The organism is Mesorhizobium sp. CNPSo 4671 (assembly GCF_057784245.1).
The window spans coordinates 57,672-171,249 of record NZ_JBWLUW010000010.1; the positions used below are offsets into that span (position 1 = coordinate 57,672).

At 63.9% G+C, this 113,578-nt stretch carries 102 protein-coding genes and 1 tRNA gene (2 of these 103 only partly in view); 56 read left to right on the plus strand and 47 right to left on the minus strand.

Annotation, left to right across the window (positions count from 1 at the left end):
* The 3 genes from edd to zwf form a co-directional block, all read right to left on the minus strand.
* Positions 1-794, minus strand: partial view of a phosphogluconate dehydratase gene (edd, locus tag AC04SF_RS25490; protein ID WP_488480022.1) — the 5' portion only. 1,030 nt of this gene lie to the left of the window's left edge; the window shows 794 of its 1,824 coding nt (coding positions 1-794); the start codon lies at positions 792-794; its stop codon lies beyond the left edge, outside the window.
* Positions 795-863: 69 nt separating this feature from the next.
* Complete coding sequence (gene pgl / locus AC04SF_RS25495; RefSeq protein WP_096454165.1) at positions 864-1,580, minus strand: 6-phosphogluconolactonase; 717 nt, start codon at positions 1,578-1,580, stop codon at positions 864-866.
* Positions 1,562-3,031, minus strand: a complete 1,470-nt coding sequence (gene zwf, locus AC04SF_RS25500) for a glucose-6-phosphate dehydrogenase (protein WP_096454167.1) — start codon at positions 3,029-3,031, stop codon at positions 1,562-1,564. The genes pgl and zwf overlap by 19 nt, the downstream gene beginning before the upstream one ends.
* A gap of 309 nt (positions 3,032-3,340) precedes the next feature.
* Between zwf and AC04SF_RS25505 the strand changes: the two genes are divergently transcribed.
* On the plus strand, positions 3,341-4,087 hold the full coding sequence (locus AC04SF_RS25505) for an SDR family oxidoreductase (protein ID WP_096458640.1): 747 nt from the start codon (positions 3,341-3,343) through the stop codon (positions 4,085-4,087).
* 118 nt (positions 4,088-4,205) lie between these two features.
* Here the strand turns inward: AC04SF_RS25505 and AC04SF_RS25510 are convergent, their stop codons facing one another.
* The 3 genes from AC04SF_RS25510 to AC04SF_RS25520 form a co-directional block, all read right to left on the minus strand.
* The gene (locus AC04SF_RS25510; RefSeq protein WP_488480023.1) at positions 4,206-5,087 is read right to left on the minus strand and encodes an SH3 domain-containing protein; all 882 of its coding nucleotides are present in this window, start codon (positions 5,085-5,087) and stop codon (positions 4,206-4,208) included.
* Positions 5,088-5,445: 358 nt separating this feature from the next.
* Positions 5,446-6,732: an NAD(P)/FAD-dependent oxidoreductase gene (locus tag AC04SF_RS25515; RefSeq protein WP_488480024.1), complete on the minus strand. Its 1,287-nt coding sequence runs from the start codon at positions 6,730-6,732 to the stop codon at positions 5,446-5,448.
* Between the two features lie 135 nt (positions 6,733-6,867).
* Positions 6,868-8,304: a glutamine synthetase family protein gene (locus AC04SF_RS25520; RefSeq protein ID WP_179297790.1), complete on the minus strand. Its 1,437-nt coding sequence runs from the start codon at positions 8,302-8,304 to the stop codon at positions 6,868-6,870.
* A 143-nt stretch (positions 8,305-8,447) separates the two neighbouring features.
* Here AC04SF_RS25520 and AC04SF_RS25525 point away from each other — a divergent pair, with 143 nt between their 5' ends.
* Complete coding sequence (locus tag AC04SF_RS25525) at positions 8,448-9,164, plus strand: HAD family hydrolase (RefSeq protein WP_488480025.1); 717 nt, start codon at positions 8,448-8,450, stop codon at positions 9,162-9,164.
* A gap of 37 nt (positions 9,165-9,201) precedes the next feature.
* Here AC04SF_RS25525 and AC04SF_RS25530 read toward each other — a convergent pair whose 3' ends face one another.
* The 3 genes from AC04SF_RS25530 to aceA all read right to left on the minus strand — a co-directional run bounded on the left by AC04SF_RS25530 (position 9,202) and on the right by aceA (position 11,476).
* Positions 9,202-9,645, minus strand: a complete 444-nt coding sequence (locus AC04SF_RS25530) for a response regulator (protein ID WP_488480026.1) — start codon at positions 9,643-9,645, stop codon at positions 9,202-9,204.
* A 241-nt stretch (positions 9,646-9,886) separates the two neighbouring features.
* Entirely contained in the window at positions 9,887-10,129 is a 243-nt protein-coding gene (locus tag AC04SF_RS25535; protein ID WP_006202762.1) for an SMc00767 family acetate metabolism repressor, read from the minus strand.
* 57 nt (positions 10,130-10,186) lie between these two features.
* Positions 10,187-11,476, minus strand: a complete 1,290-nt coding sequence (gene aceA / locus AC04SF_RS25540; protein ID WP_224690919.1) for an isocitrate lyase — start codon at positions 11,474-11,476, stop codon at positions 10,187-10,189.
* 236 nt (positions 11,477-11,712) lie between these two features.
* Between aceA and AC04SF_RS25545 the strand changes: the two genes are divergently transcribed.
* The 6 genes from AC04SF_RS25545 to AC04SF_RS25570 all read left to right on the plus strand — a co-directional run bounded on the left by AC04SF_RS25545 (position 11,713) and on the right by AC04SF_RS25570 (position 18,687).
* Positions 11,713-13,161, plus strand: a complete 1,449-nt coding sequence (locus AC04SF_RS25545) for a helix-turn-helix domain-containing protein (RefSeq protein ID WP_488480027.1) — start codon at positions 11,713-11,715, stop codon at positions 13,159-13,161.
* Positions 13,162-13,299: 138 nt separating this feature from the next.
* Positions 13,300-14,253, plus strand: a complete 954-nt coding sequence (locus AC04SF_RS25550; protein ID WP_488480028.1) for a DMT family transporter — start codon at positions 13,300-13,302, stop codon at positions 14,251-14,253.
* A 326-nt stretch (positions 14,254-14,579) separates the two neighbouring features.
* Positions 14,580-15,677 (plus strand): polyamine ABC transporter substrate-binding protein, encoded by a 1,098-nt coding sequence (locus tag AC04SF_RS25555; RefSeq protein WP_488480029.1) that lies wholly within the window; start codon positions 14,580-14,582, stop codon positions 15,675-15,677.
* A 74-nt stretch (positions 15,678-15,751) separates the two neighbouring features.
* Positions 15,752-16,894 carry an ABC transporter ATP-binding protein gene (locus AC04SF_RS25560; protein ID WP_202351403.1) on the plus strand — a complete coding sequence of 381 codons (1,143 nt, stop codon included), beginning with the start codon at positions 15,752-15,754 and terminating at the stop codon, positions 16,892-16,894.
* 9 nt (positions 16,895-16,903) lie between these two features.
* Positions 16,904-17,872 carry an ABC transporter permease subunit gene (locus AC04SF_RS25565; protein ID WP_096454187.1) on the plus strand — a complete coding sequence of 323 codons (969 nt, stop codon included), beginning with the start codon at positions 16,904-16,906 and terminating at the stop codon, positions 17,870-17,872.
* A complete protein-coding gene (locus AC04SF_RS25570) occupies positions 17,869-18,687 on the plus strand; it encodes an ABC transporter permease (RefSeq protein ID WP_019860323.1) in 819 nt (272 codons plus the stop codon). The genes AC04SF_RS25565 and AC04SF_RS25570 overlap by 4 nt, the downstream gene beginning before the upstream one ends.
* 109 nt (positions 18,688-18,796) lie before the next feature.
* On the opposite strand, the gene AC04SF_RS25575 is transcribed toward AC04SF_RS25570, so the two are convergent.
* Entirely contained in the window at positions 18,797-20,650 is a 1,854-nt protein-coding gene (locus tag AC04SF_RS25575) for an AsmA family protein (RefSeq protein WP_488480030.1), read from the minus strand.
* 198 nt (positions 20,651-20,848) lie between these two features.
* Here AC04SF_RS25575 and AC04SF_RS25580 point away from each other — a divergent pair, with 198 nt between their 5' ends.
* The gene (locus AC04SF_RS25580; protein WP_488480031.1) at positions 20,849-22,825 is read left to right on the plus strand and encodes an acetoacetate--CoA ligase; all 1,977 of its coding nucleotides are present in this window, start codon (positions 20,849-20,851) and stop codon (positions 22,823-22,825) included.
* 227 nt (positions 22,826-23,052) lie between these two features.
* Here AC04SF_RS25580 and AC04SF_RS25585 read toward each other — a convergent pair whose 3' ends face one another.
* Positions 23,053-27,132: a PAS domain S-box protein gene (locus AC04SF_RS25585; RefSeq protein ID WP_488480032.1), complete on the minus strand. Its 4,080-nt coding sequence runs from the start codon at positions 27,130-27,132 to the stop codon at positions 23,053-23,055.
* Positions 27,133-27,382: 250 nt separating this feature from the next.
* On the opposite strand from AC04SF_RS25585, the gene AC04SF_RS25590 reads away from it, so the two are divergent.
* The 3 genes from AC04SF_RS25590 (at position 27,383) to AC04SF_RS25600 (ending at position 29,631) form a co-directional block, all read left to right on the plus strand.
* Complete coding sequence (locus AC04SF_RS25590; RefSeq protein WP_488480033.1) at positions 27,383-27,841, plus strand: phasin; 459 nt, start codon at positions 27,383-27,385, stop codon at positions 27,839-27,841.
* A 349-nt stretch (positions 27,842-28,190) separates the two neighbouring features.
* A tRNA-His gene (locus AC04SF_RS25595) sits at positions 28,191-28,267 on the plus strand.
* A 350-nt stretch (positions 28,268-28,617) separates the two neighbouring features.
* Complete coding sequence (locus tag AC04SF_RS25600; protein ID WP_488480034.1) at positions 28,618-29,631, plus strand: LLM class flavin-dependent oxidoreductase; 1,014 nt, start codon at positions 28,618-28,620, stop codon at positions 29,629-29,631.
* Between the two features lie 26 nt (positions 29,632-29,657).
* Here AC04SF_RS25600 and AC04SF_RS25605 read toward each other — a convergent pair whose 3' ends face one another.
* On the minus strand, positions 29,658-30,500 hold the full coding sequence (locus AC04SF_RS25605) for a LysR substrate-binding domain-containing protein (protein ID WP_488480035.1): 843 nt from the start codon (positions 30,498-30,500) through the stop codon (positions 29,658-29,660).
* A 90-nt stretch (positions 30,501-30,590) separates the two neighbouring features.
* Here AC04SF_RS25605 and AC04SF_RS25610 point away from each other — a divergent pair, with 90 nt between their 5' ends.
* Positions 30,591-31,592: a bile acid:sodium symporter family protein gene (locus tag AC04SF_RS25610; protein ID WP_488480036.1), complete on the plus strand. Its 1,002-nt coding sequence runs from the start codon at positions 30,591-30,593 to the stop codon at positions 31,590-31,592.
* 169 nt (positions 31,593-31,761) lie between these two features.
* Here the strand turns inward: AC04SF_RS25610 and AC04SF_RS25615 are convergent, their stop codons facing one another.
* Positions 31,762-31,893 carry a hypothetical protein gene (locus tag AC04SF_RS25615; protein WP_488480037.1) on the minus strand — a complete coding sequence of 44 codons (132 nt, stop codon included), beginning with the start codon at positions 31,891-31,893 and terminating at the stop codon, positions 31,762-31,764.
* A 68-nt stretch (positions 31,894-31,961) separates the two neighbouring features.
* On the opposite strand from AC04SF_RS25615, the gene AC04SF_RS25620 reads away from it, so the two are divergent.
* Complete coding sequence (locus AC04SF_RS25620) at positions 31,962-32,462, plus strand: hypothetical protein (protein WP_488480038.1); 501 nt, start codon at positions 31,962-31,964, stop codon at positions 32,460-32,462.
* 37 nt (positions 32,463-32,499) lie between these two features.
* Here the strand turns inward: AC04SF_RS25620 and AC04SF_RS25625 are convergent, their stop codons facing one another.
* The 7 genes from AC04SF_RS25625 to AC04SF_RS25655 are packed head-to-tail and all read right to left on the minus strand — an operon-like array spanning position 32,500 to position 38,580.
* Complete coding sequence (locus AC04SF_RS25625) at positions 32,500-33,273, minus strand: SDR family NAD(P)-dependent oxidoreductase (protein WP_488480039.1); 774 nt, start codon at positions 33,271-33,273, stop codon at positions 32,500-32,502.
* A 5-nt stretch (positions 33,274-33,278) separates the two neighbouring features.
* Positions 33,279-34,661, minus strand: coding sequence for a dihydroorotase (locus tag AC04SF_RS25630; RefSeq protein ID WP_488480040.1), 1,383 nt, complete (start codon positions 34,659-34,661; stop codon positions 33,279-33,281).
* Positions 34,636-35,571 carry a polysaccharide deacetylase family protein gene (locus AC04SF_RS25635; RefSeq protein WP_488480041.1) on the minus strand — a complete coding sequence of 312 codons (936 nt, stop codon included), beginning with the start codon at positions 35,569-35,571 and terminating at the stop codon, positions 34,636-34,638. The genes AC04SF_RS25630 and AC04SF_RS25635 overlap by 26 nt, the downstream gene beginning before the upstream one ends.
* 12 nt (positions 35,572-35,583) lie before the next feature.
* Positions 35,584-35,964 carry an NAD-dependent epimerase/dehydratase family protein gene (locus AC04SF_RS25640; RefSeq protein WP_488480042.1) on the minus strand — a complete coding sequence of 127 codons (381 nt, stop codon included), beginning with the start codon at positions 35,962-35,964 and terminating at the stop codon, positions 35,584-35,586.
* Positions 35,868-36,608, minus strand: coding sequence for an NAD-dependent epimerase/dehydratase family protein (locus AC04SF_RS25645; protein ID WP_488480043.1), 741 nt, complete (start codon positions 36,606-36,608; stop codon positions 35,868-35,870). Before AC04SF_RS25645 ends, AC04SF_RS25640 begins: the two co-directional genes overlap by 97 nt.
* Positions 36,609-36,638: 30 nt before the next feature.
* On the minus strand, positions 36,639-37,388 hold the full coding sequence (locus AC04SF_RS25650; RefSeq protein ID WP_488480044.1) for an SDR family NAD(P)-dependent oxidoreductase: 750 nt from the start codon (positions 37,386-37,388) through the stop codon (positions 36,639-36,641).
* A 10-nt stretch (positions 37,389-37,398) separates the two neighbouring features.
* Positions 37,399-38,580 (minus strand): MFS transporter, encoded by a 1,182-nt coding sequence (locus AC04SF_RS25655; RefSeq protein WP_488480045.1) that lies wholly within the window; start codon positions 38,578-38,580, stop codon positions 37,399-37,401.
* Positions 38,581-38,956: 376 nt separating this feature from the next.
* Between AC04SF_RS25655 and AC04SF_RS25660 the strand changes: the two genes are divergently transcribed.
* Genes AC04SF_RS25660 through AC04SF_RS25690 form a run of 7 tightly spaced genes read left to right on the plus strand, consistent with a single transcriptional unit; the run spans position 38,957 to position 46,105 of the window.
* Positions 38,957-39,307, plus strand: coding sequence for a RidA family protein (locus AC04SF_RS25660; protein ID WP_096454293.1), 351 nt, complete (start codon positions 38,957-38,959; stop codon positions 39,305-39,307).
* Positions 39,308-39,331: 24 nt separating this feature from the next.
* Positions 39,332-40,762: a dihydropyrimidinase gene (hydA, locus tag AC04SF_RS25665; RefSeq protein WP_488480046.1), complete on the plus strand. Its 1,431-nt coding sequence runs from the start codon at positions 39,332-39,334 to the stop codon at positions 40,760-40,762.
* On the plus strand, positions 40,747-41,661 hold the full coding sequence (locus AC04SF_RS25670; protein WP_488480047.1) for a nitrilase-related carbon-nitrogen hydrolase: 915 nt from the start codon (positions 40,747-40,749) through the stop codon (positions 41,659-41,661). The genes hydA and AC04SF_RS25670 overlap by 16 nt, the downstream gene beginning before the upstream one ends.
* An 11-nt stretch (positions 41,662-41,672) precedes the next feature.
* A complete protein-coding gene (locus AC04SF_RS25675; protein ID WP_488480048.1) occupies positions 41,673-42,983 on the plus strand; it encodes a Coenzyme F420 hydrogenase/dehydrogenase, beta subunit C-terminal domain in 1,311 nt (436 codons plus the stop codon).
* Positions 42,984-42,996: 13 nt separating this feature from the next.
* Positions 42,997-44,163, plus strand: a complete 1,167-nt coding sequence (locus AC04SF_RS25680; protein ID WP_488480049.1) for an NAD(P)/FAD-dependent oxidoreductase — start codon at positions 42,997-42,999, stop codon at positions 44,161-44,163.
* Complete coding sequence (locus AC04SF_RS25685; protein ID WP_488480050.1) at positions 44,160-45,443, plus strand: Zn-dependent hydrolase; 1,284 nt, start codon at positions 44,160-44,162, stop codon at positions 45,441-45,443. Before AC04SF_RS25680 ends, AC04SF_RS25685 begins: the two co-directional genes overlap by 4 nt.
* Positions 45,440-46,105: a cysteine hydrolase family protein gene (locus AC04SF_RS25690; RefSeq protein WP_488480051.1), complete on the plus strand. Its 666-nt coding sequence runs from the start codon at positions 45,440-45,442 to the stop codon at positions 46,103-46,105. The genes AC04SF_RS25685 and AC04SF_RS25690 overlap by 4 nt, the downstream gene beginning before the upstream one ends.
* On the opposite strand, the gene AC04SF_RS25695 is transcribed toward AC04SF_RS25690, so the two are convergent.
* The 5 genes from AC04SF_RS25695 to AC04SF_RS25715 form a co-directional block, all read right to left on the minus strand.
* The gene (locus AC04SF_RS25695) at positions 46,090-47,577 is read right to left on the minus strand and encodes an N-acyl-D-amino-acid deacylase family protein (RefSeq protein ID WP_488480052.1); all 1,488 of its coding nucleotides are present in this window, start codon (positions 47,575-47,577) and stop codon (positions 46,090-46,092) included. The genes AC04SF_RS25690 and AC04SF_RS25695 overlap by 16 nt on opposite strands.
* A 95-nt stretch (positions 47,578-47,672) precedes the next feature.
* On the minus strand, positions 47,673-49,214 hold the full coding sequence (locus tag AC04SF_RS25700) for a trimethylamine methyltransferase family protein (RefSeq protein ID WP_488480053.1): 1,542 nt from the start codon (positions 49,212-49,214) through the stop codon (positions 47,673-47,675).
* A 19-nt stretch (positions 49,215-49,233) separates the two neighbouring features.
* Positions 49,234-50,202, minus strand: coding sequence for a D-2-hydroxyacid dehydrogenase (locus AC04SF_RS25705; RefSeq protein WP_488480054.1), 969 nt, complete (start codon positions 50,200-50,202; stop codon positions 49,234-49,236).
* 10 nt (positions 50,203-50,212) lie between these two features.
* Entirely contained in the window at positions 50,213-51,121 is a 909-nt protein-coding gene (locus AC04SF_RS25710; RefSeq protein WP_488480055.1) for a dihydrodipicolinate synthase family protein, read from the minus strand.
* 58 nt (positions 51,122-51,179) lie between these two features.
* Positions 51,180-52,598 (minus strand): MmgE/PrpD family protein, encoded by a 1,419-nt coding sequence (locus tag AC04SF_RS25715; RefSeq protein WP_488480056.1) that lies wholly within the window; start codon positions 52,596-52,598, stop codon positions 51,180-51,182.
* Between the two features lie 167 nt (positions 52,599-52,765).
* Between AC04SF_RS25715 and AC04SF_RS25720 the strand changes: the two genes are divergently transcribed.
* The 4 genes from AC04SF_RS25720 (at position 52,766) to AC04SF_RS25735 (ending at position 59,067) form a co-directional block, all read left to right on the plus strand.
* Positions 52,766-53,653, plus strand: a complete 888-nt coding sequence (locus tag AC04SF_RS25720) for a LysR substrate-binding domain-containing protein (protein ID WP_488480057.1) — start codon at positions 52,766-52,768, stop codon at positions 53,651-53,653.
* A 194-nt stretch (positions 53,654-53,847) separates the two neighbouring features.
* The gene (locus AC04SF_RS25725) at positions 53,848-55,503 is read left to right on the plus strand and encodes an ABC transporter substrate-binding protein (RefSeq protein WP_488480058.1); all 1,656 of its coding nucleotides are present in this window, start codon (positions 53,848-53,850) and stop codon (positions 55,501-55,503) included.
* A 125-nt stretch (positions 55,504-55,628) separates the two neighbouring features.
* The gene (locus tag AC04SF_RS25730; protein ID WP_488480059.1) at positions 55,629-58,049 is read left to right on the plus strand and encodes a GcvT family protein; all 2,421 of its coding nucleotides are present in this window, start codon (positions 55,629-55,631) and stop codon (positions 58,047-58,049) included.
* 115 nt (positions 58,050-58,164) lie between these two features.
* The gene (locus tag AC04SF_RS25735) at positions 58,165-59,067 is read left to right on the plus strand and encodes an SMP-30/gluconolactonase/LRE family protein (protein ID WP_488480060.1); all 903 of its coding nucleotides are present in this window, start codon (positions 58,165-58,167) and stop codon (positions 59,065-59,067) included.
* A gap of 90 nt (positions 59,068-59,157) precedes the next feature.
* On the opposite strand, the gene AC04SF_RS25740 is transcribed toward AC04SF_RS25735, so the two are convergent.
* The 4 genes from AC04SF_RS25740 to AC04SF_RS25755 form a co-directional block, all read right to left on the minus strand.
* Positions 59,158-60,063, minus strand: coding sequence for an allantoinase PuuE (locus AC04SF_RS25740; protein WP_488480061.1), 906 nt, complete (start codon positions 60,061-60,063; stop codon positions 59,158-59,160).
* 47 nt (positions 60,064-60,110) lie between these two features.
* Positions 60,111-61,178, minus strand: coding sequence for a pyridoxal phosphate-dependent aminotransferase (locus tag AC04SF_RS25745; protein ID WP_488480062.1), 1,068 nt, complete (start codon positions 61,176-61,178; stop codon positions 60,111-60,113).
* Positions 61,179-61,375: 197 nt separating this feature from the next.
* Positions 61,376-62,956, minus strand: a complete 1,581-nt coding sequence (locus AC04SF_RS25750) for a GMC family oxidoreductase (protein WP_488480063.1) — start codon at positions 62,954-62,956, stop codon at positions 61,376-61,378.
* Positions 62,957-63,087: 131 nt separating this feature from the next.
* Positions 63,088-64,062, minus strand: coding sequence for a GntR family transcriptional regulator (locus AC04SF_RS25755; protein WP_488480064.1), 975 nt, complete (start codon positions 64,060-64,062; stop codon positions 63,088-63,090).
* On the opposite strand from AC04SF_RS25755, the gene AC04SF_RS25760 reads away from it, so the two are divergent.
* From AC04SF_RS25760 to AC04SF_RS25805, 10 genes are all read left to right on the plus strand, one after another.
* Positions 63,947-64,777, plus strand: coding sequence for a 2-(acetamidomethylene)succinate hydrolase (locus AC04SF_RS25760; protein ID WP_488480065.1), 831 nt, complete (start codon positions 63,947-63,949; stop codon positions 64,775-64,777). The two genes, AC04SF_RS25755 and AC04SF_RS25760, sit on opposite strands and share 116 nt — an antisense overlap.
* Positions 64,778-64,821: 44 nt before the next feature.
* Positions 64,822-65,961, plus strand: coding sequence for an FAD-dependent oxidoreductase (locus AC04SF_RS25765; RefSeq protein ID WP_488480066.1), 1,140 nt, complete (start codon positions 64,822-64,824; stop codon positions 65,959-65,961).
* Between the two features lie 66 nt (positions 65,962-66,027).
* Positions 66,028-66,618 (plus strand): amino acid synthesis family protein, encoded by a 591-nt coding sequence (locus tag AC04SF_RS25770; protein ID WP_488480067.1) that lies wholly within the window; start codon positions 66,028-66,030, stop codon positions 66,616-66,618.
* Between the two features lie 29 nt (positions 66,619-66,647).
* The gene (locus AC04SF_RS25775) at positions 66,648-67,106 is read left to right on the plus strand and encodes a YbhB/YbcL family Raf kinase inhibitor-like protein (RefSeq protein WP_488480068.1); all 459 of its coding nucleotides are present in this window, start codon (positions 66,648-66,650) and stop codon (positions 67,104-67,106) included.
* A gap of 70 nt (positions 67,107-67,176) precedes the next feature.
* Positions 67,177-67,899 carry a class II aldolase/adducin family protein gene (locus AC04SF_RS25780; RefSeq protein ID WP_488480069.1) on the plus strand — a complete coding sequence of 241 codons (723 nt, stop codon included), beginning with the start codon at positions 67,177-67,179 and terminating at the stop codon, positions 67,897-67,899.
* 116 nt (positions 67,900-68,015) lie between these two features.
* Positions 68,016-69,647 carry a GMC family oxidoreductase gene (locus tag AC04SF_RS25785; protein WP_488480197.1) on the plus strand — a complete coding sequence of 544 codons (1,632 nt, stop codon included), beginning with the start codon at positions 68,016-68,018 and terminating at the stop codon, positions 69,645-69,647.
* Entirely contained in the window at positions 69,644-70,573 is a 930-nt protein-coding gene (gene fhmpcd1 / locus AC04SF_RS25790) for a 5-formyl-3-hydroxy-2-methylpyridine 4-carboxylate 5-dehydrogenase (RefSeq protein ID WP_096454332.1), read from the plus strand. Before AC04SF_RS25785 ends, fhmpcd1 begins: the two co-directional genes overlap by 4 nt.
* Before the next feature lie 2 nt (positions 70,574-70,575).
* Complete coding sequence (locus AC04SF_RS25795) at positions 70,576-71,409, plus strand: ABC transporter ATP-binding protein (RefSeq protein WP_488480070.1); 834 nt, start codon at positions 70,576-70,578, stop codon at positions 71,407-71,409.
* Positions 71,406-72,221: an ABC transporter permease gene (locus tag AC04SF_RS25800; RefSeq protein ID WP_488480071.1), complete on the plus strand. Its 816-nt coding sequence runs from the start codon at positions 71,406-71,408 to the stop codon at positions 72,219-72,221. The genes AC04SF_RS25795 and AC04SF_RS25800 overlap by 4 nt, the downstream gene beginning before the upstream one ends.
* A 33-nt stretch (positions 72,222-72,254) precedes the next feature.
* On the plus strand, positions 72,255-73,265 hold the full coding sequence (locus tag AC04SF_RS25805) for an ABC transporter substrate-binding protein (RefSeq protein WP_488480072.1): 1,011 nt from the start codon (positions 72,255-72,257) through the stop codon (positions 73,263-73,265).
* A gap of 37 nt (positions 73,266-73,302) precedes the next feature.
* Here the strand turns inward: AC04SF_RS25805 and AC04SF_RS25810 are convergent, their stop codons facing one another.
* Positions 73,303-73,728: a hypothetical protein gene (locus AC04SF_RS25810; RefSeq protein ID WP_488480073.1), complete on the minus strand. Its 426-nt coding sequence runs from the start codon at positions 73,726-73,728 to the stop codon at positions 73,303-73,305.
* Positions 73,729-73,829: 101 nt separating this feature from the next.
* On the opposite strand from AC04SF_RS25810, the gene AC04SF_RS25815 reads away from it, so the two are divergent.
* From AC04SF_RS25815 to pldH, 7 genes are all read left to right on the plus strand, one after another.
* Positions 73,830-74,858 (plus strand): putative B6 ABC transporter substrate-binding protein, encoded by a 1,029-nt coding sequence (locus tag AC04SF_RS25815; RefSeq protein WP_488480074.1) that lies wholly within the window; start codon positions 73,830-73,832, stop codon positions 74,856-74,858.
* 77 nt (positions 74,859-74,935) lie between these two features.
* Complete coding sequence (locus AC04SF_RS25820) at positions 74,936-76,504, plus strand: putative B6 ABC transporter ATP-binding protein (RefSeq protein WP_488480075.1); 1,569 nt, start codon at positions 74,936-74,938, stop codon at positions 76,502-76,504.
* On the plus strand, positions 76,501-77,598 hold the full coding sequence (locus AC04SF_RS25825; RefSeq protein ID WP_488480076.1) for a putative B6 ABC transporter permease subunit 2: 1,098 nt from the start codon (positions 76,501-76,503) through the stop codon (positions 77,596-77,598). The genes AC04SF_RS25820 and AC04SF_RS25825 overlap by 4 nt, the downstream gene beginning before the upstream one ends.
* Before the next feature lie 3 nt (positions 77,599-77,601).
* Positions 77,602-78,537: a putative B6 ABC transporter permease subunit 1 gene (locus AC04SF_RS25830; protein WP_488480077.1), complete on the plus strand. Its 936-nt coding sequence runs from the start codon at positions 77,602-77,604 to the stop codon at positions 78,535-78,537.
* 47 nt (positions 78,538-78,584) lie between these two features.
* Positions 78,585-79,391: a 4-pyridoxolactonase gene (pldA, locus tag AC04SF_RS25835; RefSeq protein WP_488480078.1), complete on the plus strand. Its 807-nt coding sequence runs from the start codon at positions 78,585-78,587 to the stop codon at positions 79,389-79,391.
* 26 nt (positions 79,392-79,417) lie between these two features.
* Positions 79,418-80,596, plus strand: coding sequence for a pyridoxamine--pyruvate transaminase (gene ppaT, locus AC04SF_RS25840; protein WP_488480079.1), 1,179 nt, complete (start codon positions 79,418-79,420; stop codon positions 80,594-80,596).
* A gap of 37 nt (positions 80,597-80,633) precedes the next feature.
* A complete protein-coding gene (pldH, locus tag AC04SF_RS25845) occupies positions 80,634-81,380 on the plus strand; it encodes a pyridoxal 4-dehydrogenase, SDR-type (protein ID WP_475453134.1) in 747 nt (248 codons plus the stop codon).
* A gap of 72 nt (positions 81,381-81,452) precedes the next feature.
* On the opposite strand, the gene AC04SF_RS25850 is transcribed toward pldH, so the two are convergent.
* Positions 81,453-82,415 (minus strand): dihydrodipicolinate synthase family protein, encoded by a 963-nt coding sequence (locus AC04SF_RS25850; RefSeq protein ID WP_488480080.1) that lies wholly within the window; start codon positions 82,413-82,415, stop codon positions 81,453-81,455.
* Between the two features lie 108 nt (positions 82,416-82,523).
* On the opposite strand from AC04SF_RS25850, the gene AC04SF_RS25855 reads away from it, so the two are divergent.
* Positions 82,524-83,564 carry a proline racemase family protein gene (locus AC04SF_RS25855; RefSeq protein WP_488480081.1) on the plus strand — a complete coding sequence of 347 codons (1,041 nt, stop codon included), beginning with the start codon at positions 82,524-82,526 and terminating at the stop codon, positions 83,562-83,564.
* Positions 83,565-83,583: 19 nt separating this feature from the next.
* Here AC04SF_RS25855 and AC04SF_RS25860 read toward each other — a convergent pair whose 3' ends face one another.
* From AC04SF_RS25860 to AC04SF_RS25900, 9 genes are read right to left on the minus strand one after another with little or no spacing between them, the layout of a single operon-like run.
* Positions 83,584-84,471 carry an intradiol ring-cleavage dioxygenase gene (locus AC04SF_RS25860; protein WP_202351364.1) on the minus strand — a complete coding sequence of 296 codons (888 nt, stop codon included), beginning with the start codon at positions 84,469-84,471 and terminating at the stop codon, positions 83,584-83,586.
* A 5-nt stretch (positions 84,472-84,476) separates the two neighbouring features.
* Positions 84,477-86,231: an FAD-dependent oxidoreductase gene (locus tag AC04SF_RS25865; protein ID WP_488480082.1), complete on the minus strand. Its 1,755-nt coding sequence runs from the start codon at positions 86,229-86,231 to the stop codon at positions 84,477-84,479.
* Positions 86,224-87,312 (minus strand): branched-chain amino acid ABC transporter permease, encoded by a 1,089-nt coding sequence (locus AC04SF_RS25870; RefSeq protein WP_488480083.1) that lies wholly within the window; start codon positions 87,310-87,312, stop codon positions 86,224-86,226. Before AC04SF_RS25870 ends, AC04SF_RS25865 begins: the two co-directional genes overlap by 8 nt.
* Before the next feature lie 5 nt (positions 87,313-87,317).
* Positions 87,318-88,181, minus strand: a complete 864-nt coding sequence (locus AC04SF_RS25875; protein WP_488480084.1) for a branched-chain amino acid ABC transporter permease — start codon at positions 88,179-88,181, stop codon at positions 87,318-87,320.
* A 1-nt stretch (position 88,182) separates the two neighbouring features.
* The gene (locus tag AC04SF_RS25880; protein WP_488480085.1) at positions 88,183-88,887 is read right to left on the minus strand and encodes an ABC transporter ATP-binding protein; all 705 of its coding nucleotides are present in this window, start codon (positions 88,885-88,887) and stop codon (positions 88,183-88,185) included.
* Positions 88,887-89,606 (minus strand): ABC transporter ATP-binding protein, encoded by a 720-nt coding sequence (locus AC04SF_RS25885; protein ID WP_488480086.1) that lies wholly within the window; start codon positions 89,604-89,606, stop codon positions 88,887-88,889. The genes AC04SF_RS25880 and AC04SF_RS25885 overlap by 1 nt, the downstream gene beginning before the upstream one ends.
* Positions 89,607-89,608: 2 nt before the next feature.
* Positions 89,609-90,883: an ABC transporter substrate-binding protein gene (locus tag AC04SF_RS25890; protein ID WP_488480087.1), complete on the minus strand. Its 1,275-nt coding sequence runs from the start codon at positions 90,881-90,883 to the stop codon at positions 89,609-89,611.
* 23 nt (positions 90,884-90,906) lie between these two features.
* A complete protein-coding gene (locus AC04SF_RS25895) occupies positions 90,907-91,968 on the minus strand; it encodes a maleylacetate reductase (protein WP_488480088.1) in 1,062 nt (353 codons plus the stop codon).
* On the minus strand, positions 91,965-92,828 hold the full coding sequence (locus AC04SF_RS25900; RefSeq protein WP_488480089.1) for a dioxygenase family protein: 864 nt from the start codon (positions 92,826-92,828) through the stop codon (positions 91,965-91,967). Before AC04SF_RS25900 ends, AC04SF_RS25895 begins: the two co-directional genes overlap by 4 nt.
* A gap of 91 nt (positions 92,829-92,919) precedes the next feature.
* On the opposite strand from AC04SF_RS25900, the gene AC04SF_RS25905 reads away from it, so the two are divergent.
* Entirely contained in the window at positions 92,920-93,870 is a 951-nt protein-coding gene (locus AC04SF_RS25905) for a LysR family transcriptional regulator (RefSeq protein ID WP_488480090.1), read from the plus strand.
* A 62-nt stretch (positions 93,871-93,932) separates the two neighbouring features.
* Complete coding sequence (locus AC04SF_RS25910; RefSeq protein ID WP_488480091.1) at positions 93,933-95,060, plus strand: serine hydrolase domain-containing protein; 1,128 nt, start codon at positions 93,933-93,935, stop codon at positions 95,058-95,060.
* Positions 95,061-95,077: 17 nt separating this feature from the next.
* Here AC04SF_RS25910 and AC04SF_RS25915 read toward each other — a convergent pair whose 3' ends face one another.
* Positions 95,078-96,463 carry an ROK family protein gene (locus tag AC04SF_RS25915; protein ID WP_488480092.1) on the minus strand — a complete coding sequence of 462 codons (1,386 nt, stop codon included), beginning with the start codon at positions 96,461-96,463 and terminating at the stop codon, positions 95,078-95,080.
* Between AC04SF_RS25915 and AC04SF_RS25920 the strand changes: the two genes are divergently transcribed.
* The 4 genes from AC04SF_RS25920 to AC04SF_RS25935 all read left to right on the plus strand — a co-directional run bounded on the left by AC04SF_RS25920 (position 96,454) and on the right by AC04SF_RS25935 (position 101,170).
* Positions 96,454-98,055, plus strand: coding sequence for an FGGY-family carbohydrate kinase (locus AC04SF_RS25920; protein WP_488480093.1), 1,602 nt, complete (start codon positions 96,454-96,456; stop codon positions 98,053-98,055). The genes AC04SF_RS25915 and AC04SF_RS25920 overlap by 10 nt on opposite strands.
* Before the next feature lie 158 nt (positions 98,056-98,213).
* Positions 98,214-99,230 (plus strand): substrate-binding domain-containing protein, encoded by a 1,017-nt coding sequence (locus tag AC04SF_RS25925; protein ID WP_488480094.1) that lies wholly within the window; start codon positions 98,214-98,216, stop codon positions 99,228-99,230.
* Between the two features lie 132 nt (positions 99,231-99,362).
* Positions 99,363-100,349 carry an ABC transporter permease gene (locus AC04SF_RS25930; RefSeq protein WP_488480095.1) on the plus strand — a complete coding sequence of 329 codons (987 nt, stop codon included), beginning with the start codon at positions 99,363-99,365 and terminating at the stop codon, positions 100,347-100,349.
* On the plus strand, positions 100,349-101,170 hold the full coding sequence (locus AC04SF_RS25935; RefSeq protein WP_488480096.1) for an ATP-binding cassette domain-containing protein: 822 nt from the start codon (positions 100,349-100,351) through the stop codon (positions 101,168-101,170). Before AC04SF_RS25930 ends, AC04SF_RS25935 begins: the two co-directional genes overlap by 1 nt.
* A 74-nt stretch (positions 101,171-101,244) precedes the next feature.
* On the opposite strand, the gene AC04SF_RS25940 is transcribed toward AC04SF_RS25935, so the two are convergent.
* The 6 genes from AC04SF_RS25940 to AC04SF_RS25965 all read right to left on the minus strand — a co-directional run bounded on the left by AC04SF_RS25940 (position 101,245) and on the right by AC04SF_RS25965 (position 107,411).
* Entirely contained in the window at positions 101,245-101,973 is a 729-nt protein-coding gene (locus AC04SF_RS25940; RefSeq protein ID WP_488480097.1) for an SDR family oxidoreductase, read from the minus strand.
* Positions 101,974-102,006: 33 nt separating this feature from the next.
* Positions 102,007-103,113 carry an ABC transporter ATP-binding protein gene (locus AC04SF_RS25945; RefSeq protein WP_488480098.1) on the minus strand — a complete coding sequence of 369 codons (1,107 nt, stop codon included), beginning with the start codon at positions 103,111-103,113 and terminating at the stop codon, positions 102,007-102,009.
* Between the two features lie 4 nt (positions 103,114-103,117).
* Positions 103,118-103,951: a carbohydrate ABC transporter permease gene (locus tag AC04SF_RS25950; RefSeq protein ID WP_488480099.1), complete on the minus strand. Its 834-nt coding sequence runs from the start codon at positions 103,949-103,951 to the stop codon at positions 103,118-103,120.
* On the minus strand, positions 103,951-104,892 hold the full coding sequence (locus tag AC04SF_RS25955) for a carbohydrate ABC transporter permease (RefSeq protein WP_488480100.1): 942 nt from the start codon (positions 104,890-104,892) through the stop codon (positions 103,951-103,953). The genes AC04SF_RS25950 and AC04SF_RS25955 overlap by 1 nt, the downstream gene beginning before the upstream one ends.
* Before the next feature lie 66 nt (positions 104,893-104,958).
* On the minus strand, positions 104,959-106,242 hold the full coding sequence (locus AC04SF_RS25960; RefSeq protein WP_488480101.1) for an ABC transporter substrate-binding protein: 1,284 nt from the start codon (positions 106,240-106,242) through the stop codon (positions 104,959-104,961).
* A 152-nt stretch (positions 106,243-106,394) separates the two neighbouring features.
* Positions 106,395-107,411 (minus strand): hypothetical protein, encoded by a 1,017-nt coding sequence (locus AC04SF_RS25965; protein WP_488480102.1) that lies wholly within the window; start codon positions 107,409-107,411, stop codon positions 106,395-106,397.
* Positions 107,412-107,817: 406 nt separating this feature from the next.
* Between AC04SF_RS25965 and AC04SF_RS25970 the strand changes: the two genes are divergently transcribed.
* From AC04SF_RS25970 to AC04SF_RS26000, 7 genes are all read left to right on the plus strand, one after another.
* Positions 107,818-109,098 carry an ADP-dependent glucokinase/phosphofructokinase gene (locus AC04SF_RS25970; protein ID WP_488480103.1) on the plus strand — a complete coding sequence of 427 codons (1,281 nt, stop codon included), beginning with the start codon at positions 107,818-107,820 and terminating at the stop codon, positions 109,096-109,098.
* Positions 109,098-109,871, plus strand: coding sequence for an SDR family NAD(P)-dependent oxidoreductase (locus AC04SF_RS25975; protein WP_488480104.1), 774 nt, complete (start codon positions 109,098-109,100; stop codon positions 109,869-109,871). The genes AC04SF_RS25970 and AC04SF_RS25975 overlap by 1 nt, the downstream gene beginning before the upstream one ends.
* 46 nt (positions 109,872-109,917) lie before the next feature.
* The gene (locus AC04SF_RS25980; RefSeq protein ID WP_488480105.1) at positions 109,918-110,751 is read left to right on the plus strand and encodes a DeoR/GlpR family DNA-binding transcription regulator; all 834 of its coding nucleotides are present in this window, start codon (positions 109,918-109,920) and stop codon (positions 110,749-110,751) included.
* A gap of 130 nt (positions 110,752-110,881) precedes the next feature.
* On the plus strand, positions 110,882-111,931 hold the full coding sequence (locus AC04SF_RS25985; RefSeq protein ID WP_488480106.1) for a PilN domain-containing protein: 1,050 nt from the start codon (positions 110,882-110,884) through the stop codon (positions 111,929-111,931).
* Positions 111,932-111,933: 2 nt separating this feature from the next.
* Positions 111,934-112,527 (plus strand): type II secretion system protein GspM, encoded by a 594-nt coding sequence (gene gspM / locus AC04SF_RS25990; RefSeq protein WP_488480107.1) that lies wholly within the window; start codon positions 111,934-111,936, stop codon positions 112,525-112,527.
* Entirely contained in the window at positions 112,524-113,081 is a 558-nt protein-coding gene (locus AC04SF_RS25995; RefSeq protein WP_488480108.1) for a hypothetical protein, read from the plus strand. Before gspM ends, AC04SF_RS25995 begins: the two co-directional genes overlap by 4 nt.
* A protein-coding gene (locus AC04SF_RS26000; protein ID WP_488480109.1) for a hypothetical protein crosses the window boundary here: on the plus strand, positions 113,078-113,578 show its 5' portion. The gene runs 426 nt beyond the window's last position; the window shows 501 of its 927 coding nt (coding positions 1-501); it begins with the start codon at positions 113,078-113,080; its stop codon lies beyond the right edge, outside the window. Before AC04SF_RS25995 ends, AC04SF_RS26000 begins: the two co-directional genes overlap by 4 nt.

Consider the following 113,578-nt stretch of genomic DNA (forward strand, 5'->3'; position numbering starts at 1 on the left):
TTCGTCGCCTCGCGGGTCAGCGCATCACGCAACGGCGTGCCGGGATTGACGAAGGAGGCACCGGGCGTGTGCAGGCCCATGATTTCCATCAGCATCTGGTTGGAATTCGCCGTGCCGTAGAAGGTGCAGGTGCCCGGCCCATGGTAGGATTTGGACTCGGCTTCCAGAAGTTCGGCGCGTCCCGCCTTGCCCTCGGCATAGAGCTGGCGAACCTTGGCTTTCTCGTCGTTGGGCAGGCCGGTCGTCATCGGTCCGGCCGGGATGAACACCGCCGGCAGATGGCCGAAGGTGAGTGCGGCGATAACCAGCCCCGGCACGATCTTGTCGCAGACGCCGAGAAAGACGGCGGCGTCGAACATGTTGTGCGACAGGCCGACCGCTGCCGACATGGCGATGACGTCGCGCGAGAACAGCGACAGTTCCATGCCGGGCTGGCCTTGTGTGACGCCATCGCACATGGCCGGCACGCCGCCGGCCACCTGGGCGATGCCGCCGGCCTCGCGCGCGGCTTCCTTGATCAGGGCCGGGTAGGTCTCGAAGGGCTGATGCGCCGACAGCATGTCGTTGTACGAGGTGATGATGCCGAGATTAGGCACCTTGTCGGCGCCGAGCGCCAGTTTTTCCGAGGGGCTGCACACCGCAAAGCCGTGGGCAAGGTTGCCGCAGGACAGGACCGACCGGTTGGCGGTCTGGTTCGACGCCTCGGCGATGCGGCCGAGATAGCGTTCGCGGCCCGCCTTCGAGCGTTGGCGGATGCGCTCCGTGATGGCTTCGATGTCACGTCTTGCGGTCATGGCGGTCGGTCCTTTCAGGCGAGGTCCCGGAAACATCCTCCCGCCGTTGCCGGGACCACTAAACGTAAATCAGGGCGCCCAGAAAACCTCTACGGGCCTGGGAGCGGCGTCGAGCACGGCACGGATGGGCTTTCGCGGCCCGGGCGCGACCGCGCCGTCGAAGGCGGTGCGCTTGTCCTCGCCCTCTATGTGCAGCGCGATGAAGCCGGCATCGATGATGCGCGCCAGCGTCAGGGTCAGTCGCGGCTCGCCCGCACTGGCCGCATGAACCGGCAGGATGATCCTGTCCGAGGCCGGGTCGAGCAGTTTTGCCAGATCGTCGGCATCGGGAAAGAACGAGGCGGTGTGGCCGTCCGGCCCCATGCCGAGCACCACGACATCGAGCGGCCAGGGCAGGGAGCGCAGTGCGGCATCGTCCGATGCCGCCGCATCCTCGATGCCTGACGCCTCATGGTAGAGCGGCACGAAGCGCGCCGCCTTGGCGGCGTTCTGCAAGAGATTGGCGGCCACCAGCCCGGCATTGGAGCGCGGCGAGGAGGCCGGCACGAAACGCTCGTCGACCAGCGTCACGATCACCTTGTCCCAGGCGATTGGCGCCGCCGAGAGGGCAGCGAAGAACTTTGCCGGCGTGGTGCCGCCGGAGACGGCCAGCACGGCCGTGCCGCGCTCTGCGATCGCCTTCACCAGGCGATCGGCCACGCGGGCGGCCAGCGTCGCGGCCAGCTGCGGACGGTCGGGGAAAGCGTTCCAGTTGTAGCTGGCGCCGTTCAATTGCTCTCGTGCCATGTCCGCCCGTCACGTTCGATCAGCGCTATCGAGGCCGATGGCCCCCAGGTGCCTGCCGTATAGCCTTGTGCTTCCTGCTTGGCGCCTTCCCAGGCATTCTGGATCGGGTCAATCCACTTCCACGCCGCCTCGACCTCGTCACGGCGCATGAACAGCGTCTGGTTGCCGCGGATGACGTCCATGATCAGCCGTTCATAGGCGTCCGGCGCGCGGCCGTCGAAGGACTGCGCGAAGCTCATGTCGAGCGAGATCTGGCGCAGCCGCATGCCACCCGGACCCGGATCCTTGATCATGATGAACTGCTTGACACCTTCGTCCGGCTGCAGCCGGATGACCAGCTGGTTGGCGAAGATCGGCCCGGCGCTGTCGCCGAAGATCGAATGCGGGATCGGCTTGAACTCGATGACGATTTCCGAAACCCGGGTCGCCAGCCGCTTGCCGGTCCTAAGGTAGAACGGAACGCCCGCCCAGCGCCAGGTGCCGATCTCGGCCTTGATGGCGACGAAGGTCTCGGTGTTGCTGTCCTTGCCGAGTTCCTCGACATAGCCCTTCACCGGTCCGCCCGCCGAAGCGCCGGCGCGGTACTGGCCGCGCACGGTGTGCTTCGGCGCTTCGTTACCGTTGATGCGCTTCAGCGCCCGCAGCACCTTCAGCTTCTCGTCGCGCACGGCGTCGGCGTCCATGGACGACGGCGCCTCCATGGCGACGAGGCATAGCAGCTGCAGCATGTGGTTCTGCACCATGTCGCGCAGCGCGCCGGCCTTGTCGTAATAGGTGACGCGGTCTTCCAGGCCGACGGTCTCGGCGACGGTGATCTGCACGTGGTCGATATGGGCGGAGTTCCACAGCGGCTCATAGAGCGCGTTGGCAAAACGCAGCGCCATCAGGTTCTGCACCGTCTCCTTGCCGAGATAGTGGTCGATGCGGAAGATCTGGCTTTCGTGGAAGTCGTCGCCGACCAGATCGTTGAGCGCCCGCGCCGAGGCAAGGTCGCGGCCGATCGGCTTCTCCAGCACGATGCGCGAGTTCGGCGTGATCAGCTTGTGCTCTTTGAGCTTGTGCGAGATATCGCCGAACAGCGCCGGCGCCACGGCCAGGTAGAAGGCGCGGATGCTCTCGCTCTCGCCGATCGCCTTCTTGAGCTTGTCGAAGCCGGCGCCGGTCGTCGCATCGGCCGAGACGTAGGAAAGCCGCGCCAGGAAGGTCTTCAGCTCCTTGGCGTCGATATCGGCCGGCTTGACGTGGTCGGAGATCGCCTGGCTGGCGAAGGCCCGGAATTCCTCGTCGCTCATCTTCGAGCGCGACGTGCCGATGATGCGCGTCGGCTCGGAGAATTGATGGTCGCGCTGGCGATAATAGAGCGACGGCAGGAGCTTGCGTTCCGACAGGTCGCCGGTGCCGCCGAAAATGATGAAGTCGAAAGGATCGACGGGAATGATCTGGCTGGTCATGGTCTGTCCGCTTTGACGCCGGTCGCGAGTACGCGGCTGATATATTCTAATCGATTTAAATTTTCCAGTGCCATGGTGTCACATCGAGGACCAATCGCTGGATATTGATTGGGTCCACATGTGCGCTTGACACTGGCGCTTGCCGGAGGCTTGTCGGTGAATGAAGACTCCGGAAGCTTTCGCAGTTGCAGCATAGAACGTGAATGTGACGAAAGCTAAGGGAGAAATGGCGCCTTGTCTGTCGCGGCATGGGCCGCGCCGGTCAGCCGCCTTACTGGCTTCGGGAAAACATCGATGAGCGGGCAAGGCATGCGTCTGGAAAACAAGGTCGCCATCATCACCGGCGCAGCATCGGGTTTCGGCGAAGGCATGGCCAAGCGCTTCGCGCAGGAAGGCGCCAGGGTCGTTGTCGCCGATCTCAACGCCAAAGGGGCGGAGCGCGTCGCCGGCGAGATCGGCGAGGCGGCGATCTGGACACAGACCGATGTTTCGCTGCGCTCCGAATTCGACGAGATGGTCTATGCCGCAAAAAGCGCCTTCGGCCGCATCGACATCATGGTCAACAATGCCGGCTTCACCCATCGCAATGGCGACATGCTGAAGGTCGACGAGGAGACCTTCGACCTGATCACCGCTGTCAACATGAAGGCGATCTATCATGCGGCCCTTGCCGTGGTGCCGATCATGGACCAGCAAGGTGGTGGCGTCATCCTGACCACGGCCTCCACCGCTGGGCTCAGGCCACGGCCCGGCCTCACCTGGTACAATGCTTCGAAAGGCTGGGCGATCACCGCCACCAAGTCGATGGCGGTGGAACTCGCGCCGAAGAACATCCGCGTCAATTGCCTCTGCCCGGTCGCCGGCGAAACCGGCATGCTGGAGAAATTCATGGGCGCCGACACGCCCGAGATCCGCGAGACATTCCGTGCTTCGATCCCGCTCGGCCGGCTTTCGACGCCGCTCGACATTGCCAATGCCGCACTCTGGCTGGCGTCTGACGAAGCCGCCTTCATCACCGGCGTCGCGCTGGAGGTCGATGGCGGCCGCTGCATCTGAGGGGTATCGTCATTGCAACGCCGGTCGGTTTGCCCGCGCCCGCGACTTCGCTTTGATTTGTTCCGGCAGCATGCGCATCGCTCGGCGAGGCCGGCCTCAGCCGCAAATGCGCGGGCGCTCAGCCGCCAGTCTTGATGTAGCTCTTGTAGATCCAGCCGGTCTTGCCGTTGTAGACGATCTGGCACCATTGCTTGCAGTTCGTCACCTGCACCGATGTCCTTGCCGGCACGGTGGCGATGGCGGCTGCGTTCTTCTTCGGGCCGCTGCGCATGGTCACCGCCCTCAGGATGCGCCCATTACCGGCCGCCGCCACTTTGCGCGGCTTGGCCTTGGCCCTGCTGCCATCATCACTCGCCGCCGGCTGCTGCTCGGGCGTTTGCGGCTGCACTTGCGGGATCGCGGCGGTCTGTGCGCCATCCGGATTGCTGCCTGCCGCTGGCGCCGGCGTGGCAACCTTGGCAAGTTCGGCGGCGGCATCGGTACCGGTCGCCGATTGCGCGAATGCCGCAGTGGTAGCCGGTTTGTCCGGCGCGGACTCGGCCTGATTGGCCACCTGGCCGGGGGCCGTCGCTTGATTGGGATCAGGTGCCGCGGAAGCGGTCTTCGGCTGTGCGCTGGTCCAGCGGGGATCATTGGCCGCGAGCACCTGTATATTGCCTTGCGCTGCCGCCACGGTCGGTGAGACCTGATTGGACTTGGGCGCTGCCTTTGCCACGGTCGCCGCGGCCACCGTCGTTCCGGCAGGCACGATCTTCGTCGTCTTTACCGGAATGGCCGGAATGCTTTGTTCCTGGCTGGCGGCTGCTTGCCGCTCGCTCGTCGGCAATGCCAGCCACAGCGCCACCGCGGCCACGCCGAGCAGCGCGGCGGTGCCGACCGCTGCAATCACCAGATGCGAGTTCGAACGGACTTCCTGCCAGAAGGACGGCCGCATGTCGTATCCAAACTGCATGGCAAAGCGCCGACGTTCCGGAGCACCGAAACTGAAGGGCTCTCTCACTCTCGCCACCTCCATAAGCGGGCCGATGTTCTTTCGATCGTTGCCGGAAGTCCGGCGTCTGATCGGCATCGGTCCCAAAAATCAACACGGGCAAGCCCGCAGCAATCCCCGAATAGTCGCCCAGAAGCGCGAACCTTTCGCCCCCGATTGTGGCATCAGTACGCCATTATAGTGGATTCTGCGCCTTTGCCGGCATTTCCGCAATGTGCCGCCAGGGCAATGAATATTACAATATTACATCAGATCGTGATGGCGATTGGATCCAGCACAAGGCGCGTCGCGTCGAAACAGGTCCATGCGACTCACTTCAGGCCTATATGGTTTCCCCTAACCGGTGGGCACTTTTGGCCAATATGCCCTAGATCCGGTCGCGCAGCGCGAACCAGTTGAGCGCCAGGAACAGCAGCGGCGTGCGGAACCGACGGCCGCCGGGAAATGGCGGAATTTTCAAATCCTCGATCAGTTTCAGTCGGTCGCGATTGCCGGCAACGGTCTCGGCATAGAGCTTGCCGAAGAAGTTCGCCAGCATGACGCCGTGGCCGGAATAGCCGCCGGCCGAGATCACATTGGGCATCACTTCGCGCACGAACGGTTTCCTCGGCACGGTGATGCCGACATAGCCGCCCCAGCCATGGGTGATCTCGATATCTTTCAGCGCCGGATAGAGCTCCGCGATCTGGCGGCGGATATGGATGTGGATGTCCTTGGGGTCGTTGACGCCATAGACCTCGCGTCCGCCGAACAGCAGCCGGCCGTCCCTCGATTTGCGGAAATAGCGCACCACGAAGCGGGAATCATCGACGGACTCGCCGCCGGGCAGCACCTTCGAATCCGCCCCCAAAGGCACGGTCGCACCGATGAAGGAGCCGATCGGCATGATGTGCGCGGCACTCACCGGTTCGAGCGTGCCGCCATAGGCGTTGACCGCGATCAGGCATTTCTGCGCCGTAACGGTACCTCTTGGCGTGGAAACCCTGACTTTGCCGCCTGCGGAGACGATGCCGGTCGATGGCGTTTTTTCAAACAGTTGCGCACCGGCCAGCGCCGCCACCCGCGCCGTGCCGATCACCAGCTTCATCGGATGGATATGGCCGGTGCCGGTGTCGCGCGTGCCGCCGAAATAGGCAGTCGAGCCAAGCCGCTCCGCGGTCTCCTTCGCATCCATGAACGAGATGTGCGGATAGGAGAAGCGGCTGGCCATGGTCTCGGCATGCGCCTTGTAGTCGTCGACATAGCGCGGCTTATGCGCCACCGAGAGTTGCCCCGGCATATAGTCGATATCGATCTGGTTGATGGCGGCGAATTCCAGAAGATGCGCCTTCGCCTCCTCGGCGAGATCGAACAGCGCCCTGGCGCGGGACAGACCGTACTCCGCCTCCAGATCTTCGGCCCACGCGCGCTGCCCGGTGCCGAGCTGGCCGCCATTGCGCCCCGAAGCGCCATCACCGAAGCGATAGGCTTCGATCAAAACGACATTGGTTCCCGCCTTGGCCAGATGTGTCGCGGCCGACAAACCGGTAAAGCCGCCGCCAATGATGACGACGTCACAGGTCCGGTCGACGTCGAGCGCCGGGTATTCGGGTCTAGGTCCCGCCGTGTCTTCATACCACGAGCGGCCGGGAGAAATCGGAGATTGATAGGGCATGGGAACGCCAGCGAATCCAATGAATGGTGAATAGTGTGGATGGTGAACGGCCGCGAGAAAGCGCGTCTGCGTTCATCCATCCAGTATGAAACTACTCACCATTCACTGTTCACCATTCACGTGCCGAGTCGGCACTCAAACATTGAGCAGAAGATACTCCCGCTCCCATGGGCTGATCACTTCCATGAACGTCTCGAATTCCGCCCGCTTGATCGCCGCGTAGGTGGCGGCGAAGGACTTGCCCAGCAGCGCGCAAAGCTCCTCGTCGCCCTCGAACAGGTCGACGGCTTCAAGCAGGCTGCGCGGCAGGTCGATCTCGTGTGCATTGGCGGTCGTCAGCACGGGAGGTTCGGCCTTGATCTTCCTGGTGATGCCGATCAGCCCGCAGGCAAGCGAAGCCGCCAGCGCCAGGTAGGGATTGGCATCGGAGGACGGGATACGGTTTTCGACACGCCGCGCTGCCGGGTCGGAACGCGGCACGCGAAACGCCGTGGTGCGGTTGTCATAGCCCCATTTGTTGTTGACCGGAGCCGAGGCCGCCTGCGTCAGCCGGCGGTAGGAATTGACATAGGGCGCGAACATCACCAGCGCGTTCGGCACGTGCTTTTGCATGCCGCCGATGAAATGGAAGAACTCTTCGGTTTCCGAGCCGTCCTCGGCCGAAAAGATGTTCTTGCCGGTCTTCTTGTCGATGATCGATTGGTGGATATGCATGGCCGAGCCCGGCTGGCCCTGGATCGGCTTGGCCATGAAAGTCGCGTAGATCTCATGCTTGAGCGCGGCTTCGCGAATGGTGCGCTTGAACATGAACACCTGGTCGGCAAGTTCGATCGGATCGCCGTGGCGCAGATTGATCTCGAGCTGGCCGGCGCCCTCCTCATGGATGAGCGTGTCGATCTCCAGGCCCTGGCTTTCGGAGAAATGGTAGATGTCGTCGATCAGCTCGTCGAACTCGTTGACGCCGGCGATCGAATAGCCGGCGCCGCCGCCGATCGCGCGCCCCGAGCGGCCGACGGGCGGGGTCAGCGGATAGTCCGGGTCCGGATTCTTGCGCACCAGGTAGAACTCGATCTCGGGCGCCACCACCGGCTTCAGCCCGAGCTTGTCATAGGCGGCAAGCACGCGCTTCAACACGTTGCGCGGCGTGAACTCGACCGAGCGGCCGTCCTGGTGGACGAGGTCGCAGATGACGGCGGCCGTCGGGTCTTCTTCCCAGGGCACCACCGTCAGCGTCGACAGGTCCGGCATCAGCTTCAGGTCGCCGTCGTCTTCCGGATAGTGGAAACCGTTGCCGTCCTCGGGATAGCCGCCGGAAATCGTCGTCATGAAGACGGCCGAAGGCAGTGCCAGCGAGGTGTTCGAGGTGAATTTCTTCGACGGCATCATCTTGCCGCGCGCGACCCCAGCCTGATCAGGCGTGATGCATTCGATGTCCTCGATGCCGCGCCATTCCAGCCATTCGCTGACTTCCTTCCAGTTCTTCACACCACGCAGGTTTTTCACGAAGGCAGGCGTGCGCGCCCGTCCTCCGCGGCTCGACGGACGGACTTCCTTTTTTGCAGGCGGCATCATTCACCAGATTGGGTTGCGGATTTCGGAGTATAGCCGTGCCCCCCTGTGGAAGGGAAGGGGAGCCGCTGCCGGCATTCCTCGTTCCGGTTGAAAATCGTGTCGGTCGGCTTAGGTTCAAGCGGCTCCCAATCCGGAAGGCATCGATGCGAAACAACAACGAACTGACGACCATCGGCTTCGACGCCGACGACACGCTTTGGCAGAACGAACAGTTCTTCCGCATGACGGAGAGGCGCTTCGCCGCCATGCTTGCCGACCATGGCGAGGAGAAACAGATTTCGGCGCGGCTGCTCGAAGCCGAACGGCGCAACCTTGCCGTCTATGGCTTCGGCATCAAGGGGTTTACGCTGTCGATGATCGAAACGGCGATCGAGGTGACCGACGGGCGCGTGCCGGCTTCGGTCATAGCGCAGATTCTCGACGCCGGCCGCGAGATGCTGAGCCACCCGATCGAGGTCTTGCCGCATGTGCGTGAAACGGTGGAGACGCTCGCCGGCGCATACCGCCTCGTGCTGATCACCAAGGGCGACCTCTTCGATCAGGAGCGCAAGCTGGCTGGCTCCGGCCTCGGCGACCTGTTCGATGCGGTCGAGATCGTCAGCGACAAGAATGCCGCGACCTATTCCCGGCTCTTCAGCCGCCATGGCGACGGTCCGGCAAAGAGCATGATGGTCGGCAATTCGCTGAAGTCGGACGTGGTGCCGGCCATCGAGGCCGGCGGCTGGGGTGTCCATGTGCCGCACGAACTGACCTGGGTGCTCGAGCACGTCGAGGCGCCGCTCGCCGAGCCCCGGTTCCGCCAGATATCCGACCTCGGGCAATTGCCCACATTGGTCGAAAGTATAAAGAACCCAGCTTGATCGCAGTGTTCAGTTTTCTATTCCGATGGAAAACCCGTTAGCGGCTGATCAGGCGATCGATCACCGGTTGCAGCCGTTCGGGCGTGATCGGCTTGGCGACGACGGCGTCGATGACGCTCGACAGGCCCAGGCTCTCCGGCGTGCCGGTCTTGGTTGAAAGCAGGATGACGGGCGGAAGCGATTTGCCCGAAGCCCGCCGCAGCGTTTCGATGCCGGACATCAGATTGTCGCAGTCCTTGTTGTCGGCGCCGCCGTCCAGCACAATTACGCCCGGCACCAGGCTTCGCAAGGTCTTCGCCGCCATATCGGGCGATTCCGAGATTGGCCTGAGCCCGGATCGCTCTACGATTTTCGACACCACCACGCGATTGATCGGCGATTTCCCGACAACAAGCGCTTGCGAGGGATTGCGGATCGTCTCGGCGCTTGAATCCTGGCTCACCAGATTCGGATGTTTTGCGGTCTCGCCCTCGCTACTCACTGGGCACTCAAGTCGGCCAAGAAGCTCGCCCCTATTTCAATGCAGAGTTGAATCTGGCCGACAATTGGCGTGAGATGGCACCCCATGTCAAGTTGAAATAAAACGCTTCCGAAAACACCTCCTCCGACAGTGGAGTCAAGCAACAGTACTGTACTGCCCTGTCCATGGATCGACCGCATAAAAATAAAATTCACCTGCGCATACGCTGCGCAGGTGAAGGGTCGGTTGCAACGATTTCCGGTCAGCCATGGCTCTGCTGGGTGACAATCACCGGGATCAGCAGGTCGCCCCAATTGCCGTCGCCGCCATGGTGTCTCGCTGAGCGCACCAGCTCCACCGAGACGCCGGCCTCGACCGCCTTCATCACCGACTGGTTCAGTCTGTGCAGGTCGTTGGCGAGCATGCGGATCGTCGCCTGCTGGTCGACGCTCATCGTGGTCGATTGTTCTTCCGCACGTTCCTTGACGCGGCTTATCGATGCCATTGGTCTTCTCCTGTGTCTGAAGCCCTTTTGGGCGTTTCCTCGGTGTTTTCCGATCCGCTATTCGGCGGCCGGCTTGAACTGTGCGTGTTCGGTCGATTCATGCATGGCGGTGGTCGACGACTTGCCGCCGGTGATTGCCATCGACACGGCGTCGAAATAGCCGGTGCCGACCTCGCGCTGGTGCTTGGTCGCGGTGTAGCCATTGGCTTCCGCGGCGAACTCGGCTTCCTGCAACTCAGAATAGGCTGCCATCTGCCGTGCCTTGTAGCCACGCGCCAGTTCGAACATGCCGTAATTGAGCTGGTGGAAGCCGGCGAGCGTGATGAACTGGAACTTGTAACCCATGGCGCCGAGTTCCCTCTGGAACTTGGCGATCGTCGCGTCGTCGAGATTCTTCTTCCAGTTGAACGAGGGCGAGCAATTGTAGGCGAGCAGCTTGCCCGGATGATGCCTGCGCACACCCTCGGCGAACTTCTTGGCCTGCGCCAGGTCGGGCTTCGAGGTCTCGCACCAGATCAGGTCGGCGTGGGGTGCATAGGCGATGGCCCTCGCGATGCAAGGCTCGATGCCGTTTCTGACCTGGTAGAAGCCTTCCACCGTGCGCCCGGCATCGTAGTCGACGAAGGGCTGGTCGCGCTCGTCGATGTCGGATGTCAGAAGCTTCGCGGCTTCGGCGTCGGTGCGTGCCACGACGAGCGTCGGCGTGCCCATCACGTCTGCGGCCAGCCGCGCGGCGTTGAGGTTGCGGATATGCGCCGCGGTCGGGATCAGCACCTTGCCGCCGAGATGGCCGCACTTCTTTTCCGACGCCAGCTGGTCCTCGTAATGGACGCCGGCGGCACCCGCCTCGATGAACGCCTTCATGATCTCGAAGGCGTTGAGCGGCCCGCCGAAGCCGGCTTCGGCGTCGGCGACAATCGGCGCGAACCAGGTCTCGACCGAAAGCCCGTTGCCCTCGGAGGTCTCGATCTGGTCGGCACGCTGCAGCGTCCGATTGATGCGCTTGACCAGCTCAGGCGCGGCATTGGCCGGATAGAGCGACTGGTCGGGATACATTGCGGACGCGGTGTTGGCGTCGGCCGCGACCTGCCAGCCCGACAGGTAAATCGCCTTCAGTCCGGCGCGCACCTGCTGCATCGCCTGGTTGCCGGACATGGCGCCGAGCGCGTTGACGAAATCCTCCTCGTGGATGAGCTTCCACAGCCGGTTGGCGCCCATTTCGGCGAGGCTCTGGCGGATCTGCACCGAGCCGCGCAGCCGCTTCACATCCTCCGGCGAATAGGGACGTTCAATGCCGTCGAAGCGACCTTCCGGCGCCGAGGGAACGAGATTGTAAAAATCAGTCATGAGTCACTCCGAAGGATTGCTGCTCTTGTCCGCACGCCTGTCTTTCGGCGCATTGGGATGTGACTGAATTTACATTGCGGCGCAAAATCAGCCAGAAAAATCAGAAGATATGGCAGGAGATAAGGGAAAACCTGTGTTGCGTTTGACAGGTAGCTGCTGTAAATTTGTCATGATTGTAAAAATCAGCGGCAATGGATTGACGCGAATGCCATGTAAATTCCTGTCAAGGGCAGTCGATGGCTGAGCAGAAGATCTTCGCCGGGCCGCGCATCCGCCGCATCCGCAACGCCAAGGGCCTGACCCAGACGGCGATGGCCGAGGGGCTCGGCATCTCGCCGTCCTATCTCAACCTGATCGAGCGCAACCAGCGCCCGCTGACGGTGCAGCTGATCCTCAAGCTGGCCTCCGTCTACAAGGTCGACCCGCATGAGCTGCAGGGCGAGGCGAGGGGGTCGGTCGCGGCGTTGAAAGAGGTCTTCACCGATCCGTTGCTGGTCGGCGAATTGCCGGGAGACCAGGAACTGATCGAACTTGCCGAGGCGGCGCCCAATGCGTCGGCCGCGGTGATAAAACTGTTCCGCGCCTATCGCGAGCAGGCCGAGCGGCTGTCAGACCTCAACGAGCTCCTGGCGCGCGAGGGGCGCGCCACCGCGCTGTCCGGCGCCCGCCTGCCGATCGACGAGGTGCACGAGACCTTCGAGGGGCGGCCGAACCATTTTACGACACTTGAGGAAGAGGCTGAGGCGTTCACCGCGGTGCTCGATTCCGGCGATGATTTGTTCGGTGCCTTGAAAGCCTGGCTGAAGCGCGAATACGGCATCGTCGTCAAGGTCCTGCCGGTCGCCACCATGCCGAACTGGCGCCGCCGCTACGATCGCCATTCGCAGCGCCTGTTCCTGTCAGAGCGGCTCTCGCCATTCGACCAGCTGCGCGAAGTAGCGATGGAGGCCTGCCTGATCCGCATGACGGTTGCGGTCGCCGGCCAGATCCAGGCGCTCAAGCTGAGCACGGACGAAGCCCGCCGCCTTGCCCGCTTCGAACTCGGCCGCTATGCCGCGCATGCGTTGATGATGCCCTACCAGGCCTTTCACGCGGCCGCCGTCCGCGCACGCTACGATATCGATGTCCTGCGTTCGCGCTTCGGCGTTTCCTTCGAGCAGGCGGCGAACCGGCTGACCATGCTGCAACGGCAGGGCGCAGCGGGCGTGCCCTTCTTCATGCTGGAGGTCGATAATGCCGGAAACCGCTTCCGCAGGGCCGGCAGCCAGGGCTTTCCGCACAGCCGCTTCGGTGGCGGCTGTCCCAAGCTGCCTGTGCATGCCGCCTTCTCCCAGCCCGGCCAAGTTTTCGTCGAGGCGGTGGAAATGCCCGACGGCGCCGAGTTCCTGTGCATCGCCCGCACGCTGGAGGGGCCGCAGGGCGCCTTCTCGGAGCGTCCGCGCCGTACCGCGCTGCTGCTCGGTTGCGACATCGGCTTCCGCGACGACATCGTCTATGGCGCGGCTCTGCCCGGCGCTGCAGTCGGCGGTAAGGCTGGACCGGGCGCTCTGACGGCGACGCCGGTCGGACCCGCTTGCCGGCTTTGCGAACGCGTCGGCTGCTTGGCGCGCGCCGAACCGCCGGTAACGCGCCCGCTCGGCCTCGACGAGATGGTGACCGGCCTGAGCGCCTTCGATTTCCAGTAACGCGGCAGCAAAGGTGCCACAATCATCGCTGGTGTCTGGATCACCCGCTCTCCAAGTCTTTGCGTTACGCGAACAAAGCAGTTTTTTTTGTCGTCCCTTGCGCATCGTCCCGTCCACAAAAGCTCGACAGTCGCGCCCATGACAGACGCAGCATCATCACCGGGTCTTGTGGCATCGACTTCCTCGCCGCGCGAGGAACGTGTCGGCATGCTTTTGGTCTTCCTGTCGGCGCTGATGTGGAGTTTCGGCGGCACCATCGCCCGCTTCATCACCGTCGGTGACAGCTGGACGGTCATTTTCTGGCGCTCCGTCTGGGCCGCCGCCTTCCTGCTCTCCTTCATGGCCTGGCGTGACGGCTGGCGCGGCATGCTGAGATCGTTTCGCGACATGGGCCTGCCTGGCCTTGCCGTCGGGCTTTGCTTCACCATCGCATCGACCGCCTTCGTCGTGGCGCTCGCCTACACCACCGTCGCCAACATCCTTTTGATGCAGGCCGGCGTGCCGCTTCTGGCGGCGCTGCTTGCCTGGACGCTGTTTCGCGAGCGGGTTGGTGCCGTGACCTGGGTGGCGATCGCCGCCGTCATTGCCGGCGTCGCCATCATGGTGTCGGAATCGCTCGATGGCGCCGTCTCACCCATAGGCGACGGGCTGGCGCTGCTGATCGCCTTGATGTTCTCGATCGCCACCGTCATCACAAGGCGGTTCGCCAGCGTGCGGATGACGCCGGCGACCTGTCTCGGCACGATCCTGGCTGCGGGCTTTGCCGCCTCGCAGGCGTCGACTTTCACCGTCTCGGCCGGCGACATGGGCTTTCTCTTTGCCTTCGGCGTGGTCAATCTCGGCATTGGCCTTGCCTTGTTCGCCACCGGCGCGCGGCTGATCCCGGCGGCCCTCGCGGCTCTGCTCGGCACATTCGAGCCGATCCTTGGGCCGATATGGGTCTGGCTCATCCATTCCGAGGTGCCGTCCGGGCGCACCATCATCGGCGGCGCGGTGGTGGTCACGGCGCTGCTCGTCCATATCGGGCTCGAGTTCAAGCGCCAGGCGCGGCCGCGGCGGCCAGGGGTCACCGGGGTGCCGTCGCCGAATTGATGCAAGCCGCTGAAGCTTTGCCATTGACAACGTTGCTGCCGCCCGGGCAGGCTGGGAGCACGGCAACAACAAGACAGGCGTATCTTGCCAAGTCTCCCCGGCGGCCCGATCGAGACCGCTTCATATTTCTGTATTTCTGTCCGCACGGCGGCGAGAGCTTCTGACGGCGCCGTGATTCCCTCCAGCCCGGGACAATTGCGCGGCCGCGACCGTCGCTCCAATCGGCGCTTGTTGTCCCCTGGAAAGCTCAATAGTCTGAAACAAATGCCCGGCCGCGCGCCTGTCGCGACGAGCCGGCGATGGAACACTCACCAAAGGAGAATAGCATGATCCGCAAAGCGCTCTGGCTTTCGGCGACCTCGGTATTTCTGACATTGTTCACACCTGCCGGGCATGCCGAGGACCGCGTCGTCAACGTCTTCAACTGGTCCGATTACATCGACCCGACGATCATCGACGACTTCACCAAGAAGACCGGCATCAAGGTCGTCTACGACACGTTCGATTCGAACGAGATCCTTGAAACCAAGCTGCTCGCCGGCGGCAGCGGCTATGACGTCGTCGTGCCGAGCGGCAATTTCCTTGCCCGCCAGATCCAGGCCGGCGTGTTCCAGAAGCTCGACAAGTCGAAACTGCCGAACCTCTCCAACATGTGGGACACGGTTTCGCAAAGGACCGCCAAATACGACCCGGGCAATGAGTATTCGATCAACTACATGTGGGGCACGGTCGGCATCGGCTACAACATCAAGAAGGTGCAGGCCGCGCTCGGCACCGACAAGATCGACAGCTGGGACGTGTTCTTCAATCCCGAAAGCCTCGCCAAGCTGAAGGATTGCGGTGTCTACGTGCTGGATTCGCCAGCCGACATCATTCCGGCGGCGTTGAAATATGTCGGCCTCGACCCGAACAGCACCTCGCCCGACGACATCGCCAAGGCCGAGGAAGCGCTGATGAAGGTCCGTCCCTTCATCCGGAAGTTCCACTCGTCCGAGTACATCAACGCCTTGGCCAATGGCGATATCTGCCTGGCGGTCGGCTGGTCGGGTGACGTCTTCCAGGCGCGCAACCGTGCCAACGACGCCAAGCAAGGCGTGGAGATCGGCTATTCCGTGCCGAAGGAAGGCGCCCAGATGTGGTTCGACCAGATGGCGATCCCTGCCGATGCGCCGCATGTCGCCGAAGCGCATGAATTCCTCAACTACATGATGACGCCGGAAGTGATCGCCAAATCGTCGAATGCCGTGCTCTACGCCAACGGCAACAAGGCTTCGCAGCAGTTCGTCGACAAGGCACTGCTGAGCGACCCGGCCGTCTATCCGGACGACGCGACCCTGCAGAAGCTCTACACGGTCTCTCCTTACGATCCCAAGACCCAGCGCATCATCACGCGCACCTGGACCAAGATCGTTACCGGCCAATAAGCATTTGAAGCGACCCCGACAGACAACTGCCGGGGTCGCGTTTTTTGGGGAATCAATAAGCACGGAGTGGGGATATGAAATCGCTTGGCAGCATCCGCAGGGATTTCGCGCCATGGAACGACCCGAACGCCAAGCCATACATCCAGTTCGACAAAGTCACCAAGAAGTTCGGCGACTTCACCGCCGTCAACAATCTGTCGCTGACCATCTTCGAGCGCGAATTCTTCGCCCTGCTTGGCGCCTCGGGTTGTGGCAAGTCGACGCTGCTGCGGATGCTTGCCGGCTTCGAGGAACCGACGGCCGGCCGCATCCTGCTTGATGGCCAGGATTTGCGCGGCATTCCGCCCTATCGCCGGCCGGTCAACATGATGTTCCAGTCCTATGCGCTGTTCCCGCATATGACGGTGGAGAACAACATCGCCTTCGGCCTCAAGCAGGAAGGCATGCCCAAGCCCGATATCGAAAAGCGCGTCGCCGAGATGCTGAAGTTGGTCAAGCTCGAGCAGTTCGCCAAGCGCAAGCCGCACCAGCTTTCCGGTGGCCAGCGCCAGCGCGTCGCGCTTGCCCGCTCGGTCGCCAAGCGGCCGAAGGTGCTGCTGCTCGATGAGCCGCTGGGCGCCCTCGACAAGAAGCTGCGCGAAGAAACCCAATTCGAACTGATGGATTTGCAGCAGGAGCTCGGTCTCACCTTTGTGGTCGTCACCCATGACCAGGAAGAAGCGATGACCATGGCCGATCGCATCGCCATCATGGACAAGGGCGAGGTCATGCAGGTTGCGACGCCGGCGGAAGTCTATGAAGCCCCGGCCTCGCGCTTCGTCGCCCATTTCGTCGGCAATGTGAACATGTTCGAGGGCAAGGTCGCCGAGCGGTCGGCCAACACCACCCGCATCACTGGCGCGACAGGTGCCCAGATCGTCGTCGAGAATGGCGGCGCGGCCGCCGCGGCCAATGCCGATATCGTCTTCGCCATCAGACCGGAGAAGATCAAGGTCTCGTCGAAGAAGCCCGCCGATGCCGTCAACGCGCTGGAAGGCGAGGTCTATGACGTTGCCTATCTCGGCGACATGACCGTCTACCACATCAGGCTCGACGACGGGCAGATCATCAGGGCAAGCGCCCTGAACGCGGCGCGCGTGACCGAGGATCCGCTGACCTGGAACGACCGCGCCTGGGTGTCCTTCCGACCCGACGCCGGCGTCGTGCTGGCACGGTAGGGGGCTGATATGTCCAACATCGCCGTCACCGATGCCGCCGCGCCATCGACTGCCGCCAAGCCGTTACTGACCCGCCTGGGTGCCGGCTTCGTCAACCGGCTCGTCATCATCGTCCCCTATCTCTGGCTGCTGTTCTTCTTCCTCATTCCCTTCGTCATCGTCTTCAAGATTTCACTGTCGCAGACGGCGATCGCCATGCCGCCCTACACGCCGGTGCTCGATTTCAGCGACGGCGTCTCCGGCTTCTTCGCCGGCTTCCGCGACCTCAACTTCGACAATTATGTCTGGCTGACGCAGGACGCGCTTTATTTCAAGGCCTATGTGACGAGCGTCATCATTGCCGCGATCTCGACCGTCCTGACGCTGATCGTCGGCTACCCCATCGCCTATGGCATGTCACGTGCGCCGGCCACCATCCGCCCGACCTTGCTGATGCTGGTCATCCTGCCGTTCTGGACCTCGTTCCTGATCCGCGTCTATGCCTGGATCGGCATCCTCAAGCCCGAGGGCCTGCTCAACCAGTTGCTCTTGTCGCTGCACATCATCAACCAGCCTCTGGTCATCCTCAACACCTATACGGCGATCTTCATCGGCATCGTCTATTCCTATCTGCCGTTCATGGTGCTGCCGCTCTATTCGTCGCTGGAAAAGATGGATTATTCGCTGATCGAAGCGGCCAAGGATCTCGGCTGCCCGCCGACATCAGCCTTCTGGAAGATCACTTTCCCGCTGTCGCTGCCGGGCGTCATTGCCGGCTGCCTTCTGGTGTTCATCCCGGCCGTCGGCGAGTTCGTCATCCCCGATCTGCTCGGCGGCTCGTCCACGCTGATGATCGGCAAGACGCTGTGGAACGAGTTCTTCGCCAACCGCGACTGGCCAGTGTCGTCGGCCGTCGCCGTCATCCTGCTGCTGTTGCTCACCGTGCCGATCATGCTTTTCCAGCAGGCACAGGCGCGTGCCCAGGAGCAGGGCAAATGAACGCCACCTGGAGCCGCTTCAACGTCACCTCGATCGTGCTTGGCTTTGCCTTCCTGTACCTGCCGATCGTGCTGCTCATCGTCTTCTCGTTCAACGAATCCAAGCTTGTCACCGTCTGGGGCGGCTTCTCGACCAAATGGTATGTGTCGCTGTTCCACAATCAGGGCCTGATGGATGCGACCTGGGTCACGGCGCGTGTTGGCGTCATTTCGGCGACGGTGGCGACCGTGCTCGGCACGCTGGCGGCACTCACCCTGACGCGCTACACGCGGTTCCGGGGCAGGGTGCTGTTTTCCGGCATGGTCTTCGCACCGCTGGTCATGCCGGAAGTCATCACCGGCCTGTCGCTGCTGTTGCTCTTCGTTGCCGTGGGTCTCGACCGCGGCTTCTTCACGGTGACGCTCGCCCACATCACGCTGACAATGTGCTTCGTCGCCGTCGTCGTGCAATCGCGCCTGGTTTCCTTCGACCGGTCGCTGGAGGAGGCGGCGATGGATCTCGGCGCAACGCCGGCCAAGACTTTCTTTCAGATCACGCTGCCGGTCATCCTGCCGGCGATCGTCTCCGGCTGGATGCTGGCCTTTACGCTATCGCTCGACGATCTGGTCATCGCCAGTTTCACCTCGGGCCCGGGCGCCACGACGCTGCCGATGAAAATCTACAGCCAGGTCCGTCTCGGCGTGACGCCGGAGATCAACGCCGCCTGTACCATCCTGATCGCCGTCGTCGCGGTAGGCGTCATCATCGCTTCGATCGCCAACAAGCGACGTGAGGTGCAGCGCCAGCTCGACGAACAAGCGGCGCAGCGCGGGTGAGCATGATCCCGAAAAGTGGAAGCGGGTTTTCGGGCAAGATCATGCTCAACTAAACGGAGGCATGATCCCGAAAGCCATGCCCTCGGGCCTGATCCGTCCAAGCTCGCTTCTATTCGCCCGAAACGCCGCGGCTTATCGGGGAAATGAACGGCGTGTTCCAGGTTCCGCCGACGAAGAAGGACGACTGGTTGGGCCCTTGCTGGCCGGTCTTTTGCGTCGTCGCCTGGTCTGGCTGGATGACGCCGCCGGACAGTGCCAGCCCGCGCCCCGCATAGGAGGCGATGCCGGAGAGCCAGATCTTGTATTTCGCCGAATTGGCCTCGGCCTTGTCGAGCCTCGCCACGCCGCGCGAAATGGTCGCCTTCACTTCGGCGCCGTCGATAGGCAGCGTGCCGTCCGAAACATCGTCGAGCGCGAAGAAGCCGCCCTGTTCGGTATGCTTGAGAAAGGCCGGCAGGTTGAACTTGCTGAGCGCGCCGGGGCCGAAGGTTGCCGAGACCGAGCCGTCGGCGTTTTCAAAGATCGAATCCCAGGTCCTGCCCGGCCCCTTGAGGATGACCGAAACGGTGCCTGTGCCGACCGGCACCAGCCGGGTCATACCGGCCGCCGTAGCGAACGCGCCGCCGTCGACGTCGGACGCAAGAAGCCGGATCTCGACCTGCGTGCCCTCGGGCTTGCGATCGAAACGAAGGCTGGTCTGGATGTTGCCGCCAAAGGCCGAGGCGTCGGAAATATCGAAGACGGAAAGACCGTCCTTGACCTGGGCGGTGGCGGCGACATCGGCGAGCTGTATGGTGCCAGCCGTGGCATGCGCCGCCGACAACCTGAGATCGAGATTGACCCGGTCGGCGAAATTGGTCTCGACGTCACCTGGTCCAGCCCCGCTCGCCGGCCCCAGTGGTGTGAAGGCGGACAGGAATGATCTGAGGTCGAGCGTGTCGAAGGCGAGCGTACCCGAGATCACCGGCTGGGCGTCGCCAAGCGACAGGTCCAGCGCGCCCATGCCCGGATTGTTGTCCAGCGCCAGCGCGGTGTTCTCGAATTTGATGCGTCCGGCCGACGCCGTGACCTTGCTCGAAATGCTGACGGAGCCGATCGCAGCACTTGGCGCGATGCCGGCCTGCGACCATTCCAGCACGCGGCGCAGCGAAGGCGCCGCGAACTTCACCTGGCCGTCGAAATAGGCGTTCTCGGACATGCTGGCCGCGCCGTCGAAGGAGAAGGTGGCTGGCGCGGCCTTGAAGGACAGGGTGAGCGGCGCCACGCCGCCGGCAAACAGCACCAGCGGCTTCGGCGAGGCAGCGTCAAGCGCGACGCTTTCGCCACGCCAGATCCCGGTTGCCGACAGTGTGGCATTGCTGTTCATCGCCGCCCAATTCGCCTGGCCGCTGAGGCTGCTCAGGATTTCCACGTCCTTGCCGTCGACGGAAGCCACCATGCGGCCGTCCCTGAATTCAACCGTGCCGAAGGCGTCGGTCGGCAGCTTGTCGAGATCGGGCTTGGCGGGGTCGGCATTGACCACGCCGCGCGCCGTGTCGATGGAGCGCGCGATGCGGCCTCCGGTCGGTGCCGTGGGCAGGAACAGGCCATCCGCCGTGCGCTGGACCCGGATCGTCGGCCGCACCAGCCGCGCTGTGGAGAACGCCACGTCGCCCTGCAAGGCCGCCATGGCCGAGAGGTCGATTTCCACCCGTTCGGCCTCGACGACCGGCGGCGCATCGGTGTCCGTCCACTTGGACAGCGTCACGTCGGTCAGGATTGCCCGGAATTTCGGCCAGACCTCGATGCGCGGCGAGCCTTCGATGGCGACCCGGAAGCCGCTCCAGGCGCTCATTTCCCAGGCGATGCGGTCGCGCACGATGCGCGTCGAGGCGATCAGCGGCAGGGTGGCGACCACCAGAGCGATGACGATCACGGCAGCGCCGATCGCCCATACTCCGCGGCGGATCAAGGATGATGGCATCTCGCCCTATATGCTTCCGTTCCGATAAATCGCCCGACAGATATAACCCCAGTCGTCACTACGACTTAGGACTGAGGCATTTCAAGTCTTTATGGCCCGGCGATGGCATTTGCGCACACCTGAGGGTATCGGCCCAACAAAATCTTGCTCTGCTGCGCTGCGATATGCATAAGCGATGACGACCGAGGAGGATCGATTATGGCTGCCGAAGTACCGCTCTGGACCCCAACGCAAGACCGGATCGACGCTTCGCCATTGACAGCTTTCATGAAGGCGGCGGAGGCGAAAGCCGGCACTTCCTTGGCTTCCTACGCCGAGTTGCATCGCTGGTCGGTCGAGGATCGCGAAGCGTTCTGGAGCCTGGTCTGGGACTTTTCCGGCATTGCCGGCGAAAAGGGCAAGCATATGCTCGCCGATGGCGACAAAATGCCGGGTGCCTCCTTCTTCCCCGACGCGACGCTGAATTTCGCCGAGAACCTGTTGAAGAAGACCGGCGCCGGCGAGGCGATCGTGTTTCGCGGCGAGGACAAGGTCGAACGGCGGCTGTCCTGGAACCAGCTGCAGGGGCTGGTCTCGCGCCTGCAGCAGCTTTTCCTGTCGCTCAAGGTCAAGAAAGGCGACCGCATTGCCGCGATGATGCCCAACATGCCCGAAACCGTCGCCGCCATGCTGGCGGCTGCCTCGATCGGCGCGGTGTGGTCGTCCTGCTCCCCGGATTTCGGCGAGCAGGGCGTGCTCGACCGGTTCGGCCAGATCGAACCTGTCATCTTCATCGCGCCCGACGGCTATTGGTACAATGGCAAGGCGATCGAGGTCGCCGACAAGGTCGCGGCGGTCGCGGCCAAGCTCGGCAGCGTCCGTAAGGTCCTGCTCGTCGATTATCTCGGCACGTCGGTCGACGTGGCCGCAACCATCGACAAGGCGGTGGCGATGGACGAGGCGCTGTCGCCCTTCGCCGTCAAATCCGTCACCTTCGAGCGGCTGCCATTTTCGCATCCGCTCTACATCCTGTTTTCGTCAGGAACCACCGGCATTCCCAAATGCATCGTCCATTCGGCCGGCGGCACGCTGATCCAGCATGTCAAGGAACACCGGCTGCATGCCGGCCTGGTCGACGGCGACCGCTTCTTCTATTTCACCACCTGCGGCTGGATGATGTGGAACTGGCTGGTGTCGGGCCTCGCTTCGGGGGCGACGCTGCTGCTTTATGACGGTTCGCCCTTCTACCCCGACGGCAATGTCCTGTTCGACTTCGCCGATGCCGAGAAGATGACCTTCTTCGGCACCTCGGCCAAGTTCATCGATTCCGTGCGCAAGGCCGGCCTCAAGCCGATCCGCAGCCATGATCTTTCGAGTGTGCGGGCGATTTCGTCCACCGGTTCGCCGCTGTCGCCCGAGGATTTCCGCTTCGTCTATGACGGCATCAAGAAGGACGTGCATCTCGCCTCGGTTTCCGGCGGCACCGACATCGTCTCCTGCTTCGTGCTCGGCGTGCCGACGCAAGCTGTCTGGACCGGCGAGATCCAGGGACCCGGCCTCGGCCTGGCTGTCGATGTCTGGGATGACGACGGCAGGCCGATCCGGCAGGAGAAGGGCGAACTGGTCTGCACCAAGGCGTTCCCGTCCATGCCAATCGGTTTCTGGAACGACCCGGACGGCAAGAAGTACCAGGCGGCCTATTTCGAGCGTTTCGACAATGTCTGGTGCCATGGCGATTTCGCCGAATGGACCGTGCATGGCGGCATGATCATCCATGGCCGTTCCGATGCCACGCTCAATCCGGGCGGCGTGCGCATCGGCACGGCGGAGATCTACAACCAGGTCGAGCAGATGCCGGAAATCCTGGAAGCGCTATGCATCGGCCAGGATTTCGACAATGACGTGCGCGTCGTGCTGTTCGTGCGGCTGGCCGCGGGCGTCAAGCTGGATGAGGATCTGGAAAAGCGCATCCGTGCCAAGATCCGCAGCGGCGCCAGCCCCCGTCACGTGCCGGCCAAGATCGTCGCCGTATCGGATATTCCGCGCACCAAGTCGGGCAAGATCACCGAACTCGCCGTGCGCGACGTCGTGCATGGCCGCGCCATCAAGAACAAGGAAGCGCTCGCCAACCCGGAAGCGCTGGAGCTGTTCAGGAACCTGCCGCAGCTGGCGAGTGACCCCGACCGGCATGGTTAACGAACTATGTCGCGGGAATTTACCTAGATTTCACGAGTGGTACACATTCGTAAATTTTTCGACGAGCCGGTAAGGACTTGTTAAGGCCCGACCCCGATAGTCGCATGTAACTTGAGGGAGAAATCCCGTTCCTCAGCCCCCGGAGGATCTGAATTCGCTCAAGCCCCCGTTGTGACAGCAATCCCATCTCTTAAGGCGTCCTTTGGGCGCCTTTTCTTTTGGGCGTGCTATTCCGCAAGCACCCGGGTCGAGGGAAAAGCGACCTCCACCAGCGTGCCTTCGCCGGGCGTCGAATTGATGGTGAAGCGGGCGCGGTTTGCCTCCACCATCGCCTTGGTCAGCGGCAGGCCGAGACCGGTGCCGTCGCCACGCCCGCGCTTCAGCGCGTTGATCTGCTTGAACGGCTTCAGCGCCTGTTCGATCTCGGCCTGGCTCATGCCGATGCCGGTGTCGCGCACGCGCATGACGACGTCGCCCGAGGTTTCATAGGCGGTCGAGACGATCACCTGGCCGCCGGCCTGGGTGTAGCGGATGGCGTTGGACAGGATGTTGAGCGCGATCTGGCGCACACTGCGCAGGTCGGCCACCACCTCCGGCAGTCGCGAGGCGAAGCTGGAGCGGATGATGACGCGTTCGCGGTTGGCTTGCGGCTGCATCATTGCCACGGTCTCGGCCAGCGTGTCGTTGAGCGACACCGCCTCATAGGCCATCTCCTGCTGGCCGGCCTCGATCTTCGAGATGTCGAGCAAGTCGTTGACCAGGTCGAGCACATGGTTGCCAGAGCGGTTGATGTCGCGCAGATAGTCGCGGTAACGGTCATTGGCGACCGGTCCGAACTTCTCGTCGACCATCAGTTCGGAGAAACCGATGATGGCATTGAGCGGCGTGCGGATCTCGTGGCTGATGCGGGCCAGGAAATCGGTCTTCTGCGAGGAAGCCCGTTCGGCCACCGCACGCGCCTGGGTGAGATCTTCCTCGGCTCGCTTCCACTGCGTGATGTCGCGCACGACGGCACAGAAACCGCTGTCATTGGGCAGCCGGCCGATGGTCATGAACAGCGGGATGAAGCGCCCCTGCGCTTCGCGCCCGATCACCTCGCGGCCGTCATTCATTACACTCGCCACGCCGGGCTCGGACAGTCCAGCGAGATAGTCGCGCGCCGCGCGCTGGCTCTCGATGGCGAACAGCGAGGCGAACGGCTTGCCGGCCACCTCGTCGCTGTCAAAACCGAACAGCGCCTCGGCTGGGCGGCTGATCGAGCGGATGGTGCCGTCGCTGCCGATCAGCACGACGCCGTCGGTGGCGGTGTCGATGATGGTGCGCATCTCGGCGATGCGGGCCTTGAGCTCGGAAATGTCGGGCTGCGTCGGCTCCTCGCCGACCGCGTGCAGGACCACAGGCGCGTCATCCTCGCCGGAGCGGCGCACGACCAGCATCAGTGCCTTGCCCTCGCGCCAGGGAACGGAACGCAGGATGGCGTCGATCGGGAATTCCTGTCCGCCGTGCGTCCTCAGCCGCAGCGCCCGGTCGCTGCCGTCGGAGGCGCCATCATCGGCGTAGGGGTCTGCAAACAGCGCGCCCAGGCCGCCGGCATCCTCGAGGTCGTCGAGGGCGGCGTAGCCGGTCAGGTTCAGGAACTCTTCATTGGCATAGTGCAGCTGGTCGCCCGAATGGATGAGCAACGGCACCGGCAGCTTGCCAAGCAGCAAGGTGTCCGGAGCCTTGCTCTCGTCGCCGACGGAAAACGCTGATGGCACGAACCCTTCGGTCTTGAGCGGCGGCACCTGCAGGCGTGGACGCTGAATCTCGGCTGCATCGCCTGCGCCGACAATCTCAGCGGCTGGCGGAATGGCTTGCCCGTCGGAGACAGTCGATGGCGCAACATGCTCTGGGGTCTGATCATCAGCCCTGGCATCTTCTGCGCCGTCACTCCAATCCTCATTGTCTTCGGCATCGCGAAAATCGGCCGACGTCATGCTGTCATCGTCGTCGGCCGCAACATGTCCGGCGTCCGAAACTGCCGGTTCATCATCAATCGCAGTGGGCTCGGCACGTTCCGATTCTGCCGCTACGGGTTCTGAAACCGGGAGCCCGTCATTGTCCGCGACGGGGCTGGGCTCATCGGCGCGATCGGCGTAGCTGAGCAGCGAGCCTGTTACACCGGCCGGCGTGTCGGCATGCGCCTCGTGAACCATGTCGTCCGGATGGGCGCCGTCGAGCCGTGCGAGATCCGCCTCGTCCTCGGCATCGGTCTCGGACGGCTCGGCCAGTACCGCGTCGCTCCCTGGTTCCGTAGGCGGGATTTCGCCGGCTTCTGCCGGCTCCTGATCCGGGACAGCGTCAGGCGTCGACGCAACCTCGCGGATGGGCTCGATCGGAGCCTCTGTCTTCGCAACCGGAACTTCCGCAGCTGTTTCCGCGGTGGGCGCAGCCGGCGCCTTGGTCGCTGGTTCCGACGGGATTTCGGCGCTGGGCCTCTCGGCCTCCGGCGGCTCGGCCGGCGCACTGTCTTTCTTCAGCCGCTCGCCGATCTCACGGAAGGCGCTGCGCTCCAGCGTCGACAGCCCCTTGTCGTTGGCCGGCTGCCGGTGTTCGGCCAGCCGGATGACCTTGTCGGCAAAGCGCCGCTCCTGTTTCGGCACGATGGTCAGCGCCGGCACCTCGCCCTTGAACGGGTCCGCCGCGTTTGGTTCCTCGGCCTTCGGCTCTTCCGTCTTCGGCTCTTTAGCGGGAGGCTCGACGGCTTCCGGTTCCGGCGTCGCCGGCGCCTTGCCGTTGGGCACCAGGGCCATGCCGATCGCCTCTGGATCGACGACCGCATCGCCGGTTCGCGCTACGCCGAAGCCGCGAAAACCTTCGAAGGCACGGCTGCGGCCATAGACGGGCAAAGCCGCCAGGTCGACGGGGATCTTCAGGTCCGTGCCGACGACTGGCCACAGCACGGAGCGGCCGGACCAGGTGTCGCGCCGTTCCAAGAGGCCGGCGATCTCGCCGGACGCGTCAAGGCCGAAGGCCGCGGCGACATCCCTGAAGCGCCGGCCGATCACATCGGCGGCCGGCTTGCCGACAATGTCGGCGAACTCCGGCGATAGCGCGCTGAATTTGCCCTCGGCGTCGGTGCGCCAGACGAAGCGCAGCGGCGCTGCCGAACGGTCTATCGTCCGGGCAGCCGGGCTTGCGACCGGCGCAGCAGGCGGGGCGGCTTCGTCCTGCTTCGCGCTGGAAGCCTCGCCGCCGATCGCTTCGACCTCGTTGCTCGGCGCCGACGCGGGTCGCGCGTCATCCTCGCCGGCATGGAAATACCAATGATCGTGCTGTGCGGGCGCGCCCCCCGGCACCGGCTGATCGTTGTCGGCGGCAACCGGTGTCGGCCCGGTCGGCTCCGCAATCGCTTGTGTTGCCGGTTCCGGCATATCTGCGGCCACGGGATCGGAAGGAGCAGACTGCTCAATCTCTGCAGTGGCGGGGGGTGGCTCGATCGCTTCTGCCTGCGAAACATCCGCTGTCGGCTGATTGTCCTGGTGAGGCTCGGATTCTGCGGCGGCCTTTTCTACCGCTGTTGTTTCACCGCCGATCTCGTTGGCGGGGCTTTCCGCTGCTGCGGGGAGGGTGTTTGCCGAGGCTTCCGCAGCAGAAGCGTTGTCCTCAAGCTGATTCTCGTCAATCACCACCAGGAGATGCCGCTCCGGCGTCAGCCGTGCGAGGCCAGCCGGGTAGGAGGTGTTGCCGCCCGGAACGAGGCGCTTGACGATGCGCTCGTCCTCGGCAGCGACATCGGCCACCAAAGCGGCCAGCGTTGCCGGCTGGATGCCGAGCTTCGAAAATCCGTCCGACGCCGCCTCGACATTGCCCCCGGCATCGATGAAGGCGATGAAATGGCCGTCTTCGGTGAAGCCGCTGATCGCCCGGCTGGCGATCTCGGCGGCGCTGCGCGAGCCTGTCTGGGCTGCAGGCACCGCCAGCATGATCGCCTTCTCGTCGTCGGGCAGGGTCACGGCACTTGCCTGGAAGCCGATGGTGCGGCTGGTCATGCCGGTCGCCAATCTGACGGTGATGCCGCGATCGCTGCCGATCTCGGGAAAGCCGCTGGTCGCCATGATCTGGCGGCGAGCGATCAGCGGCAACTGTGCCGAGGCGCCTATGATCGCTTCGATGTCGGGATAGCCGAACAGGGCGGCGCCCGGCCCATTGGCCCAGATCACGTGCTCCAGATCCACCGACAGGATCGCGATCGCGTCGCCGGCGGCAAAGCGCTGGCGCACTGCGTCAAGCACGGCGACGTCGAGAAAGGAATATTCGGACGGCATGCGCTTGGCGAACCCTCACGGAGCGGCGAAATTTGCAGTTAACGCTTTGTTAATAAAAGCCGGCGGCGCGAAGGTCCACAAGCCAGAACGTGCAAAGGCTGGTTTCTGGGCTTTTGGTTAACGGCCCGAAAGAAATTTATGGTGCAGTGCAACAAAGATATTGCAATGCACAAAAATTGCCTTTATATTGCCATCATAACTGAACGAGACGGCTTTCTGTCAAAGCCGCTGCCGCTGAAAAGGATGGAAAATGTCCAGGACCAAGACCGCTGAGACGATCGAAAACGTTGAATTCCCGAGCTTCGACGCTTCCAAGGCCACCGACCAGATGCGCGCTTTCGCCGAAAAGGGCGTTGAGCAGTCGAAAGAGGCCTATGCCAAGCTGAAGACCGGCGCCGAGGAGACCCAGAAGGCTCTGGAGTCGACCTACGAGACCGCCAAGACTGTTTCCAGCGACCTGTCGCTCAAGACCATCGCTGCCCTGCGCGCCAACGCCGAAGCCGGCTTCTCGCATCTCGAAGCCCTGATCGGCGCCAAGTCGCTGTCGGAAGTCGTCGAGCTGCAGACCTCCTTCCTGCGCAAGCGTATCGAGCTGACCGTCGAGCAGGCCAAGGACTTCCAGGCTGTTGCCTCGAAGGCGGCCGAAGACGTCTCCAAGCCGATCAAGACCGCCTTCGAGAAGGCCGTGAAGGACATCAAGGCTGCCTAACATTTGCGCACGATCTGAAGATGCAACAAAAGGTCGCATTTTCTTAAAGATGATCAGGCGTATGGTGGTAGCCATCAAGGAATACCCGGCGGGCGGAACCTCCTCCCTCTGCTCCCCGGGGTGACCAGCCAGCACCTCCTCCCGCTGGCTCGTAACAGGAAAAGGCCGGCACCTCCTCCCGCCGGCCTTTTTCTTTGCCTTGTGAAACCTGCCCGATACGGCGAGATGTGGGGAAGTGGCCTTTGCTTCGCAAAAGCCTTGAATTAAAATCCATAAGCCCGTATGGACGCATCGCCGAACGACAGAGCGCTCGAGTGGTTTTCCACTTCGACCCCGCTCAGGCGAGTGTGCCGTTGTAGCTCAGCTGGTTAGAGCGCCGGATTGTGGATCCGGAGGTCGCTGGTTCGATCCCAGCCAACGGTACCATTAGGTTGTCCAACTCGGCCACAGCCTCAAATTCTCAAGGCGCTCGCCAGTTCAGACGATCTCTGCCGCGTATTGGCACCGGTTGCAGTTGGCGATAGCTCTTAGGAGCCCGCTGCGCTCAGCAGCGCCGCGCTTGATGCGGCTGCTCGCCGCGCGCTTGTTTCAGCTTTGCCATGGTCACCCTCTTCCGGCTTCCCAAGCCGCGTCTCGGGGAAACCACGATGCGCGCCCGGCGCGGAATAACAATTCTCTATATAATCCATAGACATTATATTCTGTCTTCGTTGACGGCCGGCTTACCGTTAGTTTCCTCCCGCTGTCGCCTGACAGGGCTATCAAAGGAGTGACGGATGGGTCGGCATATTCGCTTCAACGCTTTCGACATGAATTGCGTTGGCCATCAATCCCCTGGCCTGTGGAAGCATCCGCGCGATAAGTCCTGGAAATACAAGGATCTGGACTACTGGCAGGATCTGGCTCGGACGCTCGAGCGCGGTATTTTCGACGGCATATTCGTCGCCGACGTCATCGGCTACTACGACGTCTACAAGGGCTCGAACTACCACGCGATCGAGCAGGCGGCGCAGATTCCGGTCAATGATCCCTTGCAATTGGCCGCGCCGATCGCGCTTGCCACCGAACATCTCGGCATCGGCATTACCGCCTCGACCTCGTTCGAACATCCCTACACATTCGCCCGCCGCCTTTCGACCGCCGACCACCACACCAAGGGTCGGGTGGGCTGGAACATCGTCACCTCGTATCTGGAAAGTGGCGCCAAGAATGTCGGCCAGACCGGCTTGAAGAGCCATGACAACCGCTACGAGGTCGCGTCCGAATATGTCGAGGTGCTCTACGAGACGGCCGCCGCCGTCGCCGCCCGCCAACGCTCATACTCCAATGGCGCCGGCCCACGCTCGAGCCAGGATCCGCAAGTGCTTCAGGTCGTCGGCCGCATTCGCAGCAACGCCTATGCGGCTGGCGCGATCGTCTTGCAGGTCGCGCAAGCCATCGAACGTGCTTATCAGGCGCACTTTGCCGGCGATGCCGATGCCGAGGAAAGGGCCAACGCCGTCGCCGAACTCGAGACATCGCAGGCGGTGACGGTCGTCACGAATCTCGTCCTTGAAGCATCGACGATCATCTTCGATGCGCTGGGTGCGTCCTCGACCAGGAAGCCGATCGGCCTCGATCGCCATTGGCGCAACGCCCGCACCCTGTCTTCCCACAACCCGCGCATCTACATGGATCGCATCGTAGGCGACTTCGCAGTCAACGGCACGCCGCCACCCTATCAGTGGCGGATCGGACGCAGCCCGTCGCCGGCTCCGGTCGCTCCGGTGATCGAGGCTGCCGCGGAATAGGTGAAATCGGCCTGCGACGGAATGGGTCAGCGCAGGCCTTTCACCTTCTTCAGAATATCGTCCGAAAGCGCCGAGACGAGGGCCCTGTCAGCGCCCTTGCTCGGGATCAGGACGAATTCCACATCTTCCAGCTGCGGCAGGCGGTCGATTTCCTTCAGGCCCGAAGGCGACATGCTCTGCGGTTGTACCAGAACCCCCATGCCGGCGCGGGCGGCGGCCGTCAGCCCGCTCAGGCTTCCGCATGTGCAGACAATGCGCCACGGCATGCGGTGCCGTTCGAGCACTTCCAGCGCGATGCTGCGCGTGACGCTCGGCGCGGGGAAGGCAATCAACGGCAAGGCTGCGAGCGACAGGACGTGTTCCGGATCGCGGGCAAGCCAGACAAGCGGCTCGCGATAGACAAGCCGGCCACGGCTGTCGCCCAGCCGGCGCTTGGCCAGGACGAGATCGAGCTCGCCATTGTCCTGCATCTGGTAGAGCACGCCACTGAGCGCGACGGTCAGTTCAAGGTCGACGGATGGATGAGACCGGACGAAATCCTCCAGCACCAGCGGCAGACGGCTGGCAACCAGGTCCTCGGATACGCCGAGCCTCAAGGTGCCGCGCAGTCTCTGCGCAGTGAACAGCGCTTGGACCTGTCCCTCTATCGACAACATGGTCCGGGCATGCCCGAGCAGGGCTTCGCCGTCAGGCGTCAGCACCACCTTGTGCGTATCGCGGGCCAGCAACTGCCGGCCAAGCGCGGTTTCCAGCTTGCCGATGTGCTGGCTGACGGTGGATTGCCCGAGGCCCAGCCTCTCGGCCGCGAAGGTAAAGCTTCCCATTTGCTGGACGGTGACGAAGCTGCGCAGTTGGACCAGGTCGAGCATTGACATCCCAAATCACGATAACTGTTATTCCTTGTATCCTGTTTCGCAATGCGCGAGAAGACGGCGCCACCACTCTGGAGCGAGCATGTAATGCGCCGCTTTCTGCCGGACACCTTTCTGATCCTGCTGTTGTGCACCGTCGCGCTGGCGTCGGTCGCGCCTGCAACTGGGGCGTTCGCGGGATGGTTCGCGGTGGCGACCAATCTTGCCGTGGCGCTTCTGTTCTTCCTGCACGGTGCGCGGCTCTCGCGCGATGTCGTTGTTGCCGGCCTGATGCATTGGCGCCTGCACCTGGTCATCCTTCTGACGACCTTTGGCCTGTTCCCGCTGCTGGGCCTGGCGCTTGGCTATCTGCCTGCCGCGATCCTGCCCAGGCCGCTTTACCTCGGTATTCTTTTTCTGTGTGTCTTGCCGTCGACAGTGCAGTCCTCGATCGCATTCACCTCGATGGCCGGTGGCAATGTCCCCGCGGCCATCTGCTCGGCGTCCGCCTCCAACATCTTTGGCATGTTCCTGACACCCTTGCTCGTCGGGCTGCTCTTCTCCATCGGTGGTCACGGCGCATTTTCGTGGGATGCGGTGAGCCAGATCCTGATGCAACTGCTCCTGCCCTTCGCGCTCGGCCAGCTGCTGGAACCGCGGATCGGCAAGTGGATACGCGCTCGCAAGACCTTGCTGATGCCTGTCGATCGCGGCTCGATCCTGATGGTCGTCTACTTGGCCTTCAGCACCGCGGTCGCCGAGGGCCTGTGGCACATGTTCTCGCTGCGCGACATCGCTGTGGTCGTCGTTGCCGACATGGCCTTGCTCGGCCTTGTGCTTCTGGTCACGACCTATGGCAGCCGGCTTCTCGGCTTCGACAGGGCCGACCAGATCACGATCACCTTTTGCGGCTCGAAGAAGAGCCTGGCGAGCGGCGTGCCGATGGCCAACGTCATCTTTGCCGGCCAGGGCGTCGGCGCGATCGTTCTGCCGTTGATGCTCTTCCATCAGATCCAGCTCATGGTCTGCGCCATGATCGCCCAGAAATATGCCCGTGCGGCGCACCGGTCTTCCGTGCTGGGAGCCGAAACGACGGCTTCGGTCGCCTAGCTGGGTTTGCGTATATCGCATGAAGGCCTTGCGCCCGCAGGCCGGCCTGGACGGTCAATCAGATCTTCGTCTTGATCGGCAGTCGACCTTTATTCCGGCCGCGGGGCATCGCCGGTGAAAGGAGGACACTGGACGGCTGGACGATCGATGAGGTCGAGACACCAGCGCCTTACATTGACAAATCGTTGAGGTCGGTCTTGTGTCGCGGGAAACGCGGGATCCATGGCCAGATCGCGATGTCGGCGATCGAATCGTCGCCGGCAATCGTGACGGAAACGCCGGGATTATCGACGACAAGCATCGAACTGAAACATCGTGCGGCGCATGTCCGCGGTCCGCCGATAGTCCGTGAACGACATGGAGAATTAGATGCGGAACACGATGCTGGGCTTGGCGGCACTTGCCCTGGCTGCGTGCCAATCGGCTCCCGTGGAGCCGCAACCCGCCGCTGTCGAACCCACGTCGGGTCCGGTCGCCCCTCAACCGGCCTTGGCTGCCGCCGCTCCTGCTGGCTCTACGATCATGGATACATCCGTGACGATCACGCCCCCGGCGAAGGGCGTTCCGGCAAAGTACGCGGCTTTTTCAGGCATGTGGGCTGGACGATTGGAGGGCGCGTATGAAGCCAAGGTCGCCGTTCAGACGATTTCTGCGAACGGCAAGGTGACGGTCACCTTTGCCTGGGGCAATCTGGGCGACAACAATCCGGGAGAGGCCGCCGGTGAAGGAAGAATTGTCGGGAGCACATTGAAGCTCGGCCGCCTGCCGAATGGCGCGGACATCAGCCTGACCATGATGCCTGACGGGACCCTGTCCGTAACCTATGCGCTCGTCGGCCAGACCTACAGAGGCACGTTTATCAGGCAATGACCAAAACCCGACTGGTCGCATTGCGGCCAGCCAGCCCTCAGCCCGCCATCCAGCCACCGTCCACCATCAAATTGATACCGGTGACGTAGCTCGCCATGTCGCTGGCAAGGAACAGTGCGGCTCCTGCCACATCGTTCGGGGTCCCGAGTCGCGGCCAAGGCGTGCGCCGATGTGAATAGTCGAGTGCGTCGGGGTCGTTGGCTACGCCCGGCTTGCCGGTGATGATCTTGCCGGGTGCGATGGCGTTGCAGATGATCAGGTCGTCGGCGTGGTCGACAGCGATCTGCCGCGTCATCTGCACGATGCCCCCCTTGCTCACCGAATAGGGAAAGTCGCCGGGGCAGGCGACCATGCCATGCTGCGAGGAGATGTTGATCACACGACCGCGCACGTCGTTGACTGGCGCCTGGGCGAGCATCTGCATCACCGCCCGTTTCGAGCAATAGAAGAAGCCGGTCAGATTGACGCCGATGACGCGCTGCCATTGTTCTGGCGACGTCTCGATCAGATTGGTGCTGGTGTAGATCGCGGCGTTATTGACCATCACGTCGAGCCGTCCGAACTGCTCGACCGTCGCACCGACCAGCGCATCGACGGCGTTCCAGTCGGATATGTCGGTCCGGATGTAAACGGCGGCTCCGCCGGCCGAGCGGATCAGGTCCACGGTGCTCTCACCGCCTTCGATCGGCTGCTCGACCGTGTCGGCGATGACGACGTTCGCGCCCTCGGTCGCGAATTTCAGCGCGATCGCGCGGCCGATGCCGGAACTGCCTCCGGTGATGATGGCGGTCTTGTCTGTGAGCAGGGGCATGGTCCTCAGCTTTCCCGGGTGACAATGTTTCCGACTTTCGGGCCGGTCAGCTTTCCCTCGCGCACGATCTCGCGACCGCGCAGGAAGACACTTGTCAGCCGCGCCTGGACGGTCCAGCCGTCGAATGGCGTATAGCCCGCTCGCGACACCTGATCGACATTGGCGATCGCGCTGGATTGGCGCGGATCGAGAATGAGGATATCGGCATCGTGGCCGGTGGCGATCTTCCCCTTGCGCCGGCCAAGGCCAAAACGCTCGGCCGGGTTGCGGGCGCACAGGCGCACCAGATCGGGCAGGGCGATCAGGCCTTCGTCGACCAGCTTCAACATCGCCTGCAGCAGCGTCTGCAACCCCGGCATGCCGCCCGGAATGTCGGCGAAAGCCGCGTAGGGCGCCGCCTTCTCGGCCGGCGTGTGCGGCGCGTGGTCGGTGGCGACGATATCGATCAGCCCCGCGCTCAGCGCGGCGCGCAGCGCATCGACATCATGCGGCGAGCGCAATGGTGGTGAGGCCTTCAGATTGGCGCCTTGTGTTTCGTAATCCTGCGCCGTGAAGAACAGGTTCTGTGGCGTGGTTTCGACGCTGGCGTCGGCCATGCCGCGCAGCCGGCTCCAGGTTTCGACGCCGAGTTCGGAATTGATCTGGCGGACATGAATCCTGGCCTCGGCCGAGGCGGCGGCGACAAACGCCCGGGCAATGCCGTTGGCTTCCGCCAGCGGCGGCCTGCCGGCCTGAAAGGCGGCGATGGTGCCGGAGCGGTCGCGCAGTGTGCTACCGGTCAGGATCGACTGATCGCCCGGCGAGATGCCGATCAAAGTGTCGCTGCCGGCGAAAGCCTTCAATGCCTCGGCCACGGTGTCGAGCGTCGCGAAGAGGAAGTTGTCGGGCACATCGGCGGTGAACAGTTCGAACGAGACCGGCGCGAGATCGAGCAGGCCTGAGACGTGCGACAGGTCGCTGCTGACCACGGCCTGGAAGCCGAGATCGACATGGATGCGGCCATCGGTCATCGCCATCTTGTCGGCAAGCTGTTCGGCCGTGGCCGTCCACGGCTCGTCTGTCGGCATGTCGAGCACCGTCGTCACGCCGCCAAGCGCCGCGGCATGCGTGCCGGAGGAGAAGTCCTCCTTTTGCGTCAGTCCGGGCTCGCGCAGATGTGCATGCGCGTCGACCAGCCCGGGCAGCAGATAGGCACCGGCCGCATCGAAAACGGTCCCGGCCGAAGCCGTCTCGCCGGGCGCGATCATTGCCGCGATGCGGCCGTCGTTGATGCCCACATCGCGCCGCTCGAACCCTTCGGCGTTGACGATGGTGGCTCCCCGGATCAGCGTTTCGAACATGTCGCCATTCTCGTTGCTCTTGTCAGCCGCGCCGCTCGAAGCCGGCATGATTGTCCAGCCAGAACCGGGCAATGTCTTCGCGCCGCATAAAGGCAGCGGCCGGGTTCTGCTTCACATGCTCGATCACCTCGCGCAGCCCGGACGCCCGGTTGGGCTGGCCCATCCAGCGCGCGTGGATGCCGATCGTCAGCATGCGGCCGCCGGTTTCGTCCGCCTCGTCGAGCATGTAATCGATCGCCGAGCGGCAATCCTCGGCAAAGTCGCGCGGATTGCTGTAGCCGGGCGCCACCAGATAGCGGCTGTCATTGAGCGTCTTGGAATAGGGCACGACCAGGATCTCGGTCCCCCGATGGTCGAGGAAATAGGGTAGGTCGTCGTTGCAGGGATCGGAGTGGTAGAGGAAGCCGCCTTCCTCGACGAGCAAATCGCGCGTGTTGACGCTGGGCAGCGAGCGGCAGTTCCAGCCGAGGGGGCGCCTGCCCAGCAGCTTCTCGTAAAGCGCGATCGCTTCATCCAGGTGGCGCTTTTCCTCGCCGCGCTCCATGGTCGTGTAGTCGATCCAGCGCAGGCCGTGGCCGAGCAGATCGTGCCGCCGCGTCTTCATCCATTCGACGAAGGGCGGGTTCCGCTCCAGCGCTACCGCGCAAGCGGAGATGGTGATCGGGATGTCGTGGCGATCGAAGAGCCGCGCCAGACGCCACACGCCGGCACGGCTGCCATATTCGAAATGCGTCTCGGTGCCGAGGTCGCGCACCGGCGGGCTGGAGGTGAGATTGTATTCGCCCCAATTGTCGTTTCGGCCGTCCTCCAGCCAGGAGTACTCCGAGCCTTCCTCGTAGTTGAGCACGAGGTTGATGGCGAGCTTGACGCCGCCGGGCCAGGTCATGAAGGGTGGCCGGGAACCATAGCCGACGAAGTCGCGCGGCTGGGGCGGTTGCGGGGCAGCGCTCGGCGTCATGGCAAATTCCTCTCAACTGGTTTCGTTGGCTTCTATCCAGTCCATGTAAGCGTGGAAGGCTTCCTTGCCGGGACGCGGCCGCCATGTGGTGTCGCGCAGGATGCGGGCGATGTCATACGCGCCCCACATGCCGCCTTTCAGTCTCACATCTTGGACGATGTTGGCGTCTTTTCCCGATGTCACCTCGACTTTCAGTCCGGGCACACGCTCCCTTGCCCAGCCGATCATCTCACCGATGGTCTGGCTGGAGCCGGAGCCGATGTTGTAGTGGCGGTAATTGAGGCACGGCGCATCGATCAGTGCGAGGATCGCGGCGGCAACGTCGGTCGAGGTGGCGTAGTCGCCGACCGGCTCCAGGCTGTTCGGCCTGATCGTCTCGCCGGCCAGGGCCATATGCGCGACGCGGTTGGGAACATGGCGAAAGTTGCGGCTCTCGTGGCGCGGTCCATCGGGCCGTAGACGGAAGCAAGCCGCACCGAGACCGCCGACAGGCCGAACAGGTCGGCATAGCGGTTGGTCACCATCTCTGAGGCGAATTTCGAGATGCCGTAGAGCGTCAGCGGCGCGACATAGCCGTCTTCCGGCAGCGGCTCGCCGCCCCAGTCAGGTCCGTTGTGGCGGTAGACGGAGCCCGAGCTGACATAGACGAAGCGTCTCACCTCCGGCCTCGCGCGCGCCCAGTCGAGCATCCGCACGGTGCCCATGAGATTGACGTCGACGATGCGGGCCGGGTCCTCGGCCTCCGGCTGGCGTTTTGCCTCCGAGGCGCTGCCGCGCGAGATCGGCGTGATTGTCGCGCCATGCACGATTGCCGTGATGCCTTGCTTGTCGATCGTTGCGGACCAGGTCTTCGGGTCGAGCACATCGGCGGCGATCACTGTGAGCCGGTCGCGCACCGGGGCGAAATGCTTTTCGGCCGCCGCGTCGAGGCCGGACCGGTCGAGGATCACGGCACGGGCTTGCGGATCGCGGTCGAGCCAGGCGCGTGCGACCACGCTCATGACAAAGCCGGTGCCTCCGGTGACGAGCAGCGTCATGCGAACTCCTTTGAAGTTGAACGAAGAGGGTCAGCGAGTCGCATAGCCGCCGTCCACGAGCATGTCGGATCCGGTGACGAAGGATGCGTCCGATGACAAAAGGAAAGCCGCCGCCGCGGCGATCTCATCCGGCTCAGCGATGCGGCCGAGCAGATGCGCGGGTCCAAGACCTGCATTGGCGGCCTCGAAATCTGGAAATCTGCGCAGCAGCCGCGTTGTCGCCACCGCGCCCGGCGACAGGCTGTTGACGCGGACCTTGTCCGGCGCATGGTCGACCGCCATCGCCTTGGCGAGATGGATCAGCCCGGCCTTGGCGGCGCAATAGGCGACGGCCCTGGTGGTGGCGACGCGTCCGAACTGCGAGCCGATGAACACCACCGAACCGCCGCCACCCGCCGCGATCAACGGCACCGCGTATTTGCTCATCAGGAACGCACCGGTCAGGCTGACGTCGAGCTCGCGACGCCAGGACTGTTCGTCGAGCTCGACGACGGTGGCGTTGGTCGATGGCGCGGCGGCGTTATGCACCAGTCCGTCCAGCCGGCCGAATTTTTGTTTCGCGAATTCGACGGCGCCCCGGGCGGAACCGATGTCGGTCACGTCACATTGGCAGGCGGCAACCGAAGGACCAAGTGTGTCGGCAAGCTGTGTTGCTGCCGTGAGATCATGGTCGGCGCAGACTACGCTGGCGCCTTCCGCAACGCAGCGCCGGGCAATGGCGGCGCCAATGCCGCTTGCGGCGCCCGCGATCAGGACAACGCTTCCCTGCAATCGGTTCATCGCGGCGACCTCAAACACGTTCCTCGACGCTTTGCATGACCGGCGCGGTGACCGGCCGGCGCAGAAGATTGTAGCAGGCCGCGAGCGTGACCAGGGCAGCGCCGCCGCCGAGCAGCAGGAACATGGCGGGAGGCCCAAGATGCGCCATCAACCCCGCCGCGACACCCGGCGTCGCCACATTACCGATCGAGTAGAGCAGGAGCAGCGTGCCGGAGGCAGCGACCATGTGCCGGCTATGAAGCTGCGATGCACCGAAGGCCATCGCCACCGGATAGATCGTCAGCGCGGTGGCACCGTAGAGGAAGAACAGCACGAACAGCAGCGGCACCGAGAAAGTGCCGACCCATGCGATCGCGGCGCAGGCCGTCACCGACACCAGCCCTTGCACGAGCAGCATCAGGCGGCGGTCGAACCGGTCCGACAGCCAGCCGACCGGGGTCTGCGCGAGCATGCCGGCGATGCTGATCGTGGTCACCAACCAGACCGTGGCCGCCGCCGACAGCCCGATCTGCGTGCCGTAAAGAGGCGTCAGCACGAAGATGTTCATATTGGTGATGCCGGCCTGGAAAATGGCGACGACCGTCACCGGCGCCAGCCTGAAAAGCGAGAGCGGTCCGAGCCGCCTGTCTGCCTTCGCTCCGGGCGCCGGCGCCGGGTCTGCCGGCACCGAAGGCAGCGTCGGCCAGCGCAGCCCCGCAAATTTGGGCGCGAACGCCACAAACACCGTCGCCGCCGCGACCAAGAACAGATGCGGCGACTGCGGACCGACAAGCGCGACCAGGATCTGGCCGAGTAGCACGGCGATCGCCGTCGTCAGCATGTAGATCGAGAACATCGCCCCGCGATTGTGCTGTTCGGCATAGAGATTGATCCAGCTCTCGCAGACGACGAACATCGAGGCCATCGACATGCCGCCGAGCAGCCGAAAGCAGAACCAGAACGGCATGAAGTCGGTGAAGACGAAGCCCAGGGCCGACAGCAGCGCTGTTGTCAGGATCAGCAGGAAGGTCCGCTCATGGCCGTAGCGGGCGACCAATGGACGTGTCATCAGGCAGCCGATCAGGAAGCCGACCGGATAGGCGGTCAGCACGATCTGCACGATTTTGGGGTCGACGCCGGGTTTGCCCAGATGGAACGACACCGCGGTCGTCAGCATGGCGCTGCCGATACAGGCGAGACAGACGCTTGCCATGATCGGCAACATGGCGCGAGAACGCTCGGCATTCCGCCACAAGCGCATCGCGGATTGAGCAATCGATCCCATGAATGCCGCTGTCGGTCGTCTAGAGCAGACGCCAGCGATCGCAAGCAGGGTCGATGACCGACGCTGAACTCCCATGCATGGCGACGGCTCCCCTTGGCAGCCACGCTGACCGGCGGCTGCTCTCCCAGACAGAAGCTACACCTCGTCATGCTTGCCACAAGCGAAGATTGACACGGCTATGGCGTCATTTTTTTTGGCCATCCCGGTGGCTGAAAACGGCGTCGCGCCATGCGACAGGCTTTACAGTCGTTTCGCACGCTCCCTACGATAGGCCGCCTGCAGAACATCGAGAGGAGACCAGGAGATGACGATCGAACGTCTTGAGAACGGCCAACGCTTCTGTCGGGTGCTGCGCTACAACGGCACCGTCTATGTCTCCGGCCTCACGGCGGACGACCTTTCCGGCGACACCACCGCGCAGACCAAGCAGATCTTCGCCAAGATCGACGCGCTTCTGGCTAAGGCTGGCAGCGACAAGTCGAAGCTTCTCAGTGCTCAGATCTGGCTGCGCGACATCGCCGATTTCGAGATGATGAATGCGGCCTGGGATGCCTGGATCGATCGCAGCGCCATGCCGGTGCGCGCGACGGTGGAGGCACGACTTGCCGGCGACCAATATCGCGTCGAGATCATGGTCACGGCGGCGGTCGGCTGACGCCGATTGGGGTGGGCAAACCGAATGCATGAGCTGGTGATCAAAGGCGGACGGGTTGCGCTCGACGACGGTTGGGCCGAATGCGACATCGCCATCGACGATGGCCGCATCGCCGCCATTGGGACCGACCTGGATGGTCAATCCGTGATCGGCGCCGACGGTCGTTGGGTCATGCCCGGCGGCATCGACGCCCATTGCCATCTTGACCAGCCGGTCTGGGGCGGGGCGGGCAATGCAGACGATTTCGAGTCCGGCACCATCTCGGCCGCCTTCGGGGGCACGACATGCATCGTCCCGTTCGGCATGCCGGGTCCGGACATGACGACAATTGGCGCCATCGACCGCGCTCTCAATCGCGCCACGGGGCGCGCGGTCATCGACTACGGGCTGCACGCCGTGGTGACCATGGGCACCGGCGCGGATGTAGAGGAACAGCTTTCGCAGCTCGCCGGCCGTGGCATCGCCTCGGTCAAGTTGTTCATGACCTATCAGGGTTTCGCCGTCGACGACGATCTCTTCTTCAGGGTGCTCGATACCGCCCACACGCTTGGCTGGATCGTCATGGTCCATGCCGAGAACGACGCCGCCATCCGCCGCACGCGCCAGCGCCTGATCGATCTCGGCCGTACCGATATCCGCTACCATGTCGTTGCCCACAGCGAGACGATGGAGCGCGAGGCAACGCACCGTGCGCTGTCCTTCGCCGAAATGACCGGTGCGCGCATGACCATCGTCCACGTCTCGTCCTGGCAGTCGGCCGAGGAGGTGGCGAGAGCGAGGACGCGCGGCGTCGACGCGATCGCCGAGACCTGCCCGCAATATCTGTTCATCGGCGCAGCCGACCTCGACCGTCCGGCCATCGATGCGGCGCGTTTTGTCTTTTCGCCGCCGCCGCGTTCGCCACGCAGCCATGAGCATCTGTGGCAGGCGCTGATCGATGGCGGCATCGACCTCTGGTCCTCGGACCATTCGCCCTATTTCTTCGCCGACAAGATCGCGCGGTCGCAGACACCTGGCTTCACCACCACGCTGAGCGGCATTCCCGGCATCGAGACCCGGTTACCGCTTTTGTTCTCGGAAGGGCTGCTCACCGGACGGCTGACGCTGGAGCGCTATCTCGATCTCACCTCGCGCAATGCCGCCGCGATCTATGGTCTGGCCCACGCCAAGGGCCGGATAGCGGTCGGCCTCGATGCCGACCTCGCGCTGTGGGATCCGACAGTGACCTGGACGCTCGGCCACGCCGCCTTGCATTCGCGCGTCGATTTCACCCCTTACGAGGGCCGGACCGTGACCGGCAAGCCGACCACCGTGCTGCTGCGCGGCGTGCCGGTGGTTGCCGACGGCGAGCTGCAGGTGCAGCCGGGGTTCGGACAATTCATAGAGCGCACCGCGGCCGATCCGGCGCGATCGGGAAAACCAGTCGAGGAGACGACGCCATGGCTCGATGCCTGACCATAGCGGTCGCCCAGACCGGACCCATCCAGCGCAGCGCTTCGCGTACCGAAACGGTCGATCGCCTCGTCCACTTGCTGGAGCAGTCCGCCGCCGCAGGGGCGGAAATCGTGGCGTTCCCGGAGATGGCGCTGACCACCTTCTTTCCGCGTTGGCGCATCGACGATCAGGCGGAGATCGACGCCTTCTTCGAACACTCGATGCCAGGCCCCGAAACGCAGCGCCTCTATGACGCCGCCGCGCGTCTCAAAGTCGGCTTCGCGCTCGGCTATTGCGAGATCGCCAGGGAAGACGGCCGCACGCGCCATTTCAACACCATGGACCTTGTCGGCCGGGACGGCGCCTTCATCGGCCGCTACCGCAAGATGCATGTGCCGGGCTCAGCCGAGCCGGAGGAAGGCACCACCACGCATCTCGAACGCCGCTATTTCGAACCGGGCAATCTCGGCTTCCCCGTCTTCGACTTTCGCGGCGTCCGTGTCGGCATGGCGATCTGCAACGACCGACGCTGGCCGGAGACCTACCGCATGCTCTGCCTCAATGGCGCAGAGGTGGTTCTGCTCGGCTACAACACGCCGCTGCTGCTCGACGAGGCGCCGGCGCTGGCGCATCTCAGAATGTTCCACAACCATCTGCCAATGCAGGCCGGCGCCTACCAGAACACGCTGTGGGTGGCGGCCGCGGCCAAGGCCGGGCTGGAAGACGGCCAGGCGCTGATCGGCGGCTCCTGCATCATCGCGCCGACCGGCGAGATCGCCGCGCAGGCGCTATCGCTCGACGACGAGGTCATCGTTCATCGCGCCGATCTCGACCTGATCGAGACCTGCCGGAAGGTGAATTTCAACTTCGCGCTCTATCGCCGCCCCGACCAGTACCGGCGCATTTCGGAACCAGTCTGAGATCGAACGACATGGGCCTCGTCGAAACCAATCAGGACACGATGCCGCGCGCGGCTGATCCGCTGTCACTCGGCGAGATCGTTGAGAATGGGCTCTGTATCGGTTGCGGCCTCTGCCGTTCGATCGCCACGCCCGATGCCATCGAAATGGTGATGACGCCGGAGGGCCGCGAGCGGCCGGTGGCGAGGCAGGCATTGGACAGGCCGACGCTGATGCGGATCAACGCCGTCTGTCCGGGAACGCGCATCGCCGGTCCGCCACCGGCGCAATCAAGCGAAGCCGCTTTGACGGATACCGTCTGGGGGCCTGTCGAACGGCTTGTGCTTGGCCGCGCGAAAGACCCGACCGTGCGATTTATCGGTTCCGGCGGCGGGGTGCTGACTGCGCTCGGCCAGTTCCTGCTGAGCTCCGGCCGCGTCAAATTCGTGCTGCATGTCGCGGCATCGCATTCCCAGCCGATGCGCAGCGCAAGGCGGCTGAGCTTCGATGCCGCGTCGATGCTTGAGGGTGCGGGCTCTCGCTATGGTCCGGCGGCGACCCTGGTGGATTTCGGCGACATCCTCGATCGCGGCGAGCCCTTCGCGCTGATCGCCAAGCCTTGCGACATCACTGCCGTGCGCAACCTGGCGCGGCTCGATCCCCGCGTCGACCAGTATATGCGCTATGCTTTGGCCTTCGTCTGCGGCGGCGCATCCGACCTGTCGAAATCGGAACAGGTGCTGCAGCGTTTCGGCCTCGCCGAGGACGAGCTCACGCTGTTTCGCTACCGCGGCCACGGCAATCCCGGCCTCAATCGGATCGAAACCAGGGACGGCCGCGCCTTTGAGCTCACCTATCGGCAACTGTGGGAGGATGAGGACAAATGGATGATCCAGCCGCGCTGCAAGATCTGCCCGGACGCGATCGGACAGGTGGCGGATATCGCGGTTCATGACGCCTGGTTGAACGGCGGACCGGCGGCCGAGGACGAGGCGCTCAACGGCATCATCGTGCGCACTAGGCGCGGCCTTGAGCTGTTCGACGCGGCGGTCGAAGCCGGCGCGCTGGAGATCAAACGCGAGACCGGCATTGCCGAAATCAGTGAGTTGCAGTCGCACCAGGTGCGCAAGCGGCGCGCTGTCTGGGCGCGGCTCAAAGGCATGGCGATCGCCGGCAAGCCGGTGCCGCTTGTCAGCGACCTCGCACTTGAAGATTGCGCCCTGCAGAATTCTCTGGCCGAGAATCTGGCCGAGGGGCGGGGCGCCCGCGACCGTGCCCGGCGCGGACGCCTGGGTGAGCCGCCTGCCGCGCCGCGCAAAAGCGAGGTTGTGCAGTCGTGTTGAGGGATGGGCTGATATGAGTGCCGCCGAGCAAACCGAAATCATCATCATTGGTGGCGGCATTGCCGGCGCCGGCGCCGCCTTCGAGATGTCCCGCACTTTCAAGGTGGTCGTGCTCGAGCGGGAAAGCCATTGCGGTTACCACACCACCGGCCGCTCGGCGGCGAGTTTTACCGAAAACTACGGCAACGGCATCATTCGCCGCATCGTGCTGGCGAGCCGGTCTTTCCTGACCGAGCCGCCTAGCGGCTTCTGCGACTACCCGCTGCTCAGCAAACGCGGCATGATTACAGTGGCGCGCGCCGATCAGCTCGACCTCCTGCAGGAGGATCTCGAGGCAGCGCAGGCCTTGGTGCCCTCCATCGTCGCCATGACGCCCGCCGAGGCGATTGCGCGCGTGCCGGTGCTGCGCGCGGATTATCTCGCCGGCGCCTATATCGAACCGCATTCGATGGACATCGACGTCAACGGCCTGCATCAGGGTTATCTGCGCGGCGCGCGCTCGCGCGGCGCGCGCATCGTCACCAATGCCGGCGTCAAGGCGATAGACCGGCAAGGAGGCCAGTGGCGGGTCGAAACCCCGGCGGGAACATTCCTTGCGCCAACGCTCGTCAATGCCGCCGGTGCCTGGGGCGACGAGATCGCTTTGATGGCGGGTGTGCGTCCGGTCGGATTGCAACCGAAGCGCCGCACCGCCTTCAACATCCCGGCGCCCACCGGCGTCGACATATCAGAGTGGCCGCTGGTCAACGATGTCGGCGCCGAATTCTACTTCAAGCCGGATGCCGGGCAGTTGTTCGTCTCGCCGGCCGATGCGACGCTTTCTCCGCCGATGGATGCCTATGCGGAGGACATCGATGTCGCGATCGGCGCCGAGCGTCTTGAACGGGCGACCACCATCGAAGTGCAGCGCGTGTCGCGCTCATGGGCGGGCTTGCGGACCTTCGTCGCAGATGGGTCGCCGGTGGTCGGACCGGATGACGAGGTCCTGGATTTCGTCTGGCTGGTCGGGCAAGGCGGTTACGGCATCAAGACCTCGCCGGCGCTGTCGCGCGTCTGCGCCAGCCTGATTGCTGGCAAAGGTTTTCCAGACGATGTCGCAAGGCAGGGCGTGTCGATGGACGATCTGACGCCACACCGGCTGCGCGGCGACGAGTCTCAAACCAGGCAGGTTGCTTTATGAGCAATGCCGCCCTCACGGCCGGCGGCACGTTGGCCGGGCATCTGCTGGAGAGGCTGGCGCAGGCCACCACTGACGCGCCAGGGATCACGCGCGTCGCCTACGGACCAGGTGAGCGCTTCGCCCATGATCTCGTGCGCGACGAAGCGGAAAAGCTCGGCGCCACGGCGCATGTCGATGCCGCCGGCAATCTCTATTTGACTCTGAAGGGACATAGTCCGGATTTGCCGGCGATCGTCATAGGTTCGCATCTCGACAGCGTGCCGCATGGCGGCAATTTCGACGGCGCCGCGGGTGTCGTGGCCGGGCTGGCGGTGATGGCCGAACTGGTCGGGCAAGGCATTCAATTGCCGCGCGATCTGATCGTGCTGGCGACCCGCGCCGAAGAGGCTGTCTGGTTTCCGCTGTCCTATCCGGGCAGCCAGGCCGCACTTGGGTTGCTGGAGCCGGTGGCGCTGGATGCGAAGCGGTCGGACAGCGGACGCACGCTTGCGGATCACATGCGTGAGGAAGGCTTCGATCCCGATACCGTGCGGCGCGGTGTGCCGGGCATCGACGCCGGCCGGATCGCGGCCTTTGTCGAAGTGCATATCGAGCAGGGACCGCGCCTTGTCGCATCCGGCGCGCCGGTCGGCATCGTCACCGGCATTGCCGGCGGCTTTCGCTATGTCGATGCGAAATGCTTCGGCGCCTACGCGCATTCCGGCGCCGAGCCGCGCTTTGCCCGCCGTGACAGCGTGCTTGGCTTTGCCGATCTGGTCGCCGGCATTGAAGCGGAATGGGACGCGCTCGAGCGCGAAGGCCATGAAGCCACCATCACCTTCGGTCGGGTGGAATCCGATCCTACGCAGCACGGCGGCAGCCGCGTTCTAGGCGAACTTCGCTTCACGCTCGATGTGCGCAGCGCCGAGGCCACCGTTTTAGAACGGATCGAGGCAAGGCTGCACGCGCTCTTCGCCGCAGTCGGCGCCAAACGCGGTGTGAGCTTCGAGGCCGGGTCACGCTTCACCTGGGAGCCGGCGACCATGTCGCCGGCGCTGATCGCGGGAATGGATCGCGCTGCCACCGCGCTGCAGATGCGGGCGCCTCATGTGCCGAGCGGGGCGGGGCATGACGCGGCCACCTTTGCCGGCGCCGACATTGCGACCGCCATGATCTTCGTGCGCAACGAGAACAGCAGCCACAATCCGCATGAAGCGATGGAGATCGCCGATCTCGATCAGGCGATCCGCCTGCTTCTTCGTTTCGTCACCGATTTCGACAATCCCCTGGGACAGCCATGAACCTTGCCGCGACCGCCTTGCTCGTCATCGACCTGCAGAATGAATACCGCCCCGGTGCCGCCTGGCCGGTCATCGGATACGACGCGGTGCTCGCCAACACCGCCGCGCTGATCGAAGCCGCCCGCGCTGCAGGCGTGCCCGTCATCCATGCGCAGGCCTGGGTGAAGCCGGAGGAACGCGACGGCTATGCGCGGCAGGAGGAGATCCTGACCGAGGAATTCCGCTCCGCCGTGGCCAGTAGCGAAGGTGCTGCGATCTGCGCCGAGGTGGCGGCGCTGCCCGGCGACATCGTCATCCACAAGCACTGGCCGAGCGCCTTTCGCCGGACCGATCTTTCAAAGCGGCTCGCCGAACTCAAGGTCGAGAACCTGATCGTGACCGGCGTGCTGACCGACAGCTGCGTGACCGAGAGCGTGTTCGACGCGGTCTATCAGGGATTCAGGGTCTGGCTGGTCAAGGAGGCCTGCGGCAGCATGAGCGAGGCCATGCACCGCACCGGCATCCTCGACATGGCCAACCGGCTCTATGGCGGCGGCATCCTGCGCCTGCCTGAGGCGCTGAAGGCGCTCGCCGGCCAGCCCTTCGACGGCTGGCGCTGCACGCGGCCGGTGGAATTTGTCTACACGCTGGAAACCGTCGACCGGATTTACGAGGCTCTGTGATCGGCGCCGCAGCCGCATGCGCCTCTGACGACCTTTGAGGCCGCCGGCTTGAGCACCGCGCCCGGCAGCGCTCCGGTTGCCCTGCCGCCACGCCAGACGGATACGCCGTTTACGAAGACATGCTCGATGCCGGCGGCGGGCCGGCGCGGCTCCTCGAACGTGGCGGTATCGATGATCGTGTCGGGATCGAAGATGACGAGATCGGCGAAATTACCTTCCGCGAGAAGCCCGCGTTGCGCGATGCCGAATTCCTTCGCGGGCAGGCCGGTCATGCGGAACACGGCTTCCTCCAGGCTGAACAGGCCGACATCCCTGGCATAGTGCCCGAGCACACGCGGAAACGTGCCCCACAGGCGCGGATGCGGATGGATGTCATGCGGCAGGCCATCCGAGCCGATCATGGTGCGTGGATGCGCGATGATGTTGCGCACGTCCGTCTCGTCGAGCTGGAAATAGACAGCACCTGCTGGCAGCAGGTGCTGGCCGGCCTCGCGCTCACTGCAGTTCCATTCCCGCGCAATGTCGGCGATCTCGCGCCTGGCCATCTCGGGATGCGGATCTGACCAGGTGATGAGGATCTGGAGCCCTGTGTCGCAGCGCTCCAAGCGAAGCACGGTCGAGCTCGCGGCATAGGGGTAGACATCCATGCCGATGTCCATCGTTTGGCGCGCCCGGTCGATCCTTTCCAGGGACGGACGGCTTTTGCCGAAATTGGCGCGGCCGGTGCACTGGTGGTGCGAGATGAACAGCTTGCCGCCGGCATGATCAGCGATGTCGATCGCTTCCTCGATCGCCTCGTCCATCGTCTCGAAATAATTGCGCGTGTGCGTGACATACGGGCCGCCGAGGCTTGCCGCCGTGGCGGCGAGCGCCTTGACCTCTTCGGTCGAGGAGTTGACCGCCGGCGGATAGTCGAGCCCGGTGCTGAGGCCGAAGGCGCCTTCGGCCATCGCCTCGGCGATCGCCTCCTGCATCGCAGCCGTCTCCGCTTCATTGGCTGCACGATCGGTCACCGGCATGCAGCGCTGGCGCAAGGTGGTGTGGCCGACGAGCAGGGCCGCGTTCGTGGCGATGCCGCGCCCCTTGAGCTCGGCGACATAGTCGGCAAAGCGATCGAAGCGGAAATTCTCGCGGCCGCCGACCAGTGTGAAGGGCGGTGGCGGTGTCTTGTCGAGAAGCAGCGGTGCCAGGCTGACGCCGCAATTGCCGGCGATCACCGTGGTGACACCCTGGCTGATCTTCGGGTCCATGCCGCGTGGCGCCAAAAGCGCGCCGTCGTCATGGGTGTGCACGTCGATGAAGCCGGGCGCGACCACCTTGCCCCTGGCATCGATCTCCTCGATGCCAGTCGCGTCGTCCAGCCGGCCGATGGCAGCGATCCTGTCGCCGGTGACGGCCATGTCGGCCTCGAAAGGTTTCGAGCTGTCGCCGGAAATCAACGTCGCATGACGGATGACGAGATCGTATGGCATCGGGCAAAGGTCCAACTCTCTTGTTGGAGCATGATCTCTGGACAAACGGAAACCGTTTGTCCGAGAAAACCGATTCCACTTTTCGGGATCATGCTCTAGCCTTCCGGATTGGCGGCGATCTCCTCGCGGCGGCGCGCGACATAGGCGTCGAGCTCTTCGCGGATCGCGGGGTCCATCACCGGCTCTTCGTAGTCGTGCAGGGCCTGCTGCCAGAGCTCGGTCGCTCGCTCCAGAGCATCTTTGCCGCCGGCTTCCTCCCAGGCGCCATGGTTTTGCCAGTTGGAGAGCATCGGCTGGTAGAAGGCGGTGGTGTAGCGCGACATGGTGTGCTCGGCGCCGAAGAAATGGCCGCCGGCCGGCACCGACTTGATCGCCTCGAAGCCGAGGTCGTCTTCCTGGAACGGCAGCGGCCGCAGGAACTCCATCATGTTCTGCAGGATCTCGACATCGAGCACGAGCTTTTCATAGGACGCGGTGAGCCCGCCCTCGAGCCAGCCGGCCGCATGGTAGATCAGATTGGCGCCACCAAGCACCGCGCCCCAGGTCGCCATTTCCGTCTCATAGGCCGCCTGCAAATCGACCACATTGGAGGCATTCGCGTTGGAGGTGCGGTAGGGCAGATTGTAGCGCCGCGCCAATTGCCCGGCGATGATGTTGGCCTTGGCGTTCTCCGGCGTGCCGAAGGCCGGCGCGCCCGACTTCATGTCGACATTGGAGGTGAAGGCGCCATACATCACCGGCGTGCCGGGGTTGACGAGCTGGGTCAGCACCACGCCGAACAGCGCTTCCGCATTCTGCTGGCAAAGCGCCGCGGCCAGGGTCACCGGCGTCATCGCGCCCATCAGGGTGAAGGGCGTGACGGTCACCGGCTGGCCGTGCTCGGCCATGGCGATCAGACCTTCCGCCATCGCATCGTCGAACAGGCGCGGCGAGTTGATCGAGATGATCGTCGTCACGCCCGGCGAGGCGCGCATCTCCTCGACGGAGATGCCGCGCGCGATCGCCATCATGTTGATCCCGTCCATCGCCCGGGCGCGGCCGATCGCGGTGCAGTGGAAGGAGAGATCGCTCAGCGTCAGATTGGCGTGGTAGGTGTCGAGATGGCGTGCATTGGCCGGCAGCTCCATCGGCGCCACCACCTGGTTGCCGATGATGTGGATGGCATTGAAGTGGTGCGCCAGCTTGATGAAGTTCTGGTAGTCGGCAAGATTGCCCTGACGTCGGCCGTTGATGCGGTCGTGCACATTGGGCGGACCCGCCACCAGGCCGAAGACCAGCGAATTGCCGCCGAGATGCACCTGCTTCTCAGGATTGCGGCTGGTCAGCGTGAAGGAGGACGGCACCGCGCGCAGCGCCTCGTTCACCAGGCTCTCGTCGATGCGGATGGTCTTTTCCTCGCGGTCGACGATGGCGCCGGCGGAGGCGAACAGGTCCATCACCCGCTCGCTCATCACGCGGATGCCGAGTTCGGACAGGATGCGCATCGAGGTGTCGTGCAGTTGCTGCATCCGCTCTTCGTCGAGAAGCTGCATGGGCGGATAGGGATTCTTGACACTCTGCCACGGCAGCTGTGCGATGCCGCCGCCGCCGCGTTCCAGCCTCGACCTGCGGCCGCCGCCGCGCCTGTCCTGCGTCATCGGTCTCTTCCCTCTCGGCTTAGTAGCCGCGCTCCGGATTGACTATGTTCTCGAGCGGCTGACCGCTGCGGTAGCGCGCGAGATTGTGGGCGAACATGCGCACCGACTTGATGTCCCAGCCGTCATAAACCGCCGCGCAATGCGGCGTGATGGCGACGGTGTCGTAGCCCCAAAGCGGGTGCTCGGCGGGCAGCGGCTCGGCCGCAAAGACATCCAGCGCCGCGCCCTTGATCTGTTTGGCATCGAGCGCGGCCAGAAGTGCTGCTTCCTCGACGACGCCGCCGCGCGAAATGTCGATGAGCACGGCGGAAGGCTTCATGGCGGCAAAGGCCGCTTTGCCGAGCAGGCCGCGCGTGGTCGGCAGCAAAGGCACGCAGCAGATGACGAAATCGGCGTGGCCGATGAGTGGTAGCAGCGCGTCAACGCCATGAACCTCGTCCAGGCATGGCGTCGGCTTGGGCCGCGCGCGGATGCCCAGCGTATGCATGCCCATCGCCTGCGCTCGTTTGGCCACGGCCTCGCCGGTCTTGCCCAGGCCGATGATCAACACGGTCTTGCCTTCGATCGGCTCGACACGACCGCCGCCCCACTGCCGCGCCTGCTGGCGGCGTTCGAAGCCGCGCAGGTCGAGCGAGAAGGACAGCATGGCGCCGAGCGCATATTCCGCCAGCATGCCGGCGGCAACGCCTGCGGAATTGGTCACCGTGACGCGCGTCGGATCCCAGCGTCCCAGATGATCCGTGCCGGAGCCGCCGATGGACACCCATTTCACGGTCGGGCTTTCGACGAGGGCCTGGCGTGGATAGCGCGGCGTGCCGTCGAAGCGGATGGAATAGACCACTTCCGCCGCCACGCGCTCGATCAGTTCGGGAAGCCCAGCGTAGCTGTCGCAGGGGTGGACCGGTAGGTCCGGGTGCGTCTCGGCGAGCACGGCCAACGCGCCGGCCGGCTTGTCGGTGTGCAGAATGACGGTTGGGCGGGCCGACATGGCGCGGGCCTCAGCCGTGGCCGATATGATCGGCGGCACTGCCCAGCGCGACAAGCAGCGCTTGCCCGTTCTCCAGCGTTGCATTCTCATGCGGCGCGCGCAGGTTCAGCCAGCGCTGGTCGCCGGAGCGCACGGCCAGCACGGCCTTCATCGCCGGGATCAGGCCGGCATCCTGGATGATCTTGCGGAATGCCTTGATCGCCGCATCCGCCTCAGTAACGTTCTCCCCGGCCAGCGTACGATCGTAGAGCGAGCGGATGGCCGCGGCGTTGAGGTTGACGGTGGCCGAGATGCAGCCCGCCGCGCCGTTGGCCAGCCCCTTGGTCAGTTGCGCTTCGGAGCTGGGGAACACCGCAACATTTGGCGCGGCGGCAATCACCGCCGCCGTGTTGTTCCAGTCGCCGGCGCTGTCCTTGTAGGCGACGACAGTGTCGGGAAACGCCGCGCTCAGCCGGGCGGTCAAGGCCGGGCTCACCGGCACGCCGGAGTTCTGCGGAATATGGTAGAGGATCATCTTCATTGCCGGGTTCGCAACCCGCTCGATCAGTTCGCTGTAGTAGCGTGCCTGGCCGTCATCGCCGGCGGCGGTGTAGAAGAACGACGGCAGCACCATCACGCCGGCGCAGCCGAGCCCGACCGCGTGCGCCGACAGTTCGACGGTTTCCGGAAGCGCGGTGACGCCGGTGCCGGGCATCAGCCGGCCTGGCGAAATGCCGGCTTCGATCAGCCACTCCAGCGCCTGCATGCGCTCACCAAGCGAGAGCGACAGCGCCTCGCCTGTGGTGCCGAAGGGGGACAGGAAATGCGCGCCCTGGTCCAGCAGCCATTTGGCATGGGACACAAAGAGGTCGCGTGCGATGCTGCCGTCATCCGCGAACGGTGTCAGGATCGGTGCGATGGTTCCTTGCGGGCGGGTCATGCGTATCCTCTTTGCGTGATGGTATTCGGGTGTGATCACTGCTGCCGCCGTCCGGCCGCTACCACGCCGGTCGTTGCAGCATCCTGGTGATCACCGGAGGATCGTAGAGCAAGGCCGAGAGGTCGCCGAAGAGGCTGTCGCGGTCGCTGAGCGACAGCACCGCGTCGCGGATCGCCTCGGCGCGGCCTTGTCCGAGCATCGGCGCGGCGAATTCCATGTACTTGGCCTCGATCTCAGCTTGCGTCAGCGGTGCCTCCGGTCCGCCGCGCGCATGGACGTCGCCCGAAGCGAGGATCCGCCCATCTGATGTCGTGAGCGTCACGTCGGCCCAGCGGCCCGCTGGAAAGCGGGCACTGTGGCGCTCCGATTCCACGACCGTGATGCGGCTCAGCATATCCGCCACGGCAACATCCTCCAGCCCGCTGCCGGAAATGTGCTCCAGTCCGATGCGGCCATGGACGATAAAGGTCGCGACGGCGAAGCGCAGGCTGTACTGCGCCTTCGAGGTCGTGTCCGGCATGCCGTCGAACAGCGTTGCGGCGTAATGAAAGCTGTTCACCTCGACGTGGCTGATGTCGGCGGGCGCGAGATGATGCGCATGGCAGAGCCCGCGCGTCGCGTCGATCGCCGCATGCGCCCAGCGGCAGATCGGGTATGGCTTCACATACTGGTGCAGCACCTGCCAGAAGGCGCCGAGATCTTGCCAATGCGGCGCGACCTCGGGCTCTTCGATCGTGATCGCCGGCGCGCCGGTAAAGCCGCGTTCGGCGAGCACGGCCGCCGACAGGCCGATCAGCGCGCCGATGCCCGAGCCGTCATGCAGCATTGTCGGGTTCGCGATCTCGCGCATCATCTGGCTGCGTGGGCCGTGATATTCGGCAATGCCAAGCGCCTGGCGCAGCTGATCGTCGCTGAGCCGTCGCAACCTTGCCGCCACCGCAACCACGCCCAGCGCGTTCCATGCGCCCGACGTATGGTAGTCCGACACGGTTGCGTGCAGCGCAATGCCCGCCCGGCCGGCAATTTCGTAGCCGACGACCAGGGCTGCCAGTGCCTCCGGCCCGCCAAGGTCGGGGCGTGCCTCGGCAAGCGCTGCCAGCGCCGGCACGACGGCGACGCCGATATGGCCCTTGGTCGGGCTGTATCCGTCATGGCCGTCGAGATTGTCGATCTGTGTCGCGGCCGCATAGGCGGCTCCCGCGATGCTGGCACGGCGGCCATCGAAAAGCATGCGTGCCGAATGCCGCGGGTCGGTAGAGGCATAGAGAAGCGTGGCGGTGTCGCGGGCGATCCGGCCCGCTTCCATCGGACCGGCGGCAATGGCAATGCCGATTGTGTCGAGCAGGAGATAGCGTGCCTGCTCGAGGACGGAGGCGGGGAATGCGGCCGCCGGCCGCCGTAACACGAAATCGGCCAGGCGAACGGCAACGCTGGTACTTGCGTCAGGCGCTTCACGCCGATGCGACGGCACAGCCACTTGCATCACTCCCCTTTGCGTCACGCCATCATTAATTTGGGTTCATCGTGCTTTCACGCAATTAGTTCAGCGGCATTGGCCAAAAAAATTCACGTCTTGCGATCAGGCACGATTGAACGCCGGCCGGTCTGTGCGATAGCTATCCCTGCATCTTGCAGGAGAGAGCGATGAAGCCGCCACCCCCGTTGAACTATATCAGGTCTTTTGAGAGTTCGGCCCGGCATCTCTCCTTCACCGCCGCCGCCAACGAACTCGGATACACGCAGGCCGCGGTCAGCACGCATGTGCGCGCGCTCGAACATTACATCGGACGGCAATTGTTCATCCGCTATCCACGCAGCCTCAAGCTGACCGAAATGGGCGAGGCCTTCCTGCCGACCTTGCGCCAGGCCCTCGATCAGATCGACCAGGCGACGGAGGCGATCGTCACCTCTTCGCGCAACCGCACCGTGGTCGTCTCCTGCCCGATGAGCCTGGCGGAGAACTGGCTGGCGGGGTGCATGGCCGCGTTCCGCAAGAAGCATCCCGAGATCGAGATCGTCCTGCACGGCACGATCTGGGAGGATATCAGCGAACAGATCGCCGACATCACGATTTCGACGCGGCGTTTCGACGATCGCCCGCCCGCGGGCATCCCGCTTTGGAACGACGAGTTGTTGTTGCTCTGCGCTCCGGCGCTGCTGGATGGCGAACACGCGCTGAAGACGCCGCGCGATATCCTCAAGGTGGATTGGATCTTCGTGCACGGCCGTCAGGAATACTGGCAGGTCGTCACGACGGCGCTTGGCCTCGACATGGACGAGCACGACAAGGGGCTGTCGACGAACGCCTCCAACATCGCGCTCGAACTCGCTGCCATGGGGGCCGGACTGGTCGCCACCCAGCGGTCGCTTGCCCACGCCTATCTGCGTCGCGGGCTGCTCGTCGAACCCTTTCCGGTTCGGCCGCCAAGCCCCTGGAATTACTACCTCACCGAGAGCCAACTCTCGAAAGGCAACATCGCGCGCATCGTGCGCGAATGGATCATTTCACGGGCGCGCGAAGACGGCGCCTGACAGCCATCCGCTAGCCGGCGGCAGGCCCGCGCTCAAAAAATTGACACGCCAATGGCATCGTTTTTTTAGGTCTTGAGGGCCGGTTTTTGGCGGTTCTTCAGGGGTCGAGCCCTTCCGGGATTTTTGCATCGCCCCTAACATGGATATCGCAAGGGGAATGTAACGGGCGGAAAGCCCTGAACCGGAGAACAACGATGACAATGTTCAAGAGCAACGGTGATCGCGTCCCGGCGGTCATCGAAAGCTACGCAGCCGAAGTCAAAAGCGGCAGGATGGATCGCCGCGAATTCCTGGCCATGGCAAGCGCGATGGGCGCTTCCACGGCGTTCGCCTATTCGATGGCCGGCATCGCCCCGGCCAAGGCCGCGGCGATCGTGCCCGGCAAGAAGGGCGGCATCCTCAAGATGCAGATGATCATCAAGGACATGAAGGATCCGCGCTCCTGGGATTGGTCCGAGATCGCCAACGTCATGCGCCAGTGCAACGACTACATGATCCGCTACACCACCGACTTCACCTTCGAGGGCCATCTCATCGAGAGCTGGGAAGTCAGCGACGACGCCACCGAGTACACGCTGCATCTGCGCAAGGGCGTCAAGTGGTCGAACGGCGACGACTTCAACGCCGACGACATCGTCCATAACATCGAGCGCTGGTGCGACAAGGCGGCCGAGGGCAATTCGATGGCCGGGCGCATGAGTTCCCTGATCGATCCCGCCACCAAGAAGGCCGCTGCCGGCGCCATCACCAAGGTCGACGACCACACGGTGAAGCTGAAATGCCATCAGTCCGACGTCACCATCATTCCGGGCTTTTCCGATTATCCGGCGGTCATCGTCCATCGCGACTTCGACAAGAACGGCGCCGACATGCTCAAGACGCCCGGCACCGGTCCCTATGAGCTGATCTCGTACAAGGTCGGCGAGTCGGCCTCGGTGCGGCGGCGCAAGGACTTCACCTGGTTCGGCGGCGAGCCCTATCTCGACGGCGTCGACTGGACCGACTACGGATCGGACGCCTCCAACCCCGCCATCGGCAGCGCCTTCGAGGCCGGTGAGATCGACTGCAACTACCAGACCGTCGGCGGCACGGTCGATCTCTATGACGGCATGGGCCTGGTCAAGGAGCAGGTCGTCACCGCCGGCACCATCGTGCTGCGCACCAATGTGACCAACAAGCCGTATGACGACAAACGCGTGCGCAATGCCATCCAGCTCGCGGTCGACAATGAGACGGTGCTGAAGCTCGGCTACAGCGGCCTCGGACAGGTGGCGGAAAACCACCATGTCTGCCCGATCCATCCAGAATACTATGCGCTGCCGAAGATGCCGCGCGACATTGCCAAGGCCAAGGCGCTGATGACCGAGGCCGGCCAGATGGATCATGAATTCGAACTGATCTCCTACGATGCGGACTATGTGAAGGACCCGGCCGACGTCGTCGCCGCGCAGATGCGCGAGGCCGGCTTCAAGGTCAAGCGCACCATCATTCCGGGCTCGTCGTTCTGGAACGACTGGACGAAATATCCGTGGTCGACCACCGACTGGGGTATGCGGCCGCTCGGCGTCCAGGTGCTGGCGATCGCCTATCGCAGCGGTGAGGCCTGGAACGAGTCGGGCTACGCCAATCCGGAATTCGACAAGAAGCTCAACGCGGCGCTCGCCGTGGCGGACGTCGACAAGCGCAAGGAATTGATGAAGGACGTCGAGTTCATTCTGCAGGACTCCGGCATCCTCATCCAGGCATTCTGGCGTTCGCTCTACCGGCACCACGCAACCTATGTGAAGAACCTCGGCATGCATCAGACATTCGAACTGCAGCTGGACAAGGTCTGGCTCGACAAGGCCTAGGCCGGCCGGTCACAGCAAATATCTCAGGGGCGCATGTTGCGCCCCTGAAGTCGCCGGGCGACTGCGATTGACCCATCAGCTAAATCAAACGCCAAGATAAAAGTCGCCGAATAAAGGGAAGAAACATGCGTACCCATGCACAAGCCGTCGTCATCGGCGGGGGTCTGATCGGTTGCTCGATCCTCTATCACCTTGCCAAGTTCGGCTGGACGGATGTCGTTCTCCTGGAGCGCAGCGAACTGACCTCCGGCTCGACCTGGCACGCGGCGGCCAACATCCACGGCCTGCATGATTCCACCAACATCAGCCGCCTGCAGCACTACACCATGGCACTCTACAAGGAACTGGAGGCCGAGACCGGCCAGGGCTGCGGCATCTTCCAGCCGGGCTCGCTCTATCTCGCCCAGACCGAGGCGCGCGAGCATCAGCTGAGGCTGCAGGAAGCCAAGGCGCGGCGCTACAAGATGAATTTCTACGAGGTCGCGCGTGACGAGGCGGAGCGGCTGCACCCGCTGGTCGATTTCGACGGCATACGCTGCATCATGTATGAGCCGGAAGGCGGCAATGTCGATCCGTCCGGCGTCACCGCCGCCTACGCCGCCGGCGCGCGCCAGCGCGGCGCCGAGATCCATCGCTTCACGCCGGTCACCGCCACCGAGGCGCAACCCGACGGCAGCTGGATCGTGCGCACGCCGAAGGGCGACATCCACACGCAATGGGTGGTCAACGCCGCCGGCCTGTGGGGCAGGGAGGTCGCCGCGATGGCTGGGCTGCAACTGCCGCTGATCCCGACCGAGCACCAGTATTTCGTCACCGAGACCATTCCGGAAATCGCCGCCATGGGCCGCCGCTTGCCCTCGGTCGCCGATCGCGACGGCGAGTACTATCTGCGCCAGGAAGGCCTCGGGCTGCTCATCGGCGCCTACGAGCGCAAGATGAAATTCTGGGCCGAGGACGGCACGCCGCTGGACTTCGGCCACGAACTGTTTCCCGACGATCTCGACCGTATCGAAGAGAACATGCTGCGCGCGATCGCGCGCGTCCCGGCCGTCGGCACCGCCGGCGTCAAAAAGGTGATCAACGGACCGATGATCTGGTCGCCGGACAGCGCGGTGCTGTTTGGACCGGTGCCCGAACTCAGCAACTATTTCTGCTGCAACGGCATCATTCCCGGTTTCTCGCAGTCGGGCGGCATGGGCAAGCTGGCGGCCGAGTGGATGATCGAGGGCGAGCCTTCGCTCGACATGTTTGCCTGGGACATGGCGCGCTTCGGCCACTGGGCCGGCAAGGCCTTCACCAAGGCCCGCGTCCAGGATCAGTACAGCCATCGCTTCAAGATCCATTTCCCCAATGAGGAGCGCGCCGCCGGGCGGCCGGTGCGGACAAGGCCTGCCTATGAAACGCAGAAGCAGATCGGCGCCGTCTTTGGCCTCAATTTCGGCTGGGAGCACCCGCTGTGGTTCGCCGCCGAGGGCGAGCCGCGCGAGGAGACGATCGGATTCACCCGCCAGAACTGGTGGGGACCGGTGGGCCGCGAGGCGCGTATGCTGCGCGAACGCGCCGGCATCATCGACATCTCCAATTTCGCCAAATACGAGGTCAAGGGTCCCGGCTCCGAGGCCTGGCTCAATGCGCTGTTCGCCAACCGCATGCCGACAAGGATCGGCCGGTCCTGCCTCACGCCGCTGATCGGCAAGCGCGGCGGCATTGCCGGCGACTTCACTGTGACCAGGCTCGCCGACGACGAATTCATGGTCGTCGGCTCCGGCATGGCCGAGCGCTTCCACCAGAGGTTCTTCAAGGCCGTCCCGTTGCCTGAGGGCACGACCTTCCGCTCGCGCACCGAGGACCTCTGCGGCTTCAACGTGGCCGGACCCAGTTCGCGCGAACTGCTGCAGCGTCTGACCAATGAGGATCTGTCGAACGAGGCATTCCCCTTCATGCAGTCGCGCCGGATCACCGTCGCCGGCATCGATGTGGTGGCGCTCAGGGTATCCTTCACCGGCGACCTTGGCTGGGAACTGCATTGCAAGGTCGCCGACCAGGTCGAGCTCTACGACGCGCTGCTCAAGGCCGGCAACGAAGTCGGCGCCGGACCAGTCGGATCGCGCGCGCTGATGTCGCTGCGGGTCGAAAAGGGCTATGGCAGCTGGAGCCGCGAATACTCGCCCGAATATTGGCCGCAGGAGGTCAAGTTCGACGGCCTTGTCAAAATGGACAAGGGCGCGTTCCTCAACCGCGAAGCCTATGCCGCCATCGCTGGCAAGCCGGCACGCGACGAACTCATCATGCTGTCGATCGACGCCAGGGATGCCGACGCGACCGGCGGCGAGCCGATCTTCCTCGCCGACGGCACGCCGATCGGCCAGGTCTCTTCAGGCGCCTACGGCTATTTCGTCGAGAAGTCCCTGGCGCTCGGTTATGTCAAGGCAGGCTCCGCCAGGGCCGGCGACAAGGTCTCGGTCGCCATACTGGGAAGGCCGCATGAGGCGATCCTGCTGCCGCATCCTCCCTTCGACCCCGAGGGCAAGCGGCTGCGCTCATAGAAGCCCGGCCATCCGTTCGCCCAGTGAACCAACTGACGAAACCCGTAGCCGGCCGGAGACGCCGGCGAAGCTGAACGAGGAAGATTTCGACCGTCTGAAAACAAAGGGGAATCGCATGATCAAACGGCATCTGCTGGGCACCCTGTTTGCCCTGATCCTCACATCCTCCGCGCATGCGGGAGACGTCAAGGTTATCAATCAAGACGCGTGGTTCGCCGAAGGTCCGATCTGGTATCAGGACAAGCTGTTCTACGTCGAATACGGCCGCGGCACGGTGGACGTATGGGACGGCAAGAAGAACGCGATCTTCTGGAAGATGGACGGTTGTGGCCCGTCAGCGGTGTTGCCGACGACCACCGGCGAATTCCTCGTCACCTGCTACGACAGCAACTCGATCGGCCACGTCTCCGCCGACGGCAAGACGCTGCCGGCCTATGACAAGGACACGGACGGCAATCCGTTCAGCGGACCGAACGACTTCGCGCCCGACAAGGATGGCGGCATCTATTTCACCGGCTCCGGCAAGGGCGGACCGCTGATCGACGCCTCGGCCTACTACATCGGCAAGGACGGCAGCGTGAAGAAGGTTGCCGGCGACCTGCACAATGCCAATGGCCTCGTCATGTCGAACGACGGAAAAATCCTGTACCTGGTCGAGACCGAGGATAACAGGATCATCGAGTTCGACGTCCAGCCCGACCATAGCCTGAGCAACCGCCGCGTCTTCCTGCGCCTCGACGATCTGTTCCCGAACCAGCCGCATATCTGGCCTGACGGCATCAAGATGGACAAGGCCGGCGAGATGTATATCGGCCAGAGCCCGCGCTCGCTCGACGCGCCGGGCAAGATCATCGTCGTCGACAAGGATGCGAAGCTGCTGCGCACGCTTTCAGTGCCGTCGCCATCCATGCCGAACTTCGCCTTCGGACCCGACGAGAAAGAGCTCTACGTGATGGCGCTCGACCAGATCGATGCGGCACCCTGGCACGGCAAGGTCTACGAGGTTCCGAACAAGTAGGGTGTTGCCGGCGGCCAGGGCAATTCCAGGAAAAGTGCGAAGCGGTTTTCCGTCCGGAATTGCGTCAAAACAATGCCGCCGGGTGCATTGTCAGCCGCCGAACCGATCCAGCCAATGTTGGGCAAGGTCGGAGCGGCGGCAGATCCAGATGTCTGGATTGTTCCTGATCTTGTCGAGGAAGCGGGCGAGCCCGACCATGCGCCCCGGCCGGGCGGCCAGCCGGCAGTGCAGCGACACGGTCATCATACGAGGCGTCCGCCCGCCTTCGGCCAGCAGCCAGTCCACCCCGTCGCTGACATATTCAAAGAACTGGCCGCCGGTCTCCAGGCCGGAGCCGCGCGAGAACCGGCTGTCATTGTTGTCGAAACTGTGCGGGACGACCAGATGCCGCTTGCCATCGACATCGACAAAATAGGGCAGGTCGTCATTGTAGTCGTCGCAATCAAACAGGAAGCCGCCATGCTCCGCCACCAGCCGCCGGGTGTTGAGACTGGGCCGGCCTGTGTACCAGCCGAGCGGGCGAATGCCGGTCAGGCGCTGGACGGTGTCCACGGTCATCGCAATGTGATTGCGTTCTTCGGCCTCGCTCAGCGGCGCGTAGTCGATCCACCGCCAGCCATGGCAGACGATGTCGCTACCGAGTGCGGCGATCGCCTTGCCGGCCGCCGGATTGAGTTCAAGCGCCCTGCCGACGACATAGAAAGTCGGAACGATGCCCTTGTCGGCAAACAGCGAAGCGAGCCGCCAGACGCCGACGCGCGAACCGTATTCGTAGAGCGATTCCATGTTGCGGTTGCGCAGACCCGGCGCCGCCGGGGACACGGCAAGGTCCGACAGGATCGCCTCGGAGACGCCGTCGCCCTCGCCGATGCTGTATTCGGCGCCTTCCTCATAGTTGACGACGATGTTGAGTGCCAGCTTGGCGCCGCCGGGCCACTCAGCGGCCGGAGGCTTGGCGCCATAGCCGATAAGGTCACGGACAGGCAGATACGGCATCTCTCAATCTCCCCAGGATTCAGTCGTAAGCCATGCGGTCGCCAAAACTATCCGCCGCGCATGTCGATCAGTATGTGCAGTGCTCGATCCATTATCTCTTGCGGGCCGACCGTCGCGCGCAAGCAGTCCGTGAGGCCGTAGCCGCCCAGGCTGCGCACGATGATATCGGCGCCGCGTAAAGTTCTCTCGGCCGCTTCTGCGGCGGCTGCACTGGAGAAGCGGATCAGTACGAAATTCGTCCGGCTTTCGGGAACATGGTAGCCGGCAGACCGCAGATCATGCGCAAACCGATCGCGGATCACGGCCGTGCGGGCCACTGTTTCGCGCATATAGGCCTGGTCCTGCACGGCCGCGACGGCCATTGCCAGGCTCGGTGTAGTGACCTGGTTCGAATTCTGCATCTTGCGCATTTCAGCCGCGACCGAAGGCGCGAACAGTCCCCAGCCGACGCGCGCGCCGGCCAGGCCATAGGCTTTGGAGAGGGTGCGCAACACCACCGTATCGCCGCGCGCGGCGAGCGCAAAAATCGGTCCTGGGTCTTGGTCGTCGAATTCGCCATAGGCCTGATCGATTACGAGGAGCACGTCCGGCCGCAACGCCGCGCGCAGCCGCAGCAGTTCGCTGTTGCGGATACGGGTGCCGGTCGGATTACCCGGATTGCAGACGAAGACGATACGCGTTGCTGGCGTGACGGCAGCCAGGATGCTGTCGATCGAAACGGTGAGATCGTGCTCTGCTGCCTTGACGTAGACCGCACCAACACGCGCGGCGGCGGATGCGGCGAAATTATAGGCAAAGGCGGTGCCCAGCACCTCATCGCCTGGCCCGGCAAACGCCGCGACGGTGCAACTGATCAGGTCCATCGAACCGGCGCCGCACAAGACCAGGCTGCGCTCGACCCCGTAGGCTTGTGCGAGCGCTTCGCGCAGCGCCGTCCAGTCCGGATCGGGATAGAGATGGCTGCGGGCAATCGCGTCCCGGCCGGCGGCAATCGCCCTGGGGCTGGGCGGGAAGGCGCTTTCGTTCTGGGCAAGGGTCGGCCGGTCATAGCCGCCGAAATTCGCAAGCGCGAAGGCAGACATGGCCTCGATATGGGTGGCTGCTTTCAGCGGCACGGCGCATCCATGAGGATGTAGATCATCTCGCGGACCACCTTTTGTCGGACCGGCTCATGGGCAAGCTACAATCCGCCAGCGTGTTCACAAGCAAAAACTAACCGCGCAATGGCTCCGAAATTCTGGCCCTTGTTGGGGTCGTCCGCACGAGAACGAAGAAGAGATGGCATTGTCGGGCCGGACGCGAGCCCTTCGGGTCAGGATTGTAGGATTTCCCGGTGCCGTCGAGCGAAGGTCTCGGCGATCGCGAGGACCGCGGCGTGAATCGGTCCCGCGGTAAGGCTGGGCATGATCGAAGCGTCCACGACAAAGACATTGTCGAGCGCCTTGAGCCGTAGATCTGCATCGACGACGGTGTCCGGGTCCTTGCCCATCCTGCAGGTGCCGCAAGGATGATGGTGCGTAATGACCGACCGCGCGATGAAGTCGTCCATCTCGGCCGCACTGTTCAGCGTGCCTGGCAGCAGTTCGCGCTCCCGCCAGCCGGCGAGCTCATCCCTATGCCCGATTGTCCGTGCTGTTTCGAGCGCCCTGCGAAACCGCTCGCGGTCCCGACTGGTTTGCAGGTATGCCGGGTCGATGATAAATCGATCCCCGAGCTCAGGCCCGCTGATGCGCACGCTGCCGCGGCTGGTCGGGTGGGTGATGCCGAACAGCAGCGAATAGGCCGTACCGGCGGCGGGCGCCTGGAAACATTCCGACACGATCGGCGCGATGCCGCAACCAACGACTATTTCGGGCTGCCCGGCAGCGGTGAAGCTGTCGGCCCGCATATAGGCCATTGATTCCGAATGCTGGAGGCGCGATGGCGGCACCGGCTTGCGGGCCGCGTAGAGGTTGCCTGCGCCAAGCAGGTGGTCCTGCAGGTTCCGACCGATGTCAGGCATATCGATCAGGCAGCCGACGCCTGCCGCATCGAGCACTGCGCGCGGACCGATGCCAGAACGCATCAGCAAGGCCGGACTTTCCAGCGCGCCGGCGCAAAGCACGACTTGGTCCGCAAAGATTTCGACTGGACCCTGTCGCCCTGCGACCTCGAGGCTGCGGACCTGATTGCGTTCCAGATTGAGCCGCCGCACTCGGGATCCCGTAAGGATGGTCAGGTTCTCGCGGCCTCGAACTGCCCCGGTGAGCCAGGCGTCCGCCGCTGTGACCCGCCGCCCATCGCGAATGTTCAAGGAGTTCGGGGTGACACCGATCATCGCTCCGCTGTTGTGGCCCTCGAGGCGAGGCAGACCCAATGATGCGCCTGCCTCGATGAAGGCACGAGCAACCGGACTGACTTCGTCAGCCGGCAGATGGATCGGCAATGGTCCGCCCTTGCCGTGAATGCCGTCGCCGCCAAGCGGGTGGTCTTCGATAGCCTGGAAAACCGGCAGCAGTTCGTCCCAACCCCAGCGGCGGTCCCCGGTCGCGTCGACCCAGGCCTGGAAATCCGAGGGATGACCGCGCATGTAGCCCATCGCGTGCAGGCAACTCGAGCCGCCGATCACCCGCCCGCGCGCCCAATGATGCACCCGGCCCGCGGTGCCGGCCTGGGGCACCGTGCGATAGTCCCAATCGTAGCTGCGGCCCTGAAGCGCCGGCCAGGCAGCGGGGTTCCAGATGTCGGGGTCCGTCGCCTCTTCGCCCGCCTCGATCAGCAGAACGCGACTGGCCGGATCTTCACTCAGTCGCGCGGCAAGCAACGTCCCGGCCGAACCGCCGCCGACGATGACGATATCGCAATTCGGTCTACGCTCGACATCGGCCCTGGTCATCATCACTCCATCTGCCATTTGCCGGCTTCGATGGCCGGCATGTCTGACACCGACATGAAGAAGGCCGCGCACTGATCTGCGTTCGGCCGATCCGAAAACGTCATGAAGGGCGTCGAGTCTTCAGATGGAACGACAGTCCATCGAAGAGCTCAAATCCCGTGGTCCATGGATATCTTCGCCGCCGCTTTCGCCCTCAGGACGTGCTGTTTCGAGGCTTTGCGGGCGGCCTTCTCGTCGCCGGCGGCGATGGATTCGAAGATCTCCCTCATCTCCGCCAGACTGCTTTGTGCTCTGCCCTCCAGGGACATCGATCGTCCTCGGAAGAAGCTGATCCTGGCCACAAGACCGCGATGGACTTCCTCCAGGATCGGGTTGCCGCAATTCGCGAGTATGATGGAATAGAAGTCCGCGGCGGTCATCACCTGCGCCAGGCTGTCATTGCTCGATGCCGCTTCTTCGAATGCGGAAAGAGATTTCTCGAGCTCACGCAACTGTTCCGGCGAAATCCTTAGCGCGCATCGTCCCGCCGCCTCGACTTCCAACAGCTCTCGAACCTCGTAGATGGCGGTTGCCACCTCCCATGAAAGCGCCGGTATCGACGGCCCGCGGTTGGGCACGATCTCGATCAGGCGCTCGGCCTCAAGACTGCGCAAAGCCTCCCTCAGCGAGGGACGGCTGATGCCGAGTTGTGTGCACAGTTGACTTTCGATGAGGCGGCTTCCCGGCTGAAACAATCCGGAGAAGATCGCCAGCCGTAACTTGTCGACGGTCTCCCGTTGCACGGTCCGTGGCGAAATTCGCAAATTCAAATCTGGGGGCATCGATAACGTCTCATGGGCTTTTGAGTCGCACGCTGAAGCAGCATACGCCACGCCGTTGAAATTTGACAGCAGGATGGCCTGATTGTCAAATCTGAAGATTGCAAGAATGTCAGACAATCTCCTTGACGCGCTTCGGGCTGTATGATCCTTTTGCAGGAGACGAGCAGCGGAGGCGAGGATCATGGACATGGCGGCAGAGGTAGCTTCCGACCACTTCATCTCGCGACGGGTCGACATTGGCCGCATCACCTTGAACGTGCGCCAGAGGGGTAGCGGCCCGTTGATGCTGTTCTTCCATGGCATCACTTCCAACTCCGCCGTCTTCGAGCCGTTGATGGCTCGGCTCTCGGATCGGTTTATGACGATTGCGGTTGACCAGAGGGGGCATGGCCTCAGCGACAAGCCGGAAACCGGCTACGAGGCGAATGACTATGCCGACGACATTGCCGGCCTGATACGCACGCTCGATCGCGGCCCTGCCATCCTCGTCGGACATTCGCTTGGTGCTCGAAACTCCGTCACGGCCGCGGCGAAATACTCGGATCTGGTGCGGTCGGTCGTCGCAATCGACTTTACGCCGTACATCGAGACCGAAGCGTTGGACGCGCTGGAGGCGCGGGTGAACGCGGGGAGCCAGCTTTTCGAGGATGTCGGGGCTGTCGAAGCATATCTCTCCGGCCGCTATCCGAACATTCCCGCCGACGCCATCAGGATCAGGGCTGAAAGCGGCTATCAGCCGGTCGACGGCGGATTGCGTCCATTGGCCTCGCCCGCCGCCATGGCGCAGACCGCCAAAGGCCTGCGAGCGGACCTGGTGCCGGCCTATCGCGACGTGACCAAGCCCGTCCTCATCGTTCGCGGCGAGACAAGCAAATTGGTCTCGGCTGCGGCGCTGGCGAAGACAAGCCGGCTGCGGCCCGATCTGCCTGTCGTCGTCGTTCCGGGCGCCGACCATTACGTCAACGAGGTCTCTCCCGAGATCACGCTGAAAGCCATCACCAACTTCATAGACGCCTGACGGCCAAGCGCGCCGTCTTCTTGTACGCAGCATCAGGATAGAAAATGGCCAATGTAAACAAAACTCCGGGCAAAACGCGTCGCGCCGAAGTCGCCGGCGGCGGCTTTGCCGGCCTGACCGCCGCCATCGCTCTCAAGCAGAACGGTTGGGACGTCAGGCTGCACGAAAAGAGCTCGGAGCTGCGGGCGTTCGGCGCTGGCATCTATCTCTGGCACAATGGCCTTCGCGTGCTCGAAGGACTGGGCGCCCTGGACGATGTTCTCCAGGGTTCGCACACGCCTCCGACCTACGAGACCTGGATGCACAACAAGTCGGTCTCCAAGGAGACGTTCAACGGTCTGCCCTGGCGCATCATGACGCGCAGCCACCTGCACGATGCCCTGGTCAACCGCGCTCGTGCGCTTGGTGTCGACATAAGCGTCAATTCCGAGGCGGTCGCCGCCGATCCGGAAGGTCGCCTGACGCTTCAGACCGGCGAGGTTCTCGAAGCCGACCTGATCGTCGGCGCCGATGGCGTTGGCTCCAAGGTCAGGGATTCCATCGGCTTCAAACAGGATCGATGGGTTTCGAAAGATGGTCTCATCCGGCTGATTGTCCCGCGCATGAAGAAAGAGCTCGGTCATGGCGAGTGGGACAACACCATCGACATGTGGAACTTCTGGCCACGTGTTCAGCGCATTCTCTACTCGCCCTGCAATGAGAATGAGCTCTATCTCGGTCTGATGGCTCCGGCCGCCGATCCGCGCGGATCGAGTGTTCCGATCGATCTCGAAGCCTGGGTCGAGATGTTTCCTTTCCTGGAGCCGTGCCTGGTCGAGGCGGCCAAGCTGAAAACCGCCCGATACGACAAGTACGAAACGACCAAGCTGGATAGCTGGACAAGAGGCAAGGTCGCCCTTGTGGGTGATGCCGCGCATGCCATGTGCCCGGCTCTTGCCCAGGGTGCCGGTTGCGCGATGGTCAACGCCTTCAGCCTGTCGCAGGACCTGGAGGAGGGCGCTTCAGTCGAGGATGCGCTCGTCGCGTGGGAGAAGCGCATCCGCCCGATCACGGATCGCTGCCAGGCCCTGTCCGGCGACTATGCGGCGAACCGCTCGCTCTCGATGGGAAACATGTTCACACCGGCGGCACTGGAAGCTGCCCGCTACGACCCGCTGCGCCGCGTCTACTCATGGCCGCAGTAGCGCCGGGCAAGCTGGCCAACGAATTAATCGGTGCATGCGCAAGCGCGCGCCCTTCAGGAGATAAAGATGAACTATTCCAGTGAAGTCGAACGGGACTACGATGTCAGGGGGTGGTACGCCTGCGTCCAGGAAAGCCGGCATGATGGCGGCACACCTGGCGAAACCCTCGTCAAGGTCGCGACTGGCGTTGTCATACGCAATCCGTTCGCCGGAAAATTCGTCGCCGAACTGGCCGATCTGACCAGTCCGAGTGCAGCGATCGGTCATGCGCTCGGCGAGCGGGCCGTGGCGCTGCTCGGCAACAGGCCGGTCGAAAGCTATGGCAAGGGCGGTATCGCGGGTACATCAGGCGAACAGGAGCATGTCGTCGCCTGCATCACCACGGTATTCGGCGATCCGCTGCGCCAGCAGGTGGGCGGTGGCAAGGCCTGGATATCGTCGGTCAGCAAGGTCGCTGTCGCCGGCACGACCATCGATATCCCGCTTGCCCACAAGGACGAGCTCTACATCCGTTCCCACTACGACGCCGTCACCTTTTCCGTGCCGGATGCGCCGCGCCCGGACGAACTTCTGATCTGCGTCGCCGTCGCATCAGGTCCGCGCGTGCATCAGCGCGTCGGTGGCAAATCCGTCGCCGACCTCAAGGCCGGCGTCTAGTTCGATCGAAATTGCTGAAGGACGAATTCATGCCCCTGAACATCAAGGACCTCAAGATCACGTCGGCGGATTTCAAGCCGCTCGGGAAACTGCGTGACGAGCATGCCGGCGACAAGGGCAACGTATTGCCCAGGCTTATTGTCAGCGGCGTCCCGGCAGGGACGAAGGAACTCGCGGTCATCTGCCACGATCCGGACGCACCGCTCGCCAACGGTTTCACGCATTGGGTGGTCTACGGCATCGATCCCTCGACCACCGACCTGTCGGATGCGCAGGAGAAATTCCGCGTCGGCCCCAACGGCGCCGGTGGCAAGCAATATTACGGCCCTCAGCCGCCCGCGGGCCATGGTGAGCATCACTACTATTTCTGGGTCTATGCGCTCGACACGAAGGTCGAAGGAACGCCCACCCGGGAGGAGTTCCTGCAGAAATATGCCGGCAACATCATCGAGCAGAACCGGATCGTCGGCATCTACGAAAACAAGTGAAATCCGCGGCCCTGGCGACCAATAACAACAACAAGAATGGTCGCCATCGCCGCAATGGGAGAATTTGGAAATGAAAGACAACAACCCGGCGCACCAGAAGGTCTTCGAGGAACTCGTCACGGCAACGAAGATACTTCTGAACGAAGGCATCCTGGATACGTTCGGGCACATCAGTGCCCGTGACCCCGAGGATCCCGAGAGCTTCTTCCTGGCGCAGAAGCTGGCTCCAAGCCTGATAACGGTTGGGGATATCCAGCGTTTCAACCTCGACGGCGAGACCTCGGACAACCGGCCATCCTATCTGGAGCGCTATATCCACAGCGAGATCTACAAGGCACGGCCCGACGTCCAGTGCGTGCTCCACAGCCATTCGCCGGCTGTCCTGCCCTATTGCTTCACCGACCAGCCGCTGCGGCCCGTGACCCATATGGGGGCTTTCCTCGGCGACGCCGTCCCGGTCTACGAGATACGCGACAAGCAGGGAGACGATACCGATCTCTTTGGCGGCAGCCGGAGCGTCTGTGCGGACATCGCTGAAAGCCTCAGGAACTATCCCGTCGTGCTCATGGCACGCCACGGCGTCGTCAATGTCGGCAGTTCCGTCCGGCAGGTGGTGTTCCGGGCCTTCTATCTTGAGCAGGAGGCGGCAGCGCATACCGCCGGCCTGCGGATCGGCACGATCAAGTATCTGTCGCCGGGCGAAATCAAGGCCGCGGGAAATCTCGTCGGCGCCCAGATCGATCGTGGATGGGATCACTGGTCGCAGCGACTCAGGGAAGCAGGCTTGGCCTAGGGTCCGCCGGCGTTTGAACATACCGGGAAGACCTTGGTCCTGGCCCAGGTTTTCCAGACTCGATCGCAATGGGTTCCCTGACGCCACGGCGTCGGACGAAGGCAATGAAACGCACCATGCCGCATGCTGAAAGCTACGATTACATCATTGTTGGGGCCGGATCGGCCGGTTGTGTGCTCGCCAACCGGCTGAGCGCCGACCCGAAATGTTCGGTGCTGTTGCTGGAAGCCGGCGGCTGGGACCGCGATCCCATGATCCATATCCCGCTTGGCTGGGGCAAGATCCTGACCGAGCGTCGCCATGACTGGATGTATTTCTGCGAGCCGGAAGACAATGTCGGCGGACGCAGGGTCGAATGCGCGCGCGGCAAAGTTGTCGGCGGATCATCGTCGACCAACGCCATGGCCTATGTGCGGGGCAATCGCGGCGACTATGATCGTTGGGCAGCCACGGGGCTTTCCGACTGGTCCTATGACAAGGTGCTGCCGTACTTCCGCAAGCAGGAAAGCTGGGAAGGCGGCGAGAACCAGTTTCGCGGCGGCGCCGGTCCGGTCAGCACCCAGTTCTGCCGCTACAAGGACACGCTCATCGATGCCTTTGCGCAAGCCAGCGTGCAGGCGGGTTACGAGCAGACGAAAGATTACAATGGCGAGCGGCAGGAAGGGTTCGGCCGCCTCCAGATGACGATTTCAAAAGGCCGGCGCAGCTCGACCGCGACAGCCTATCTGCGGCCGGTGCTGAAGCGCCCCAACCTAACCGTCCTGACGGAAGCGAGCGCGACGAAGATCGTGCTGGAGGGTGCGCGCGCCACCGGCGTCACCATAAACCATCGCGGCGGCGAACGCACGGTTCTCGCCCGCAGGGAAGTGCTGCTTTCCGGCGGTGTGATCAACACGCCGCAACTCATGATGCTGTCGGGCATCGGGGCGCAGGACGAGCTTGCCGCGCACGGGATCCAGACGCGGGTCGACCTGCCGGCGGTCGGCAAGAACCTGCAGGATCACGTCTCGGTCATCCTCATGTACCGGCGCCGGGCTCCGGGCGGCCCTTTCCTGCGCAACATGCGTGCCGACCGGATCGGGCTCGATTTCGTCAAGACCTACCTCACGGGACGCGGTTTTTCCGGCGATGTGCCCGGCGGTGTTGTCGCCTTCCTGAAGAGCGGTCCGGCGCGGCCATTGCCGGATGTGCAACTGCTCTTCACGGCGGCGCCGCTCGCGGCATGGCCATATTTCAAGCCGTTCAAGGCGCCGTTTGCGGACGGTTTCGCAACGCGGATCGTGGCGACACAGCCTGAAAGCCGCGGAGCGGTGAAACTGGCGTCGGCCGATCCTTCCGCCGCGCCCCTGATCCACCAGAATTTCCTCGCGTCGCCGAAGGATTGGGAGTCGCTGCGGGCCGGCTTCCGGGTGGCGCGGGATCTCGCCGCGCAGCCCTCCATGCAGCCCTTCATCGAGGCCGAGTTTTTTCCCGGCCCGAAATGCCAGAGCGACGACGAGATCGACGAGCATATCCGCAAGACTTCCATCACCGTGCATCATCCGGCGGGGACCTGCCGGATGGGAGCCGATGAAGCCTCGGTCGTCGACCCGCAATTGCGCGTTCGCGGCGTCCAGGGTCTCAGAGTGGTGGACGCTTCCGTCATGCCCGACCTGGTCTGCGGAAACATCAATGCGGCGGTGATCATGATCGCCGAGAAAGCCGCCGACCTCATCGCCGGCTCAAAACAAAGCGGGACAATGCAATGATCCGACGTATCGCCATCATCGGTATGGGTACGATGGGGCCGGGCATGGCCGCCCGGCTCGCCAGAGGCGGCTTGCAGGTCGTCGCCTACGATGTTGCCCCGGCAGCGATCGAGCGCGCGCGATCCATGTTGGGCGTGGCCGAGACCGTTTTGGACGCCCTGGGCATCGCGCCGCCGTCGACCGGCGCTGGAGCGGTCCGCTTCACCGATGATATCGGCGATGCGGTATCGGGGGCCGACCTCGTCATCGAGAACGTCCCTGAAAACATTTCGGTCAAGGCCGATGTCTATCGCGCGATCGACGGCCTGATCGCCTCGGACACGATCGTCGCCTCCGACACGTCGGGTATCCCGATCACCAAGTTGCAGGCGCATATCTCGCATCCCGAGCGGATGGTGGGCATGCACTGGTCGAACCCGCCGCACATCATCCCGATGATCGAGGTGATCGCCGGCGAGAACACCGCGCCGCAAACCGTGGCTGTCATCCGCGACCTGATCCGCTCGATCGGTTTGCTGCCGGTGGTGGTGAAGAAGGACGTTCCGGGCTTCGTCGAGAACCGCGTGCTCTATGCGTTGCTGCGCGAGGCGGTCGACCTTGTCGAGCGCGGCGTCATCGACCCGGAAGATCTCGACACCTGCGTGTCCTGGGGCATCGGCTACAAGATCGCCGTGATCGGGCCGATGGCGCTGCTCGATATGGCGGGGCTAGATATCTACAAATCCGTCTCCTCCTTCCTCAACGCGGATCTCTCCAATCGCGACGATGTCGCGCCCATGGTGCTGGAAAAGACCAACGCGTCGAAGTTCGGCATCAAGTCGGGCGAGGGCATGTTCTCCTACACGCCCGAGCAGACCAAGGCGCTGCAAGGCGAACGGGCGCGCAAGCTCGTTGCGGTGCGGCGTATCCTGGAGGGCCGGGAGTAGCCATGCGTATGGAACCCATTCGAGCAGCAGGCGGCCGGCCAGCACATATCCGCCACGACGACGATCTGATCTCCGTCAAAGGCGTTTCGGTGGTCATGGCCAAGCAGCTGGTTCTGCAGAATATCGATCTTTCGGTACCGAAAGGGTCGTTCGTCTCCCTTATCGGTCCTTCCGGCTGCGGCAAGAGCACCTTGCTCAAAGTCCTGGCCGGGCTTGTCAATCCGACGAGCGGCAGTGTTTCGATTGCCGGGCTTTCGCCGGTCGAGGCAGCGCGCAAGCGCATGATCGGCCTCGTCTTCCAAGACGCCAATTTGCTTCCCTGGAAGAACGCCGTCGACAACGCGTCGATGCTGCTCGGCATCGCCGACAAATCGCTTTCGCGCGCTGAGTTGCGGGCGCGCGGACAGCAGATGCTGGAACTGGTCGGGCTGGGCGACAGCGCCCACAAGCGTCCCCATGAATTGTCAGGCGGCATGCGCCAGCGCGTCGCCATCGCGCGGGCCCTGGCGCTCGATCCGGCGGTGCTGCTGATGGACGAGCCGTTCGGCGCGCTCGACGCCATCACCCGCGATTCGATGGGCCAGTCGCTGCTGGAGATCTGGCAGCGCACCGGCAAGACCATCGTGCTTGTCACCCATTCCATAGACGAAGCCATCCACCTGTCGCGCCATGTCCACGTGATGGGGATCAAGCCGGGGCGGATCACCGAGAGCCTCGACATTGGTCTGCCCTATCCGCGCGACCTGTCGGTGACGGAAGATCCGGAGTTCGTCAGGCTGGTGGTTCGGCTGCGGGTGATGCTGCGCGCCAGCCATCAACCGGGAGGCGCGTCATGAGCGATCAACCCATCACCAATCTCTCCGAGCCCCGGCCTGCCTCTAACTGGGCCGCGGCGACAGGCAGCTGGCTGCCGGCGGTCATCCTCCTGCTTGCGACGATCGTGGTGTGGGAAGCCGTGGTGCGGATTTTCGCCATCTCCGCCTTCATTATTCCTGCCCCGTCCGAGATTGCGCAATCGCTGGCCGCGCAATGGGCAACGCTGATGCAGGCGACGTTGGTGACGGCGGGCGAGATCCTGTTTGGATTCCTTGTCTCCGTCGTGGTCGGCATTGCCATCGCGCTGGTCATCGTGCGCTTCGACTGGCTGGGGCGAGCGCTCTATCCGCTGGTGGTGCTGTTCCAGAACGTACCCAAGGTGGCACTGGCGCCGATCTTCATCCTCTGGTTCGGCTACGGGCTCGCGCCCAAGATCGGCCTGATCCTGGTCATCGCCTTCTTCCCGGTGACCTTGTCGATGCTGGCGGGCATGCAGTCGGTCGATCGCTCGCTGCTGTCGCTGATGAATTCGGTCGGCGCCAGCCGCACGCAAATCCTGTTCAGGATTCGCGTTCCGCATTCGCTGCCCAACCTGATGGCCGGCACCAAGATCGCCGCGACGCTCAGCGTCATCGGCGCCATCGTCGGCGAATTCGCCGGCGCTTCTGACGGGCTCGGCTACGTCATCCAGTTCGCCTCGACCCAGCTCGACACCGCGCTGGTCTTCGCGGCCCTGCTCCTCGTTTCGGTGCTGGGCATCGCCTTCTACTACGCGGCCGAAATTCTCGAACGCATCGTCGTGCCGTGGGCGCCGAAATTCAGCCAGTCCTAGGTCCGCTCTCAACCAACGAAAAAGGGAACAAAAATGCTCAGACGCTCACTCATCAAGGCAGCCGCGCTTGCGGCGTGTGTCGGGACACTCGGCTTCTCGGGCGCGGCCCTGGCGGCCGACAAGGTCAACGTCCAGCTCGACTGGGTGGTGCGCGGCAACCACGCCATGTTCTTCGTCGGCAAGGAAAAGGGCTTCTTCGCCAAGAACGACATCGACGTGGCCGAAATCCGCAAGGGGTCCGGCTCGCCGGACGCCATGCGGCTGGTGGGCAATGGGAACGCGGATTTCGGCTTCGGCGACCTTCCCACGCTCGCCGTAGCGCGGTCGCAGAATGTCCCGGTGGTGGCGCTTGCCGCCGTCAACCAGCACTCGCCGCTGGCGATCATCTCGCTGGCCAAGACGATGAAGCTCGCCAAGCCGGCGGATCTCAAGGGTCTCACCATCGGCATTCATCCGGCCGGTTCGACCTACATCTTCTTCAAGGGCTTCCTGGCGGCCAATGGCCTGACCGAGAAGGACATGACGCTGAACAGCGTCTCGCCGCCCTATGAAAGCTATCTGCTTCTGGGCCGGGTCCAGACGGTGGTCGGCTATGTCGACGCCGAGGTCCCCGAACTGGAGGCCAAGGCGGGCGGTCCCGGTTCGCTCAGCATCATGATGGGCTCGGACCATGGTTGGAAGGCCTATGGCTCCGGCCTGTTCACCTCGCAGACAATGATCAAGGACAAGCCCGAAATCGTCGCCCGCTTCGTCAAGGCGTATAGGGAAGCCTTCGACTATGTCGTCGCGCACCCTGAGGAGGCTGCCGAGATCACCGCCAAGGCCGCACCCGGCTACGCCGGCAAGAAGGATGTGCTTTTGGCGCAGATCAACGCCGACATCGCGTCGACCTTCACCAGCCCGGACACCAAGGAACACGGCCTTGGCTGGATGACGAAGACGCAGTGGGAAGAAACGCTGAAGACGCTCACCGACCAGGGCGTGCTCAAGACGGCTCTCTCGGCGGACGACGTCTTCACCGACAAATTCCTGGCCAAGGAGTAGGTCGCGCCATGTCGCGGGCCAAGGGATCGATGAGCGCCTATCGGCACGCGAGCCGGTCCCGCTCCACGCCGCAGGACACGGCGCGCGCTCCCTTGGCCGCGTCGCTGCGGTCGAGCGTGATCTGCACCCGCGTGGCATATGCGCGGCCCGACAGGCCGCACCACAGCCGCTCGACCGGCAGGTTCTCGCGCTTGTCGTTGAGGATCGTGAACGTGCCGGTCTTGGCATCGAACCAGAGCTCGACACGGGCGCTCTTCCCCGGCTCGACCGTCGCGATCCCGGCCGAATACCAGTGGGCGAAGTCGGCATTGCAGGACAGCCCTTCATTGCCCGCATTCGAAATCGTCAACGGCACCATGGCGAGCCCGTCGGTGCCCTTGCGGACGATGACCTGGTGCAACTCGACCGCGTTGGCGAAGGGTGTGAACGCCAGCATCACCGGAAGGACATAACGAATCTTCACTTTGCCCGATCTCCATGGGTAGATTTTCATCGGGCAGTCTATCTCGCTTTTGCGCAATAACAATAAGAATATTGATTGGAAAATCAAACAGAGAGGGTAACATGTTAAAGATTCTTAAGAGCAGTGTAAGTGCAGTTATACTGAGCGGCGTCTTGCTGAGCGGTGCGTTTGCCGGCGAAGTCAAGTCGATCGCCATCCTGACGCCCGAAGAAGGCACCGATTACGGCTGGAACCAGCAGGGCATCGATGCCGCCAAGGCGGCGGGCAAGGCCGCCGGCGTCGAAGTGGTCGTGGCCCAGGGCCTCGGCTACGGCGATGTTCGCCCGACCTTGCGCGAGCTTGCGTCGGACGGCGCCAGCCTGCTGATCGCCCACGCCAGCGGCTACAACACCTCGGCGCCTGAAATCGCCAAGGAATTGAAGGTTCCGGTGGCGATCGTCGATACGCCGAACGGCCTGGAGAAGGGTCTCGTCGCCGACTACACGCTGAGCGGTCACCAGGGCGCCTATCTCGCCGGCCGTCTCGCCGCCAAGATGTCGCGTTCCAAGTCCGTCGGCATCGTCGTCTCGGGCGAACCCCCGTCGTGGAATTCGCAGTCGGCGGCGTTCGCGCAAGGCGTGAAGGCGGAGAACCCGGACGTCAAGATCACCTATGCGGTGATCGGACCCGCCGCCTACAGCGACGCGGCCGGCGGCAAGCGCGTCACCGAAAGCGTGATCGCGTCGGGTGCCGACATCATCTTCGGCCAGGGCAACGGTTCGAGCTTCGGCATGCTGCAGGCAGTCGAAACGACCAAGGCAGCGGATGGCGGCAAGGTCTATTTCATCGACGTCATCGGTGACAAGTCGCCGATCGACAAGGGCTTCCTGCTGTCGTCGGTGGTGTGGAACATCGAACCCGTCTACGCGGCGATGATCGCCGACCTGAAGGCCGACACGTTCGGCACCAAGCACTATACGATCGGCCTCAAGGACGACTCGGTGAAGCTGCTGAAAACCGCTGCCATTCCGGACAATGTCTGGACGGAAATCCAGGCACTGCGCGAAGACGTCATTTCCGGCAAGATCAAGGTCGATCCGGTCTATGACGCGGCCGCCGTCAGGGCATTGATGACCAGCGTCGCCCAGTAAGGCGATCACGGTCGGCTGCCGGAGGGGTGAACCGTTCACCTCTCCGGCCGATTACCATTTTTTGGTGTTGGGCTTTCATGAGCAGTTCTTCTTCATCGTCCGTTGCCGGGCGCGACATCGTCGCGCTTGAAGGCGTGACCAAACGGTTTCCCGGGATCGTCGCCAATGACAGTGTCGATCTGTCGATCCGCCCTGGCGAGGTGCATGTTCTGCTGGGCGAGAACGGTGCCGGAAAATCGACATTGATCGGCATGCTGTCGGGGCTGCAGCAGCCGGACGAAGGGCGCATACTGGTCGACGGCAAGCCGACGCCGATCACCTCGCCGCGCCATGCGCTGGCGCTGGGCATCGGCACCGTCTTCCAGCACATGATGCTGGTGCCGACGCTGACGGTGGCGGAAAACCTGTTGCTTGGCGGACCCTGGTGGCAACGCCCCAGGACCGAGGAGCTTGAGGCGCGCGTCGCCGAGATCACCCGCAGCCTCGGCATCACGGTGAAGCTGCATGCCAAGGTATCGGAGCTTTCGCTCGGCGAGCAGCAGCAGGTCGAAATCCTGCGCGCGATGGTGCGCAACAGCCGATTGCTGATCCTCGACGAATCCACCTCCATGCTGACGCCGAAAGGCATCGACGAACTGGGCGCGCTGATGCGCCGCCTTGTCGAGCAGGGCCTGGCGATCGTCTTCATCACCCACAAGCTCAAGGAGGCGGCGGCCTTTGGCGACCGCATCTCGGTGCTGAAGCTCGGCCGCAAGGTCGGCGAGATCCCACCCGAGCGGTTTCGCGCACTGGGCGAACAGGCGATCATTTCGGAGATCGTGGAATTGATGTTCGGCAAGCAGAAGGACGATCCGGAAGCTGTCGAGCGCCCGGTCCGTACAGTCCGCACCGCTGCTGCTCCACTGCTTCAGGTCGCTGATCTGGCGGTCGCGCCGACGGACAATGCGCCCGGCCTGTCGTCGATCTCCTTCGACATCCGCCCGGGCGAGATCCTGGGCATCGCCGGCATCGATGGCAACGGCCAGAAGCAACTGGCGGAAGCGCTGGCCGGCCAGCGCGCCGCGACCAGCGGTTCGGTGCGGCTGGAGGGCACCGCCATCGAGGCACTGAGTGTCGGCGAACGCCGCAAGCGCGGCCTTCGCTACCTGACCGATGACCGGTTGGGCGAAGGCACGGTCGGCACTTTCCCGGTGTCGATCAACTTCTTCCTCAAGCAGGTTGGCGCTGCGCCCTTCTGGCGCGGCGGCGTCGAGCAGCGCGGCGAGATCGACAAGCGTGCCGCTGAACTCGTGCGCGAATACGATGTGCGCACGCCAAGCCTGAAGACCCCGGTCGCCCGGCTGTCAGGCGGCAACATCCAGAAGGTGCTTCTGGCACGCGAACTGGCTGAGGGTGCCAAGGCGGTGATCTTCAACAAGCCGACCTATGGGCTCGATCTCGCCAACACATTGGCGTCGCGCCAGCGCATCCGCGATACGGCGGCCCGCGGCCTTGCCGTGCTCTTGATCTCCACCGACCTCGAGGAGTTGCTCAGCATGTGTGACCGCGTCGCCGTCATCGCCAACGGAGCGCTGGTCGGCACCGTCGAGAACACCGACGACGCCCGCACCAGGATCGGCCGCCTGATGATCGGACTTGCCGCATGAGCATCGACACCGCACCCACGGCCAGTGCCACCGCACTCGACGCAACGAGCGCGGCGGCGGCGCGTCGCGACATCCTGCATCGGTTGCTGATGACGCTCGGCCCGATCCTCATCGCTCTCGTCATAGCCGGCTGCATCCTGCTTGCCGTCGGCGTCGACCCGCTCGCCTATTACGGCTTCGTGCTGGAGAAAGGACTGTTCTCCCCGCTCGGCATCCAGCAGACGCTGACGCGGATGGCGCCGTTGCTGTTTCTCGCCGCCGGCCTGATCGTGGCCTTTCGCGCCGGCATGTGGAATCTCGGCGGCGACGGCCAGTTCCTGCTTGGCGCGGTGACGGCGGCGGCCAGCGCTCCGGTGTTGGTGGAGATCTTGCCGGCTTGGCTGGCGCTCATCTGCTCGTTCCTGATCGCCATGGTCGTGGCCATGATCTGGTCGCTGGTGCCGGCCTTGCTGCGCGCCTATCAGGGCGTCAACGAGATTATCACCACACTGATGATGACGTTCCTCGGCACCTCGCTCGCCAATGTCCTGGTCAAGCTGGCATTTCGCGACCCCACCACGACGGTGCCGCAGACCCGCACGTTGCCGGTCGAGGACCGGCTGCCGCGCCTGTTCGATACGACCATCACCAGCGGCCTGCTGCTTGGGTTGGCGGCGATCATCATCGTGCATCTGGTGATGACGCGCACGGCGTTCGGCCTGAAGTTGCGGATCGTCGGCGCCAATCCGCGCGCGGCGGTCCATTCGGGGCTGGGCGTGCCCGGCCTGACCGTCGCTGTCTTCGCCATTTCAGCGGGGCTCGCCGGCCTGGCCGGCGCCGTCGATATCATCGGTGTGCAAGGCAATGTCCGCGCCGACTGGAATCCCGCCTACGGGCTTGCCGTCATTCCGGCGGTGTTTCTCGCCCGCATGAACGGCTTTGCAGCCATCGGCTTCGTGTTCCTGCTCTCGGTGCTGTCGATCGGCGGCGAGAGCGCGGCGCGGCGGCTCGGCGTGCCCAATCATTTCACCCTGGTGCTGGTTTCCATCGTGCTGATCGTGCTCGCTCTCGCCGAATATTTCGACCACCGATACAACCAGTCGCGGAGGGCTTGAGGCATGACCGGGCTCTTCAGCGAAGTCTTTCTCAGCGCGTTGCTGTTCGGCGCCGTTACCGCGGCGATCCCGCTGCTTTTGGCCGGCCTCGGCGAGCAGATGTCGGAGAAAGCCGGCGTGCTCAACATCGGCATCGAAGGCATGATGCTGGCCGGCGCCTATCTTGGCTTTGTCGGCGCCTTCTATTCCGGGTCGCTATGGTTGGGGTTCCTTACCGGTGCCGCCGGCGGCGTCGCGGTGGCGCTGGTCATGGCGCTGCTGTGCGTGCGCATCGGGCTGAACCAGATCGTCATCGGCATCGCGCTGACGCTCGGTCTTGAAGGCCTGACCGCGCTGCTTCATCATTTTCAGTTCTCGCGCAGCTATCCCCGCCTGCCGGCGGCGGACGCCACCGTCATTCCGCTGCTGTCGGATATCCCTGTCATCGGGCCCGCCTTCTTCAAGCATCATTTGATCGTCTATCTGGCGGTCGCGCTGGTGTTCGGCATGGGCTACCTCTATCGGCGCACGCAGCTCGGCCTCAATTTGCAGGCGGCGGGCGACAAGCCGGCCGCGCTCGACGTCGCCGGTATCGACGTCATCAGGACCCGCACCATCGCGGTACTCACGACCGGCGCGCTGGCCGGGCTCGGCGGAGCCTATCTCGCCAATGTCGGGGCCGGCCTGTTCATTCCGTTCATCACCAACGGCGCCGGCTTCCTCGGCATCGTGCTGGCCATGCTGGCGCGCGGCCGTCCGGTCTGGGTGCTGTTCGGCGCCTTGCTGTTCGGCGTGTGCCTGTCGCTGACCACGGCCATGCAGGTGGCCGGCATCAACATACCGACCGACATCACCCAGATGCTGCCGTTCCTGGCGGTGATGATCATGCTGGTGCTGTTCGGCCGGCGCGCCAGCCTGCCGGCGGCACTTGGCATTCCATACGAGCGCGGCGCGCGCTGACAACAACTCATGCGCGGAAGGGAACCGCGCCAAAACAGGAGGCAAGAATGTCGGATACCAAAGTCTACCTGCTCGACGGCGGCTCGCTCGTTCTCGACGGCTATCATGTGTTCTGGAACCGCGGCCCGGGCGGCGAAGTGCGCTTCCCCGTCTACTCGATCCTGATCGAGCATGCCGAGGGCCGCTTCCTGATCGACACCGGCTACGACTACGATCACGTCATGAAGGTGCTGCCCTTCGAAAAGCCGATCCAGGAGAAGCACCAGACCATCCCAGGCGCGCTTGGCCTGCTCGGCCTTGAGCCCAGGGATATCGACGTCGTCGTCAATTCGCATTTCCATTTCGACCATTGCGGCGGCAACAAGTATTTTCCGCATGCCAAGAAGATCTGCCACCGGACCGAGGTGCCGCAGGCCTGCAATCCGCAGCCTTTCGAACATCTCGGTTATTCCGACCTGAGCTTCTCGGCGGAGGCTGCCGAAGCGCGTGGCGCGACCGCGCAGCTGCTGGAAGGTACGACGCGCGCCAACTCGACCTTCGAAGGCGTCGACGGCGACATCGATCTCGCCAAGGGCGTCAAGCTGATCTCGACGCCGGGCCATTCGATCGGCCACTACAGCCTGCTGGTCGAGTTCCCCAAGCGCAAGCCGATCATGTTCACCATCGACGCCGCTTACACACAGAAGAGCCTTGAAACGCTGTGCCAGGCGGCTTTCCACATCGACCCGGTGGCGGGCGTCAATTCGATGCGCAAGGTGAAGAAGCTGGCCGAGGACCACGATGCCGAGCTGATGTACTCGCACGACATGGACAACTTCAAGACCTACAGGACCGGCACGCAGTTCTACGGCTGACCGGCCGCCAATCCGGAGACAAGACCATGCGCTATTCCGAACATGCCGATCCGGTCATCACTCTGACCGCGGGCCCGGTGAATGCCTATCCCGAAGTGCTGCGCGGCCTCGGTCGTACGGTGCTCTATGACTACGATCCGGCGTTTCAGCTCTTCTACGAGGGTGTGGTCGACAAGGCGCAGAAGGCGATGCGGCTGTCGAACAAGCCGGTCATCCTGCATGGCGAGCCGGTGCTCGGCCTCGAGGCGGCGGCGGCATCGCTGATCGCGCCCGACGACGTCGTGCTCAACCTTGCCTCGGGTGTTTACGGCAAAGGCTTTGGCTATTGGGCAAAACGGTACTCGCCGCATCTGCTCGAGATCGAAGTGCCCTACAATGAAGCGATCGATCCGCAGGCGGTCGCCGATATGCTCGAGGCGCATCCGGAAATCACCGTCGTTTCCGTCTGTCACCACGACACGCCGTCCGGCACCATCAATCCGATCGATGCCATCGGCGCGCTGGTTTCGGCGCATGGCGGTTATCTGATCGTCGACGCGGTCTCGTCCTTTGGCGGCATGAAGACCCATCCGCAGGATTGTAAGGCCGACATCTATGTCACCGGCCCCAACAAATGCCTGGGCGCGCCTCCCGGCCTCACCATGATGGGTGTCAGCGAGCGGGCCTGGGCCAAGATGAAGGCCAATCCCCTGGCGCCCCGCGCATCGATGCTGAGCATCGTCGACTGGGAAAATGCCTGGTCGAGGGACAGACCGTTTCCGTTCACGCCGTCGGTCTCTGAGATCAACGGGCTAGACGTCGCGCTCGACCTCTATCTCAATGAGGGACCGGAGGCGGTGTGGGCGCGTCATGCGCTCACCGCCAGGGCCATGCGCGCGGGCGTCACCGCGATGGGGCTGTCGATCTGGGCCGCCAGCGACAGCATCGCGTCGCCAACCACGACCGCCGTCCGCACCCCCGAAGGTGTCGACGAGAAGGCGCTTCGCCAGGCCGCGCGCGCCCGCTACGGCGTGGTGTTTTCGTCGGGCCGCGGTGAGACATTGGGGAAGCTGACGCGCATCGGCCATATGGGGCCAACCGCCCAGCCGATCTATGCGATCGCCGCACTCACGGCACTTGGCGGCGCCCTGAACGCAACCGGGCAGAAACTTGCAATCGGCAAAGGCATCGAGGCGGCGCTGGCCGTTATCGACGCCGACGCCTGAACCGACATACCAGATCACGGATTGAGGGAGTATTTTCATGACTGAACGGCTTGCGGGAAAAACGGCCCTGGTTACAGGCGCCGCACAGGGTATCGGCAAGGCAATCGCCGCGCGGCTTGCCGCCGACGGGGCGACCGTCATCGTCAGCGACATCAATGCCGAAGGCGCCAAGGCTGCCGCCGCGGCGATCGGCGGAAAGGCGAGGGCGATCGCCGCCGACATTTCCGATCCGGCCTCGGTCAAGGCGCTCTTCGCCGAAATCCAGGCCCTGACCGGTGGTATCGATATCCTGGTGAACAATGCCAGCATCGTGCCGTTCGTCGCCTGGGACGACGTCGATCTCGACCATTGGCGCAAGATCATCGACGTCAATCTGACAGGCACCTTCATCGTCACCCGCGCCGGCACGGACCAGATGCGTGCGGCAGGCAAGGCCGGGCGGGTGATCAGCATCGCCTCCAACACCTTCTTTGCCGGCACACCGAACATGGCGGCCTATGTCGCGGCCAAGGGTGGCGTCATCGGCTTCACCCGGGCGCTGGCCACCGAACTCGGCAAATACAACATCACGGCGAACGCGGTGACGCCCGGCCTGATCGAGAGCGACGGCGTCAAGGCGAGCCCGCACAACGAGGCGTTCGGCTTCGTCGAAATGCTGCAGGCGATGAAGGGCAAAGGCCAGCCGGAGCATATTGCCGATGTGGTTTCGTTCCTGGCCTCCGACGATGCGCGCTGGATCACCGGCCAGACGCTGAATGTAGACGCCGGGATGGTCAGGCACTAAGTCAGATAGTGACTGCTCAGCCCCGCAATGCAACCGGCGGCCGTACTATGGCCGCCCTTCGCACTTGCCGGGTCAGGCTGCGTATCTGGCAATGACGCCGGGCTGCCTCGACCACTGGGCATACCAGCTGTCGAACAGCTTGAGCTGAGCCTCGGCATAGCCGCGCTGGCTGTCGGTCAGGGCATCCGTCTCGTTGAAGTGCAGCTTGTATTCGGGAGCGCCCTTCAGCACCATCATGTGCTTGAAATAGAGCACCAGGTCGGGACCTTCGTCGAAGGAGGACAGCACGGCGAGCGCGGCGTCCAGCTCCAGCGCGCGCTGGCGGGCCTCGGCGTCGCCCTTGGCTGCCGCCTGGCTCAGCCCGACGAGGTGCAGAACCTCCTTCGGCAGCACGTTGCCGATGCCGGTGATGGCGCCGGACGCGCCGCAATTGACGAAACCGTGGAAGACGGCGGTGTCGACGCCGATCATAAGCGCCACTTCATCGTCGCGGCTGGTGATGTTCTCCGCCGCGTAGCGCAGGTCCGACGGGCCACCGAACTCCTTGAAGCCGACGAGGTTCGGATGTTCGGCGCGCAGCGCGAAGAACAGCTCCGCACGCGTCGCAAAGCCGTAATAGGGACTGTTGTAGATGACCGCCGGCAGGTCGGGTGCGGCCGCCAGGATTGCCTTGAAATGGTTGCGCTGCGCCGTCACCGACGGGCCGCGCGACAGGACGCGCGGGATCACCATCAGGCCGCGTGCGCCGACTTTCTGGGCGTGCGCCGCATGCGCCACGGCCTTGGCGGTGTTGACCGCGCCGGTTCCCACAATCACCGGCACGCCGGCCTTCACCAGGCGCTCGACGCCTTCCATGCGCTGCTCGTCGGTCAAGAGCGGCCAGTCACCCATCGAGCCGCAATAGACCACGGCCGACATGCCGGCCGCGATCAGCTCGCGTCCCTTGCGCACCAGCGCGTCGAAGTCAGGCTGGCGATCCTGCGTGCACGGGGTCATCAACGCCGGCATGGTGCCGGAAAAAACGTTAGAGGTCATTTCGGATTCTCCTTGAGGCTGGCACGCGGATTGACCAGTTTGTCCCGAAGCGGCATGGCTTGCCAAGCAAAATAGTCGTGGGCGCCAGGGATCAACGCAGGAACAACAATGCGCAGCAAAACCAGCATTCATGTCGTCGGCTGTCATGCCGAAGGCGAGGTCGGCGACGTCATCATTGGCGGCGTGTTGCCGCCGGCGGGCCGCACGATGATGGACAAGATGATCACGATGGAACGCGATCACGATCATATCAGGCGCATGCTGATCTGCGAGCCGCGCGGCAGCGTGGCGCGCCATGTCAATCTGCTGGTTCCCTCGACGCGCGAGGATTGCGCCGCCGGCGCCATCATCATGGAGCCGACGGAATACCCGCCGATGTCCGGCTCCAATACGATCTGCGTTGCCACCGTGCTGCTCGAGACCGGCATGGTGCCGATGCAGGAGCCCGAGACGCGCTTCAAGCTCGACATGCCGGGCGGCGTCATCGAGGTGCGCGCGCAATGCCGCGACGGCAAATGCGTCTCGATCACGTTCCGCAACGCGCCCGCCTTTGCCGAACGTCTCGACGCTGCCATCGAGGTTGAAGGGTTTGGCACGCTCATCGTCGACATCGCCTATGGCGGCATGTTCTACGCCATCGTCGACGCCAAGGCGCTCGGCTTCTCGGTCGCTCCCGACGAGGCGCGCGAGTTGGCGGTGGCCGGGGAAAAGATAAGGCGGGCCGCGCGCGAACAGCTCGATGTCGTCCATCCGGAGTTCGAGCATGTGCGCGGCGTGTCGATCGTGCAATTCGCCATGCCGTTCCAGGGGCCGGGTAACGTCACGCGCAACACCTGCATCGTCTCGCCGGGACGCTCGGACCGCAGCCCGACTGGAACCGGAACGTCGGCCCGCATGGCCGTGCTGCAAGCCCGGGGCTTGATGGGCGTCGGCGACGTGCTGATCCATGAATCGATCATCGGCTCGCGCTTCACGGGCAGGATCGTGGAACTGACGGAAGTCGCAGGGCGCAAGGCGATCGTTCCGGAGATCACCGGCCGGGCCTGGATCACCGGCGAGCACAGCTACTATCTTGATCCGACCGATCCCTATCCCCAGGGCTACGTGCTGTCGGATACCTGGGGCACCTCCACTTCGGTGAAGCAGTAGGACTCGTCGCGCCTGGGACTCAAGCGGGCCGAGGCCGCGCCAGGATGAAATCGTGCTCGACGTCCCAGAAGGGATTGTCGAACGCATAATCCCTGGCGCGCGACGGATCGTCGATGCGTCTGAACTCTGCCAGCAGGCTCTCCTTCACCCCGAACACGGCATCCGAATTGATGTAGGGATCGTCCGGATCGAAAATGTGGGTGGTCAGCGTCTCGAAACCATCGGCCTTCAGAATGTAATGCAGGTGCGCCGGTCGGTAGGGATGGCGGCCAAGCGCATGCAGCAGCTTGCCGACCGTGCCGTCGTCGGGGATCGGGTAGAATTTCGGCTTCACCGCGCGGAACCAGTAGCGGCCGTCGGCGCCGGTGCGGAAGACACCGCGCAGATTGAAGTCGGGCTGGATGCCCTTCTGCTGCACGTCGTAGAACCCCTCGTCATTGGCCTGCCAGACGTCGAGCACTGCATCTGCGATCGGTCTGCCTTCGGTGTCGAGGATGCGGCCATGGATGAACATGTCCTCGCCCTTCTGGTCGAGGCAGATGTTGGCGCCCATCGGCAGTTCCGGTGCGTCGGCCAGATGGAATGGCCCGAGCACCGTCGATTCCGAAGCGCCCGAGGGCTTGCGGTTGTTGATGGCGTCGACCAGCATCGAAACGCCGAGCACATCCGACAACAGGATAAACTCCTGCCGCCATTCGGTGGAGAGCTGGCCTGTTTTGGTCAGGAACAGGATCGCCTCGAACCATTCCTCCTGCGTCGGCTCGATCTCCTTGACCGCCTCATGCAGTTTCCGCGTGATGACTTCCATAACCGCCTTCAGCCGTTCGCTCCTGGCGTTCTTGTTGCGGCCGGTGACGACCTCGACCGAATTCGCCTCGGTGAAGAAGCCCTTTTCGTGCGCTTCCATATCGCTCACCTGTCCAGAATTGATGTCAGGGCGCGGCGCAGATCCGCCGTCGGATCGCTGCTGATGGCGTCCTTGCGCCAGGCTACATGCTGGTCGGGCCGCACCAAAAGCCCGCCGCTGTCGCGGATCTCGCGGGCGCGCGCCCAGTCGCCGGAAAAGTCCTGCCAAGACTGGCGCGGGCCGATGAGATGCCCCGTAATGTCGATGCCCAATTCCTTGCCGACTGCCTTGGCCGCGTCGAGCCAGCCTTGGCCGCCAATGCCGGTCAGCACGGTGAATTTGCCGTGCCCGGTCAGATCGAGCGTCGAGACCTTGTCGCCTCGATCCGAATGCACCCAGACATGCGGCAGACGCGCGCCCGGCCAGGAGGTCGGCTGGTGGTGCAATTCGGCGTCTCTGTCGAAAGCCGGCTCCTGCTGGCCGTCGGTGACGATGGCATTCGACCTGTAGCGCTGGTTCATCTCGACGCCATGGGCGTCGAATTCATAGACTTTTGAAGCGATGGTTTCGCGTATCTTGGCGCGTTGCGCTTCGGCCGCCGGCGTGTCGTCGCAGCGCGCGTCCATATTGGACTGCATCTTCACCGGGTCGATGGAATCGAGCAGGCCAAGCGCCTTGAAGATCGGGCCGAATTCCTCGATCGACTTGTTGGCGCGGGTGACGATCTGCCTGGCGACCGGCGCGCGCTCCTGTGAATAGCTGTCGAGCAGTTTTGGGCCGGCCTTGCCCTTGACGACATGGGCAAGCTTCCAGGCGAGATTGAAACCGTCCTGGATCGATGTATTGGAGCCTAGCCCATTCGATGGCGGGTGGCGGTGGATGGCATCGCCCATGCAGAACACGCGGCCCTTGGAGGTCTCAGTGGCGTACATGTTGTTGACGGTCCAGGTCGATACGGACTGGATCTCGATTTCGAGCCCGGGATCGCCGACCAGATCACGCGCCACTTTTCTCGCGAAGGCCTCGTCGACCTTCGGTGCCGGTTGGTTGATGTCGTAGCCCCAGACGATCAGCCATTCGTTCCATGGCCGGATCATGCGCACCAGGCCCATGCCGATGCCGCCGACATCGGCACCCGGCTGCACCACCCAGTAGAGCACCGACGGCCGGTGGGCGACGTATTTCGACAGATCGGCCTTGAACAGGATGTTCATCGAGCCGCCAACGCCCATCTTGCCTTCGAAGGGCAGGCCGGCATGTTCGGCGACCAGCGAATTGCCGCCATCGGCGCCGATCAGATATTTCGAGCGGATGGTGATGTCCTTGCCGGTCAACCGGTCGCGACAGGTGGTGGTGACACCGTCGGCATCCTGGACATGGGAAAGGTATTCGGTCGACATCCTCGCTTGCGTGCCGCGCGAACAGGCGGTCTTGAACAGCAGTGGCTCCATGAAAGTCTGCGGCAAATCGTTCATATGCGAGGGCGAGGAAAGCAGATGCTCGGCGCGGGAGAGCGGGTGTTTGCCCCAGCTGCGCATGCGGCCGATCTCTTCGCCGGCGAGCGAGGTGCAGAAGACGTTCTCGCCCATCAGATCCTGTTCGGTGGCGTGCATATAGGCTTCCGCCTCGACCTCTTGGCCGAGGTCGCGCAACACCTCCATGGTGCGCTGGTTGGTGATGTGCGCGCGCGGCGTCGAGGCCAGCCAGCGATAGCGGTTGATGACCATGTTCTCGACGCCATAGGTCGAAAGCAAAGCTGCGGTGGCCGAGCCCGCTGGCCCGGTGCCGATGGTCAGCACGTCGGTGGAAATGTCAGCCATGCGGCCCTCCCTTTTTGGCTAATGGTACAGGTCCGCCGGTCAGCCGGCGGCGAACCGGAAAAAGCTGGATGCCGGTGCGCTCGGCGAACAGGCCCCAAAGGCCGCGCGGCGCAAACAGCATGATGACGATGCCGATCAGTCCGAGGATCAAGAGATACCAGGAGCCGTAATCGGCCAGCAGGGTCTGCAGGATGTAGAAGACGATGACGCCGACGATCGGACCTTCGATGGTGCCGATGCCGCCGATGACGACGATGAAGATGACATAGGCGGTCCAGTCGACGACGGAGAAGGCGGCGTCCGGTGAGATGCGGGCCTTCTGCACATAGATCAGCGCGCCGGCCAGCCCGGTGCCGAAAGCGGCCGCGAGATAGACCAGCGTCTTCATTCGCCGCGCGTCGACTCCGACCGAGCGCGCGGCCTCCTGGTTGTCGCGCACGGCGGCAAGTCCCAATCCTTGCTTCGAGCGCAGCAGGCGATAGACGAGGCCGATCGTGGCGATGGCAAGCAGCAGCGCCAGCCAGTAAGTCAGGATATCGCCGGCTTCGGACGATTTGACGCCGAACAGCCCGCCGACCAGTTTCAGTGCCGGCATGTCGCGTGTCGCTTCGCGCGGCAGCGAGGTGCCGGTGCCACCGCCCAGCGCCTTCCACTGCGCCAGCGCCAGCCGGACCACTTCGGCGATGACCCAGCTGCCGATGGCGAAGTAAGCACCCTGCAAGCGAAACAGGAAGAAGGCGGTCGGGATGGCAAGCAGGGCGCTGGCAATGCCGGCGAGCAGGATCGCGATCAGCGGGTCGAGCCCGGCGAGAATGACAAGGGCGAACATGGCGTAAGCGCCGAAGCCGATAAAGGCCTGCTGGCCGACCGAAACCAGTCCAGCATAGCCGGCGAGCAAGTTCCAGTTCTGCGCCAGCACCAGCATGGTGAGGATGAAGAACAGGTCCTGCAGCACGCTGCGCGAAGCGAAGAGCGGCGCGGCGAAAGCGAGCAGGATGAGGAGCGCGGCGACAATGGCGAATGTCGCCGATGCTTTGGTTCGGGTCTCGACTTTCCAGTGCGGGATTGTGACGTAGGTCATGGCGTTCAATCCACCGCACGCGGAAACAGGCCACGCGGCCTGACCAGCAGTACCAACAGGAAGGCCAGGTGCCCGGCCAGAATCTGCCATTCCGGATTGATCGCGGCGCCAAAGGTTTGGGCGATGCCGATGACGATGCCGCCGGCGAGCGTCCCCCACAGCGAGCCGAGACCGCCGATGATCACCGCCTCGAAAGCGTAGATCAGCCGCGCCGGGCCGATGGTCGGATCGAAATTGGCGCGCGTGCCGAGATAAAGCGCGGCGATCGTCACCACCACCATGGCGATGCCGGTGGCGGTGGCGAAAATCCGCTTTGGCCGGATGCCCATCAGCCCGGCCGTGACCGGATCGTCGGAGGTGGCGCGGAAGGCGCGACCGAGCGACGTGCGGTAGAACAACTGGTTCAGCCCGACAATCACCGCGATGGCCGAAGCCAGGGTCAACAGCGGCATGACGCCGACATTGATCGGGCCTATTGCCAGCGACGCCGATTCCAGTCCGCCAACCGAAATGCGTCGGCTGTCGGCGGTAAAACCTTCGAGCAGGCCATTCTGGATGACGATCGACAGGCCGAAGGTAACGAGCAACGGCGGTAATATGTCGGTGCCGAGCGTGCGGTTGAGCAAGAAGAATTGCAGTGCCCAGCCGATCGCGAACATCAGCGGCATTGCCACCAGGGCGGCGATAAACGGATTGAGGCCAAGGACAGAGGCCAGCACCAGGATCAGGAAGGCGGCGAGCACGATGAGGTCGCCATGCGCCAGATTGACCAGCCGCATGATGCCGAAGACGAGGCTCAAGCCCGCGGCGAATAAGGCGTAGAGACCGCCGAGCAGAATGCCCTGGATGATGGTGTCGAGCCACGCCATGTCAGGCCACCCCGAAATACGCAGCGTGGATCTTTTCGCGCGTCAGATCCGACGGCGCACCGGAGAGCGTGATGCGACCCTCCATCATGCAGTAGACGCGGTCGGCGACCATCAGCGCCTGGCCGATGTCCTGCTCGACCATGACGATCGAGGCGCCGGCGGCGCGGATGCGGGGGAAGGCGGCGTAGATATCCTTGATGACGACCGGCGCCAGGCCAAGGCTGATCTCGTCGCACAGCAGCACGCGCGGGTTGGACATCAGCGCGCGACCGATCGCCACCATCTGCTGCTGGCCGCCGGACAGCGCCGTGCCCGGATTGGCACGTCTCTCCCTCAGGATCGGGAATAGCGCGTAGACGGTGTCGAGACTCCAATGTCCTTCGACCGCGCGGCCATAGCGGCCAATGAGAAGGTTCTCCTCGACGCTGAGCGAGGGAAACAGTTTTCGCCCTTCGGGCACCATGGCAATGCCGCGCGCGACGATGTCGGGAGCGGGCAGGGCGCCGATCTTCTCGCCGACGAACAGCACCGCATCGGGCTGGTTGGCCAATATGCCTGATATCGAGCGCATCAGCGTCGTCTTGCCGGCGCCGTTGGCGCCGATGATGGCTATGGTCTCGCCCTGGTTCAGCGCGATGTCGACGCCGAACAGTGCCTGGAAGTCGCCATAGCGCGCGGTGAGGTTTCTGGTCTCGAGCAGCGCCATCAGACTTCGATCCCGAGATAGATCTCGCGGACCTCGCGCGACGCCATGACGGCATCGGGCGCGCCCATACCGATAACCCTGCCGAAATTGAGCACCAGCAGCCGTTCGACCACCGAGTTCAGCGCGTGCAGCACATGCTCGATCCAGATGATCGACATGCCACCTTTGTGGATGGTGCGGATGGTGTCGACCAGCATGCCGCATTCGCCTTCGGTCAGGCCGCCGGCGATTTCGTCCAGCAACAGCAGCCGCGGCTCGGTCGCAAGCGCGCGGGCAAGTTCCAGCCGCTTGCGCTGCAATAGGCTCAAGGTCCCCGCTGGATGATTGGCGCGGTCGATCAGTCCTGTCTCGACCAGGATCTCGGCGCAACGTTCACCGACCTCGGCTTCAGTCTTGCCTGCCCCGAAGGCACCGGCGACCAGCAGGTTCTCGAACACGGTCAGTTTCTCGAAGGGTTGCGGGATCTGGAAAGAGCGGCCGACGCCGGCAAGGCAACGTTGCATCGGCGGCAGTCGTGTCACCTCGCGGCCGTCGAAGACGATGGTGCCGGCATCGGCCGATATGTTGCCGGTGATCAGGTTGAACAGCGTCGACTTGCCGGCGCCGTTCGGGCCGATGATGCCCAGCGCCTCGCCCTCGCCAAGTTCGAACGAAACCGCGTCGGCGACCGTCAGTGCGCCGAAGCGTCTCGACACATTGGAGAGGGCGAGGATGGCCATGGCTAGCCGATGGCTTCCATCTTGCCGCCGGTCGGAATGTTCGGCGCGGTCTTGTTGTCGGTGATGACGAGGTCATAGCCGCCGCCGTCCTTCAGCCGCCACTGGCCGCCGACCAGCAGCGTCTTGGCGATATTCTTGGCGGCAAAGGGCGGCAGTTTGGCACCGTCCCAGGCGATCGGCCCGACCAGCGTGTCGAGCTTGGTTGCGGCAATCGCCGCCGCCACCTTGTCGCCGTCGCCGGCTTCACCCGCCCGCTTCATCACATCCACCGCGATCTCGAACAGCGCGTGGACAAAGCCGATCGGCTGCGTCCACTGCCGGCCGGTGGCCTTGGTGAAGCCATCAGCCACCTGCGCCGAGCTTTCTCCGGTCAACGACGATTTGAACGGGTGGTTGGGTGTCCACCAGACTTCCGACGACAGGTTGTGGCCGGACTTGCCGAGCGCCTCGACCGATTGCGGGAACAGCAGCGCCTTGCCGATCGAGGCCACCTTCGGCGCAAAACCCTGCTGCTTGGCCTGGTTCCAGAAAGTGGTGAAGTCGGGCGGGATCATCACGCCGGTGATGATTTCGCACGACGCGCCCTTGAAGGCGTTGATCTGCGCGGAAAAATCGTCGGTCAGGTTCTGGTAGCGGCCGGTATCGGTCAGCCCGTAGCCGCCCTTGGCCAGCACCGGCGGAAAGCCGACCGTGCCATCGCCCCAGGCATTGCCGTCACCATCATTGGGGAATAGCCCGCCCACCTTCTTGTTGGTCTCGACCTGCGCCCACATGTTGGTGAAGACGGCTATGACGTCTTCCAGCCCCCAGAAGAAATGATAGGCGTAGTTGAACGGCTTCCACGAAGCGGGATCGCCGGGATTGCCTTGCTGGCCGATGAACCAGGGCTGCCAGGGCGCCACGGTCGACAGGCACGGCACTTCCTCGGCCTCGCAGGTGGTGGCGACCGGATTGGTGGTCTCTGGCGTCGAGGCGACAAGCATCAGATTGACCTTGTCGTTGACGATCAATTCCTTGGCGACTTCCGCCGCGCGGTTGGGATTGGACTGGCTGTCCTTGACCACGACCTCGTAGTTGAGGCCGGCGGCCTTGGTGGCGGCCATAAAACCGTCGATGATGAATTTGTCGGCCTCGGCGAAGGCGGCGAGCGGGCCGGATTGCGGGCTGACATAGCCAAGCTTGATCGGCGCATTCTGCGCGATCGCCGGCATGGGCAGGCCGCCGGCAAGCAGGCCGGTGGCGGCCGTATTCCGGATGAATTCGCGTCTGGTAATCACTGTTGTTCCTCCCTGTGTTGCCGTCAGTCCTGCGGACGTCTTCCCTCCCACGCGTCCTGCAACAGGGCGCGGATTGCGGCGCGGTCGAAAGGCCGCGGGTTCCAGTACGGGTTCTTCGTCGCGATCTCGGCGGCGCGGTCGAGGTCGGCCTGCTTGAGGCCAAGCTCCTTCAGCGTCAGCGGTGCGTCGACGGACCCGGCAAAAGCGTGGAGACCGCCGCCGGCACTGCCGCCAAAGAGATCGGCGACCGGCTTGAGCAGTTCGGGCACGGCGACGGCGTTGAAGCCGATCGTGTGCGGCAGCATCACCGCATGGGTCTCGGCATGCGGCATGTCGAAGGAGCCGCCCAGCGTGTGGCAGATCTTGTGATGCAGCGCCATGCCGACTGTGCCGAGCACCGTGCCGCACAGCCAGGCGCCGTAGATTGCGTCGCCACGGGCATCGAGATTCCTGGGTTCTCTCACCAGAACGGGGAGAGCCGCCTTCAGGGCACGCAGTCCCTCGGTCGCCATCAGCGTCGAGATCGGATTGCGGTCCTGGGCGTAAAGCGCTTCCGCCGCGTGCGCCATGGCATTGAGACCAGAGGTGACGCTCATCGCGACCGGCAGGCCGATGGTCAACTCGGGATCATAGATCACCACTTCCGGCAGGATTTTCGCATCGCGCACCGTGGTCTTTTCGCCATGTTCGGTCTGGCCGAGGATCGGCGTCACTTCCGAGCCGGCATAGGTGGTCGGGATGACGATCTGCGGCAGGTCGGTGCAATACGCGATCGCCTTGCCGAGACCGGTGGTCGAGCCGCCGCCAAGCGCGACAACGCAGTCGGCCCTGACCTCGGCTGCCTTGCGCATGGCGGCTTCGGTCACCTCGACGGGCGTGTGCATGGCCGCGCCCGAAAAGGTCCCAGCGGCCAGCGATCCAAGCCGCTTCGCCAGCGCCTCGCCATCGCCCGCCTGATGCGGCGTCGACAGCACCAGCGCGCGTCTGCAGCCGAGCTTTTCGATCCAACTGCCGACCTGCGAGGCGGCGCCATTGCCGAAGATGATGTTTGCCGGGCTGCCGGAATAGGTGAACGTTCTTGTCATGCCGCCCCCTTGCGCGCCATCGCCATGACGAAGCTGTAGTCGAGCGACCAGCCGTCGCCAGTGCTAGAGCGCATGAAGTCACCGACCAGTTCCGGCTTGACGCCGAACAGCGCGTCCTGGTCGAGGCGCGGGTCGGCACGATCGAACACTTGCGTGGTCAATGTCTCGAAATTGTCAGCGCGTATGAGGAAGTGGATATGTGCAGGCCGGCTGAGCGGATAGTTCAGGCGGCCGAGCATCTGTCCGACAGGTCCATCGTCCGGCACGCCATAGCCGTCGGGCTTGACGGTGCGGTAGTGGAAGCGGCCGTCTCTGTCGGTGATGAAGACGCCACGCAGATTATATTCCGGCTGCAGGTCGGGCTGCTGGTTCTCGTAGAAACCTTGCGCGTTGGCTTGCCAGGTTTCGACCATTGCTCCCGCTATCGGCATGCCGTCGAGATCGGTCACCCGACCCGACACGATGAGCGGCGCGCCGGCGCGATCGAGCGAAATGTCGGCGCCGTGCGGCAGCCTTGGCGCATCGGGGCGATAGAAGGGACCGCGCCCGGTGTTGGGCGTCGCGCCGTTCGGGCGGCGGGAGTTGATGTCCTCGACAAGTGCTGTGACGCCGAGCAGGTCCGACAGCAGCACCCATTCTTGCCTTTTGTCGTCGCAGGCATGGCCGATTTCGGTGAGAAACGCGATTGCCTGCCGCCAGTCCGCCGCGGTCGGTCGGGTTTCCCTGACGATCTGATGGAGGTGGTCGACGACAACAGCGAGAAAACGCGGCAGCGGCCCGGCCTTCGCCTTGAGAAGGCGCTGGGCGACCATCTCGGCCGAGTTGGCCTCGCTGAATGGTGGGATACCGGTCTGTGACATGCTCCTCCCCGGTTTCATCTCACCTGGGAACATTAACGCGGGCCAAAGACAAAGATGATGATTTCTGCCCGATTTAATATACCATATCGTTATGAAGCTCGATGAGAGGCATTTGATTCAGCTGGCAGCGGTGGTGCAGGCGGGCGGCGTCACCGAAGGTGCGGCGCTCATCGGCCTGTCGCAGCCGGCCGTGTCGCGCACGCTGTCGATGCTGGAAAAGCGGCTGGGCGAACCGTTGTTTCTGAAAGGCCGCCGGCCGTTGCAGCCGACGCCACTCGGCAAGGCGCTTGCCGATCATGGCCAGGTGATGCTGACGGCCTCGCGCAAGGCCTCCGACATCGTCGCCAATTTCAGCCAGGGCCGTTCCGGCGTGGTGCGGGTTGGCGGCACGCCGTTTTTCATGGATGCGCTGATCTCCGGCATGATCGCCGACTTCCAGAATGCCTATCCCGATGTGCGCGTCGACCAGAGCTATGGCTATCTCACGGACCTGCGCGCCGCCATCAACGCCGACCGCATCGACCTTGCCGTTTGTCCGATCGACATACTGGAGGAAGGGTCAGGGATGGAGTTCCGCGAGATCCTGCCCGGCCGCAATGTCGTCGCCTGTCGCGCCACGCATCCATTGTTGCTGCGGCGCAAGCTCAAGACCGGCGACCTGCTCGACTATCCTTGGATCGCGCCGCCGCCGGGCAGCCCGCTGCTGGAAGATCTGCGCAGCCTGCTGTTGTCGCTCGGCGCCACCGAGATCAAAATCCGCTATTCCGGGGGATCGCTGACCAGCGCCGTCAACTACATGAAGGAGACTGATGCGCTGACCGTGCTGCCGCACAGTGTGGTCTTTGCCTTTCGCAAGGACAAGTCGATCACGGCGCTTCCCGTTGCCATTCCGCATCCCGAGCGGGCGCTCGGCCTGCTTCGGCGCGCCGACACGCCGCGCGCACCGGCCGTCGATGCCTTCGCCAAACACATCCGCCAGAGCTTCGACAACCTCAAGCATCTGATCAAGCGCCATGAGCAGGCGGTGGTCTGGGGCATGTAAACTGCATTCTTGCTGCGCACGCTGTTTGATTCAGCGAGCCCAGCCTGACATAGAATTCGCGCATGAACATAAATGGTATTTGCGATCCACGCTTTGCCGCCGTTGGCGAGGCATTCGCCGAATGTTTTGCCCAAGGGCTGGAACATGGCGGTGGCGTATCCGCCGTCGTCCACGGCAAGACTGTCGTCGATCTGTGGGGAGGCCACGCGGATGCCGCGCGCACCCGCCCCTGGCGGCAGGACACGCTGATCAATGTCTGGTCCTCCACCAAAGGCGTCGTGGCGCTGGCGATCGCAATGTTGGTGGAGCGCGGCAGGCTGGATTATGCCGCACCCATTGCCCGCTACTGGCCGGAATTCGCGGCCAGCGGCAAGGAGCGCATCACGCTCGATCAGGTGATGTCGCATCAGGCCGGGCTGAATGGTCTTGCCGTGCCGATGGACGAAGCAGGAATGTTCGCGTGGACGTCGTTTGTCGACGCGCTTGCGGCCATGTCGCCGCTATGGGAGCCTGGCAGCCGCTGCATCTATCACGCCCTGACCTATGGCCACCTTGCCGGCGAAGTGCTGCGCCGCGTCGACGGGCGAAGCATCGGCCGCTTCATCGCGGAAGAGATCGCAGGCCCGCTCGGAGCCGACTTTCATGTCGGTCTGCCGGACCGCGAGGATTCCAGGGTCGCCGAGATGATCGAGGGTCCCAGGACTTCGGACTGGGTCGAGTTCGTTCGCGCTTCGCCATTTCCCCACGCAAGCGACAATCCGGCGCCGCGTGCATTGGCCCCCAACGACCGCGTCTGGCGCGCCGCCGAGGTGCCGGGCGGCAATGGCCAGTCGACGGCGCATGCCCTGGCACGTATCTACGGCATGATGGCAGCAGGCGGGGTCTGGGAGGGCAAAGCTCTGATCGGCCGCGCGGCGATCGAGGAAGCAACGCACCTGCGCATTCGCGGCATGGATGACAGCTTCGCGGTTCCAACGGCCTTCGCCGCCGGCTATCAGATGGAGGATCCGCTCTATGCCGGCCGTGCGTCGCCGCAAACGTACGGTCACACAGGCTGGGGCGGCGCCATCGGCTTTGCCGATCCCGGTGCCGGCGTCGGATTCGGCTATGTCACCAACCGCATGCTGGGTTTTGACGATTTGGACCCACGCCGCAAACTGTTGATCGACGCCGTTTACGACTCGCTCTGACCGGATGAGATGGCGGGCTATCGATCGGCGGTACGCCGATCGATCAGTTCCTCCACTTTCTCGAGGCTGAAGATATCCTCGAGCGCCAGATGGGCGGCGCCGAAAAGTGCGCTGTCCTTCTGCGGGTTGGCAAGTACGATCTGCAATTCGCGCGTGGCGAGCGGAAGGCAGCGCTGGTAGACGAGTTCGCGGATACCCGACAACAGGAACTCGCCGCCCCTGGCGAGCGTGCCGCCGACCACGATCAGGCTCGGGTTGAGTATGCTGACGACATCGGAGGCGACTTCGCCGATCACCCGTCCGGCGCCGCGCAGCAGCATCAGCGCCTCCGGCTTCTGCATTTCGACGAGCGAAATGACATCGCGCGCATTCTCCGCCTTGAAGCCCCTGCTCGTAAGATCCCGGGCAATCGCCCAGCCGCCGGCGCGGGCTTCGACGCAGCCGAGCTTGCCGCAGCGGCACAAGGGCGCATTCTCGGAGCTGAACTGGATATGGCCGATATCGCCGGCAGCCCCTTGGGCGCCACGGAAGATCTTGCCGCCGGCGACAATGCCGCTGCCGATACCCGTTCCCGCCTTGATGAAGAACATATCATCCACATGCCGGAAATTCTGACGGTGTTCGTGGATCGCCATCAGGTTCACGTCGTTTTCGACATAGATCGGTGCATCGAAACGTCCGCGCAGCCAGCCGATGATGTCGAACTCGTCCCATCCGTGCAGGACCGAAGGACCGACGACGCGGCCGCGTTTGAAATCGACAGGCGTCGGCATGCTGAGGCTGACGCCAAAAAGCGAGCCGTGGCTGGCTCGGGCCTTGGCTGCGAGGGCGTCGAACCCGTCGGCGATCTGCGCGAGCGAAACCGCCGGTCCGTCCGACGCGTTGAATGGGATCGTGCTTTGTGAAACGATCGCGGGCTCAAGGTCCATGGCGGCAAGGTGGATGTAAGTTTCGCCAATGTTGGCGACCAGAAAGAAGCCCGCCCGCTCGTTGATCCCAAGCACGCGCGTCGGCCTGCCGCCGCTCGGCATGGTGCGGGCGGTCTCGCGGACAAGGCCGGTGTCGATCAACGCATTCAGGCGCTGGGTAACAGTCACGCGCGACAGCCCTGACGCATCGAGCAGCGCAGACCGGGACGTGGCGGCGCCGGTGGCAATCAGCGAGAGGATCTCGCCGCTGTTCACAAGCGCGGGATGTTCCGCCGTACCGTTTGTCCTTGCCATTCCACTGTCCCCTTCGCCTTGAGATTTAGCCATAAACCCTGGGGAGATAAAGGCGCGTCCACAAGAAAGCCGCGCATGTTTTGTACAAAAGTATGCAATAATGCGTTGACTTAAAGATATATCGATGAATAAGAGGAATACGTCGCCGAATTGGAAAGGCAGCAGGCGAGATGATCGCAACCTATGTCATCGGCTTGGACTACGGCACCGGGTCAGCGCGCGGCGTCCTGCTTGATGCGGCGAGCGGTGAGCAGATCGCCAGTCACACCCATGCCTATCGCCACGACGTCATGACGCAAAGCCTGCCTGACGGCAAGCTTCTGCCGCGATCGTGGGCGCTGCAGAACGCCGCCGATTATCTCGAGGCGGCGCAAGAAATCCTCGATGTGCTGGGGCGTGGCCGGGTCATCGAGTCGATCGGGCTCGGCTTCTCGGCCAGTTCCCCGATGCCGGCCACCGCCGACGGCACCGCCCTTTCCGAACTTTATCCCGGCGAGCCGCATGCCTATGTCAAATTGTGGAAACATCGCGCCGCGCAGCCCTATGCCGACGCGATCAACCGCCGGGGCGGGGCCTTCCTGCGCAATTTCGGCGGCAAGCTTTCCGGGGAATGGCTGCTGCCGAAGGCGGCTGAGATTGCGGACGAAGCACCGCACATCTGGAGTGCGGCCGGCCGGTTCATCGAGTCCGGCGATTGGCTTGTCTGGCAGTTGACCGGCCGCGAAGTGCGCAGCCTGGGCTTCGCGGCCTACAAGGCCCAGTATTCCGACGCGGAAGGCTACCCGCAGGGCATCGTGCCCGGCCTGGCCGAAAGGCTGTCGGTGCCGCATCGCATCGGCAGTTCGGGAGGCCGCCTGTCAGATTCATGGCGGACTCGCACCGGCATCAGCGGTCGCGCGATCGTTGCGGTGGCGGTGATCGATTCCCACGTCGTGCTGCCCGCGGTTGGGGCCGTGTCGTCAGGCTGTCTCGTCGGCGCGCTCGGCACGTCGGCCGTCTATCTGTTTTTGAGCGAACAGTTCCGCCCTTTGCCGCCCGGCATCGAAGGCGTGGCCAAGGATGGGTCGGTGCGCGATCTCTGGTGCTACGAGGCCGGGCAGGCCGGCTTCGGCGACACGCTCGCCTGGTTCGTGAAGGCATTTCCGCGCGGCGCCGACGAAGCGGAAAGTTTCCGTATCTACAACCACGAGGCAGCCGGGCTCGAACCCGGCACCAACCATCTCGTGGCGCTCGACTGGTGGAACGGCAACCGCGTGCCGCTTGCGGATTCAAACCTAAGCGGCTTGCTGCTCGGCCTCACCACCGAAACCACCGGCGTCGGCATCTATCGCGCGTTGATCGAGTCCCTATGCTTCGGCGCGCGCACGGTGGTCGACCTCTTCGAGGCCGGCGATTTTGCCATCGACCGCATCATCCTGACCAGCGGTCTCGCCCAGAGCAATCCATTGCTGGTGCAGATCATGGCCGACGTGCTGGGCCGCGTCGTGGAGGTTCCAAGCATTACCCATGCAACGGCTGTCGGCGCGGCGGTTCATGGCGCGGTCGCGGCGGAACTGGTGAGCGGCTTCGCCGAAGGCACGGCCCGGTTCGGCGCACGCACCTTCACGCCCTACCAGCCGCGCCCGGAAAGTGCCGCCGCCTACCACGTTCTCTACAGGACCTATCGGGAGCTCAGCGGCAGCCAGACCGTGCGCAATGCCATGCACGATCTCAACGGGGCCGCGTCGCTGTCGCTCGACCAGCCGAGGGAGGAAACGAAATCGGTCGCCTGAGCGAGGCGATTGCGGGCCTCCTAGGCGTCTGCTGCCTTGCCCAGGTATTATGTATAAAAGCATACATAATTACCTACATAATGTTTGACCGTATGCAAAACTTATGCGTTAATCCGCGAGCCTTTGAGGAGAAAGGTTCAACAACTCGGGAGGAGTTCATGTCCATTTTGCATATCTCGACGGGCGCCAGATCCGGAGCCCTCGTCAAGTCGGCCGCCGCCGGCCTTGTGTTTTTCGGAACCGCCTTCGCCGCGACCGGCCACGCCTCGGCCGAGGAAGTCATCGTCGGTCTCGTCACCAAGACAGAGGTCAATCCGTTCTTCGTGAAAATGCGACAGGCCGCCGAAGAGGAAGCCAAGGCCAAGGGCGTCAAGCTGATCGCCCGCGCCGGCAAGTTCGACGGCGACAATGAAGGCCAGGTCACCGCGATCGAGGATCTGATCAGCGCCGGCGCCAAAGGCATATTGGTGACGCCGAACAACTCGACCGGCATGCTGGGCATCATCAAGAAGGCGCGCGATGCAGGCGTGCTGGTGATCGCGCTGGATACGGCGACCGATCCCGCCGATGCGGTCGACGCCACCTTCGCCACGGATAATTTCGAGGCCGGCGTGCAGCAGGGCACCTATGCCCGCAAGGCGCTCGGCGACAAGAAGCCGGTGCTGGCCATGCTCGATGGAACGCCAGGTGGCACGGTCGATACGTTCCGTCACAATGGCTATCTGAAGGGCTTTGGGCTTGCCGAGGGCGATCCGGCCATCGCCGGCTCGGCCATCACCAATGGCGCGCAGGACAAGGGCCAGGTCGGCATGGAAAACCTGCTGTCCAAAAACGGCGACATCAACGCGGTCTACACCATCAACGAGCCGGCCGCCGCCGGCGCCTACGCGGCCTTGAAATCCTTCGGCAAGGAAGCCGATGTCATGCTGACCTCGATCGATGGCGGCTGCGCCGGCGTCCGCAATGTCAAGGCCGGCCAGCTCGCCGCCACCGTCATGCAGTTCCCCTACAAGATGGCGGCCAATGGCGTCGACGCGGTTGTGGAATATGCCGCCAGCGGCAAGAAGCCAACCGGCTTCGTCAACACCGGTTCGTTCCTGATCACCGACAAGCCGATCGCAGGGATCGACTCCAAGGACACCGAATGGGGCCTCAAGAACTGTTGGGGCGACTGATCTTAAGAACCCTCCCGGCGGGACCATGCCGGACAGGCCGTCGACAAGGCGGTATCTGTAGCGGCATGGTCCCGTTCGTTTCCGGCCCGACCCTTGGGCCGGGAGACGTGACGATCGTTCCAGAGGGGTCCTATGAATTCGGCATCAGCACTCGCTTCCGGCAGGCCATCCACGATTGCCAAGAGGCTCATCGCCACGCCATCGGTCGGGCCGCTGCTCGTGCTGCTCGCCTTCGGCGTGATCTTTTCGCTGACCAATCCGCGTTTCCTCGCCACGCAGAACCTGTCGATCATTCTCCAGCAGACCGTGATCATCGGCACGCTGGCCATTGGCCAGACCTTGATCATCCTGACCGCCGGCATCGACCTCGCGGTCGGCGCGATATGTGTGCTGGGCACCATCCTTGCCGGAAAGCTGGCGAACAGTGGCTATGACCCCGTCTTGGCCATGGCGCTCGCCGTTCTCGCCTGCACGGCGGCCGGTGTCGCGGCTGGAAGCCTGATCGCCGGCCTGCGCCTGCCGCCCTTCATAGTCACCCTCGGCATATTGGGCATCATCACCGCCGCGCTCAGGCTGATTTCGGCCGGCGGCGCATTCCCCGTCACCGACGCATTTCTCGGCTGGACCGGAAGCACCATTCGCCTCAACGGTTTCATCCTTACCTACGGCGTCATCATCATGCTCCTGCTCTATGGCGTGGTCTGGTTCCTGCTCAACCAGACCCAGTGGGGGCGGCATGTCTACGCGGTCGGCAACAATCCGGAGGCCGCCCGGCTTGTCGGCATACCGGTCGGCCGGCTTTTGCTGTCGGTCTATGTGCTTGCGGCGTTCATCTATGGCATTGCGGCCTGGCTGGCGCTGGGCCGCATCCCCAATGCCGACCCCAATGCCTTGCAGACCGCCAATCTCGATTCCATCACCGCAGTCGTCATCGGCGGCACCAGCCTGTTCGGCGGCCGGGGCGGGTTGATCGGCACGCTGATTGGCGCGCTGATCGTTGGTGTCCTGCGCAACGGGCTGACACTCGCCGGCATCGATCCGCTCTGGCAGGATCTGATCACTGGCATTCTGGTGATCGTTGCGGTCGCGCTCGACCAGTTGACCAGGGGGAGGCGGTGATGGCGCCTGTGGAACCGAGAGCGCAGGCGGCGACCGCCTCAGCTGGCGTCATCCTCGAAGCGCGCAATGTGGTCAAACGCTACGGCCACGTCACCGCCCTCGACGGTGTCGATTTCGAATTGCGCGCCGGCGAGATCCTGGCGGTGGTCGGCGACAATGGCGCCGGCAAGAGCTCGCTGATCAAGGCGTTGACCGGCGCGCTCGTCCCCGACAGCGGCGAGATCCTGCTGGACGGCCAACCCGTCCATTTCAAGGGGCCGCTGGAGGCACGCAAACTGGGCATTGAGACAGTCTATCAGGATCTTGCTGTTGCGGCGGCACTCGATATCGCCAGCAATCTGTTCCTCGGCCGGGAACGCCGCCGCCCAGGCTTCCTCGGCAATGTGCTGCGCATGCTCGACAAGAAGGGCATGCGGGCGGAGGCGGAACGCAGCATGGCGGACCTGAAATTCCGCCTGCCGTCGATCAACAGCGCAGTCGAATCCCTGTCCGGCGGCCAGCGTCAGGGCGTGGCGGTCGCGAGAGCCGCATTGTTCGCCAAAAAGCTTGCGATCATGGATGAGCCGACGGCCGCACTTGGCGTGCGCGAAACGGGCCAGGTCCTCGACCTGATCCGGGCCATCCGGCAGCGCGGACTGCCGGTCGTGCTGATCAGCCACAACATGCCGAATGTCTTCGAAATCGCCGACCGCATCCACATTATGCGCCTCGGCCGACGCGCGGCCGTGGTCAGTCCGAAAACCCACACCATGGCCGATGTCGTCGCCATCATGACGGGTGCTGCGAAGGTCGAGCAAGCGACCCGATCTCAAGCCGGTTAGCTGTCGGTCCGGACTTCAATACAGACGGAAAATGGGGGCCGCCGCCGAAGCAGCGGCTATCCCTGGTCTCGGCCTCATCGGCAGGTGTAGCCGCCGTCGATGGGCAGATGGATGCCGGTGATCATCGAGGCGGCGTCGCTGAGCAGGAAGACGATCGGGCCGGCGACTTCATCCTCGGTCGCCCAGCGGCCGAGCGGCATCTGTTTCAGGAACGGCTCGGCAACATGCGGCTGGCTCCAATGGCCTGACGAGATCGGCGTCATCACCACGGTCGGGTTCACGCTGTTGACGCGGATGTTGTATTTGCCGAGTTCCAGCGCCGAGCAGCGCGTGATGTTCTCCAGCGCCGCCTTGGACGAGCCATAGGAAATATGGCCGTCGAGCGCGACCAGCGCCGCCTGGCTGGAGACGTTGACGATGGCGCCACCCTTGCCGATCGCCACCATCTGCCGCGTCGCATATTTGGTGACCAGCAAGGCGCCGCGCGCATTGACGGTGATCACCTTGTCGAAGATGGCGATGTCGGTGTCCATCGGCGTCGCGATCTCGCCCCCGAAGCCGCCGCAATTGACGACGCCCCACAGGTCGAGACCTTCAAGCGCGTCACGGATCTCCTCCTCGGAGGCGAGGTCGAAGGTCACTGTCCGGCAGCCGGTCTCCCTGGCGATTGCCGCAAGCGCCTCTTGCGAACGGCCAGCGGCGATCACATTGGCGTTGGCCTTGACCAGATGCCGCACGGTGGTGCCGCCAATGCCGCCGCTGCCGCCCGTCACCAGAATATTGCGTCCGTGAAAATCCGTCATGATTCCCTCTTCGTGGTATCTTTCAAACTCGTGTCAGGCGGGCTCGGTGGCTGGCGCCGTATCGGAAATCCGTTGACCTGCCTCGTTGAACAGATGGCAGGCATGGGGCGGCAAGGTGATGGCGATGCGATCGCCCGCACGTGCCATGCGGCCGCCGCTGTCACGGATGACCAGGCTGTCTTCGCCGTCGCGCACATGAATGAAGGTGTCGCTGCCCAGGAGCTCGACCACGCTTGCCTGCACGACGAACGCACCGGCCTGACCCTCGCTGGACAGCACGATATGTTCCGGGCGAATGCCGACCGTCACTTCGACGCCCGGCCGCAGTGCCTGCGAAACCGGCATGGTGAGTGAAAGCCCGAGGTCCAGGCTGACCGTCGCCAGATTGCCTTCAACCGTGTCGACACAGCCCTTCAGGAAATTCATCGCCGGTGACCCGATGAAGCCGGCGACGAACAGATTGGCCGGCCGGTGATAGAGGTCGAGCGGCGCGCCGACCTGTTCGATGTGCCCGCCATTCATGACCACGATGCGGTCGGCGAGCGTCATCGCCTCGACCTGGTCGTGCGTGACATAGACCATGGTCGAGGCAAGCTCCGCCTTCAGCCGAGCGATCTCGACGCGCATACCAACACGTAGCGCCGCGTCGAGATTGGAGAGCGGCTCGTCGAGGAGGAACAGCTTCGGCTTGCGCGTCATGGCCCGGCCGATGGCGACGCGCTGGCGCTGGCCGCCGGAAAGCTCGCGCGGCTTGCGTTTGAGATAGGAGCCGAGCCGCAGTTTCTCGGCGGCGCGGCCGACGCGCTCGGCGATCTCGGCGAGTGGCGTGCGTGCGATCTTCAGGCCGAAGCCGATGTTGCGGTCGACATTCATATGCGGATAGAGCGCGTAGGACTGGAACACCATGGCCACGCCGCGTTCCGGCGGCTCGGCACCGCTCATGTCGACGCCGTCGACCAGGATGCGGCCCGAGCTGATCGGCTCCAGCCCGGCGATGATGCGCAGCAAGGTCGACTTGCCGCAGCCCGACGGTCCGACCAGCACACAGAACTCGCCATCCTCGATGGTCAGCGACAGTTCCGGGATGACCGTGGTGTGGCCGAAGGCCTTGGTGACCTTGTCGATGGTGAGCGTCGCCATGGGCCTAACCTTTCACCGCGCCGGCCAGCAGGCCGCGCACGAAGGCGCGCTGCACCAGCACATAGAGGAGGATGAGGGGGAGCGCGATCAGCGTCAGGATGGCGAAGAGCGCGCCGGGATTGGCCATATAGAGGCCGGAATACTGCATCGGCACGATGGTGAGCGTCTTCATCTCGCTCTTGGTCAGCACGATGAGGGCGAGGAAGAACTCGTTCCAGGTGACGATGAACTGCCAGATGGTGACGAACACCAGCGCCGGCCGCACCAGCGGCAGGGCGACATGCCAGTAGGTCTGCCAGGGGTTGCAGCCATCCACGCGCGCGGCCTCGAAAAGTTCACGCGGCGCGTCTTCCATGAAGGCCTTGAGGATGACCATGGCGAACGGCACGCCGAGCGCGGCATAGGGCAGGATGAGACCGATATAGGTGTTCACCCAGCCGAAATTCTTGAGCAGGATGGCGAGCGGCAGCACCATCGAGGCGAGCGGCACCATCAGCGTCGTCAGCAAGGTCGTGTAGAGCAGCATCGAGCCCTTCAGCCGCAGGATGGCGCAAGCGAAAGCAAACAGCGACGAGACCGCGACCACGATCGCCACCGTCGCGACGGTGATGATCAGGCTGTTCAGGAAAATGCCGCCCAGCGGGTTGTCGCGGATGACGGTGACGAAATTGTCGAAGGTCACCGGCCAGGTGAACAGAGCGGCGTCGAAGGCCTGCGCCGGCGTGCGCAACCCGATCGACAGCATGTAGACCTGCGGCACCATCCAGAAGCCGAGCACGATGAAGAGCACGGAGTGGATGACCACGCCACGGATGCGGCTGCGGGCGAGCGGCGCCATCAGGACTCCTCTCGTCCGGCCGGCGATAGGCGGGCGCCGAGCACGGCGATCTGGATCAGCGACAGCGCGAGCGCGACGACCAGCACGATGACGGACAGTGCCGCGCCGGTTCCGGTGTCACCCAGCACGAAGCTCTGCTTGAAAATGAAGGTGCCGAACACCTCGCTCGCGCGGTTCGGGCCGCCACCGGTCATCAGATGCACGATCGGGAAGGTCTGCAGCGTACCGATAACGCCGAGCAGCAGCAGCGATTTTGTCGCCGGCGCCAGCATCGGCACGATGACGTGGACGGCAAGCCGCCAGCCTCGGGCGCCATCGATGCGGGCGGCGTCGAGCACTTCGCTCGACAGATTGGCGATGCCGGCGATGTACATCAGCATGGAAAAGCCGGTCCATTGCCAGATGTTGACGACGATCAGCGCGTAGATCGCGGTCTTCGGGTCGCCGATCGGCGATGTCATCATGACGATGCCGATATGCTTCAGATACTCTTGGGCGATGCCGTAATAGGGGGCGTAGATCTGCACCCAGACCAGGCTGATGACCGAAACCGAGGTCACCACCGGCAGGAAGAACATGGTGCGGAAGAAGCCGCGCAGCGCATGCGTGTGGCGCTCGATGAAATAGGCGAGCAGCCCGCCGATCAGCATCTGCACGGGGATGGTGATGGCGCCCCACAGCGCCATGTTGCGCACCACGATCCAGAAGGTCGGATCGCTGAGAATGGTCGTGTAGTTGGCAAGCCCGGCAAACACCACGCCGCCATCTGTTTTGCCGGCGTAAAGACTTTGCTCGGCAACCCACAGGATTGGATAGGCGACGAAGACGACAAACAGCAGCGTTGCCGGCAGGGCGAAGAGATAGAGCGTCGAAGCTCTCGATGCCGATCGCCGTTTCACCGCCGCGACGGCGGCTCCGGCTCGCATGGCCTCTGCGCTCATAATGCTCGCCATCTTACACTGAAAAAGGGCCGGGCGCGTCTCCGCGCCCGGCAGTTGGGTCATGGGTTATTTCGCCGCCAGAGCCTTCTCGGTCGCTGCCTGGACGGTGGCGAGCGCAGCTTCCGGCTCGATGCTGCCGGCCGCGACACCGGCCAACGCATTGTCGAGCGCCTCGGCGACCGCCGGTGAGGCAAAGCGTTGGTTCTCGGCCTTGGGCAGGTCCGCCATGAAGCGGGCCGACATGTCCTTGACGTGGTCGGTGATGTCGCCCTTTGGCGCATTGCCGTCAAACGCCGGCAGGTCGTTGAGGTCGTTCAGCGCTTCCTGCAGGCCGACGCCGTTGGTGAGTTCGGCAAGGAAGGTCCAGGCTTCCGGCTTCTTGCCGCCATTCTTGGTCAGGCCATAGCCGATGTCGATGCCGCCGACCGGCGGGCTGGCGGAATTGCCGTCCTTCACCGGAGGCAGATAGAAGAAGTCGAAGCCATCCATGTTCTGCACGAATTCCGACAGTGGCGGCGGGAACTTGCTCTCCTGCATCCACCAGGAACCCAGCGCCATCATGCCGACCTTGCCCTGCGCGAAGAGCTGCGCGCCGGTCGGATAGGCATGTGCGCCAAGCGCGCCCTGCTGGAAGATGCCGTCGTCGAACAGGCCCTTCCAGGCCTTCATGGCGGCGACGAGTTCCGGTGCCGTCCACTTGGCCTCGCCGGCTTGCGCCTTGTCGGTGATCCCAGGTGCAAACTGGTTGGCGAGCATCAGGAAGACATTCTCGTTCTGCCAGCCGTCGGCGGCGCCCTGGAACATCGGGATATAGCCGCCATCCGTCAGGGCCTTGGCGGTCGCCTTCAGATCGGCATAGGTCTTCGGCGGCGAAAGGTTGAGTTTCTCGAAGATCTTGCGGTTGTACCAGATGCACAGGACCTGCGATTCCTGCGGGATGATGTAATAATTCTCATCGCCCTTCGGATTGCCCATCAGCATCTGCTTGCGGTTGACGGGAAAAACCTTCTCCGCCCATTTGTCGCCCCACTGCTTGGCGGCGCGTTCGTTCACCGCTTCGAGGTTTTCGCGATACTGCTGGGTCAGCGAACCCGGCTGCAGGCCGATGACGTCGGGCAGGCTGCCCGAGGCAGCCGCAGCCTTCAGCGCGGTTATGTATTCGGGCGAGTAGTTGTAATAGGTGTAGTTGACCTTGATGTCGGGATGCGCCTTCTCGAAAGCGGCGATCGACTTTTGCATCGTGCTCTGGACGAACCAGGACCAGACGGTGACCTCTTTCTGCTCGGCATTGGCAGCGGAAGACAGAGCGGCGGCAAGGATCGTCGTCGCAAGAAACAGCATTTTTCTCATCATATTCCTCCCTTTTTTGCTCCCAGATAAGCGCGTCGCGAGCCTCCACTCGCGGGCGCGGCGACCCATTGCCGGGTCACATTCCCAAGTGTGACGGCTCTTGCCGTCATCACGGCGTGACGGCATTTGCCGTCACACGCGTTGCTTCGGCGTCAGGCGGCTTTCGCGGCCGCCGATGTCAGCACCTCTTCGGTGATCGCCCGGTCGTCGGCGAGCGGCCGGTTCGGCGCCAGCCCGAGCTTCTGCAACTCGCCGTGATAGGCGCGCACCGCTTCCTCCGGAGCGATCGTGCCGTCGGCAACGGCCCGCATCAGCACGATGAGCTGCAGCGGCGCCTCGGCGAGGTTGATCTTGCGGCCGAAAAGGGCAAGGCGGGCGCCGTAACGCTCCGACTGGGCGACAAGCTCGAACGTGTCGCGGGTGGTGCCGGCGCCGCCGCCGAGCACGCCGACGATCAGCTCGGAATCGAAGCTGGCGAGCTCCTCCAGCGCTTTCGGTCCGTTATAGGGCGTCTTCAGGAACAGCGGCCGCTCGGCCTTCGGCACGCTCGCCAGCGACTTGATGATGTTGTCGTTGACGAACTCGCCGATCTGCTCGCGGCTGAAGCCGAGATCGATGCTCGGATTGAACACTTCGTAGAAATATTTGAAGCCGGTGCGGGCAGCCTCCGCGCGGAATTCGGCGAAGGCGTTCAAGGCGCGCAGGTCAAGCTCGACATCGTTGCTGAAGGAGACTGAATAAAGCGCGAGGTCGGTGCCGTGCGTCGGGTAGTTGGCGATGGCGCGCGTGAGATTCGCGTCGCGGAAGGGCAGGGACGCCGTCTGCGTGTAGGTGCCATGACGAACGGCGCCCCAGCACATCGTCTCCAGATTGCCGCGGATGGCGGGCTTCATCTCGCTGCCGAAGAAAGCGGCGCGCTCGTCGAGAAGCTCGAGGTTGGATTGCGACACCAGCATGATGTCGACGATGTCCTGTTTGATGATCGCCTCGATCTGGGCGATGAATTCCTGGCGGCTGCGGCGGCGCGGCGGCTTGACCGAATAGTCGAAGCCGGTCGCGGTCACGCCGGCGCCGACATCGCTGTCCTTGGCATCGGCGATGACGAAATCGGCCCGCGTGTAGCGGCCCGCGCGAATGTTCGCCAGCTTCCTGTCCAGTCTCGTGACCATCGGTATTCCTCAGTGGATCTGTTGTCGGGGCTCGGCGGCGTGCGCTTCGCCTTCGCCACGTCAAGCTCTGCGCCATTTGCGAATATTTCTCATAATCTGTCAATAGCTATCTAAATCTCTCTATTCCTGAACCTCCGCATGCCAGTCAAGGCAAGCGCACCGTGACAAAGGGTTTCCGACCAGGGATTTTGCGAAGATAAGTGATTGTTATATCACAAATTATTCGAGGAATACGATCGCAGGTCAGATTTGAGAATTTTTGTGGAGCGGCTCGTTGCCGACGTCGAGGGCTGGCAGTTTTGACGATGGATTTATGCACACAGAGTGCAAAAAGGCGAAAATCGCATTGACGATTTGAAAGATAATGGTAGCAATTGACAGCGCGCCAGGCGAGGAGAAGCGCGAGATGAATCATGCTTTCACCGGATCGTTCGCGCAGCGTTATGCCGCGCTGATCGATCCACGATCAGGCCCGCTCGGCGCACACGCTCTGTCCTCGGCCGGGCTTTTCCTGTGCGGCATCAGCGCCTGCGTCGATGCGCGGGTCGAGATGACCGACATCCAGCCGCTGCTTGATGCGCCCGTCGACACGCAGGCGGGGCGGCTTGCCGCTATGCTGGTTTCGCGCGCCGCGCGCGGCATCGGCGGCGAAGTGCGTTTCGATTGGCCGGAAGGTCCAGCGTGGCTGCGCGAGCGCCTCGAGCCACGCTATGCGTTGGGCGGAACCGGGCCGCAGGCGGCCTGGGTGCTGGCTCAACTCGGCGTCCGCTCCCTGGTCGCGCTCGAGGATCGCCACGCCCTGATGCTGCGGCAGATACCGCCGGGGGTTCTCCTGGCAGACAAGGGTGAACTCAAACCGGTCGACAAGGTGCAGGCTTGTGGCCCGCACATTCCGGAAATCTTCATCTTCGAATTCACCGCCGGCCGGGCGATCGGCACTGTCGTGCCGACCCGTTCCTCCCGCGTCGTCGTGCGCTTCCGCGACCGCGGCATCCAGCATGACGGGGATTTCGAGGCTCTGTCGCGCCGGCTGGCGTCCTCGGCCGCCGCTGGGTTGCTTTCCGGGCTGAACGACGAAGCAATCGAAAATGTCGGCGCCGCCAGCCGCCATGTGTTTTCGCTTGGCCGTGACTGGAAGGCCGCCGGCCTCAAGACGATCCATTTCGAGCTGGCGGGCTATGTCTCGCAAAAGGCGGTCGAGGAACTGCTTTCCCACGCAGGTGGCGCCATCACCTCGCTCGGCATGAGCCATTCCGAACTGCTTGCCATGAACCCGTCGACCGATCATCCGATGGAAGCCCTGATCGCGCTCGGCGAGCGGCTCGGCCTCGAGCGGGTCTGCGTGCATGCCGACACATGGGCGGCGGCCGTGACGCTCAACGATCCGGCCGAAGAGGAACTGGCGCTGATGGCAGGCTGCGCTATCGCCAGCGCCAGGGCCGCCAATGGCGCGCCGGCCAAAACCATCGCGATCGCGACGGCGGCCGAGTTCCATCCGCTGCCTTTCGAAACGCCCGTTCGCAGGGGACGCTGGACTTTCGTCGCCTGTGCGTCTCCCTATCTGGACAGACCGGCGACGACGCTCGGCCTCGGCGACAGTTTTACCGCCGGCTGCCTGCACATCCTCGGACGAAACCGTCACGCCGACACCGGCGCTAACCTCAGACATGCCAGAAGGACACCTTAATGTTTCTCGAACGCTTCCGCCTTGACGGCAAGACGGCTTTCATCACTGGCGGCGGCCGCGGCATCGGCCTGTCGACGGCCGAGGCGCTGGCCGAGGCCGGCGCTAGGGTCATCATTTCAGACATGGACCCACAGGTGCTGGCGGCCGGACTCGAGGAGCTGAAGCAGAAGGGCTATGAGGTCGAGGCGGTGCAGCTCGACGTGACGAACTCAAAGGCCGTTGCCACGGCCGCGCGGTCCGCCAATGAACGCCATGGCGCGGTCGATATCCTGATCGCCAATGCCGGCATCGCCTGGCCCGACACGCCCGGCGAGGCGATGAGCGACGAGGTGTGGCTGAAGGTGGTCGATGTCGACCTGAACGGCGCCTATTGGTCGTGCCGCGAATTCGCGAGACCAATGCTGGAGCGCGGCCGTGGCGCGATCGTCACGCTGGGTTCCATGTCCGGGCTGATCTCCAACAAGCCGCAGCGCCAGGCGCACTACAATGCGGCGAAGGCGGCCGTCCACCACATGACGCGCTCGCTGGCCGGCGAATGGGCTGGACGCGGGGTGCGGGTGAACTGCGTGGCGCCGACCTATGTCGATACGGTGATGTCGCGCGGCGGCTTCACCGACGAGACGCTGATGCCGATATGGATGGATATGACGCCGATGCGGCGCGTCGCCGGCCCGGACGAGATCGCAGCGCCCATCCTGTTCCTCGCTTCGGATGCTGCCAGTGCCATGACCGGCGCGGTGGTGGTTGTGGATTGCGGTTATACGATTTGGTAGGGATGGCCGATTGGCCCGGATCCGCCAGCGGCCAGGCAGGTAAAGCATGGACACTCCCAGCAAGCGCGTCGATATGGTTCCCGCCAAGCGGCAGGCGCTCATTTTGGAGCATCTGCGCGTCAACGGCGCGGCCTCCATCCAGGAGCTTGCCGACACGATCGGCGGCTCGCAGTCGACGGTGCGGCGCGACCTCGAGCATCTGGTGGAAAAGGGCTATCTCGAACGCACCCATGGCGGCGCTCATTTGTTGCAGCCGATGCGCGCGACCTTCGAGCGCGAGACCAAGGTCAATGCCGAATTGCAGCACGCCGAGAAGGTGGCGATCGGCCGCGAGGCGGCCGGGCGGCTGAGCGCCCGCGACAGCGTCATCTTCGACAGTTCCTCGACCGTGATGGAAGCGGTGCGCGCCGCCGCCGAGCGCGACCTGCCGCTGACCGTGGTGACCAATAGCCTGGAAATCGCCGACTTCGCCGCCGATATCAAATCCTGGCGCATCATCCTGCCGGGCGGCACCGTGCGTCCCGGCTACCGGCATCTTGCCGGCGAGCCCGGCGAAAGCTTCATCAAGACGCTGCACGCCGACCTCTGCATGACCGGCGCGTCGGCGGTGACCGGCACGCTGCTGACGGAGACATCGCTGGAAGTCGCCTCGCTCAAGCGCGCCATGATTTCCTCGGCCCGCAAGACGATCCTGCTCGTCGACTCCTCGAAATTCACCGCACCGGGTTTCTGCACGCTTTCGGATATCTCCGAGATCGACGAGGTGATCACCGACGAGGGCATCTCCCAGGACGCGCTGGCGTCCTTGCGCTCGGCGGAACGAAAAGTGACCGTGGTCCGCGCCAGCGCGTTCCCGGCTTCAGGCCGTTCGAGATTTTAGTGCCCGCCAACAAACCTGTGGCTAATCCCCTACCCACACACCCGCAAATATCCGCATCCCACCACCATCTGTAGTAGTCTCGCCTTGAAAACCTCGGCCGAGAATCAGCCGGGGCGGCGGGTGGTTGATTGTGGCGACACTCAACGCGCAATTTCTGGATTTTTTCGACTGGTGGCTCGATGAGCTGCGAGGGGTCTGGACGCGGGTTGTTCCCAGGAAAGAACAAGCCTCCACCGCCGACTGGATCGTCAGCCTGGCGGATGACGGCATTCGCGTGCGCGAGGCCAATGCGCCGGAATTCCAGTCGATCCCCTTGGCGCTCACCGCTTCTTCGGACGAGATCCTGGCGCTGCTCCAGGGGGGGGCTCGGCGCAGGCGGCCGAGCTTCGATATTGCGATCCAGCCCGGCCTGTTCCTGACCCGGCAACTGGCGGCTCGGCGCCTGCCGGTTCGGCAGGCGCGCGACATGGCCGAACTCGACCTTCTGGCCGCGACGCCGATCGACCCGGCGCAGGTGCATGTCGTCTTCGCCACGACGGCGGAAGAAGACAGCACCTACCATGTCGTCAAGGCCAAGACGCTCGCCGCCGTGCTGGATGCGGTTCGCCGCGCCGGTGGCTCGGTCCGCTGCCTGTCGCTGTCGCGGCCTGCCGGCGCGCTGCACGCCGATCCGCTCAGCCTCGCCGCGATCTGGCCACCGACGGCGCGTGACCGGCGTGCCAGGACTGCATGGATCACGGCCATTTCGGTGCTGGCCGGGGCCGTGCTGGTGACCTTCGCGCATGCGCATTGGCGCGCCTGGCAGGCCGAGGCCGAACTGGACACGCAGATCGCCGATGCGCAGGTGCTGGCCAAGGCGGCGCGCGCCTCGCTGCAGAAGCGCCAGGCCGGCATCGAACGGATCGAAAAGATCCGCCAGGAAAAGAAGACGACGGCATCGCTGGTGCGCGTCTGGGCCGAGCTGACGCACCTGCTGCCCGACACCGCCTGGCTGACAGATCTCTCGGCCAAGGGCGACGACCTGACCATTTCTGGTTTTTCCACTTCGGCCGCCGAACTTATCCAGCCGATCGACGCCTCGCCGCTGTTTTCGGCGCCTGAATTCGCTTCACCCGTGGTCAAGGTTCCCGGCCAGGACGGTGAGCACTTCACCATTTCGGCAAAGATCGGAGCGCTTTGACGATGCTCTCCGCCATCCTCAACACGAGGCCGACGATCCGCCGCCTGATTGCGCTGGCGATTGCCGTGGTCACGGCCTGTATGCTTGCCTGGGTGGTGTTCGCGGCGTTCGACAGCGTTGCCTCCGCACAGGCCGGGATCGAGGAAAAGCGCGAGCTGCTCGGTCAGCTGCAGAGCGTGGCGGCACTGGCAAAGCGCCTCGACACCGCCGCCAGTCCGCAAGCATCGGCCAATCCCGAATTTCTCACCGGCGGGAGCGAAGCGATTATCCGCGGCGGGCTGCAGACCCGGCTGAACGCGATTGCCGCCGCGAATGGGGTGAGCGTGCTGTCCGCCGGCAATGCACCGGTGCTGAGCGAGGCCGGCGTCGATTTCATCGGGCTGCGGGTCAATTTGTCCGGGCCGCTGGAAGGCATCCACAACGCCATCCTCGCCATCGAGACGTCGCTGCCGGTGCTGTTCATTCGCGAGGCCACCTTGCGCACCACCGATGTCAGGCCCGCGGCGGGACGGACCGGCGACCCCGAGCTTTTTGCCGAGATCCTGTTTTACGGGCCGCTGCAAACGCAGATGGCGCCCGCCGGGGTCAAACCATGACCGGGAAATTCGCAGGCCTGGCGATTGCGGCTGTGATCGCGGCCCTCGCTTTGGTCAATGTCGCGCTTTACGACACACCTGTCGACATCACACCGGTCGCCTCCGGCAAGGGCCATGATGGCGGCCCGACCTCGGTGGCGGGATCGCTGCAATTTCCCGAAGCCGGCGATCTCAGCGAGACGTTTCAGCGTCCGCTGTTCACGCCGACACGCCGGAAATTCGTGCCGCCGCCGGTCGCGCCGCCACCGCCGGTGGAGGTTGCCGTTGCCCCGGTCGCGCCGGCACCGGCGCCGCCGCTACCCGAAGCCCCGCCGGCCGTCGCGCCATCGCTTCTGGGCATCAGCATTCAGGGCGGAGCGGCAAAGGCGCTGCTGCGCGTCGCCGGCAGCGGGGCCGCGGTCTGGTATGGCAATGGCGAGACCGTCGACGGCTGGACGGTGTCGGCGATCGACAAGGATCAGGCCGTGCTGGAGCGGGATGGCAAGGTGGCACGCATCCCGCTTTATCCGCCCTGGAAGAGTGGCCCACCAACTCCGAATGCCCCGGAACTATGAGCGACCGCGCCGCCCATGACAGCGCCAATGAAAGCGCAGCGGACGACAGCGGAGGCGCCGGCTTTTCGCTGGTTGCCGTGCTGGTGTTCATGCTGATCGTCTCGGCTATCGTCGTCCCCTTTGCCGTGATGGCCAAAACGCGGCTGATGATCGCCAACAACGAGGTCGAGCAGGAGCGCCTGTCGCTGCTTGCCGAAGGCCTCGGCAATGTGGTTGCGAGCGCATTGACCGGCGGCTCAGGCGCGGAAAAGTTTCCGCTGGATTCCACACCGACAGCATGCCAGTCGGGGGCATTCAGTTTCGCCGTGCGCGTCCAGGATCACGGCGGACTGATCGACCTCAATGCCGCGGATGACCGTCTGCTGGCGCTTGGCTTCGCCGCGCTCGGCTTCGAGCAGCAGACATCGGATGACCTGGCCAAGGCGGCGATCCGGTTTCGCGACAGCGCCAAGTTGTTCGCCGGCCTGCCGCAGCCCAGAGGCGCCGTCGGGCCAGCC

What these genes read in the sequence shown, in the direction of transcription:
- pgl (WP_096454165.1), bottom strand. Translation starts at nt 1,580, where the DNA reads ATGGCACGAGAGCAATTGAACGGCGCCAGCTACAACTGGAACGCTTTC.
- zwf (WP_096454167.1), bottom strand. Translation starts at nt 3,031, where the DNA reads ATGACCAGCCAGATCATTCCCGTCGATCCTTTCGACTTCATCATTTTC.
- AC04SF_RS25505 (WP_096458640.1), top strand. Translation starts at nt 3,341, where the DNA reads ATGCGTCTGGAAAACAAGGTCGCCATCATCACCGGCGCAGCATCGGGT.
- AC04SF_RS25515 (WP_488480024.1), bottom strand. Translation starts at nt 6,732, where the DNA reads ATGCCCTATCAATCTCCGATTTCTCCCGGCCGCTCGTGGTATGAAGAC.
- AC04SF_RS25520 (WP_179297790.1), bottom strand. Translation starts at nt 8,304, where the DNA reads ATGATGCCGCCTGCAAAAAAGGAAGTCCGTCCGTCGAGCCGCGGAGGA.
- AC04SF_RS25525 (WP_488480025.1), top strand. Translation starts at nt 8,448, where the DNA reads ATGCGAAACAACAACGAACTGACGACCATCGGCTTCGACGCCGACGAC.
- AC04SF_RS25535 (WP_006202762.1), bottom strand. Translation starts at nt 10,129, where the DNA reads ATGGCATCGATAAGCCGCGTCAAGGAACGTGCGGAAGAACAATCGACC.
- aceA (WP_224690919.1), bottom strand. Translation starts at nt 11,476, where the DNA reads ATGACTGATTTTTACAATCTCGTTCCCTCGGCGCCGGAAGGTCGCTTC.
- AC04SF_RS25545 (WP_488480027.1), top strand. Translation starts at nt 11,713, where the DNA reads ATGGCTGAGCAGAAGATCTTCGCCGGGCCGCGCATCCGCCGCATCCGC.
- AC04SF_RS25550 (WP_488480028.1), top strand. Translation starts at nt 13,300, where the DNA reads ATGACAGACGCAGCATCATCACCGGGTCTTGTGGCATCGACTTCCTCG.
- AC04SF_RS25555 (WP_488480029.1), top strand. Translation starts at nt 14,580, where the DNA reads ATGATCCGCAAAGCGCTCTGGCTTTCGGCGACCTCGGTATTTCTGACA.
- AC04SF_RS25560 (WP_202351403.1), top strand. Translation starts at nt 15,752, where the DNA reads ATGAAATCGCTTGGCAGCATCCGCAGGGATTTCGCGCCATGGAACGAC.
- AC04SF_RS25565 (WP_096454187.1), top strand. Translation starts at nt 16,904, where the DNA reads ATGTCCAACATCGCCGTCACCGATGCCGCCGCGCCATCGACTGCCGCC.
- AC04SF_RS25570 (WP_019860323.1), top strand. Translation starts at nt 17,869, where the DNA reads ATGAACGCCACCTGGAGCCGCTTCAACGTCACCTCGATCGTGCTTGGC.
- AC04SF_RS25575 (WP_488480030.1), bottom strand. Translation starts at nt 20,650, where the DNA reads ATGCCATCATCCTTGATCCGCCGCGGAGTATGGGCGATCGGCGCTGCC.
- AC04SF_RS25580 (WP_488480031.1), top strand. Translation starts at nt 20,849, where the DNA reads ATGGCTGCCGAAGTACCGCTCTGGACCCCAACGCAAGACCGGATCGAC.
- AC04SF_RS25585 (WP_488480032.1), bottom strand. Translation starts at nt 27,132, where the DNA reads ATGCCGTCCGAATATTCCTTTCTCGACGTCGCCGTGCTTGACGCAGTG.
- AC04SF_RS25590 (WP_488480033.1), top strand. Translation starts at nt 27,383, where the DNA reads ATGTCCAGGACCAAGACCGCTGAGACGATCGAAAACGTTGAATTCCCG.
- AC04SF_RS25600 (WP_488480034.1), top strand. Translation starts at nt 28,618, where the DNA reads ATGGGTCGGCATATTCGCTTCAACGCTTTCGACATGAATTGCGTTGGC.
- AC04SF_RS25605 (WP_488480035.1), bottom strand. Translation starts at nt 30,500, where the DNA reads ATGCTCGACCTGGTCCAACTGCGCAGCTTCGTCACCGTCCAGCAAATG.
- AC04SF_RS25610 (WP_488480036.1), top strand. Translation starts at nt 30,591, where the DNA reads ATGCGCCGCTTTCTGCCGGACACCTTTCTGATCCTGCTGTTGTGCACC.
- AC04SF_RS25615 (WP_488480037.1), bottom strand. Translation starts at nt 31,893, where the DNA reads ATGCTTGTCGTCGATAATCCCGGCGTTTCCGTCACGATTGCCGGCGAC.
- AC04SF_RS25620 (WP_488480038.1), top strand. Translation starts at nt 31,962, where the DNA reads ATGCGGAACACGATGCTGGGCTTGGCGGCACTTGCCCTGGCTGCGTGC.
- AC04SF_RS25625 (WP_488480039.1), bottom strand. Translation starts at nt 33,273, where the DNA reads ATGCCCCTGCTCACAGACAAGACCGCCATCATCACCGGAGGCAGTTCC.
- AC04SF_RS25630 (WP_488480040.1), bottom strand. Translation starts at nt 34,661, where the DNA reads ATGCCGGCTTCGAGCGGCGCGGCTGACAAGAGCAACGAGAATGGCGAC.
- AC04SF_RS25635 (WP_488480041.1), bottom strand. Translation starts at nt 35,571, where the DNA reads ATGACGCCGAGCGCTGCCCCGCAACCGCCCCAGCCGCGCGACTTCGTC.
- AC04SF_RS25640 (WP_488480042.1), bottom strand. Translation starts at nt 35,964, where the DNA reads ATGGCCCTGGCCGGCGAGACGATCAGGCCGAACAGCCTGGAGCCGGTC.
- AC04SF_RS25645 (WP_488480043.1), bottom strand. Translation starts at nt 36,608, where the DNA reads ATGACGCTGCTCGTCACCGGAGGCACCGGCTTTGTCATGAGCGTGGTC.
- AC04SF_RS25650 (WP_488480044.1), bottom strand. Translation starts at nt 37,388, where the DNA reads ATGAACCGATTGCAGGGAAGCGTTGTCCTGATCGCGGGCGCCGCAAGC.
- AC04SF_RS25655 (WP_488480045.1), bottom strand. Translation starts at nt 38,580, where the DNA reads ATGGCAAGCGTCTGTCTCGCCTGTATCGGCAGCGCCATGCTGACGACC.
- AC04SF_RS25660 (WP_096454293.1), top strand. Translation starts at nt 38,957, where the DNA reads ATGACGATCGAACGTCTTGAGAACGGCCAACGCTTCTGTCGGGTGCTG.
- hydA (WP_488480046.1), top strand. Translation starts at nt 39,332, where the DNA reads ATGCATGAGCTGGTGATCAAAGGCGGACGGGTTGCGCTCGACGACGGT.
- AC04SF_RS25670 (WP_488480047.1), top strand. Translation starts at nt 40,747, where the DNA reads ATGGCTCGATGCCTGACCATAGCGGTCGCCCAGACCGGACCCATCCAG.
- AC04SF_RS25675 (WP_488480048.1), top strand. Translation starts at nt 41,673, where the DNA reads ATGGGCCTCGTCGAAACCAATCAGGACACGATGCCGCGCGCGGCTGAT.
- AC04SF_RS25680 (WP_488480049.1), top strand. Translation starts at nt 42,997, where the DNA reads ATGAGTGCCGCCGAGCAAACCGAAATCATCATCATTGGTGGCGGCATT.
- AC04SF_RS25685 (WP_488480050.1), top strand. Translation starts at nt 44,160, where the DNA reads ATGAGCAATGCCGCCCTCACGGCCGGCGGCACGTTGGCCGGGCATCTG.
- AC04SF_RS25690 (WP_488480051.1), top strand. Translation starts at nt 45,440, where the DNA reads ATGAACCTTGCCGCGACCGCCTTGCTCGTCATCGACCTGCAGAATGAA.
- AC04SF_RS25695 (WP_488480052.1), bottom strand. Translation starts at nt 47,577, where the DNA reads ATGCCATACGATCTCGTCATCCGTCATGCGACGTTGATTTCCGGCGAC.
- AC04SF_RS25700 (WP_488480053.1), bottom strand. Translation starts at nt 49,214, where the DNA reads ATGACGCAGGACAGGCGCGGCGGCGGCCGCAGGTCGAGGCTGGAACGC.
- AC04SF_RS25705 (WP_488480054.1), bottom strand. Translation starts at nt 50,202, where the DNA reads ATGTCGGCCCGCCCAACCGTCATTCTGCACACCGACAAGCCGGCCGGC.
- AC04SF_RS25710 (WP_488480055.1), bottom strand. Translation starts at nt 51,121, where the DNA reads ATGACCCGCCCGCAAGGAACCATCGCACCGATCCTGACACCGTTCGCG.
- AC04SF_RS25720 (WP_488480057.1), top strand. Translation starts at nt 52,766, where the DNA reads ATGAAGCCGCCACCCCCGTTGAACTATATCAGGTCTTTTGAGAGTTCG.
- AC04SF_RS25725 (WP_488480058.1), top strand. Translation starts at nt 53,848, where the DNA reads ATGACAATGTTCAAGAGCAACGGTGATCGCGTCCCGGCGGTCATCGAA.
- AC04SF_RS25730 (WP_488480059.1), top strand. Translation starts at nt 55,629, where the DNA reads ATGCGTACCCATGCACAAGCCGTCGTCATCGGCGGGGGTCTGATCGGT.
- AC04SF_RS25735 (WP_488480060.1), top strand. Translation starts at nt 58,165, where the DNA reads ATGATCAAACGGCATCTGCTGGGCACCCTGTTTGCCCTGATCCTCACA.
- AC04SF_RS25740 (WP_488480061.1), bottom strand. Translation starts at nt 60,063, where the DNA reads ATGCCGTATCTGCCTGTCCGTGACCTTATCGGCTATGGCGCCAAGCCT.
- AC04SF_RS25750 (WP_488480063.1), bottom strand. Translation starts at nt 62,956, where the DNA reads ATGGCAGATGGAGTGATGATGACCAGGGCCGATGTCGAGCGTAGACCG.
- AC04SF_RS25760 (WP_488480065.1), top strand. Translation starts at nt 63,947, where the DNA reads ATGGCGGCAGAGGTAGCTTCCGACCACTTCATCTCGCGACGGGTCGAC.
- AC04SF_RS25755 (WP_488480064.1), bottom strand. Translation starts at nt 64,062, where the DNA reads ATGCCATGGAAGAACAGCATCAACGGGCCGCTACCCCTCTGGCGCACG.
- AC04SF_RS25765 (WP_488480066.1), top strand. Translation starts at nt 64,822, where the DNA reads ATGGCCAATGTAAACAAAACTCCGGGCAAAACGCGTCGCGCCGAAGTC.
- AC04SF_RS25770 (WP_488480067.1), top strand. Translation starts at nt 66,028, where the DNA reads ATGAACTATTCCAGTGAAGTCGAACGGGACTACGATGTCAGGGGGTGG.
- AC04SF_RS25775 (WP_488480068.1), top strand. Translation starts at nt 66,648, where the DNA reads ATGCCCCTGAACATCAAGGACCTCAAGATCACGTCGGCGGATTTCAAG.
- AC04SF_RS25780 (WP_488480069.1), top strand. Translation starts at nt 67,177, where the DNA reads ATGAAAGACAACAACCCGGCGCACCAGAAGGTCTTCGAGGAACTCGTC.
- AC04SF_RS25785 (WP_488480197.1), top strand. Translation starts at nt 68,016, where the DNA reads ATGCCGCATGCTGAAAGCTACGATTACATCATTGTTGGGGCCGGATCG.
- fhmpcd1 (WP_096454332.1), top strand. Translation starts at nt 69,644, where the DNA reads ATGATCCGACGTATCGCCATCATCGGTATGGGTACGATGGGGCCGGGC.
- AC04SF_RS25795 (WP_488480070.1), top strand. Translation starts at nt 70,576, where the DNA reads ATGCGTATGGAACCCATTCGAGCAGCAGGCGGCCGGCCAGCACATATC.
- AC04SF_RS25800 (WP_488480071.1), top strand. Translation starts at nt 71,406, where the DNA reads ATGAGCGATCAACCCATCACCAATCTCTCCGAGCCCCGGCCTGCCTCT.
- AC04SF_RS25805 (WP_488480072.1), top strand. Translation starts at nt 72,255, where the DNA reads ATGCTCAGACGCTCACTCATCAAGGCAGCCGCGCTTGCGGCGTGTGTC.
- AC04SF_RS25815 (WP_488480074.1), top strand. Translation starts at nt 73,830, where the DNA reads ATGTTAAAGATTCTTAAGAGCAGTGTAAGTGCAGTTATACTGAGCGGC.
- AC04SF_RS25820 (WP_488480075.1), top strand. Translation starts at nt 74,936, where the DNA reads ATGAGCAGTTCTTCTTCATCGTCCGTTGCCGGGCGCGACATCGTCGCG.
- AC04SF_RS25825 (WP_488480076.1), top strand. Translation starts at nt 76,501, where the DNA reads ATGAGCATCGACACCGCACCCACGGCCAGTGCCACCGCACTCGACGCA.
- AC04SF_RS25830 (WP_488480077.1), top strand. Translation starts at nt 77,602, where the DNA reads ATGACCGGGCTCTTCAGCGAAGTCTTTCTCAGCGCGTTGCTGTTCGGC.
- pldA (WP_488480078.1), top strand. Translation starts at nt 78,585, where the DNA reads ATGTCGGATACCAAAGTCTACCTGCTCGACGGCGGCTCGCTCGTTCTC.
- ppaT (WP_488480079.1), top strand. Translation starts at nt 79,418, where the DNA reads ATGCGCTATTCCGAACATGCCGATCCGGTCATCACTCTGACCGCGGGC.
- pldH (WP_475453134.1), top strand. Translation starts at nt 80,634, where the DNA reads ATGACTGAACGGCTTGCGGGAAAAACGGCCCTGGTTACAGGCGCCGCA.
- AC04SF_RS25850 (WP_488480080.1), bottom strand. Translation starts at nt 82,415, where the DNA reads ATGACCTCTAACGTTTTTTCCGGCACCATGCCGGCGTTGATGACCCCG.
- AC04SF_RS25855 (WP_488480081.1), top strand. Translation starts at nt 82,524, where the DNA reads ATGCGCAGCAAAACCAGCATTCATGTCGTCGGCTGTCATGCCGAAGGC.
- AC04SF_RS25860 (WP_202351364.1), bottom strand. Translation starts at nt 84,471, where the DNA reads ATGGAAGCGCACGAAAAGGGCTTCTTCACCGAGGCGAATTCGGTCGAG.
- AC04SF_RS25865 (WP_488480082.1), bottom strand. Translation starts at nt 86,231, where the DNA reads ATGGCTGACATTTCCACCGACGTGCTGACCATCGGCACCGGGCCAGCG.
- AC04SF_RS25870 (WP_488480083.1), bottom strand. Translation starts at nt 87,312, where the DNA reads ATGACCTACGTCACAATCCCGCACTGGAAAGTCGAGACCCGAACCAAA.
- AC04SF_RS25875 (WP_488480084.1), bottom strand. Translation starts at nt 88,181, where the DNA reads ATGGCGTGGCTCGACACCATCATCCAGGGCATTCTGCTCGGCGGTCTC.
- AC04SF_RS25880 (WP_488480085.1), bottom strand. Translation starts at nt 88,887, where the DNA reads ATGGCGCTGCTCGAGACCAGAAACCTCACCGCGCGCTATGGCGACTTC.
- AC04SF_RS25885 (WP_488480086.1), bottom strand. Translation starts at nt 89,606, where the DNA reads ATGGCCATCCTCGCCCTCTCCAATGTGTCGAGACGCTTCGGCGCACTG.
- AC04SF_RS25895 (WP_488480088.1), bottom strand. Translation starts at nt 91,968, where the DNA reads ATGACAAGAACGTTCACCTATTCCGGCAGCCCGGCAAACATCATCTTC.
- AC04SF_RS25900 (WP_488480089.1), bottom strand. Translation starts at nt 92,828, where the DNA reads ATGTCACAGACCGGTATCCCACCATTCAGCGAGGCCAACTCGGCCGAG.
- AC04SF_RS25905 (WP_488480090.1), top strand. Translation starts at nt 92,920, where the DNA reads ATGAAGCTCGATGAGAGGCATTTGATTCAGCTGGCAGCGGTGGTGCAG.
- AC04SF_RS25910 (WP_488480091.1), top strand. Translation starts at nt 93,933, where the DNA reads ATGAACATAAATGGTATTTGCGATCCACGCTTTGCCGCCGTTGGCGAG.
- AC04SF_RS25920 (WP_488480093.1), top strand. Translation starts at nt 96,454, where the DNA reads ATGATCGCAACCTATGTCATCGGCTTGGACTACGGCACCGGGTCAGCG.
- AC04SF_RS25925 (WP_488480094.1), top strand. Translation starts at nt 98,214, where the DNA reads ATGTCCATTTTGCATATCTCGACGGGCGCCAGATCCGGAGCCCTCGTC.
- AC04SF_RS25930 (WP_488480095.1), top strand. Translation starts at nt 99,363, where the DNA reads ATGAATTCGGCATCAGCACTCGCTTCCGGCAGGCCATCCACGATTGCC.
- AC04SF_RS25935 (WP_488480096.1), top strand. Translation starts at nt 100,349, where the DNA reads ATGGCGCCTGTGGAACCGAGAGCGCAGGCGGCGACCGCCTCAGCTGGC.
- AC04SF_RS25940 (WP_488480097.1), bottom strand. Translation starts at nt 101,973, where the DNA reads ATGACGGATTTTCACGGACGCAATATTCTGGTGACGGGCGGCAGCGGC.
- AC04SF_RS25945 (WP_488480098.1), bottom strand. Translation starts at nt 103,113, where the DNA reads ATGGCGACGCTCACCATCGACAAGGTCACCAAGGCCTTCGGCCACACC.
- AC04SF_RS25950 (WP_488480099.1), bottom strand. Translation starts at nt 103,951, where the DNA reads ATGGCGCCGCTCGCCCGCAGCCGCATCCGTGGCGTGGTCATCCACTCC.
- AC04SF_RS25955 (WP_488480100.1), bottom strand. Translation starts at nt 104,892, where the DNA reads ATGAGCGCAGAGGCCATGCGAGCCGGAGCCGCCGTCGCGGCGGTGAAA.
- AC04SF_RS25960 (WP_488480101.1), bottom strand. Translation starts at nt 106,242, where the DNA reads ATGAGAAAAATGCTGTTTCTTGCGACGACGATCCTTGCCGCCGCTCTG.
- AC04SF_RS25965 (WP_488480102.1), bottom strand. Translation starts at nt 107,411, where the DNA reads ATGGTCACGAGACTGGACAGGAAGCTGGCGAACATTCGCGCGGGCCGC.
- AC04SF_RS25970 (WP_488480103.1), top strand. Translation starts at nt 107,818, where the DNA reads ATGAATCATGCTTTCACCGGATCGTTCGCGCAGCGTTATGCCGCGCTG.
- AC04SF_RS25975 (WP_488480104.1), top strand. Translation starts at nt 109,098, where the DNA reads ATGTTTCTCGAACGCTTCCGCCTTGACGGCAAGACGGCTTTCATCACT.
- AC04SF_RS25980 (WP_488480105.1), top strand. Translation starts at nt 109,918, where the DNA reads ATGGACACTCCCAGCAAGCGCGTCGATATGGTTCCCGCCAAGCGGCAG.
- gspM (WP_488480107.1), top strand. Translation starts at nt 111,934, where the DNA reads ATGCTCTCCGCCATCCTCAACACGAGGCCGACGATCCGCCGCCTGATT.
- AC04SF_RS25995 (WP_488480108.1), top strand. Translation starts at nt 112,524, where the DNA reads ATGACCGGGAAATTCGCAGGCCTGGCGATTGCGGCTGTGATCGCGGCC.